101 protein-coding genes and 1 pseudogene (2 of these 102 running past the window's edge) are annotated in these 113,571 nt (G+C 65.9%); 49 read left to right on the forward strand and 53 right to left on the reverse strand.

From position 1 onward, the window contains the following. The 4 genes from AC3FLX_RS07025 to surE form a co-directional block, all read left to right on the forward strand. Positions 1-142 carry the 3' end of a LysR substrate-binding domain-containing protein gene (locus tag AC3FLX_RS07025; protein ID WP_488695100.1) on the forward strand. The gene continues 725 nt to the left of window position 1, outside the view, so 142 of the gene's 867 nt are visible here — the last part of the coding sequence; its start codon lies beyond the left edge, outside the window; the stop codon is at positions 140-142. Between the two features lie 227 nt (positions 143-369). Beyond that, positions 370-1,374 carry a cytochrome-c peroxidase gene (locus AC3FLX_RS07030; RefSeq protein WP_488695101.1) on the forward strand — a complete coding sequence of 335 codons (1,005 nt, stop codon included), beginning with the start codon at positions 370-372 and terminating at the stop codon, positions 1,372-1,374. Positions 1,375-1,609: 235 nt separating this feature from the next. Then, complete coding sequence (locus AC3FLX_RS07035) at positions 1,610-2,017, forward strand: hypothetical protein (protein ID WP_488695103.1); 408 nt, start codon at positions 1,610-1,612, stop codon at positions 2,015-2,017. Positions 2,018-2,187: 170 nt separating this feature from the next. Beyond that, a complete protein-coding gene (gene surE / locus AC3FLX_RS07040) occupies positions 2,188-2,967 on the forward strand; it encodes a 5'/3'-nucleotidase SurE (RefSeq protein WP_488695104.1) in 780 nt (259 codons plus the stop codon). 54 nt (positions 2,968-3,021) lie between these two features. Here surE and treY read toward each other — a convergent pair whose 3' ends face one another. The 4 genes from treY to AC3FLX_RS07060 form a co-directional block, all read right to left on the reverse strand. Next, positions 3,022-5,625: a malto-oligosyltrehalose synthase gene (treY, locus tag AC3FLX_RS07045; RefSeq protein WP_488695106.1), complete on the reverse strand. Its 2,604-nt coding sequence runs from the start codon at positions 5,623-5,625 to the stop codon at positions 3,022-3,024. 7 nt (positions 5,626-5,632) lie between these two features. Further along, positions 5,633-7,585 carry a malto-oligosyltrehalose trehalohydrolase gene (gene treZ / locus AC3FLX_RS07050; protein WP_488695108.1) on the reverse strand — a complete coding sequence of 651 codons (1,953 nt, stop codon included), beginning with the start codon at positions 7,583-7,585 and terminating at the stop codon, positions 5,633-5,635. A gap of 55 nt (positions 7,586-7,640) precedes the next feature. After that, complete coding sequence (gene glgA, locus AC3FLX_RS07055) at positions 7,641-9,254, reverse strand: glycogen synthase GlgA (protein ID WP_488695109.1); 1,614 nt, start codon at positions 9,252-9,254, stop codon at positions 7,641-7,643. A 350-nt stretch (positions 9,255-9,604) separates the two neighbouring features. Then, positions 9,605-12,157, reverse strand: coding sequence for a glycogen/starch/alpha-glucan phosphorylase (locus tag AC3FLX_RS07060; RefSeq protein WP_488695600.1), 2,553 nt, complete (start codon positions 12,155-12,157; stop codon positions 9,605-9,607). 244 nt (positions 12,158-12,401) lie between these two features. On the opposite strand from AC3FLX_RS07060, the gene AC3FLX_RS07065 reads away from it, so the two are divergent. Continuing rightward, positions 12,402-12,563, forward strand: coding sequence for a hypothetical protein (locus AC3FLX_RS07065; protein ID WP_488695111.1), 162 nt, complete (start codon positions 12,402-12,404; stop codon positions 12,561-12,563). Between the two features lie 177 nt (positions 12,564-12,740). Continuing rightward, a complete protein-coding gene (locus AC3FLX_RS07070; RefSeq protein ID WP_488695112.1) occupies positions 12,741-14,648 on the forward strand; it encodes a PAS domain-containing hybrid sensor histidine kinase/response regulator in 1,908 nt (635 codons plus the stop codon). 4 nt (positions 14,649-14,652) lie between these two features. Here AC3FLX_RS07070 and malQ read toward each other — a convergent pair whose 3' ends face one another. The 6 genes from malQ to AC3FLX_RS07100 all read right to left on the reverse strand — a co-directional run bounded on the left by malQ (position 14,653) and on the right by AC3FLX_RS07100 (position 29,449). Continuing rightward, positions 14,653-16,881 carry a 4-alpha-glucanotransferase gene (gene malQ / locus AC3FLX_RS07075; protein WP_488695113.1) on the reverse strand — a complete coding sequence of 743 codons (2,229 nt, stop codon included), beginning with the start codon at positions 16,879-16,881 and terminating at the stop codon, positions 14,653-14,655. Continuing rightward, a complete protein-coding gene (gene glgX, locus AC3FLX_RS07080; RefSeq protein ID WP_488695114.1) occupies positions 16,878-19,025 on the reverse strand; it encodes a glycogen debranching protein GlgX in 2,148 nt (715 codons plus the stop codon). Before glgX ends, malQ begins: the two co-directional genes overlap by 4 nt. 47 nt (positions 19,026-19,072) lie before the next feature. Further along, entirely contained in the window at positions 19,073-21,346 is a 2,274-nt protein-coding gene (gene glgB, locus AC3FLX_RS07085; protein WP_488695116.1) for a 1,4-alpha-glucan branching protein GlgB, read from the reverse strand. After that, positions 21,333-24,728 carry a maltose alpha-D-glucosyltransferase gene (gene treS, locus AC3FLX_RS07090; protein ID WP_488695117.1) on the reverse strand — a complete coding sequence of 1,132 codons (3,396 nt, stop codon included), beginning with the start codon at positions 24,726-24,728 and terminating at the stop codon, positions 21,333-21,335. Before treS ends, glgB begins: the two co-directional genes overlap by 14 nt. Next, complete coding sequence (locus AC3FLX_RS07095; RefSeq protein WP_488695119.1) at positions 24,725-28,021, reverse strand: maltotransferase domain-containing protein; 3,297 nt, start codon at positions 28,019-28,021, stop codon at positions 24,725-24,727. The genes treS and AC3FLX_RS07095 overlap by 4 nt, the downstream gene beginning before the upstream one ends. Before the next feature lie 321 nt (positions 28,022-28,342). Continuing rightward, positions 28,343-29,449 carry a sigma-54 interaction domain-containing protein gene (locus AC3FLX_RS07100; RefSeq protein WP_488695121.1) on the reverse strand — a complete coding sequence of 369 codons (1,107 nt, stop codon included), beginning with the start codon at positions 29,447-29,449 and terminating at the stop codon, positions 28,343-28,345. Positions 29,450-29,666: 217 nt separating this feature from the next. Between AC3FLX_RS07100 and AC3FLX_RS07105 the strand changes: the two genes are divergently transcribed. From AC3FLX_RS07105 to AC3FLX_RS07120, 4 genes are all read left to right on the forward strand, one after another. Continuing rightward, a complete protein-coding gene (locus AC3FLX_RS07105; RefSeq protein ID WP_488695122.1) occupies positions 29,667-31,070 on the forward strand; it encodes a sigma-54-dependent transcriptional regulator in 1,404 nt (467 codons plus the stop codon). Between the two features lie 127 nt (positions 31,071-31,197). Next, on the forward strand, positions 31,198-32,016 hold the full coding sequence (locus AC3FLX_RS07110) for a sensor histidine kinase (RefSeq protein ID WP_488695124.1): 819 nt from the start codon (positions 31,198-31,200) through the stop codon (positions 32,014-32,016). Positions 32,017-32,191: 175 nt separating this feature from the next. Beyond that, positions 32,192-32,512 (forward strand): hypothetical protein, encoded by a 321-nt coding sequence (locus tag AC3FLX_RS07115; RefSeq protein ID WP_488695126.1) that lies wholly within the window; start codon positions 32,192-32,194, stop codon positions 32,510-32,512. Between the two features lie 207 nt (positions 32,513-32,719). Continuing rightward, complete coding sequence (locus tag AC3FLX_RS07120; protein WP_488695128.1) at positions 32,720-33,184, forward strand: PRC-barrel domain-containing protein; 465 nt, start codon at positions 32,720-32,722, stop codon at positions 33,182-33,184. 111 nt (positions 33,185-33,295) lie between these two features. Here the strand turns inward: AC3FLX_RS07120 and AC3FLX_RS07125 are convergent, their stop codons facing one another. Next, positions 33,296-33,568, reverse strand: a complete 273-nt coding sequence (locus tag AC3FLX_RS07125) for a BON domain-containing protein (RefSeq protein WP_488695130.1) — start codon at positions 33,566-33,568, stop codon at positions 33,296-33,298. A gap of 225 nt (positions 33,569-33,793) precedes the next feature. Between AC3FLX_RS07125 and AC3FLX_RS07130 the strand changes: the two genes are divergently transcribed. From AC3FLX_RS07130 to AC3FLX_RS07145, 4 genes are all read left to right on the forward strand, one after another. Then, entirely contained in the window at positions 33,794-34,318 is a 525-nt protein-coding gene (locus AC3FLX_RS07130) for a low affinity iron permease family protein (protein ID WP_488695132.1), read from the forward strand. 62 nt (positions 34,319-34,380) lie between these two features. Further along, a complete protein-coding gene (locus AC3FLX_RS07135; protein ID WP_488695134.1) occupies positions 34,381-35,580 on the forward strand; it encodes a DUF3182 family protein in 1,200 nt (399 codons plus the stop codon). Further along, entirely contained in the window at positions 35,567-36,493 is a 927-nt protein-coding gene (locus AC3FLX_RS07140) for an alpha/beta hydrolase family protein (RefSeq protein ID WP_488695135.1), read from the forward strand. Before AC3FLX_RS07135 ends, AC3FLX_RS07140 begins: the two co-directional genes overlap by 14 nt. A gap of 274 nt (positions 36,494-36,767) precedes the next feature. Continuing rightward, positions 36,768-37,322 carry a hypothetical protein gene (locus AC3FLX_RS07145; protein ID WP_488695136.1) on the forward strand — a complete coding sequence of 185 codons (555 nt, stop codon included), beginning with the start codon at positions 36,768-36,770 and terminating at the stop codon, positions 37,320-37,322. A 17-nt stretch (positions 37,323-37,339) separates the two neighbouring features. Here the strand turns inward: AC3FLX_RS07145 and AC3FLX_RS07150 are convergent, their stop codons facing one another. After that, complete coding sequence (locus tag AC3FLX_RS07150) at positions 37,340-37,972, reverse strand: ParB-like protein (RefSeq protein ID WP_488695137.1); 633 nt, start codon at positions 37,970-37,972, stop codon at positions 37,340-37,342. A 222-nt stretch (positions 37,973-38,194) separates the two neighbouring features. Between AC3FLX_RS07150 and AC3FLX_RS07155 the strand changes: the two genes are divergently transcribed. From AC3FLX_RS07155 to AC3FLX_RS07165, 3 genes are read left to right on the forward strand one after another with little or no spacing between them, the layout of a single operon-like run. After that, complete coding sequence (locus AC3FLX_RS07155) at positions 38,195-39,052, forward strand: SDR family oxidoreductase (RefSeq protein ID WP_488695138.1); 858 nt, start codon at positions 38,195-38,197, stop codon at positions 39,050-39,052. A gap of 51 nt (positions 39,053-39,103) precedes the next feature. Further along, positions 39,104-39,574, forward strand: a complete 471-nt coding sequence (locus AC3FLX_RS07160; RefSeq protein ID WP_488695140.1) for a hypothetical protein — start codon at positions 39,104-39,106, stop codon at positions 39,572-39,574. A gap of 11 nt (positions 39,575-39,585) precedes the next feature. Then, complete coding sequence (locus AC3FLX_RS07165; protein WP_488695142.1) at positions 39,586-40,218, forward strand: ParB-like protein; 633 nt, start codon at positions 39,586-39,588, stop codon at positions 40,216-40,218. A gap of 90 nt (positions 40,219-40,308) precedes the next feature. On the opposite strand, the gene AC3FLX_RS07170 is transcribed toward AC3FLX_RS07165, so the two are convergent. The 4 genes from AC3FLX_RS07170 to AC3FLX_RS07185 all read right to left on the reverse strand — a co-directional run bounded on the left by AC3FLX_RS07170 (position 40,309) and on the right by AC3FLX_RS07185 (position 43,563). After that, positions 40,309-40,497, reverse strand: coding sequence for a DUF3008 family protein (locus tag AC3FLX_RS07170; RefSeq protein ID WP_488695143.1), 189 nt, complete (start codon positions 40,495-40,497; stop codon positions 40,309-40,311). A 61-nt stretch (positions 40,498-40,558) separates the two neighbouring features. Beyond that, positions 40,559-40,717, reverse strand: coding sequence for a DUF3309 family protein (locus AC3FLX_RS07175; protein WP_488695144.1), 159 nt, complete (start codon positions 40,715-40,717; stop codon positions 40,559-40,561). A gap of 157 nt (positions 40,718-40,874) precedes the next feature. Then, positions 40,875-42,032 (reverse strand): iron-containing alcohol dehydrogenase, encoded by a 1,158-nt coding sequence (locus tag AC3FLX_RS07180; RefSeq protein ID WP_488695145.1) that lies wholly within the window; start codon positions 42,030-42,032, stop codon positions 40,875-40,877. An 82-nt stretch (positions 42,033-42,114) separates the two neighbouring features. After that, on the reverse strand, positions 42,115-43,563 hold the full coding sequence (locus AC3FLX_RS07185) for an NAD-dependent succinate-semialdehyde dehydrogenase (RefSeq protein WP_488695147.1): 1,449 nt from the start codon (positions 43,561-43,563) through the stop codon (positions 42,115-42,117). 175 nt (positions 43,564-43,738) lie between these two features. On the opposite strand from AC3FLX_RS07185, the gene AC3FLX_RS07190 reads away from it, so the two are divergent. From AC3FLX_RS07190 to ubiT, 4 genes are all read left to right on the forward strand, one after another. Then, positions 43,739-44,548: an IclR family transcriptional regulator gene (locus AC3FLX_RS07190; RefSeq protein ID WP_488695149.1), complete on the forward strand. Its 810-nt coding sequence runs from the start codon at positions 43,739-43,741 to the stop codon at positions 44,546-44,548. A gap of 117 nt (positions 44,549-44,665) precedes the next feature. Continuing rightward, entirely contained in the window at positions 44,666-45,694 is a 1,029-nt protein-coding gene (ubiU, locus tag AC3FLX_RS07195; protein ID WP_488695151.1) for a ubiquinone anaerobic biosynthesis protein UbiU, read from the forward strand. A gap of 59 nt (positions 45,695-45,753) precedes the next feature. Further along, positions 45,754-46,707 carry a U32 family peptidase gene (locus tag AC3FLX_RS07200; RefSeq protein ID WP_488695153.1) on the forward strand — a complete coding sequence of 318 codons (954 nt, stop codon included), beginning with the start codon at positions 45,754-45,756 and terminating at the stop codon, positions 46,705-46,707. After that, the gene (gene ubiT, locus AC3FLX_RS07205; protein WP_488695154.1) at positions 46,704-47,156 is read left to right on the forward strand and encodes a ubiquinone anaerobic biosynthesis accessory factor UbiT; all 453 of its coding nucleotides are present in this window, start codon (positions 46,704-46,706) and stop codon (positions 47,154-47,156) included. Before AC3FLX_RS07200 ends, ubiT begins: the two co-directional genes overlap by 4 nt. 1 nt (position 47,157) lies before the next feature. Here the strand turns inward: ubiT and ahbB are convergent, their stop codons facing one another. Together ahbB and AC3FLX_RS07215 are read right to left on the reverse strand one after the other, a co-directional pair. Next, positions 47,158-48,156 carry a siroheme decarboxylase subunit beta gene (gene ahbB / locus AC3FLX_RS07210; RefSeq protein WP_488695602.1) on the reverse strand — a complete coding sequence of 333 codons (999 nt, stop codon included), beginning with the start codon at positions 48,154-48,156 and terminating at the stop codon, positions 47,158-47,160. A gap of 157 nt (positions 48,157-48,313) precedes the next feature. Further along, complete coding sequence (locus AC3FLX_RS07215; RefSeq protein ID WP_488695156.1) at positions 48,314-49,546, reverse strand: MFS transporter; 1,233 nt, start codon at positions 49,544-49,546, stop codon at positions 48,314-48,316. Between the two features lie 151 nt (positions 49,547-49,697). On the opposite strand from AC3FLX_RS07215, the gene AC3FLX_RS07220 reads away from it, so the two are divergent. Further along, positions 49,698-50,627 carry a LysR family transcriptional regulator gene (locus tag AC3FLX_RS07220; protein WP_488695157.1) on the forward strand — a complete coding sequence of 310 codons (930 nt, stop codon included), beginning with the start codon at positions 49,698-49,700 and terminating at the stop codon, positions 50,625-50,627. A 259-nt stretch (positions 50,628-50,886) separates the two neighbouring features. After that, a complete protein-coding gene (locus AC3FLX_RS07225) occupies positions 50,887-51,426 on the forward strand; it encodes a hypothetical protein (RefSeq protein ID WP_488695159.1) in 540 nt (179 codons plus the stop codon). A 42-nt stretch (positions 51,427-51,468) separates the two neighbouring features. Here the strand turns inward: AC3FLX_RS07225 and AC3FLX_RS07230 are convergent, their stop codons facing one another. Beyond that, on the reverse strand, positions 51,469-51,783 hold the full coding sequence (locus AC3FLX_RS07230; protein ID WP_488695161.1) for an H-NS histone family protein: 315 nt from the start codon (positions 51,781-51,783) through the stop codon (positions 51,469-51,471). A gap of 246 nt (positions 51,784-52,029) precedes the next feature. Here AC3FLX_RS07230 and AC3FLX_RS07235 point away from each other — a divergent pair. Next, a pseudogene (locus tag AC3FLX_RS07235) lies at positions 52,030-52,447 on the forward strand (VOC family protein). 146 nt (positions 52,448-52,593) lie between these two features. Here the strand turns inward: AC3FLX_RS07235 and AC3FLX_RS07240 are convergent. Then, the gene (locus AC3FLX_RS07240) at positions 52,594-53,973 is read right to left on the reverse strand and encodes an NCS2 family permease (RefSeq protein ID WP_488695162.1); all 1,380 of its coding nucleotides are present in this window, start codon (positions 53,971-53,973) and stop codon (positions 52,594-52,596) included. 454 nt (positions 53,974-54,427) lie between these two features. Between AC3FLX_RS07240 and AC3FLX_RS07245 the strand changes: the two genes are divergently transcribed. Beyond that, entirely contained in the window at positions 54,428-55,390 is a 963-nt protein-coding gene (locus AC3FLX_RS07245) for a chemotaxis protein (protein ID WP_488695163.1), read from the forward strand. Positions 55,391-55,660: 270 nt separating this feature from the next. Here AC3FLX_RS07245 and AC3FLX_RS07250 read toward each other — a convergent pair whose 3' ends face one another. The 5 genes from AC3FLX_RS07250 to AC3FLX_RS07270 all read right to left on the reverse strand — a co-directional run bounded on the left by AC3FLX_RS07250 (position 55,661) and on the right by AC3FLX_RS07270 (position 60,849). After that, complete coding sequence (locus tag AC3FLX_RS07250) at positions 55,661-56,317, reverse strand: peroxiredoxin (RefSeq protein WP_488695165.1); 657 nt, start codon at positions 56,315-56,317, stop codon at positions 55,661-55,663. A gap of 160 nt (positions 56,318-56,477) precedes the next feature. After that, positions 56,478-57,611, reverse strand: coding sequence for a dihydrolipoamide acetyltransferase family protein (locus tag AC3FLX_RS07255; protein ID WP_488695167.1), 1,134 nt, complete (start codon positions 57,609-57,611; stop codon positions 56,478-56,480). A 17-nt stretch (positions 57,612-57,628) separates the two neighbouring features. Then, a complete protein-coding gene (locus AC3FLX_RS07260) occupies positions 57,629-58,609 on the reverse strand; it encodes an alpha-ketoacid dehydrogenase subunit beta (RefSeq protein WP_488695169.1) in 981 nt (326 codons plus the stop codon). Further along, positions 58,602-59,693, reverse strand: a complete 1,092-nt coding sequence (pdhA, locus tag AC3FLX_RS07265) for a pyruvate dehydrogenase (acetyl-transferring) E1 component subunit alpha (protein ID WP_488695171.1) — start codon at positions 59,691-59,693, stop codon at positions 58,602-58,604. The genes AC3FLX_RS07260 and pdhA overlap by 8 nt, the downstream gene beginning before the upstream one ends. Positions 59,694-59,874: 181 nt before the next feature. After that, positions 59,875-60,849, reverse strand: coding sequence for an aliphatic sulfonate ABC transporter substrate-binding protein (locus AC3FLX_RS07270; RefSeq protein ID WP_488695172.1), 975 nt, complete (start codon positions 60,847-60,849; stop codon positions 59,875-59,877). Between the two features lie 169 nt (positions 60,850-61,018). On the opposite strand from AC3FLX_RS07270, the gene AC3FLX_RS07275 reads away from it, so the two are divergent. From AC3FLX_RS07275 to AC3FLX_RS07295, 5 genes are all read left to right on the forward strand, one after another. Next, entirely contained in the window at positions 61,019-61,957 is a 939-nt protein-coding gene (locus tag AC3FLX_RS07275) for a TauD/TfdA dioxygenase family protein (protein WP_488695603.1), read from the forward strand. A gap of 45 nt (positions 61,958-62,002) precedes the next feature. Then, a complete protein-coding gene (locus AC3FLX_RS07280; RefSeq protein ID WP_488695174.1) occupies positions 62,003-63,028 on the forward strand; it encodes an ABC transporter substrate-binding protein in 1,026 nt (341 codons plus the stop codon). 1 nt (position 63,029) lies between these two features. Continuing rightward, positions 63,030-63,884, forward strand: a complete 855-nt coding sequence (locus AC3FLX_RS07285) for an ABC transporter ATP-binding protein (protein ID WP_488695176.1) — start codon at positions 63,030-63,032, stop codon at positions 63,882-63,884. Positions 63,885-63,886: 2 nt separating this feature from the next. Beyond that, positions 63,887-64,756: an ABC transporter permease gene (locus tag AC3FLX_RS07290; RefSeq protein WP_488695177.1), complete on the forward strand. Its 870-nt coding sequence runs from the start codon at positions 63,887-63,889 to the stop codon at positions 64,754-64,756. 64 nt (positions 64,757-64,820) lie between these two features. Continuing rightward, the gene (locus AC3FLX_RS07295) at positions 64,821-65,588 is read left to right on the forward strand and encodes a class I SAM-dependent methyltransferase (protein ID WP_488695179.1); all 768 of its coding nucleotides are present in this window, start codon (positions 64,821-64,823) and stop codon (positions 65,586-65,588) included. On the opposite strand, the gene AC3FLX_RS07300 is transcribed toward AC3FLX_RS07295, so the two are convergent. Beyond that, positions 65,589-66,815, reverse strand: coding sequence for an MFS transporter (locus AC3FLX_RS07300; RefSeq protein ID WP_488695181.1), 1,227 nt, complete (start codon positions 66,813-66,815; stop codon positions 65,589-65,591). It lies immediately after the preceding gene. 201 nt (positions 66,816-67,016) lie between these two features. Between AC3FLX_RS07300 and AC3FLX_RS07305 the strand changes: the two genes are divergently transcribed. Together AC3FLX_RS07305 and AC3FLX_RS07310 are read left to right on the forward strand one after the other, a co-directional pair. Further along, positions 67,017-67,790 (forward strand): IclR family transcriptional regulator, encoded by a 774-nt coding sequence (locus AC3FLX_RS07305; RefSeq protein WP_488695182.1) that lies wholly within the window; start codon positions 67,017-67,019, stop codon positions 67,788-67,790. Between the two features lie 210 nt (positions 67,791-68,000). Then, positions 68,001-69,251, forward strand: coding sequence for a GGDEF domain-containing protein (locus AC3FLX_RS07310; RefSeq protein WP_488695183.1), 1,251 nt, complete (start codon positions 68,001-68,003; stop codon positions 69,249-69,251). A gap of 13 nt (positions 69,252-69,264) precedes the next feature. Here the strand turns inward: AC3FLX_RS07310 and AC3FLX_RS07315 are convergent, their stop codons facing one another. Genes AC3FLX_RS07315 through AC3FLX_RS07325 form a run of 3 tightly spaced genes read right to left on the reverse strand, consistent with a single transcriptional unit; the run spans position 69,265 to position 71,788 of the window. After that, the gene (locus tag AC3FLX_RS07315; protein ID WP_488695185.1) at positions 69,265-69,555 is read right to left on the reverse strand and encodes a hypothetical protein; all 291 of its coding nucleotides are present in this window, start codon (positions 69,553-69,555) and stop codon (positions 69,265-69,267) included. A gap of 14 nt (positions 69,556-69,569) precedes the next feature. Beyond that, positions 69,570-71,147, reverse strand: coding sequence for an aldehyde dehydrogenase (NADP(+)) (locus tag AC3FLX_RS07320; protein ID WP_488695187.1), 1,578 nt, complete (start codon positions 71,145-71,147; stop codon positions 69,570-69,572). Next, on the reverse strand, positions 71,144-71,788 hold the full coding sequence (locus AC3FLX_RS07325; protein ID WP_488695188.1) for a cysteine hydrolase family protein: 645 nt from the start codon (positions 71,786-71,788) through the stop codon (positions 71,144-71,146). Before AC3FLX_RS07325 ends, AC3FLX_RS07320 begins: the two co-directional genes overlap by 4 nt. A 268-nt stretch (positions 71,789-72,056) precedes the next feature. Between AC3FLX_RS07325 and AC3FLX_RS07330 the strand changes: the two genes are divergently transcribed. Together AC3FLX_RS07330 and AC3FLX_RS07335 are read left to right on the forward strand one after the other, a co-directional pair. After that, positions 72,057-72,515 (forward strand): winged helix-turn-helix transcriptional regulator, encoded by a 459-nt coding sequence (locus tag AC3FLX_RS07330; protein ID WP_488695190.1) that lies wholly within the window; start codon positions 72,057-72,059, stop codon positions 72,513-72,515. A gap of 73 nt (positions 72,516-72,588) precedes the next feature. Then, positions 72,589-73,062 carry a PaaI family thioesterase gene (locus tag AC3FLX_RS07335; protein ID WP_488695191.1) on the forward strand — a complete coding sequence of 158 codons (474 nt, stop codon included), beginning with the start codon at positions 72,589-72,591 and terminating at the stop codon, positions 73,060-73,062. Between the two features lie 50 nt (positions 73,063-73,112). Here AC3FLX_RS07335 and AC3FLX_RS07340 read toward each other — a convergent pair whose 3' ends face one another. From AC3FLX_RS07340 to AC3FLX_RS07355, 4 genes are read right to left on the reverse strand one after another with little or no spacing between them, the layout of a single operon-like run. Then, positions 73,113-74,168: a VWA domain-containing protein gene (locus tag AC3FLX_RS07340; protein WP_488695193.1), complete on the reverse strand. Its 1,056-nt coding sequence runs from the start codon at positions 74,166-74,168 to the stop codon at positions 73,113-73,115. After that, positions 74,165-75,163, reverse strand: a complete 999-nt coding sequence (locus AC3FLX_RS07345; protein ID WP_488695195.1) for a DUF58 domain-containing protein — start codon at positions 75,161-75,163, stop codon at positions 74,165-74,167. Before AC3FLX_RS07345 ends, AC3FLX_RS07340 begins: the two co-directional genes overlap by 4 nt. Next, positions 75,141-76,154 carry an AAA family ATPase gene (locus AC3FLX_RS07350; RefSeq protein WP_488695197.1) on the reverse strand — a complete coding sequence of 338 codons (1,014 nt, stop codon included), beginning with the start codon at positions 76,152-76,154 and terminating at the stop codon, positions 75,141-75,143. Before AC3FLX_RS07350 ends, AC3FLX_RS07345 begins: the two co-directional genes overlap by 23 nt. A 12-nt stretch (positions 76,155-76,166) precedes the next feature. After that, positions 76,167-77,111 (reverse strand): S1C family serine protease, encoded by a 945-nt coding sequence (locus tag AC3FLX_RS07355; protein ID WP_488695199.1) that lies wholly within the window; start codon positions 77,109-77,111, stop codon positions 76,167-76,169. A gap of 72 nt (positions 77,112-77,183) precedes the next feature. Here AC3FLX_RS07355 and AC3FLX_RS07360 point away from each other — a divergent pair, with 72 nt between their 5' ends. Further along, positions 77,184-78,251 (forward strand): VWA domain-containing protein, encoded by a 1,068-nt coding sequence (locus tag AC3FLX_RS07360; protein WP_488695201.1) that lies wholly within the window; start codon positions 77,184-77,186, stop codon positions 78,249-78,251. Between the two features lie 80 nt (positions 78,252-78,331). Here AC3FLX_RS07360 and AC3FLX_RS07365 read toward each other — a convergent pair whose 3' ends face one another. Continuing rightward, positions 78,332-79,753 carry an aldehyde dehydrogenase family protein gene (locus AC3FLX_RS07365; RefSeq protein ID WP_488695203.1) on the reverse strand — a complete coding sequence of 474 codons (1,422 nt, stop codon included), beginning with the start codon at positions 79,751-79,753 and terminating at the stop codon, positions 78,332-78,334. A gap of 99 nt (positions 79,754-79,852) precedes the next feature. Here AC3FLX_RS07365 and AC3FLX_RS07370 point away from each other — a divergent pair, with 99 nt between their 5' ends. Continuing rightward, positions 79,853-80,812 (forward strand): LysR family transcriptional regulator, encoded by a 960-nt coding sequence (locus tag AC3FLX_RS07370; RefSeq protein WP_488695205.1) that lies wholly within the window; start codon positions 79,853-79,855, stop codon positions 80,810-80,812. 38 nt (positions 80,813-80,850) lie between these two features. Here the strand turns inward: AC3FLX_RS07370 and AC3FLX_RS07375 are convergent, their stop codons facing one another. Both AC3FLX_RS07375 and AC3FLX_RS07380 read right to left on the reverse strand, forming a co-directional pair. Continuing rightward, positions 80,851-83,190 (reverse strand): cytochrome P450/oxidoreductase, encoded by a 2,340-nt coding sequence (locus tag AC3FLX_RS07375; protein ID WP_488695207.1) that lies wholly within the window; start codon positions 83,188-83,190, stop codon positions 80,851-80,853. 27 nt (positions 83,191-83,217) lie between these two features. Further along, positions 83,218-84,198, reverse strand: coding sequence for a Bug family tripartite tricarboxylate transporter substrate binding protein (locus tag AC3FLX_RS07380; RefSeq protein WP_488695209.1), 981 nt, complete (start codon positions 84,196-84,198; stop codon positions 83,218-83,220). 101 nt (positions 84,199-84,299) lie between these two features. Here AC3FLX_RS07380 and AC3FLX_RS07385 point away from each other — a divergent pair, with 101 nt between their 5' ends. Next, positions 84,300-85,106 (forward strand): IclR family transcriptional regulator, encoded by an 807-nt coding sequence (locus tag AC3FLX_RS07385; RefSeq protein WP_488695211.1) that lies wholly within the window; start codon positions 84,300-84,302, stop codon positions 85,104-85,106. 16 nt (positions 85,107-85,122) lie between these two features. Here the strand turns inward: AC3FLX_RS07385 and AC3FLX_RS07390 are convergent, their stop codons facing one another. After that, on the reverse strand, positions 85,123-85,830 hold the full coding sequence (locus AC3FLX_RS07390) for a glutathione binding-like protein (RefSeq protein WP_488695212.1): 708 nt from the start codon (positions 85,828-85,830) through the stop codon (positions 85,123-85,125). Positions 85,831-86,001: 171 nt separating this feature from the next. Here AC3FLX_RS07390 and AC3FLX_RS07395 point away from each other — a divergent pair, with 171 nt between their 5' ends. Genes AC3FLX_RS07395 through AC3FLX_RS07405 form a run of 3 tightly spaced genes read left to right on the forward strand, consistent with a single transcriptional unit; the run spans position 86,002 to position 88,657 of the window. Continuing rightward, entirely contained in the window at positions 86,002-87,726 is a 1,725-nt protein-coding gene (locus AC3FLX_RS07395) for a ribonucleoside triphosphate reductase (RefSeq protein ID WP_488695214.1), read from the forward strand. A gap of 51 nt (positions 87,727-87,777) precedes the next feature. Beyond that, on the forward strand, positions 87,778-87,978 hold the full coding sequence (nrdD, locus tag AC3FLX_RS07400; protein WP_488695216.1) for an anaerobic ribonucleoside-triphosphate reductase: 201 nt from the start codon (positions 87,778-87,780) through the stop codon (positions 87,976-87,978). After that, positions 87,956-88,657 (forward strand): anaerobic ribonucleoside-triphosphate reductase activating protein, encoded by a 702-nt coding sequence (locus AC3FLX_RS07405; protein WP_488695218.1) that lies wholly within the window; start codon positions 87,956-87,958, stop codon positions 88,655-88,657. The genes nrdD and AC3FLX_RS07405 overlap by 23 nt, the downstream gene beginning before the upstream one ends. 14 nt (positions 88,658-88,671) lie before the next feature. Here the strand turns inward: AC3FLX_RS07405 and AC3FLX_RS07410 are convergent, their stop codons facing one another. After that, positions 88,672-88,896, reverse strand: a complete 225-nt coding sequence (locus AC3FLX_RS07410) for a hypothetical protein (protein WP_488695219.1) — start codon at positions 88,894-88,896, stop codon at positions 88,672-88,674. Between the two features lie 169 nt (positions 88,897-89,065). Beyond that, on the reverse strand, positions 89,066-89,947 hold the full coding sequence (locus AC3FLX_RS07415; protein ID WP_488695221.1) for a LysR family transcriptional regulator: 882 nt from the start codon (positions 89,945-89,947) through the stop codon (positions 89,066-89,068). Between the two features lie 105 nt (positions 89,948-90,052). Between AC3FLX_RS07415 and AC3FLX_RS07420 the strand changes: the two genes are divergently transcribed. Together AC3FLX_RS07420 and AC3FLX_RS07425 are read left to right on the forward strand one after the other, a co-directional pair. Then, entirely contained in the window at positions 90,053-90,802 is a 750-nt protein-coding gene (locus AC3FLX_RS07420; RefSeq protein WP_488695222.1) for an SDR family NAD(P)-dependent oxidoreductase, read from the forward strand. 140 nt (positions 90,803-90,942) lie between these two features. Then, the gene (locus tag AC3FLX_RS07425) at positions 90,943-91,965 is read left to right on the forward strand and encodes a hypothetical protein (protein ID WP_488695223.1); all 1,023 of its coding nucleotides are present in this window, start codon (positions 90,943-90,945) and stop codon (positions 91,963-91,965) included. 58 nt (positions 91,966-92,023) lie between these two features. Here AC3FLX_RS07425 and AC3FLX_RS07430 read toward each other — a convergent pair whose 3' ends face one another. From AC3FLX_RS07430 to AC3FLX_RS07440, 3 genes are all read right to left on the reverse strand, one after another. Continuing rightward, positions 92,024-92,980 (reverse strand): glycosyl hydrolase, encoded by a 957-nt coding sequence (locus tag AC3FLX_RS07430; RefSeq protein WP_488695224.1) that lies wholly within the window; start codon positions 92,978-92,980, stop codon positions 92,024-92,026. A gap of 90 nt (positions 92,981-93,070) precedes the next feature. Then, entirely contained in the window at positions 93,071-95,188 is a 2,118-nt protein-coding gene (locus tag AC3FLX_RS07435; RefSeq protein ID WP_488695225.1) for a di-heme oxidoreductase family protein, read from the reverse strand. Between the two features lie 424 nt (positions 95,189-95,612). After that, positions 95,613-97,919, reverse strand: coding sequence for an FdhF/YdeP family oxidoreductase (locus AC3FLX_RS07440; protein WP_488695226.1), 2,307 nt, complete (start codon positions 97,917-97,919; stop codon positions 95,613-95,615). Between the two features lie 306 nt (positions 97,920-98,225). Between AC3FLX_RS07440 and AC3FLX_RS07445 the strand changes: the two genes are divergently transcribed. Both AC3FLX_RS07445 and AC3FLX_RS07450 read left to right on the forward strand, forming a co-directional pair. Continuing rightward, the gene (locus tag AC3FLX_RS07445) at positions 98,226-98,480 is read left to right on the forward strand and encodes a hypothetical protein (protein ID WP_488695228.1); all 255 of its coding nucleotides are present in this window, start codon (positions 98,226-98,228) and stop codon (positions 98,478-98,480) included. Then, positions 98,477-98,614, forward strand: coding sequence for a hypothetical protein (locus AC3FLX_RS07450; protein WP_488695230.1), 138 nt, complete (start codon positions 98,477-98,479; stop codon positions 98,612-98,614). Before AC3FLX_RS07445 ends, AC3FLX_RS07450 begins: the two co-directional genes overlap by 4 nt. A gap of 87 nt (positions 98,615-98,701) precedes the next feature. Here AC3FLX_RS07450 and AC3FLX_RS07455 read toward each other — a convergent pair whose 3' ends face one another. Next, a complete protein-coding gene (locus AC3FLX_RS07455) occupies positions 98,702-100,171 on the reverse strand; it encodes a sensor histidine kinase (RefSeq protein WP_488695232.1) in 1,470 nt (489 codons plus the stop codon). A gap of 290 nt (positions 100,172-100,461) precedes the next feature. Here AC3FLX_RS07455 and AC3FLX_RS07460 point away from each other — a divergent pair, with 290 nt between their 5' ends. Further along, entirely contained in the window at positions 100,462-100,935 is a 474-nt protein-coding gene (locus AC3FLX_RS07460) for a Dps family protein (protein WP_488695234.1), read from the forward strand. 71 nt (positions 100,936-101,006) lie between these two features. On the opposite strand, the gene AC3FLX_RS07465 is transcribed toward AC3FLX_RS07460, so the two are convergent. The 5 genes from AC3FLX_RS07465 to AC3FLX_RS07485 form a co-directional block, all read right to left on the reverse strand. Continuing rightward, a complete protein-coding gene (locus AC3FLX_RS07465; protein ID WP_488695235.1) occupies positions 101,007-101,978 on the reverse strand; it encodes a cytochrome d ubiquinol oxidase subunit II in 972 nt (323 codons plus the stop codon). Between the two features lie 16 nt (positions 101,979-101,994). After that, positions 101,995-103,392: a cytochrome ubiquinol oxidase subunit I gene (locus AC3FLX_RS07470; RefSeq protein WP_488695237.1), complete on the reverse strand. Its 1,398-nt coding sequence runs from the start codon at positions 103,390-103,392 to the stop codon at positions 101,995-101,997. Between the two features lie 7 nt (positions 103,393-103,399). After that, positions 103,400-103,873, reverse strand: a complete 474-nt coding sequence (locus AC3FLX_RS07475; RefSeq protein ID WP_488695239.1) for a DUF3331 domain-containing protein — start codon at positions 103,871-103,873, stop codon at positions 103,400-103,402. Beyond that, a complete protein-coding gene (locus tag AC3FLX_RS07480; protein WP_488695241.1) occupies positions 103,866-104,873 on the reverse strand; it encodes a helix-turn-helix transcriptional regulator in 1,008 nt (335 codons plus the stop codon). The genes AC3FLX_RS07475 and AC3FLX_RS07480 overlap by 8 nt, the downstream gene beginning before the upstream one ends. 147 nt (positions 104,874-105,020) lie before the next feature. Beyond that, on the reverse strand, positions 105,021-105,176 hold the full coding sequence (locus AC3FLX_RS07485) for a hypothetical protein (RefSeq protein WP_488695243.1): 156 nt from the start codon (positions 105,174-105,176) through the stop codon (positions 105,021-105,023). A 249-nt stretch (positions 105,177-105,425) separates the two neighbouring features. Between AC3FLX_RS07485 and AC3FLX_RS07490 the strand changes: the two genes are divergently transcribed. Together AC3FLX_RS07490 and AC3FLX_RS07495 are read left to right on the forward strand one after the other, a co-directional pair. After that, positions 105,426-106,901 carry an efflux transporter outer membrane subunit gene (locus tag AC3FLX_RS07490; protein WP_488695245.1) on the forward strand — a complete coding sequence of 492 codons (1,476 nt, stop codon included), beginning with the start codon at positions 105,426-105,428 and terminating at the stop codon, positions 106,899-106,901. After that, complete coding sequence (locus AC3FLX_RS07495) at positions 106,898-108,061, forward strand: EmrA/EmrK family multidrug efflux transporter periplasmic adaptor subunit (protein ID WP_488695247.1); 1,164 nt, start codon at positions 106,898-106,900, stop codon at positions 108,059-108,061. The genes AC3FLX_RS07490 and AC3FLX_RS07495 overlap by 4 nt, the downstream gene beginning before the upstream one ends. 51 nt (positions 108,062-108,112) lie before the next feature. Here AC3FLX_RS07495 and AC3FLX_RS07500 read toward each other — a convergent pair whose 3' ends face one another. From AC3FLX_RS07500 to AC3FLX_RS07510, 3 genes are read right to left on the reverse strand one after another with little or no spacing between them, the layout of a single operon-like run. Beyond that, entirely contained in the window at positions 108,113-109,621 is a 1,509-nt protein-coding gene (locus AC3FLX_RS07500; RefSeq protein WP_488695249.1) for an MFS transporter, read from the reverse strand. Then, the gene (locus AC3FLX_RS07505) at positions 109,603-109,809 is read right to left on the reverse strand and encodes a hypothetical protein (RefSeq protein WP_488695251.1); all 207 of its coding nucleotides are present in this window, start codon (positions 109,807-109,809) and stop codon (positions 109,603-109,605) included. Before AC3FLX_RS07505 ends, AC3FLX_RS07500 begins: the two co-directional genes overlap by 19 nt. 17 nt (positions 109,810-109,826) lie before the next feature. After that, positions 109,827-110,648 (reverse strand): alpha/beta fold hydrolase, encoded by an 822-nt coding sequence (locus AC3FLX_RS07510; protein WP_488695252.1) that lies wholly within the window; start codon positions 110,646-110,648, stop codon positions 109,827-109,829. A gap of 274 nt (positions 110,649-110,922) precedes the next feature. On the opposite strand from AC3FLX_RS07510, the gene AC3FLX_RS07515 reads away from it, so the two are divergent. Then, positions 110,923-111,330, forward strand: coding sequence for a response regulator transcription factor (locus AC3FLX_RS07515; protein WP_488695254.1), 408 nt, complete (start codon positions 110,923-110,925; stop codon positions 111,328-111,330). A gap of 4 nt (positions 111,331-111,334) precedes the next feature. Further along, positions 111,335-111,994 carry a response regulator transcription factor gene (locus AC3FLX_RS07520; RefSeq protein WP_488695256.1) on the forward strand — a complete coding sequence of 220 codons (660 nt, stop codon included), beginning with the start codon at positions 111,335-111,337 and terminating at the stop codon, positions 111,992-111,994. A gap of 25 nt (positions 111,995-112,019) precedes the next feature. On the opposite strand, the gene AC3FLX_RS07525 is transcribed toward AC3FLX_RS07520, so the two are convergent. Then, complete coding sequence (locus AC3FLX_RS07525) at positions 112,020-113,441, reverse strand: efflux transporter outer membrane subunit (protein WP_488695258.1); 1,422 nt, start codon at positions 113,439-113,441, stop codon at positions 112,020-112,022. Continuing rightward, a protein-coding gene (locus AC3FLX_RS07530) for an efflux RND transporter periplasmic adaptor subunit (RefSeq protein ID WP_488695260.1) crosses the window boundary here: on the reverse strand, positions 113,438-113,571 show its final stretch. 1,069 nt of this gene lie beyond the right edge of the window; the window shows 134 of its 1,203 coding nt (coding positions 1,070-1,203); its start codon lies off the right edge, out of view; its stop codon occupies positions 113,438-113,440. Before AC3FLX_RS07530 ends, AC3FLX_RS07525 begins: the two co-directional genes overlap by 4 nt.

Raw genomic sequence — 113,571 nt, forward strand, 5'->3', positions numbered from 1 at the left:
CCTGAGCGAAAGCGACGGCCTGCCGCGGCTGCCCGATGTCACCTACTACCTGTGGGCACGCCCCAATGCGGTCAATCCTGTCGCGCGACATGTCTTCTCAATGCTCAAAACGGCCCTGCAACGCGGGCTGGTCAGCGCCTGACGCAAGCGCGCGCCAGGTGTCCCCGAACGGACGGAAAACGAGATCGTAGGCGGCCGGCCGCAAGCCGCCAACTAACAAGATCGCGTATCGATATTCGCCGCCACCTTTCGGGTGGCTTTCAGATGGCGCTTGACTGCTGTCAAGGCCGGGCAGAAGGCTTGGGAGCCTAATCCGAAGGACCGTTCCGGCGCATGCGGGACGGTCCAGAAAAATTCGGAGTACTCCCCATGAAGACCAGACTATTCCTATCGATCCTGCTGTTGCTATCGGCTACGGCAGGCACCGGCGCGCTGGCTGCGGCGCCGCAGAACGAACCTGTCCAGCCGGTTGCCCCGGCGCACGTCAAGGACCCGGCGCGGGTAGCGCTGGGAGAGAAGCTGTGGTTCGATCCACGCCTGTCGAGGTCGGGCTTCATCTCGTGCAACTCGTGCCATAACCTCAGCATGGGCGGGTCTGACAACCTCAAGACGTCGATCGGTGACAAGTGGAAGCAGGGCGGCATCAATTCGCCCACGGTGCTCAATTCAAGCCTGAACTTCGTGCAGTTCTGGGACGGCCGCGCCAAGAACCTCCAGGAACAGGCGCACGGGCCGATCGCCAATCCCATCGAGATGGCGTTCACCCATGAGCTGGCCGTCGATACGCTGCGGTCGATTCCCGAATACGTATCCGAGTTCCGCAAGGTATTCAGGTCGGACGCGCTGACGATGAACGAAATCACGCTGGCCATTGCCGCGTTCGAAGAGACGCTGGTCACGCCGAACGCGCCATTCGACAAATGGCTGAAGGGGGACAAGCGGGCGATCGATGCGCAGGCGTTGCGCGGCTACCAGTTGTTCAAGACGGCGGGCTGCGTGGCCTGTCATAACGGCCGCAATCTTGGCGGCTCGTCGTTCCAGAAGATGGGCCTCGTGGAACCCTACAAGACGAAGAACCCGTCGGAGGGCCGCGCGGGTGTCACGGGCAAGGATGTCGACCGCTTCAGCTTCAAGGTGCCGACGCTGCGCAACGTGGCGTTGACCTATCCGTACTTCCATGACGGCGAAGCGGCGACACTGACCGAGGCCGTCGATGTGATGGGCCGGCTGCAACTGGGCCGCCGATTCACCACCGAGGAAAACGCCGACATCGTCGCATTCCTGCATACGTTGACCGGCGATCAGCCGCGCATTTCGCTGCCGATCCTGCCGCCGTCGAATGACAGGACGCCAAAGCCACGGCCCTTCGAATAAGCTCGTTTCGAGCCACCCGCCAAGGCCCGCGCGCGCCGGGTGGCTCTCATTGAAAGCCGAACGAAAGCCATGTGAAAGCGTGCCGAAAGATCCGCGATGCATGGACCGCACGCACGCCATTCCGTTCTGCCTGCGCGACTGAAATTCACTGTTGCACAAAACGCATATTGCGCTGCGTCAAGGATGCCCTATCTTTGCACCACTGTCGTTCAGATTCTGACCAGGAGGTGCTGACATGAACAACACGACCCTCGACGCAGGACTTCAGTCCTTCCGCATTCAGTCCGATGACCAGGCGGTCACGGCCATCAACCATCAGGACATCGTCGCTGCCTTCACGGCGCGGCCGACGGCATCGCCGGTAGCGGTGCTGCACATGCTCTATCCGCGCACGGACGCCCGCACGCATCGCAGTCTCGATCACCTGGTGGGCGCGCTGCGCAATCACGGGTTGCATGAAGTGGCGACGCTCGTGGAGCGCGAGGCGCACTATCTGGTCTTCAAGGATGCCGCGCAGGCATGGCGGGCGCTTCATGAAATCCGCCATGACTCGCTGGCCATTGGCGTGCATCTCTACTACCGTGGCCAGACCGGCGACGGCGCCGAGAAGGCGCTCGATGCGGACGCGCATCGGCTGCACTGAACGGCAGCCCGCCCGTATCGCCGGATATGGCCGTGCCGTTGCACGGTCACCAGGAACCCGCATCCACCGATGCGGGTTTTTTATTGCCGGCGCCAACGGCGTCATGGCGTTCGGATAGTTGGGATACAGTAAGGGCCGTTCAATCGTCCATAGAAGGGAAGGGCATTTCCATGTCTGATTTCGTAGTCGACCGTGTGCTGTTGACCAATGACGATGGCATCGAGGCGCCGGGCCTGGCGGTGCTGGAACAGGTGGCGGCCACCCTGGCGCGTGAAGTGTGGATCGTGGCACCGAATCACGACCAGAGCGGGACATCGCATTCGATCAGCTTGCATGCGCCGCTGCGCGTGGCCGAGCACGGGCCGCGCCGGTTCGGCATCAGCGGCACCCCGGGCGACTGCGTGGTCATGGCCGCGCGCCACATCATGCGCGATGCGCCGCCGGATCTTGTGCTGTCCGGCATCAACCGTGGTGGCAACCTGGGGCTTGAAACCGTGTTTTCGGGCACGGTCGGGGCGGCAATGACCGGCATGCTGCTGGGTATCCGCTCGATTGCGTTGAGCCAGGTATTTTCCGACCGCGATGCCGTGAAATGGCAGACGTCGCGCGCGCTGGCGCCCGGTGTGATTCACCAACTGCTGGCCGCGGGCTGGATCGACGGGGCCTGCCTTAACGTGAACTTCCCGGATGTCGAACCGGAGCATGCCGGACCGCTGACGGTATCGCGCCAGGGCCTTGGCCTCGTCAAGGCCATCGACGTACGCGCCCAGATCGACCCGCGCGGCATTCCGTATCACTGGCTCCAGTTCTCACGCGGACCCCGCCCCGATATCGAGGACGCCGAAGCGATGGTGGTGGCACGCGGGGGCGTTTCGGTGACGCCGCTGCGTTTTGAACGTACCGATGACGATGCGGCCACGCAGCTCGGCGCGGCATTGAGCCAGGCGTAGCGCCATCGCGCGCTCCGCATCAACGTCGCATCAACGTCGCACTCAACGCCGCATTTAACTCCGCAGCAGCAGCGCAACCGGGAGCGTGGCGAACACGTCCTTGGCGCGCAGCCATCCCGCGTGCGTGGTGATGGCGTGGCCGGTCAGGGCGTCGGTCCAGTTGCCGTCGCCTGCGCGCAGCCCCGTGTCGTGCCAGCAATGTGGCGGGATGCGTGGCTGCGCGGGGTCAACATCATGCGCGGCTAGCCTGGTGACGGCGATCACGGCTTCGGCATTGCCATATCGGCGTGAGAACGCCAGCACCGATCCGGCCAGGTCGCCGCTGGCGGAGACCGGCTGGTACCTGCCTTGCGCGAACAGCGCGGCATGTTCGCGCCTGAGCGTCAGCACGGCACGAATCAGCTGCTGCTTGACGCGGCCATCGCGCCAGTGCGCAAGCCAGTGCGGCCACCCTCCGCGACATTCGAGCTGTGATTGCAGACGAGTGAAATCGGGCGCGCGGCGGTTATCGGGATCGACGAGGCTGAAATCCCACGTCTCATTGCCCTGGTAGCGATCCGGCACACCGGGCGCGGTCAGCTGCAACAGCGTCTGCGCCAGGCCGTTCAGCGCGGCGGCGGTGCCGATGCGGGCCGCGAATGCGCCGATGCTTTCCAGCACGCTATCCGCGCCGCCGATCGACATGGCGGGAATGAATGCCTCGCAGGCATCTTCGTAGGCCGTATCGGGGTGGGTCCAACTGCCGTGGCGCTTGGCTTCTCGAACGGCCTTGCGTTGCCATTCCAGAACCCGCTCCACAAAGGCGCGCTGGGCGTCCTCGGATGCCAGGGCGCGCGGATCGGCGGGCCAGGCACCGATCAGGGTCTGGTACAGCATCAGCCGGTCCGCCCCGTCGGGGCCTTTCGGCGAGGCGGTGAGCAGCGGCGCCAGGCGTGCTTCCCACCCGGCCACTGCCTCCGCCCATTCTTCCGCAAGTTCACTCAGCACCGCCAGCCGCATGCGTGCGTCTTCGCCGCGCTTGTGGTCGTGCGTGGCCACCGCCAGCATGGCGTGCGGCCAGGTGTCGTGGCGTGCCAGCATCCGCTCGTGAAAGCGTTCGGCGGCGATGGCCAGCGTGCCTGGGTCGCCGCCAACCTCATTGCGCGACAGCAGCCGTCCATAGCGATAGAACGCCGTGTCCTCCGTCGATTTCGCCGCCAGCGCCGGCATCAGTTGCTGAAGCTTTGTGCGTAACTGTCCTGCGTCGCTGTCGATGGCGGCTTCGGCCTGCAGGCTGGACAGGATGAAATCGAGCGCGGCCGATTCTTCGGGGGCAAGGTGATGGCGTGCCGCATTGGCTGCGGCCGCGACCATCTCGTCGTCGAACGCGCGGTTCGCGGGCGTGTCGCTCGCAGCGGCGTAGTAGCTGCGGTAGACCGGGATCGCGGTCATGAAGGACGTCAGCGCGTGATGGAGTGCGTGCCGGGACAGGTCGCGCGTGGCCGGATGGCGGCGCGCCTGGTCGAGCAGACGCGCGCAGAGCGCATCGACTTCGGTGATCAGGTGACGGGCCAGGATGCGGTGCCGGCCGGCGCGTACATGGTCGGCGAACGGGCGGTCATCACCACTGATCCGCATCCACAGCATATTGAGACGGGCTTCGCCATGCGGATCGTGGAGCACGGCACTGACCTCGTCCATGAAGTCATAGCCCGTCGAGCCATCGACGCGCCAGCCACGAGGCATCGGCTCCTGCTCGCCGAGAATTTTTTCGACGACCAGCCACGGATGCATGCGCGCGAGTTCGGCGGGGCGTCCGGGCCGCAGCGCATCGAGCCGTTCGCGGATGCGGCGGCAATAGCCGGCGGGATCGGCCAATCCGTCCACATGATCGATGCGCAGGCCGTCGATCCAGCCTTCGCGGTAAAGCCGGAACGGCAGGGCGTGGACGGCCTCGAACACGTCTTCGCATTCTTCGCGCACGCCCACCAGGTCGGTGATCTCGAAAAAGCGCCGCCAGTTCAGCGTGGCAGCGCCCGTGCGCCACCACGCCAGCCGGTAGTGCTGGGTCTCCAGCAGCGCGTGCAGTGCCTGCGCGCCATCGGGCAACGCGCCTGCATCGGCCGGTTCGGCCAGCGGCAGGTCGTGCTTGCCGTAATGCAGCGTCAGCCGGCCATCGTCACCGCGCCGCGCCTGGAGCGCCCCGGCTTCGAGCGTCTGCCAGTATGGATCGCCGAGAATCGGCAGCAGCACCTTGCCACGCAGGTCGGGGTCCGCGCATTGCCAGTCGATGTCGAAGTAGTGGGCGTGCGCACTCTGCTCGCCGCGCGCCAGCACATCGCGCCACCAGGCATTGTGTGTGGCGTCGGCGGCCATGTGATTCGGCACGATGTCCAGCACGATGCCGAGGCCCGCCTCGCGCGCGCGACCCGCCAGGTCGAGAAATCCTGCCTCGCCGCCAAGCTCCGCGTTGATCCGCGTGAAATCGGTCACGTCATAGCCATGCGTGGAACCGGGGCGTGCGGTGGTGATCGGTGACAGGTACAGGTGGCTGACACCCAGCCCCGCGTAGTAGGGCAGAAGCGCGACGACATCGGCAAACGTGAAGCCGGCATGCAGTTGGAGCCGCGCGGTGGCGCGCGGCACGCCGGAGTGATCCAGGTCGACGGGATCGGTCATGGCAGGATCACGCCGGTTTAAGACACGCTACGCAGCAATGTGGAGGCAGTGTGCCGGCATTGAGCGAGGCGATGGCGCCAGACTGGCTGGCGTGCAGCATGCGGCCGCCTTCGCAACTTGCCTCAATCGGTTCCGTGCCGAGGTTTAGCCAGATCGACAGCAGGCTTCCATCGCCCATGCGCCAGCGGGCCACCAGCGCCTGCCCGGCCAGGGTCGTGACACCGGCGGACTGGCAATGATGCAGCCGAGGGACGATTTCATGCCGCCGGATCGACAGCAGCTCACCGTAGTAGTGGTTCCATGCGCGGCAATCGCCGTCGGTATCGTCGCAGACCGGGCGCGATGCGTCGAACGTCTCCGGCGCATTCGGGTCCGCAATGCGCGCGGCGTGCGCATCGTCGCGGAAGGCCGACGATGCCGCGAACTCGCGCCGCCTGCCGTCACGTACGGCCTGCGCCAGCGCTTGCGGATGGTCGGTGAAGTAGAGGAAAGGTGTGCGGGCGCCATGCTCCTCGCCCATGAACACCAGCGGGATCTGCGGGCAGAGCAGTTGCAGTGCCACGGCGGCGCGCAGCGCGTCGGGGTCCGCCAGTGTCGTCAGGCGGTCTCCGAACGCGCGATTGCCGGTCTGGTCGTGGTTCTGCAGGAACATCACGAACGCCGTGGGCGGCAGCGCGGCACTCGGCTGTCCGCGCCGCACCTCGCGGTCCTGCAGCGGCCCGTTCTCGTCGCCGCTGCGGTGCGGGGATACTTCTCCCTGCCACGCGAAACCCTCGGCCAGCACGCGCCCCAAGTGATGCAGCGCCGGTGTGCCGACGGCATTCACGGGCGCGGCGTCCGGCAGCCCGGCCTGGTATTCGCGGTAATACCCATCATGCTCGCCGGTCAGCAGCACATGCAGCGCATGGTGGGCATCGTCGTTCCATTGCGCGTCATAGCCGCTCTGGATCAGCGCCACGTCGTTGTGATCGTTCTCGAGTATCAGGTGGATATGGCGGCCGGGCAGGCATCCCCGCAATTCGCCGGCAAGCCGTGGCAGCCACCCTTCGTCGTCGATGGCATGCACGGCGTCCAGCCGCAGTCCGTCAAAGCGGAACGATTCCAGCCAGTAGCGGGCGTTCTCGCCAAAGAAACGCCGCACTTCCGGGCGCCGGAAATCGATGGCGGGACCCCACGGCGTCTGGCGGTCGCTACGGAAGAAGGCGCTGGCATAGCGGTGCAGGTAGTTGCCCTCGGGCCCGAAGTGGTTGTAGACCACGTCGAGCAACACCATCATGCCCAGGCCGTGCGCGGTATCGATCAGCGCGCGCAGCTCGTAGGGCGACCCGTAGCTGTGTTCGGGCGCGAAGGGCAGCACGCCGTCATAGCCCCAGTTGCGGCTTCCGGGAAACTCGGCCAGCGGCATCAGCTCGATGGCCGTGAAGCCGAGCGCGGACAGCCGGTGCAGCTCGGACGTCACGCCCGCATAGCCGCCGAACAGGCCCACGTGCAGTTCGTAGATCACGGCTTCATGCCAGGGGCGGCCATGCCATTCCATGTGCCGCCAGGGGTACGCGGCATCCCGCTCGGGCAGGCATAGCACGCTGGCGGCGTGCACATCGTCCGCCTGCAGGCGCGAAGCGGGGTCGGGCACGATCGTGCCGTCGTCGAGCCGGAACCAGTAGCGCGCACCGTTGCAGCATGGCGCCACGGCTTCGAACCATCCGTGCTTGCCCGTCGCCATGATCAGGGGAGCCATACCCGCCATCTCCAGCCGGATGGCATGGCCTTGCGCCGCGGCGTCGGGCGCCCACAGGCGGAAGCGGACCCGGCCATCGCCCACCGGGACAGGGCCGAACCAGTACGCATCGGCGGCACCGTTGCCGCAGGGCAGCAGCCTGGCATCGGCGCCGAGCGTTTGCCAGTTCTGTGTGGAGGGCACGCCATCGCTTGGCGGCACGGTCGGCGTAGCAGTCATCATGGAGAGCCACCTTCACGCACAGCAATCACCCAGGGGAAAAGCAGCCGCATGCCCGTCAGGCGGGCGTCGCGGCGGCACCGGTGTCGCCAGGCGACAGCACAGGTGTCTCCGGCAGCACCACCGTCCGCCGTCCGCTGCGCGCGGGCTGTATCGTCGCCGCTGCTTCGGGCGGCCTTGGCGCGATGACCGGCATATCGGCCAGCGTGGGCGCCAACGTGCCGTACATGGCCAGATACTGGCGCGCGGGAGCTTGCCAGCTGAAGTCGGTCTGCATGCCGGTACGCTGCACGCTGCGCCAGTGGTGCGGGCGGCCATACCATCCTAGTGCACGCGACACGGCGGCGCACATGGCTTCGGGTGAGTCGCCGTCGAACACGATGCCATTGGCGCGGGCAGCCGGTATGGGGCCGTGGCCGATGTCGCGCACGGTGTCGGCCAGACCACCCACGCGCGAGACTATCGGAACCGTGCCGTAGCGCATGGCATAGACCGGGGTCAGGCCAAATGGCTCGAAGCGGCTGCCATGCAGCAGGATGTCGGCGCCCGCGTGCAGCAGATGACCGTCTTCTTCCCGATAACCGATCGATACCCCGATACGGCCAGGATGCTGCCGCGCCAGCGCGCAATAGGCGGCTTCCAGCTTGGGATCGCCACAGCCCAGCACTACCACCTGCGCGTCGGCATGCGCGCCCAGCGCCAGGGCAATCGCGTCGAGCGCCACATCGGCCATCTTCTGATGCGTGAGGCGGCTGCCCGTGGCGATCAGCGGCCGTTCCGGGTCCGCCGGCAAGCCGTGACGCGCCTGCAACGCGGCCTTGCAGGCGCGTTTGCCGGCCAGGTTGCGCGCGTCATAGCGTTGCGGCAGCAGGCGGTCGGTATCGGGCGACCACGCATCCGTGTCCACCCCGTTGGGGATGGCACCGAGCACGGCCGCGCGATGCGCGAGCAGGCCCTCCAGCCCATGACCGAAGCGCGATGTCAGGATTTCCCGCGCGTAGGTGTGGCTGACCGTGGTGACGCGGCTGGCATAGCGGATGCCGGCCTTGAGGAAATTAATCTTGCCCCAGAACTCGATACCGTCCGGTGTCAGGCAATGGGCGGGCAGCCCCAGCGGGGCAGCGGCGTTCATCGGAAAGATGCCCTGGAACGCGAGATTGTGGATGGTGCAGACCGACGGAGTGCGCAGGCCGCGCGCGTGCATCAGAAGCGGCGTCAGGGCCGCATGCCAGTCGTGCGCATGGACCAGGCTGGGCGCCGATAGCGGTGTTTCACCGGCGGCGATGGCTGTGGCCGCGTGCGCCAGTGCGGCAAAGCGTTGCGCGTTGTCGCAGAAATCCCGACCCGTGGCGTCAACGTAGAGCGATCCCGGGCGGTCGTAGAGCGAGGGGCAATCGAGGAATGCCACTGGCGCACCACTGTCCGGCATCAGGCCCAGCAGCAGACGCGCCGGGCTGTGTCCGGGCGGCAGTGCCATCGGCAGGCGGATGGCGCCCAGGCTGTGAACGTCGCGCGCCGCGGCCACGGCACGCGGGTAGCCGGGCATCAGGATCGTGACGTGAGTGCCGCGCTGCCGCAGCGCCTGTGCAAGACCACCCACCACATCGGCCAGCCCGCCGGTCTTGGCCAGGGGCTGGGCTTCTGCCGCCACAAACAATATGTTCGCGTTCAAGGGGGACTCCCGGTTTGCTGATTGTTTGCTGAGTCTTACGGGTGCTTGCAGGACCGCGCCATCGAACGACGACGCAAGGCTACGGCTACGCGAACTCTGTGCCAGCGGGTGGGACGGCCGGCGGACGGCATGGTGGCGGGCGCCATCGCCGCGACCCCGGCGGATCGTGGCAACGGTGGTGTATAAGCTGCCCGCGCCGTTGTAGAAACTGCCGTGGCGCGGAGCTGTAGTCGCCTTCCTATGCCTGGATTACAGCTCCCTCTCCCATGCTTCGGTTACAGCTCCCCTCTCCCGCACGCGGGAGAGGGGAGCACAAAACCGGCTACGAAGACAAGACGCGCGCCTGCTGGCTACTGGCAGCGCTCGCTAAATCCGCCCAGCGCGTCGGCGGTGCGGCGCGGCCCCTGGACCTGGCCGCTCGACCGGCGGAGCAGGCACACGGGCACGGGATCGACATGCCATACGCGCTCGCAATATTCCCGAATGGCCCGGTCCGACGAAAACCGGCCCGAACGCGCCGACGACAGCACCGACATGCGCTGCCACCGCGCGGGATCGGCGTACGCGGCGGACACGTCGCGCTGGCATTGCAGGTACGACGCGAAATCGGCCATCAGCATGTAGGGGTCGTGCTGCAGCAGTCCGTCGAATAGCGGGCGGAACACAGCCGCGTCGCCTTTGGAAAAGAAGCCGTGCTGGATCAGGTCCACCACGGCGCGCAGCTCCGCGCTGGACTCGTAGTAGGTGGAGGGGTGGTAGCCGGCGGCGCGCAGCGCATAGACTTCCGACGCATTGAGGCCGAATGGAAAGAAGTTGTCCGCGCCGATCGCATCGCGCAGTTCGATGTTCGCGCCGTCCATCGTGCCGATCGTGATCGCGCCGTTCATGGCGAACTTCATGTTGCCGGTGCCCGATGCTTCTTTCCCTGCCAGCGAGATCTGCTCGGACAGGTCCGCCGCCGGGTAGATTTTCTGGCCATAGGTCACGTTGAAATTCGGCAGGAATACCACCTTGAGCCGGTCGCGCACCTGCGGGTCGCGGTTGATCACCTCGGCCACGGACGTAATGAAGCGGATCATCAGCTTGGCATAGTGGTAGCCCGGCGCGGCCTTGCCCGCGAACAGGAAGGTGCGTGGCGGTATCTCGGCAAGCGGATTCGACTTGATCCGGTGATAGAGCGCGATGATGTGCAGCACGGCCAGATGCTGGCGCTTGTATTCATGAATGCGCTTGACCATCACGTCGAACATCGACGCGGGATCGACGACCACGCCGGTGGTTTCCCGGATCAGGTGTGCCAGGTCGCGCTTGTTCTCGTGGCGCACCGCCCGCCACTCGTCGAGGAATCCGGCATCGTCGGCAAACGGTTCCAGCGCCCGTAGCTGGTCAAGATCCTTGATCCAGCCGTCGCCGATGGCATTGCCGATGAGCCGCGTCAGGCGCGGATTGGAAAGCGCCAGCCAGCGGCGCGGTGTCACGCCGTTGGTGATGCTGGTGAATTTCTCGGGCCACACGGCGTAGAAGTCCTGCAGCACATCCTCGCGCATCAGGCGCGAATGCAGCTCGGCCACGCCGTTGATCGCGTGGCTGCCCACGCAGGCCAGCCCGGCCATGCGCACGAAGCGCCCGCCTTGCTCGTTGATCAATGACAGACGCGCCAGACGCGATTCGTCACCGTAGAAGCCGATGCGTACCTCGTCCAGGAACCGGGCATTGATCTCATAGATGATTTCGAGATGGCGCGGCAGGATGCGCTGAAACAGGTCCAGCGGCCACTGTTCCAGTGCCTCGGGCAGCAGCGTGTGGTTGGTGTAGGCAAAGGCATTGCGCGTGATGTGCCAGGCGTCGTCCCAGGCCAGTTCGTGATCGTCCACCAGCAGCCGCATCAGTTCCGCGATGCCCACGGCCGGATGCGTGTCATTGAGTTGCACCGCGAATTTCTCGTGAAAGCGCGTGACGGGAATGCCATGCGAGGCCAGCAGACGCAGCATGTCCTGCAGCGAGCAGGCGACGAAGAAATACTGCTGTTCCAGCCGCAGCTCCTTGCCTTGCTGCGTTTCGTCGTTGGGGTAGAGCACCTTGGTCAGGTTCTCCGAAGTGATCTTCTTGCTGACCGCGCCAAGGTAGTCGCCCCGGTTGAAGGTATGGAAGTCGAAAGCCTCGGTGGCTTCGGCACGCCACAGGCGCAGCGTGTTCACGGTGTTGACGCGATAGCCGAGGATCGGCGAGTCGAACGGCACGCCAACCACGGTCTTGTCGGGTACCCAGCGCACACGGTAGCGGCCACGGTCGTCGGTGTAGTGCTCGGTGTGGCCACCGAGCCGCACCTGCACGGCCCATTCGGAGCGCTGGATTTCCCAGGGATTGCCGTGGCGCAGCCAGGTATCGGTGGTTTCCACCTGTTGCCCGTCGATGATGTTCTGATGGAAGATGCCGTATTCGTAGCGGATGCCATAGCCCAGCGCGGGAATCTCCAGCGTGGCCAGCGAATCCATGAAGCAGGCAGCCAGCCGGCCCAGGCCGCCGTTGCCAAGGCCCGGTTCTTCCTCATGAGACAGGATGTCGTCCAGATCGAGGTCCAGCGCGGTCATCGCCGCGCGAACTTCATCGACGATGCCAAGGTTGACGAGGTTGTTGCCCAGGTGCGGCCCCATCAGGAATTCCGCTGACAGGTAGGCTACCGTGCGCGACGGCTGGGTCTGGTAGGTTTCGGCCGTGCTGATCCAGCGTTGCACCAGCCGGTCGCGTACCGTGTGCGCCAGCGCCTGGTAGAGGTCGTTGCCGCTGGCGTGGCCGGGCAGCTTGCCCTGGGTGTAGAAGACATGGTCCAGGAATGCGCGCCGGATGGTGGTGCTCGACATCGAGGTGCGCGTGTCGTCGGCGTGCTCGGCCGAGGCTGGCATGGCTGACGGTGTGCCGCGGGCCGCGACGGCAGGTGCTGGCCGCAAACGGGATGCATCGGTCATCACTTGACTCCTGAGCAGATCGTTAAAGAGACAACTGCGGAGATAGACTGCGTTTCAAGCCCTCGGCTTCAGGCTAGAAAGTTTGCGCCGGCCCTGCCGGGAAGTACGCATTGCCAGCGCTGGTATGAAAACTGCAGCACGCAAGTGCTTCCCATCCCTGCATTCCACTGCGAGACGCGTCATGGCGACCCATATCCCACATGACCCTGTGCGCCGGCCCGACCGCCGGCCCGACCAGAGTCCCGATCACAACAAGGAAAAGGGCGACCAGCCCGCGCGCAACCTGCCCGACAAACATCCGCCTCCGCCTTCGGTAAGCGGCTCGGGGCGAGAACACGCCTGACATTTCAGCTGCCCGGTTGTAGTTTTTGCACGCAAGGTGTCGCCGGCATGACCGGCAATACAAATGCCTGGCGCACCTGACTATGATGTAGAAACGCTGCCTGGAAGGGGGCATGCCACGCGCATGGGCCCCGCTTTCCTGCAATGCAGCACCAGCACGACACGAGGGAGCGTTCTCATGGACCCGCACACTGCCGGCGATCCGGCGCTCGTGTGGCCGCTGCTCGATGCGGTCGACGACACCGCGATCTACGCATTGTCGCCAGATGGCCGTGTCAGCATCTGGACAGCCGCCGCGAGCCGAGTGCTTGGCTACACCGCCGACGAGGTGGCCGGTGCGCCTATGTCGAAATTCCATACGCCAGAATCGGTCGCCGCCGGTGATCCCGAGCGCCTGCTCGACGCCGCGCAGGTTCACGGTCGCGCGGAGGAAAAGGGTTGGCGTGTGCGGCGCGACGGCAGCGCGCTCTATGCCAGCACCGTCGTGGTCGCCACGACCGGTGCCGATGGCGCGCCCGGCGGATTCGCGGTCGTTTACCGCGACCTCACGATCCAGTACGCGGCGGAGGAGCAGTCCAAGGTTGCCGAGGCCCGCTGGCTGAGCCTGGCCGATACGCTCGATGACTGCGCCATCTGCGAACTGGGTGCGGAAGGCGAGATTCGCAGCTGGAACACCGGCGCGCAGGCCATGTTCGGATACACGGCGCAGGAGGCCGTTGGCCAGCCGCTGTCGCTGCTGTATTCGCAACACGACACCCGGCAGGCGGCGCAGTCCTCCGGCGCGCCGTGCGAAGCGGCGGGGGACGTGCCCGGCGCGCTCACCAGCGTGCGTGCCAGCGGGGAATGGTCCGGCGAGCAACGGCTGCAGCGGCAAGACGGTACGCTGGTGCGTTGCCACGTGCGGCAGGTACTGCTGCGCGAGGCCGGCGCTGGCGTGTCCGGCGTGCTGTGGACAGCGCGCGACATCACCGATGCGGCGCGGCTGGCCGATCTGGAGAGCGCCGGCCGGCGCGTGCAGTCGTTCCTGGCCATCCTGGCGCACGAGCTGCGCAATCCGCTGGCGCCGATCCGCAACGCCGTCGACGTGATCCGGCTCACGCCGGTCACCGACCATCGCATCCGGCACTGCGCCGAGATCATCGGCCGGCAACTGCAATTGCTGACGCGGCTCGTGACCGATCTGATGGACGTGGGCCGCGTCACATCGGGCAAGCTCAAGGTGCAGCCCGTGCCCATCCTGTACAACGACGTGATGAACACGGCCATCGAAGCGATGCGGCCCGCGCTCGAAAGCGCGAGTCAGAAGCTGGACGTGACGCTGCCGGCCGACCCGGTGTTCGTCAACGGTGATGCAGCGCGGCTGGAGCAGGTACTGTCCAACCTGCTCAGCAACGCCACCAAATACACGGCACGCGGCGGTACGGTGACCGTGCGGGTGCGTGCCGAGGCGGGTAACGCGATCACCACGGTCAGCGATACCGGACGCGGCATCGCGCCCGAGGCGCTGGACCGCATCTTTAATCTGTTCGCGCAGGAAGGCGACGAAACGGGCCGCAGCGGCCTCGGTATCGGGCTGGCGCTGGCGCGCGCCGTGATCGAGGCGCATGGCGGCGCCATCCAGGCCAGCAGCGCAGGCGAAGGCCACGGCAGCACCTTTACGATCCTGCTGCCCGAAGTGCAGATGGATGGCGCCAGCGTGCCGCGCCCGCGTACGGCGCAATGCACGGGACAGCGCATCCTGATCGTCGACGACAGCGCCGATTCGGCGGACAGCATGGCCGAGCTGCTGACCGTGCTGGGCCATCAGGCGCAGCCGGTCTACACCGGCATCAAGGCACTCGACGCGGTACGCGCGTTTGCGCCGGACGTGGTGCTGCTCGATCTGGAGATGCCCGATATGAGCGGCTACGAAGTCTTGCAGGCCCTGCGCCAGTCGGTTGCGGGCGTGCGCGTCTTTGCACTGACCGGACGCAGTGCGCCGGACGACCGGCGCCGCACCGAGGCCGCCGGCTTCGACGCGCACCTGGTGAAGCCATTGACCGTGGAGGCGCTGTGCAAGGCGCTGGAGGATCGCCCGGCTCCGTGACGATTCACGCATCGCCGCCACCATCGCCATCGCCATCGCCATCGCCATCGCCATCGCCATCGCGCACGGCGGCAACGCGCCGCGCCACCTCGGGGCGCGCGAACAGTTCGCGCACGTCCGCGTCGAGCCTGCGCTGCCAGTTCGGGTGGCCCGATACCGTGCCCGGCAGGTTGGGCTGTTCGGCCAATGCAAGCAGGTCTTCCACGGGCACCAGCCGCAATGGCGTGGATGCGCGGTGCAGCCAGCGCAGGACGGCTTCCACCGGTGCACGGTCGGGCGGCGGTTCCGCGCCGTGCACCGCGCCCGCGTCACGCATGGCCTGCCACAGCGCCTGACGCTCCGCCGCGCGGACGGTCATCAGCGCAGCTTCGGTCTCGCCGATGGCCAGTTGATGCAGCCTTGCGCGCCACGCAATGTCATTGCCCGCCCACCAGCCCGCGATCGTCGGCAGGTCGTGCGTAGTGGTGGTGGCCACGGCAAGCGGGGGCCACTGTTCGGGCGGCAGGAACGGCGCGGCGAGCGGTTCCGCGGCCGTGGGAGCCTCGCTGGCGGTTGCCGTGGCGTCCGGACCGCTGTCGTCTTCCGCTTCGCGCACGAACCACAGCACGTCGATACCAAGCACGCCACGCGCTTCCAGCGCGGCATTCAGCGTTTCCGGCACCGTGCCGAGGTTTTCGCCAATGATGACCGCGCGGTGCCGCCACGACTCGATGGCCACCAGTCGCAGCAGGTCCTCCAGCGGATAGCCAAGGTAGGCGCCCGCGCTGGCTGGCGCGCCGGCGGGTACCAGCCACATGCGCGCCAGCCCCAGGACGTGGTCGACACGCAGGCCGCCGGCATGCGCAAGGTTGGCGCGCAGCATTTCGATGAACGCGGCGTAGCCATTGCGGCGCAGGCCGCGTGGCGAAAACACGGCGACGCCCCAGTCCTGTCCCAGCGGGTTGTACAGGTCGGGCGGCGCACCCGCATGAAAGCCATTCAGGATTTCGGTCTGACGTGTCCAGGCGTGGCTGCCACCCGGATCGGTGCCGACGGCAAGGTCCGCAATCACGCCGATGGCCATGCCCGCCGCGCGTGCGCGTTGCTGGGCCTGATCCAACCCATCGGCGGCCAGCCATTGCAGGAATTCATGGCAGGCGATGGCGTCGGCATTGGTCGTCGGCATGGCCGCTGCTGCCGCGCCACCGGGGCTTTGCAGCGTGGCCGGCCAGCGGCGCCAGTCGGCGGCATCGCGCGCCGCGCGCTCATCGGTAGCCGCCGCCAGCCGTTCGGCCTGGATGGCCTCGAAGGTGGCGTGCGCCAGCAACGCTTTACCGCCGCGCGCGCGGAACGCGGCGAAGGCCTGCTTTTGCTCGGGCGCCAGCAAGGTCTCGTGCCGCTGCCACAGCCATTGCAGCAACGCGAGCCGTAGCCTGGCAATCGCCGGCCAGTCGATTTCGGCCCGCCGCTCCGCGTCGGCCAGCGCCGGGCCGATGCCCAGCGTGGCAACGGCGTGCTCGACGGCCGCGTCCCCGAAGACACGTGCCGGGTCCGCATACAGCGCGTTGAAGAAGATGCGGCTCGACGGCGAGTACGGGCTGTAGCGCTCTGGCTGCGCCGCGAATCCCGCGTGCAGCGGATTGATCGCGATGGCATCGGCACCGGCAAGCGCCGCCGCTTCCGCGCCCAGCGCGAGCGTGGTCAGGTCACCGATGCCGGTATTCGCGCCACGGCGCAGACCGTAAAGCTGCACCGACAAGCCCCACGGCTTGCGCGCCACTGCCGGGCGTGGCGATGCCGCCAATGCGTCGGCGATGCCAAAGCAGCGCGGCGGTGCCACGGCCACGGTGGTTTCCACGTCGCCAAGCAGCAGATGGTGATATCCCCATTGCGCGATCGGGTCGATCTCCATCGCGCCTGCGCTGGTCCGCCGGGCGATGCCTTCGACGAGGGTGCCGTCCTCCTGCTCCAGGCGATAGGGGCGCTGGGGCAGCGTATGCGCCCAGGGCACGACTACCGGCTGGCCCTGATCGGCCGTGATCAGCGGCGGCAGCGGGTGCGCCGCATCGTCGGCGGCGAGCCGTGCGCGCGATGCCTCGCATTCGCCCGGTGTACCGCACGGGAGTTCCAGCGCGGTCAATACGGTATGCAAGGCTTCCGGCGATAGCTGTTGCGGGACGTTCCACGCGTCGCGCCATTGGACCTGAAGTCCGGCACGTTCGGCCAGGCGGCAGAGCAGGTCGTAGTCGCTCATCGTGACGGCTCCTCATCCTTTGGCACGGCGGCCGACAGCAGGGCCAGGCCGCGCGCCGGCACGCGATAGGCCGGGTAGCCTTCGGCATCGAGCAGGACCGGCTCATCCTCCAGATCGGGCGCGGTGCTGTCGAACAGCAGGTGCCAGTCCTCGCCCGGCGACGGCATGCGGAAGATCACGTCGTCCGGGCTGGCGTTGAGGCACAGCACGATGACTTCGACCTCATCGTCCGGGCTATGCGTCGCGCGGCGCAGTGCGAGCGTGCGGTCTTCGGGGTTGGCCCATTGCTCGCTCGTCAGCTCGTTGCCATCGGGGCCGAACCACGCGATATCGGGCAATCCGGGTGCCGGTTGCGAACGGCCGTGGACAAAGCGGTTCTCGGTCAGTACCGGCAATTTGCGCCGCAGCGCCAGCAGGCGGCTGACCACGCGCCGCATCGGCGCATTGGATGGATGCGCGGCGTCGTCCCAGTCCAGCCACGACAGCGCGTTGTCCTGGCAGTAGGCGTTGTTGTTGCCTTGCTGGCTGCGGCCCCATTCGTCACCGGCCGTCAGCATCGGCGTGCCCTGCGACAACAGCATCGTGGCCATCATGGCGCGCGCCACGCGGCCGCGCGTCTCCAGGATGATCTCGTCGTCGGTGGGGCCTTCCATCGTGCCGTCGGGACTCCAGTTGGCGCTGGCGTTGTCGTCGTTGCCGTCGCGGTTTTCCTCGTGATTGGCCTCGTTGTGCTTGTGCGCGTAGCTGACGAGGTCGGCCAGTGTGAAGCCATCGTGCGCGGTGATGAAGTTGACGCTCGCCCACGGCTTGCGATGGCGGCGGTCGAACAGGTCGGCCGATCCGGTCAGTCGCGCGGCCAGCTCGCCGCGCTGGCCCGCATCGCCACGCCAGAAACGCCGCACGTTGTCGCGGAACTTGTCGTTCCATTCGGCAAATCCGGGTGGGTGGTTGCCCACCTGATAGCCGCCCGGGCCAAGATCCCACGGTTCGGAGATCAGTTTGACGCGGGACAGCGCCGGGTCTTGCAGGATGGCATCGAAGAAGCCCGAGCCTGGATCGAATCCGTTGCTCTCGCGGCCGAGCGTGCTGCCCAGGTCGAAGCGGAATCCATCCACGTGAAAGACCTCCACCCAGTAGCGCAGCGAATCCATCACCATCTGCAGCACGCGCGGGTGCGACAGGTTCAGCGTGTTGCCGCAGCCGGTGTCGTTGATGTAGTGGCGCTCGTCGCCCGGTACCAGACGGTAGTAGCTGGCGTTGTCCAGCCCGCGCCATGACATCGTCGGCCCCAGTTCGTTGCCTTCGCAGGTGTGGTTGTAGACCACGTCGAGCAATACCTCGATGCCGGCCGCGTGCAGACGGCGGATCGCGATCTTGACTTCGTGATGCTGCCGGCCGGACAGGTACAGCGGCTCGGGCGCGAAGAAGGCGAGCGTGTTGTAGCCCCAGTAGTTGCGCAGGCCGCGTTCGACCAGAAAGCGATCCTGCAGAAATGCGTGAATCGGCAGCAGCTCGATCGAGGTGACGCCCAACTGGTGCAGGTGTTCGATGAAGCGCGGATCGGCCAGCGCGGCGAAGGTGCCGCGATACTGCGGCAGCAGGTCTTCGCGCAGCATCGATGCCCCGCGCACGTGGACTTCGTAGATCGAAGTCGTGGGCCAGGGTTCGGCCGGCGGCCGGTCATCGCCCCAGTTGAAGCTCTCGTCGGTGACGACGGCCTTGGGCATCGTGGGCGCGCTATCGCGCCGATCGGGCGTCAGGTCGGCCCGGGGGCTGTTCAGGCGATAGCCGAACAGTGCATCGGACCAGCGCACCGGTCCGCTTAGCGCGCGAGCGTATGGGTCCAGCAGTAGCTTGTGCGGGTTGAAGCGGTGCCCGCGTGCGGGTTCGTATGGGCCGAACGCGCGCAGCCCATATTGCAGGCCAGGCTGCGCCTGCGGCAGGTAGCCATGCCAGATCTCGTCCGTGCATTCGGGCAGCGGCAGGCGCTGGACTTCCTTGCGTCCGTTTGCGGAGAACAGGCACAGTTCGATGCGGCTGGCATTCGCGGAAAACACCGCGAAGTTGACACCGAGTCCGTCCCAGTGCGCGCCAAGCGGATAGGGCTTGCCCGGTAGCAGGCGATCAACGGTGATGCTCGCCATGCGTGATGCTCCTCTTAGTCCTTTTTGCGGGTGGGGTTCACGTGCGCTCAGCCATTCGCATCGGGCAGGTACCGCAGGATCAGCGTGGCAAGTGGCGGAAGCAGCAGCGACAAAGACGCCGGATGGCCGTGCGATGGCTCCGGCCCGGCCTGCACCCGCCCGCTGTTGCCAAGGTTGCTGCCGCCGTAGATGCCGGCATCGGTGTTGAGGCATTCCTCCCACGTGCCCGCGAACGGCACGCCCAACCGGTAGCCGTGGCGCGGCACCGGGGTCATGTTGACGACGGCCAGCACCACTTTCTCGCTGCCGGGCGCCGCTCGTCGCAGGTAGGCGAATACGCTGTTCTGGTGATCGTCGCCGACGATCCACTGGAAGCCTTCCGGACGATGGTCCATCGCATGCAGCGCGGGCAGGTCGCGGTACAGGCGATTCAGATCGCGCACCAGCGAATGGACGCCGCGATGCGCGGCTTGATCCAGCAGCGCCCAGTCGAGTTCGTCGTCGTGGTTCCATTCGCGCCACTGCGCGAATTCGCTACCCATGAACAACAGCTTCTTGCCGGGATGCGTCCACATGAAGCCGTAGTACGCGCGCAGATTGGCAAAGCGTTGCCAGTCATCGCCAGGCGCCTTGCCGATCATCGAACCCTTGCCGTGCACCACCTCGTCGTGGGAAAGCGGCAGCACGAACGCTTCGGACCACGCATAGACCATGCCGAACGTCATGTCCCCGTGGTGCCAGGGGCGGTGAATGGATTCATGTGACAGGTAGCGCAGCGTGTCATGCATCCAGCCCATGTTCCATTTGAAGTCGAAGCCAAGCCCGCCGGACGCCACGCTGGCCGTGACGCCGGGCCAGGCGGTGGATTCCTCGGCAATGGTGAGCGCGCCGGGGCAGCGCTCATGCACCACCGTGTTCACTTCGCGCAGGAACGCCACCGATTCGAGGTTCTCGCGGCCGCCAAAGCGGTTCGGTACCCACTGGCCCGCTTCGCGGCTGTAGTCGCGGTACAGCATCGATGCCACCGCATCCACGCGCAGCGCGTCGGCGTGGTAGTGCTCAAGCCAATGCACCGCGTTGGCCAGCAGGAAGCCGCGCACTTCGTTGCGGCCCAGGTTGTAGATCAGCGTATTCCAGTCCTGGTGATAGCCTTCGCGCGGGTCCTGGTGCTCGTACAGCGCGGTGCCATCGAACATCGCCAGGCCATGCGGATCGGTAGGAAAGTGCGCGGGCACCCAGTCGAGAATCACGCCGATGCCGGCCTGGTGGCAGCGGTCGATGAATGCCGCAAAGCGCTCGGGTGACCCCAGCCGCGCGGTGGGCGCGAACAGCGACAACGGCTGATAGCCCCACGAACCCCCGAACGGATGCTCGGTGACAGGTAGCAACTCGATGTGGGTGAAGCCAAGGTCGCGCACATATGGCACGAGCCGTTCCGCCAGGATGTCCCAGCCCCGGCCGCTGTCGTTGGCCGCGCGCTGCCACGACATCACGTGCAGTTCGTAGACCGACATCGGCGCGCTATAGGGATCGGTTTGCGCGCGCTGCTCCATCCATGCGGCATCGTTCCAGTGGAACGGCGGGGCCGCATGTCCCGCGCAGGCCACCACCGACGCGGTTGCCGGGGGCAGCTCCGTGGCCTGGGCCACGGGATCGGCCTTGTCGGGCAGGGCCTCGCCATGCGGGCCGGTCATGTCGTATTTGTAGCGGCTGCCGGGCGATACGCCCATGCCCTGCGGGACGAACAGCTCCCAGATACCAGCGCCGTGACGCAGGCGCATCGGATGCCGCGCCGGGTTCCAGCCATTGAAATCACCAATCACCGATACGCGCCTGGCATTCGGTGCCCACACGGCAAAGCGCACGCCGGGTTCGCCGTCGATGGTCAGGCACTGCGCGCCGAGGCACTTGCCGAGTTCCAGATGGCGTCCTTCGTTGAACAGATGCAGGTCCAGCTCGCCGAGCAGCAGCCCGAACGCATAGGGGTCGGCGCTGGTCTGCTCGCTGCCGTCCGGCCAGCGGATGCGCAGCCGATAGTCCTGCGCCGATGGCTGGCCGCCAGCGAAGTTCGGCAGGCGGCCGGCAAATATGCCTTCCACGTGCAGCGGTGCCATGTCCGAAAGAAATTCACCGTCGCGGCCAGTCAACTGCATGGCCGCCGCACCGGGAACGATGGCCCGCACCACGACGCCGTGGTCGTCGCGGTGCGGCCCGAGCACGCCGAACGGATCGGCCAGCCGCGCTTCGCGCAGGGCATCGATGACGGGGCCGGGCAGCGTCGGCGCGGGTGGATCGAGCGTGGCGGCATCATTCCTTGCCATCGTCGTCTCCAAGTAGCTTGCGCACGAGCCTTGCCAGACCGCTGGTTGGCAGATCGATCCAGGCCACGCGATTGGCGGCCTCGTAGCCCACCTCATAGGCCGCGCGCTCCAGCAGGAACAGGTCGAGCAGCGGTTGCAGCTGCTCCGATGCCGCCCATGCCCGCGGCGCGGCGGCCATCGTCTGCTGGTAGCAGTTCAGGAATGCGTCGCCGGCCGTGGTGCGGAAGCGGTCGAGCAATGCGGCGCGGCGCTCGGCCTGGGCGGGCGGCAGCGTGGCATGCGTGCGTTCCTGGCGGTCGGTGCCCACCGTGGCGGCGGCATAGTCGATCGATCGCAGCAGGCCAGCCACATCGCGCAGCGGCGACGTCTTGCGCCGGCGGAATGCCAGCGGCTGGCGCGGCTCGCCTTCAAAGTCCACCAGATAGGTATCGTTCTGCGCGATCAGTACCTGGCCGAGATGGAAATCGCCGTGAATGCGCGTTTGCAGGCTGCCGGGCGCGGCAGTGGCCAGGCGCGATACCAGATGCGGCAGCTTGCCGCGCGCCGCCAGCAGGGCGTCGATGTCGCGCGCGAAATCGCCCGTGGCATGGGCGCGGCGGGCGTCGAGCAGCCCGAGTGCTTCGTCCAGCGATTTCAGTGCTTCCTCGGCCCACTCGGACGCCTGCGATTCGGCTGCGGCCACCGGGGCGAATGCATCGTCATCGGTCGGTTGCGCCAGCACCGCGTGCAGCTCTGCCAGACGCTTGCCGAGTGTGCCGACCATCGTGGCGTAGCCGTTGAGTGCTTCGGCAAACTCGTCATGACCGTCGGTCAGGGGCAGCGCATCGTCGATCGAACGGCCAAGGTAGTCCAGCGTCCAGTCCCAGCCATCGCCCTGGTTGAGGATATAGCCTTGCAGCAGCATCAGCGTATGGGGCGTGCCGTCGGCACCGGTGCGGACCACCTCGCCCAGCAGCGCGGCCGAATGCCGGTAACCATTGCCAGTGAGGTAGCGCGTCATCTCGGCTTCGGGATGCACGCCGCCGGCCACCTTGCGCACGAGCTTGAGCACGCCCGTATTGCCGTAGGCCAGCGAGCTGTTCGACTGTTCGGCCGACATCCATTGCACCGGCTCACTTTCGATCGGCGCTTCGGCAAGCCCCGGTTCCGGCAGGAAGCGGATCGTGCCGTGCGATACCTTTTCGGTGATTCGTTCGCGCAGCGCCTGAACGATCGCGCGCGCGTAGGCCTCCACCACAAAGCCATCGGTTGCCACGCCCACGCGCGGGCCACGCCGCACACGTGCCATCGACAGTCCATGCATGAGCTGCGGCATGCCCTCGGCAGTCTCCCGGTCCCATAACAGGGCCACCGGCAACTGGTAGCACTCCGTGCGGCCCGGTAGCGATACTTCGACCTCGCAGTGCCAGACTTCCTCGGTGTTGCCCACCTTGGCAACCGGCCATGCATAGGCCACGTTCACGCGCTCGATACGCTCGCCCTTGGAAGCAAACCAGCGGCGCCGTGCCAGATAGTTCGGCAGCACCTCGGTCGTCAACGCGCGCCGCGCGGATTCCGTCAGCTCGGAGCGCCCGCCAACGTTCTGCAGCACAAGGGTCACCTGGTCCACCATCTGCTCCGGGGCGTTCACGTGCCACGATGGCGGCTGCGCATCCTCGCTGAGCACGAACCAGTAGAAGCCATAGGGCGGCAGCGTCAGCAGATAGGTGAGTTGGCCGATGGCGGGGAAGGGCGTGGCGCCGAGCATTTCCACGGGCACGCGGCCATTGAACTGGGAAAGGTCCAGTTCCACGGCCTGCGGGGCGCGGGACAGGTTGGCCACGCAGAGGATGTGTTCGTTATCGTACTCGCGCAGGTAAGCCAGAATCTTGCGATTGCCCGGGAACAGAAAGCGCAGCGTGCCGCGTCCGAACGCACGGTGCTGGCGACGCAGCGCCAGCATGCGGCGCATCCAGTTCAACTGCGAATGCGGGTCGCGCGTCTGGGCTTCCACGTTGACGGCTTCATAGCCATAGAGCGGACCCTGCAGCGGCGGCAGCACCAGCCGCTCCGGGTCGGCGGACGAAAATCCGCCATTGCGGTCGGGGGACCACTGCATCGGCGTGCGCACACCGTCGCGGTCACCGAGGTGGATGTTGTCGCCCATGCCGATTTCGTCGCCGTAGTAGATCACGGGCGTGCCGGGCATCGAAAACAGCAGACTGTTCATCAGTTCGATGCGCCGGCGGTCGCGCTCCATTAGCGTAGCCAGCCGTCGGCGGATGCCGAGGTTGATGCGCGCGCGCCGGTCCGATGCATAGACTTCCCACAGGTAATCGCGCTCGCTGCTGGTCACCATTTCCAGTGTCAGCTCGTCGTGATTGCGCAGGAAGATGGCCCACTGGCAGTTGGGCGGCACCTCGGGCGTCTGCCGCATGATGTCGGTGATCGGAAAGCGGTCTTCGCGCGCGATGGCCATGTACATGCGCGGCATCAGCGGGAAGTGGAACGACATGTGGCACTCGTCGCCTTCGATCCCGCCGTCGGGGCTGGCGGCGCCCGTGGTGTCGGCGGAGCCACCGCCGCTGGCGCCGCCGAAATACTGCTGGGCGTCCTCCGGCCACATATTGGCCTCGGCCAGCAGCATGCGGCCTGGATAGCGTTCGTCGAGATGCCGCCGGATCTTGCGGATCACCTCATGGGTCTCGGGCAGGTTTTCGTTACTGGTGCCCTCGCGCTCCACCAGGTAGGGCACGGCGTCCAGACGCAGACCGTCGATGCCGATATCGAGCCAGAAGCGCATGACCGACAGCACTTCATTGAGCACCTGCGGGTTGTCGAAATTGAGGTCGGGCTGGTGTGAATAGAAGCGGTGCCAGAAGTAGGCCCCGGCTTCCGCATCCCAGCTCCAGTTCGATTTTTCGGTATCGCAGAAGATGATGCGGGTGCCCGCGTACTTCTGGTCGTTGTCGGACCAGACGTAGTAGTTGCGCGCGGCGGAGCCGGACCTCGCGCGGCGCGCGCGCTGGAACCACGGATGCTGGTCCGACGTGTGGTTGATTACCAGCTCCGTGATCACGCGCAGGCCGCGCGCATGCGCAGCGGTGACGAAGCGCTTGGCCTCGGCCAGTGTGCCGTAGTCGGGATGCACGTTGCGGTAGTCGGCGATGTCGTAGCCGTCGTCGCGGCGTGGCGACGGATAGAACGGCAGCAGCCAGATCGTGTCGACACCGAGGTTGACCAGATAGTCCAGCTTGGCCAGCAGGCCGGCAAAGTCGCCCACGCCATCGCCGTTGGCGTCGAAAAAAGACTTGATGTGCAGCTGGTAGATGACCGCGTCCTTGTACCAGAGCGGGTCGGCGTTGAGCAGGGCGGCGTTGGCGCGCTCGGAGAGTCGCTTCATGCCGTGTCTCCAGGTTGTTGTTGGGGCCTGACGTGCCAGAGCGAGAACGGCAGCTCATGCGGGTTCAGGCGGATGCGTTGGCGTTTGCCATGCCAGGTGAAGCGCGTGCCGAACATCTGGTCCTCGACGTCGAGCGCGGCATGGTCCGGCAGGCCCCATTCCCACAGCGGCAGCTCGATTTCCGATTCACGCGGCTTGCGCGGGTCAAGGCTGATGGCGGCCAGCAGCACGTCGTCGCCAAACGCGCCCGCGCCTTCGGCCCCGGTGGGGACAAAGCGCGCGAAATACAGCACGGCGTCGTCACTGGCGTGATAGAAGCGCAGGCCCAGGTGGCTCTGCAACGCCGGATGGTTGGCGCGGATCTGGTTCAGCCGGGAGATCTCGGCAACGATGTTGCCGGGGGCGTGCCAGTCGCGCACGCGCAGCTCGTATTTTTCGGAGTCGAGATATTCTTCGCGCTCGACGCCGTTCAGGATCAGCGGCGCGCTCTCGCAGACTTCAAAACCGCTGTACATACCCCACAGGCCGGACAGCAGGGCAGCGAGCGCGGCGCGGATCAGGAATGCGGGGCGCCCGCCGTCGTGCAGGAAGAACGGGTTGATGTCCGGTGTATTGACGAAGAAGTGCGGGCGGTAGAACTCGCGCAGCGGGCCTTGCGTCAGCTCGGTCATGTACTCGATCAGCTCGGCCTTGGTGTTGCGCCACGTGAAGTACGTGTAAGACTGCGAGAAGCCGAGCTTGGCCAGTCGCGCCATCATCTTGGGCCGCGTGAACGCCTCGGCCAGAAACAGCGTGTCCGGATGTTTGGCGCGCACGTCCGCGATCATCCATTCCCAGAACGGCAGCGGCTTGGTGTGCGGATTGTCCACGCGGAACAGGCGCACGCCCTGGTCGGCCCAGAACATCACCACGTCGCGCAGCGCGAGCCAGAGCTGCTGGCCGCCGGGCGGCGTCGCGTAGAAATCCACGTTGACGATGTCCTCGTACTTCTTCGGCGGATTCTCGGCATAGCGGAGCGTGCCGTCCGGCCGGTGCGAGAACCATTCGGGATGCTCGCGCAGCCACGGATGATCGGGCGAGCACTGAATGGCAAAGTCCAGCGCCAGCTCGATACCCATTGCCGCCGCAGCCTGCCGTAGCCGCTGGAAGTCTTCCAGCGTGCCAAGTTGCGGGTGGATGGCGTCATGGCCGCCCTCCGCGCCGCCAATCGCGTACGGGCTGCCCACGTCGTCCGGTTCGGCCTTGAGGCTGTTGTTCTTGCCCTTGCGATGAATCTGCCCGATCGGGTGGATCGGCGGAAAGTAGAGCACGTCGAAACCCATCGCGCGGATGGCCGGCAGGCGGCGTATCACGTCGTCGAACGTGCCGTGCCGGGTCACATCGCCGCTTTCCGAACGCGGAAACAGCTCGTACCAGCTTGCAAAGCGGCCGGCCAGGCGGTCTGCCTCCACGGGCATCGCAGTGGGAAAACGGCTGGCAAACGGGCGACCCGCGGGCGTATCCATTGCCATGCGCATGGCGGCCTCGGTGCGCGGCGAGAGCAGGATTTCGAGCCGCAGCGCGTCATCGCCAGCGGCGGCGGACAGATCGCCGAGAATCGCGCCGGCATCGGTGATAGCGCTGCCGTCGGGCGTGCCCAGGGTCTCCGCCACCAGCCGCGCGCCTTCCTCGATTTCGAGCGTGATGCCGACACCCGCCTTGCGCTTCTTGCCGATTTCATCGAGCCAGCTCGCAAAGGTGTCGCGCCACGCCTCGACGGTGAATTCGTGGCGGCCCAACGCCACCATTGGGAAGCTGCCGCGCCATCGGTCGTTGACGATGTGGACCATCGGCGAGGCATGCCAGTCCTGCTCTCCGGGCCCGCGCCACAGCACAACCGCCGCCAGCTTGTCGTGCCCATCCATCCAGATGTCCGCGCAGACTTCCACGCGCTCGCCCACCGTGCGGCGGACGGCAAAGCGGCCGTTGTCCGTGGACGGTGAGAGGTTTTCGATGGCCACGCGCGGCGCTTCCATTGCCGCAGCCAACGCGCGGTCAGCGGCTTTTGTCGTGGTGTCCCCGCGTCTGGACTTTGCTACGGGAGCGGCCGGCGCCGGTATCGCCTCGAATAGCCGGATGTCGGCCGGCGGCAAGGTGATGCTGCTGCATGGATTCAGCGCCAGTCCATCGTCGAGCGAGCCGCCGGGGCCGCCTTCGACGGGCGCAAGCGTCGAGGATGCTTGCGGCAGGCCGCTGAGCACGCGGTCCACGCCAAAGGACGCCGGTTGCACGGCGCAGGGGTTCAGCACCACGGTGAGCGCGGGTTGGCCGGCCGCGCCGTTGGCCAGATGACCGGGTACGCGCGCCAGCACCGTCAGCGGTGCGTCCGGGCCGCTGACCTGACGTACCGCGACCGCGGGCTCGTCTTCGCGCGCGGCCAGCCAGGCATTGGCTTGCATGACTTCGTGAGTCAGATCGTAGGGCGCGTCGACGATGTCGTCCGGGTGGCCATCGGCCTGGGCGGCCGGTGCCGTATCGAGCGAAAGGGGATGGACGGCGGCGCCGGTTTCATAACCGGCTGGCACCATCCAGCCATCGCCGATGGCGGCGGCTGTCCATAGCGCGCGGCGCGCGGCCAGTACGTCGACCCCATCGGGCGCCAGTGCCGGCGCGGCCAGCACGCGGCCAAAGCGCCGCAGGCGTGCGATTTCCTCGGTCAGCCAGGCGCTGCGGTAATCCCACCAGGGCAATGACGAGAACGCGCCATCGAACGGTGCCACGGCCAGATCGTCGATCTGCTGCGGCGTGGTTCCCGGCGTCCATGCCAGGAATAACGGGCCGCCGGAGTGACCGTTCCTGCGCAAGGTCTCGATCAGTTCGGCCCAGTGCCGCCCGGCCACGCGCGTCGGCGCACGGCAGCAGAAGCCGGCCGCGCCGGCATCCACCGCGTCGCCGAGTTGCGCGCTCCACCAGGCCAGCAACTGGCCCGCCGTGGCATCGTCGAACCAGCGCAGGCGCACGCCGGGCAGATGGTTATCGGTGGCGTCGGGGCTGCCGGCGGGCCGCGCATGATCGACCCAGCCGTCGTGCATGGCAGCGGCGTCCCTGGGAAAGCGATCGAGCGCCAGGTCCAGCAGTGGCGCCAGCCCGTGATGCCGGCAGGCTTCAAACGCCGCACGCAGCGCGTCGGGGCGGGGGTGAGGGGCCGACCAGCCCGCAAGGAGAACATGGTCGAATCCAAGCTTCGCGGCACGCAGCAGCGCGTCGTTGTCCAGCGCCCGCGATTCCGTCAGGTTGAGTTGGCAAATGCGCACGTCACACGTCCTCTGGCCGTGGGGCGCCCTTGGGCAGGCTGGGCGCGCGTCATGTCAATTCCGTCAGGACATGCAGACCGCATGCCAGCCGTCGGCGGAAGGTGCACGTGAGCGGGAAATTGCGGTGCAGCAACGGGAAACGCGGAGGCCGGCCATGCTTCTGCGCGGTCAGGGGTGTAAAAAATGCACGGTCGCCGAGGCCGCGGCGTAGGAAAGTCACCTGCCCGGCAGGTGCGCTTCGGGGTCACCCGAATGGGTGGCGGCGACGGAAAGGAGACTCGGTTTGGTGGCGCGGCCGAGACAGCGGGGGTGTTCGCCAGGTCAGCCGGCGCGGTAGACGTCGAGGCGGTTGTAGAGCGTCTTCAGGCTGATGCCCAGCGCCTTGGCGGCCTGCCGCTTATCGCCATCGAACTTGGCCAGCGTGGCGAGGATGATCTCGCGCTGCGTGTCGGCGAGCGTGGTGCCCACCCGGACGCTGACGATGCCATCGACCGTGGTGGGGCGCTGCGGCTGGCTGGAGAGTCCGGGGTTGCCGATCTCCACCTGACGGTCGGCCAGGATGTAGGCACGGTAGATCGAATTCTTCAGCTCACGCACGTTGCCGGGCCAGTCGTAGCGCACCAGCCGTTCGAGCGAACCGGGAGAGAACGTCTTTTCCGTCTGCTCCATCGTGTTGAACTCGTCGAGGAAGTGCCGGGCCAGCGGAACGATATCCTCGGTGCGTTCGCGCAGCGGCGGAATATGCAGCGGGAACACCGCCAGGCGGTACAGCAGGTCTTCGCGGAGCTGGCCGTCGCGCACCGCGTCCATCGGATCGCGGTTGGTGGCGGCCAGGATTCTCACGTCGCTGACCAGCGGTGCGTCACCCCCCACGCGATGGAACGAGCGGCTTTCCAGCACGCGCAGCAGCTTGATCTGCATCTCCGGCGGCATCTCGGTGACTTCGTCCAGGAACAGCGTGCCGCCCTGGGCCTGCTCGAAGTAGCCGGCCTTCTGTTCCAGCGCACCGGTGAAGCCGCCTTTTTCGTGGCCAAACAGTTCGGATTCGATCAGCGTGGGCGCAATGGCGCCGCAGTTCACGGCCACGAACGGCCCAGTCCTGCGGCTGCTGCGCTCATGCACCGCGCGGGCCACAACTTCCTTGCCGCTGCCGCTTTCACCGACGGCCAGCATGGTGACATCGGTGGCGGCCACGCGATTGAGCTGGCCGATCAACCGTTGCATGGCTGGCGAGGTACTTTCCCAGAGCAGCGAAACCTGCGCCGGTGCGGCGCGGCGGCCCGGAGCGCGAGGCGGCGGCGCGGGGCGGCCGGAGGGGAGCGTGGCAGTGGTTGACACGGGGTGGATGGAGCCCGCCGATCCGGCCTGTTGCGAGTTGGGGTGGCCGGGGTATGCAGGCACGTCGCATTGGTGGAAGATGCCTATCATGCTATCTGTTCGTGCGCCGGGTGGCTACCGCCTGAAACGCTGTCGCGGCAAGGTCCCACAGGCGTGTCAGACGGACACCGGCATAACGGGCAAGGCTCTGTCACTACACTTCAGGCTATTCTCAGACGTGTGCCGTCCATGCACGCCGTGACCAACCAGCCACGCCCGCGGGCCATGACAAACAGACGCCGGTCTTACGACGCCATCAGATTCTCCTATGCCACATATCCTGATCGTTGACGACGACGAGAACGCCTGCGCGGCGCTGGCCGAAATCGTCGCGATCGAAGGCTTCACCTCCGCCAACGCCGGCACGCTGCGCGAAGCCCGGCTCCAGATCGGCTGGCGCATGCCCGATGCCATCCTGGCTGACCTGCGCCTGCCCGACGGCAACGGCATGGAGCTGTTCGACGAAGTCGGCTCCGCCGGCGTCGAAGTCATCCTGACCACCGGCTATGCCAGCGTGGAATCCGCCGTGGAGGCATTGCGCCTGGGGGCCACCGACTATCTGGTCAAGCCGATCAATGTCACGCGGCTGCAGACCGTGCTCAAGCGGATCGCCACCACCAGTGAGCTGCGCGCCGAAGTGCATTCGCTGCGGGGCGAGCTGCGCCGCTACGGACGTTTCGGCCGCCTGCTGGGCAGCTCGGAGGCCATGCAGACCGTCTACGACCAGCTCAGCAAGGTGGGGCCGACGGAGGCCACCGTGATGCTGATCGGCGAAAGCGGCACCGGCAAGGAACTGGCCGCGCAGACCGTGCACGAGCTGTCGGCGCGCCGCCGCCAGCCCTTTCTGGCCGTCAACTGCGGCGCCATCTCGCCCACGCTGATCGAGACCGAGATGTTCGGCCATGAGCGGGGCAGCTTCACGGGCGCCGATCGCCAGCACAAGGGCTATTTCGAACGCGCGGATGGCGGCACGCTGTTCCTCGATGAAATTACCGAGATGCCGCTGGAGCTGCAGGTAAAGCTGCTGCGCGTGCTGGAAACGGGCGCGTTCATGCGCGTGGGTACCAACCGGGAAACGCATGCGGATGTGCGGGTGCTGGCCGCCACGAACCGGAATCCCGAAGAAGCCGTGGCAGAGGGCAAGCTGCGCGCGGACCTGTACCACCGGCTCAACGTGTTCCCGATCGAGCTGCCGCCGCTGCGCGCGCGCGGTGAGGACGTGGTGCAGATTGCCAACACGATGCTGGAACAGCTCAACGCCGAGCAGGGTACGCAACGCCGGTTTTCGTCGGCGGTGCTGGAAAGCCTGCGCATGCATTCATGGCCGGGCAACGTGCGGGAGCTGCGCAACTTTGTGCAGCGCGCCTACATCATGGCCGACCAGGATGTGATCACCGAAGTCCAGATTCCGCTGCAGGTGGCCGCGGCGCCCAGCGCTGGCACGGCCGTGGTGTCGGTGCCGGTAGGCATGTCGCTGGCCGAGGCGGACCGTCAGCTGATTTTCGCCACGCTGGAGCAGTGCGCGGGCGTGAAGAAGCACGCGGCGGAAATTCTGGGTATCAGTTTGAAGACTTTGTACAACCGGCTGGAGGACTACGCCGCCAAAGGCGAACTGCCGGAATGGCTGCGGGCGTCGCGCGGTAGCGACGCCAGCCCGCCTGCTGCCTCGTGAGGGTTTGTGAGGCAGTGCCTGCGGGCGTAAGTGCCGTGGCGTGGCGGCAGGGTATGCCGCCCAGTGCACGGTTCTTGCGTGGAACCAATGATGGTTCCTGATTTGATAGCCGATCCGATGGTTGATCATGACTGATGCGCCACGCATTCCCCCTAACGCCGTGCCGCCCGCGAGTGGCGCTGATGAGTTGCAGCTTGCCGTTCGCAGTATCGGCGAAGTCACTACGCTGATCGAACAGGCGGCCCATGACCTGCGATCGTCGCTCAATGCCATCCAGAGCTGGAGCTACGTGCTCGATCGCTCCATCGATTCGCTGGCCGCGCCCGCGCAGCGCGCATTGGCCGGCATGCGTTCGGGCATGCGGCAGCAGCTGGCACTGATCGAAGAGATGGAAGAGGGCGTGCGCCTGCTGGCGGACGAGCGCGTGTCGGCTTGGGAGCAAACCGATTTGAGCGTGCTGGCCGGCGTGGCCATCGAAGACAAGCGGCCCGCCGCCGAGGCGCGTGGCGTCATCCTGGCGCCGCTGGAATGCCATAACGAAGACGGCGAAGGGTTTGCCGTGCTGGGCGATTCCCTGCGCATCGGGCCGCTGCTGCGGCATCTGCTGGTCCATTGCATATGGCGTGCCCCCGAAGGCGGCTTCGTGCGCGTGCACCTGACCGCCGAGCGGGACTTCGTCAAGTTTCGCATCACCGAAAGCCCGCCCGTCGATCGCTCGCGTGGCGCCATGCGGCTGACCGCCTTGAGCGACTTCTTCGGCCGTCGCTCGCCAGTCGGGGGCGGCCATTCCGCCCGCCAGAGTACCGCCCTGCTGCTGACGCGGCGGATGGTGGAACTGCAGGGCGCGGCGCTGACCGCCGAGAACCAGGATTGCGATAGCGATACCGTCACGGTCTGCATCGCCGTGCGCTTTCCGCGCCTGAGTGCATCGTCACAACCGGTCTGAGCATTTTTTACCGCATCACGCACAATCTGCAGCGTCATACCGTGCGGCTTCCTCCGGTTTGTCCCGCCCTGGGCGCCGTGCCGCGCATGCTGGCGCTGGCCCGCCGCTTGCATCGGATTGAAGCGGAGCCCCGCTGACAGGGGACCCGAACGCGATACCGAACAGGAGAGATGCCATGTCACACGCTCATGCTTCGAAGGGATCCCACAAGCCTTCGGCCAAGCCGTCCAGCCATGCGACGGACAAGGCGAGCAAAGGCAAGTCCGACAAGCCCACCAAGACGTATCAGGACGCCGTGGATGAGTCGCTCGACATGACCTTCCCGGCCAGCGATCCGATCTCGCCGGGCGCCGCCGAGCATGCCGAGCGGCGGACCACCACGCGACGCGACGATGTGGACTGGACCCTGAAGAAGGGCAGCGAGCATCAGCCCGCCGGTGAGAAGGCGGCGGCACACCGCAGCGGCGTCAGCGACCGCGAAGGGAAAAAACGCTGATTGACGCGCGTTCCGGCGGCGCCATGTGCGCGCTCCGACACCATTGCACCGCAACATGCCTTGAACGGAGCCTCAGGATGTCTACGATCATCGCAGGACGATTCGATAAAGGATGGGCGCCGGAATGACTTCGATCCGCTGGCAGCGCCGGAGCCGGCGAGCCGCTAAAGTTGAGTTGCTGAATTTTCCAAGCAGGAGGATCTGTTCATGAAGCCCTTGGACCCGCAAGTACCGCCTTCCGGCACGCCGGCGCGCGGCGCATCAATCATTGGCGATGTGGAGCAGAACGGACCCGGCTGCGGCCCGTTCGTCATGGCGTCTGACACGTTGGAGGGGAACAAGGTTGTGGATCCGTCCGGCGAGGAGATCGGCACCATCGACCACATCATGCTCGACGTCCTGGGCGGCCGGATCGCGTACGCCGTATTGGCGATGGGCGGTTTCCTGGGCATTGGCGAAAAGCTCCACGCGCTGCCGTGGTCGGCCCTGACGCTCGATACGCGCCGAAAATGCTTTGTGCTGGGCGTGGAAAAGGAACGCATCAAGGCCGCGCCGGGCTTTGACAAGGAGCAGTGGCCCACGATGGCGAATTCGCAATGGGCCACGAGCATTCACGAGTACTACGGCATTTCGCCGTACTGGGAAAAGGATCGCTACGATCCGTGGGCGTGACACCCGCAGCCCGCTGCCTTCCGTGCCTGCATGCGGGGAGGAAGGCAGCGGGCGTTTTCTTCCTTTTGCGTCACGCCTTGTGATTGATTCCTGCGCCGGCTGGCGCATCGGCTACCGCGGGGCGGGCACGCGCGTGGTGAGCTGGTTCGACACGCCGAGGATGCCGGGCGGTGTCGACGCGGCTTTTTCGATCCGCTGCGCGATATCGGCGTCCTCTACCTGGCCCGTGATCGTCACGCGCCGCTCAACCACGTGCACCGCCACGCCGTCGGGCATGTCGCCGCCGCAGAATTCCGCGATGCAGGTGCCCACGCGCTCGCGCAGCAGTTCGTCTTCATCGTCGGGGCTGGTGCGGCGGGGGGCTTCGCTTTCCGTTTGCGTCATGGCGGTCCTCTTCTGGTAAGTGATAAAGCGCGGCTTGCTGCCGCGCCCGGAATGCCGGTGAGACGTAATCGTCATGCCCACCGGGCGCCCACGGCTCCGGGTCGTTGCTTGTAAATACGACATGTCACGGTGCCGGATGACGTCCTTGTAGGACGGCACCGACTGAAACTGCATGAGGGCGCTCTCTACAATGTAGACAGTCCTGCTTCTCCCAGGGAGCGATTCATGCGCCAGCCCACGCACCGTCTGATCCATTTGTTCGACCGGTTCGCCGGCGCGGCCACCCGTCAGGCTGGCTCGCCCGTGGCGTTTGCGCTGGCGGTACTCGTGGTTGTGGCCTGGGCGGTCACGGGACCACTCTTCGGCTTTTCCGAGACCTGGCAGCTCGTGATCAACACGGGCACCACCATCGTCACCTTTCTGATGGTGTTCCTGATCCAGCAGAGCCAGAACAAGGATGCCATCGCCGTGCATCTGAAGCTCAATGAGTTGCTGGCCTCGCATCGTGAGGCCAGCAATCATCTGGTGGCGATCGAGGACCTCGATGAAGAGGAGCTGCGTCAGCTGGTGGTGTTCTACCGGCACCTTGCGGAGCTGGCGGACGAGGAGGGCGGCGTCAAGTGCAGCCATTCCATCGATGAAGCCAACCAGATCCACGCAGAGAAGAAACGTGTACGGCGCGCACGCACTTCGACCAGGAAAAGCGATACGAAACGCGATACGAACAGCGAAACATCGGCCGTCGCCTAGCCGCGGCAGCCATTGCAGTGCCGTCGACAAGAAAACGCGGCCCGGCCGCAGAGGAGCCCGACTTGGCAACCCCAATGACTCCCGATGCAGCAGCTACCGTCGCGCCGGAGTTCGTTCCGGCGCCCGCTCCCCAACAGCGCACCGTGCGGGTGGTGGCTTATGGCCGCGCCGACTGTGACGACCCGGCCAGCCACCAGGGCGCCACGCTGCGCGGTATTGCGGAGCGCGTGGCCAGGCTGGCCGGCTTCACGTTCGCAGGCACCTACGATGCCGCCATGCAGCAACCGGTCGATGCCGCCAACGGCCGCCTGTATTTCGTGCCGGCGGAAACACTGACGGGCCTCGACACGGCGCGGCAGCTTGGCATTCATGGTCTGCAGGATCTGCTTGGCGGTGTGGTGCCGCACGCGTTCATCGGCACCAAGGTGATTTCGCACGGGCTGATTGCGCCCGATGCGAGCGCGCCCGAAGGATGGCGCGCCGATTTTACGAACCGTGTAGTCAATCACGTGCTGCCCGGTTATTCCGCGTTTTCGGTCGACGATGCCCGGCGCGCCGCCGTGGAAATGCTGCGTGACGGCAAGGTGCGCGTGAAGGAGCCATGCGGCATCGGCGGACTGGGCCAGCATGTGGTGTCGAGCGAAGCCGAACTGGACCGCGTGCTGCGGAACATGGATGCGGGGCGCGTGAGCAAGGAAGGACTCGTGCTGGAGCGCAACCTCGACGACGTGCGCACGTTCAGCGTGGGCCAGATCGAGATCGGCGACCTGCGCGCCAGTTATTGCGGCACGCAGGACCTGACGGCCGATAACACCGGGCAGCACGTATATGGTGGTTCCACGTTGCGCGTGGTACGCGGTACGTTGCAAGACTTGCTGGCGCATCCGGTGGAGACGCATCTGCGCGATGCGGTGCGCGCCGCGCTGGCTTATCACGCGGCCGTGGTTGACTGTTTTCCGGGGGTGATGGTGTCGCGCAGCAACTATGACGTCGCGCTGGGCACCCACAACGGAAAGTCGCTGCTCGGCGTGCTGGAGCAGTCCTGGCGCGTGGGCGGCGCTACCGGCGCCGAGCTGGCGGCGCTGACCGCGTTCCGCAACGATCCGCAATGCGTGCGCGCCACGGCAAGCACGCGCGAGATCTATGGCAAGGACGCAACCGTACCCGAAGATGCGGACGTCTACTTTCAGGGAGAAGACCGCAGTGTCGGCACACTGACCAAATACGCAAGACTGGAGTCCGCATCCGATGGCCACACATGAAGAGTCGATACAGATCCATACCGAAGGCGGCATGATCGCTGGCACCGTGATTTCACCCGCCACCAAGCTGCCAGGCGTGTTGTTCGTGCATGGCTGGGGCGGCAGCCAGCAGCAATACCTGGCGCGCGCGCGCGAGGTGGCCGGCCTGGGCGCGGTCTGCATGACATTCGACCTGACGGGGCATGCGGGTACGTCCGCGCAGTATGAGACGGTCAGCCGCATGCGCAATCTGGCCGATGTGCTGGCCGCCTATGACATGCTCGTGCGGCATCCCGAGGTGGACCGCAACGCGATTGCGGTCGTGGGCAGCAGCTACGGCGGCTATCTGGCCGCCGTGCTCTGTGAACTCCGACCGGTCCGCTGGCTCGCGTTTCGCGCGCCAGCGCTGTACATGGACGAAGGGTGGGAGTCGCCCAAACGCCAGCTACACCGCGACCAGGATCTGGTGGCCTATCGCCGCAAGGTGGTGGTGGCCGACACCAATCGCGCGCTGCGTGCCTGCACGAATTTCAAGGGCGACGTGCTGGTGGTGGAGTCGCAGCACGACAATATCGTGCCGCACACGGCGGTGCTCAGCTATGTCGATGCGTGCATCCAGGCTAGCTCGATTACGTACCGCGTGCTCAAGGGCGCGGACCACGGCCTGACGAGCGATGACAGCCAGCGGGCCTACACCAGGCTCTTGCTGGGCTGGCTGCGTGAAATGGTGACCGAGGCGCGCACCGGGCCAGCCGTGGCGGCCAGGCCATCCAAGGCATCGACCGCGCCGAAGACGCCGCACCACGACGATGGCCTGGAGCCGGAGCGCAAGGGCGAAGATCACGCGCGCGAAGCAGTACTGGCCGGGGACGACGACGAGAACGATCCGCAGGTCATCGCCGCGCGCCCGCGTCCCGAGCGGGCGGCGGAGTAGCAATCCGGGGCGCCTGCCGCGTTGCCCTGTTTCGCGTGTGCAGGACTTGCAAGGCTTGCTCGCCGCAGCGGTTTGGGCTGGTAAAAAGTGCAACATGCCGCCGGGTTCATGCGTACCGACGAAGCCAGGCTGCTGGTACTGCTGGAAAGTACCGCCACGTTATCGCCTTCGGCACGCAAGGCGGCGTAATCGCGCATACCGTCCACCGGCACGGCAATTGCATCGATGCATATACCGACAACAAGCAGAACACGCATAAAAATCGAGGTCCAAGGTGGAACAAGCAGTCTTCGGTTTCCTTCAGGCTGACAGCAGCAGCCAGGCAACCTTTCATCCCCAGGCACGCAAGTCGCTGCCCGCTGCTGAACCTTCCAATACATCCGATGACATGGCTGACGGCAACGTCGACCGCGACGATGCCGAGCGGCTCGTGAGTCGTGTTGCGTTGTCGCGCCTGGCCGGAAAGGCCACGCGGGGCACGGGCGCAACGGCTCGCGCGTTGCGTAGCCGCGATCTGCGCCAGACGCAGGTCCTGATGCAGGCGTTGTGCGAAATGCGGCTGGAACTGAGCAAGGTGGACGAGATACTGTCCCCGGCAACGCTGGAAAGCCGGCACACCGCGACCATGTCGCTGTGGAACAGCCGTCAGCGCGCGTTGTACACGCAGTCCGAAGTGGAACGCGGTATCGAGGCGCGGCTCGATGCAGGGTTCCAGCACGCGCGCAACGGCAGCCCACGCGAGGCGGCGGGCGAATTCAAACGCGCCTACCTGCTGCTTTGCTGCGTGCTGACGCTCGCGCGCGACAAGGCGCGCCAAAAGGCCGAATAGCCGCCGTCAATCCACCATCAATCGCACGGTCCGATATAACCGGGCAGGCCCCGGGCCTTCGGACTCGTGGCCAGCTTCACGCCGCGCGCCAGTGCGGCGGCGAACGTGTGATGGCTGTCTAGTGGCCCCGTGATGTGCTCGCGGAAAAAGTCGGCCCAGCGGAAATCCGAATAGGCGGTCTTGACCTTGCGATAGCCGCCTGCCAGTTGCACGAAGGCTTCGAGGCTCCGGTACGGATCGTCGCGCATGTCGTGCACGTTGTCTGGCAGCTCGCGGATCGGCCGGCGCCTGCCGCGCTCGTCGTACGGGTGCACCATGTGTTCGCTTTTCATGCACGTCCAGAACTTGCGCCACGATAGATGGCTCAGGTCGTTGCGCACGAGCGCTGGCACCATATCGATGCCCATCTCCTGCCATGCGCGTACCCAGTGGTGATGATCGACGATGAACAGCGTCTGCTCCGGCCCCTGCACCACGTGCACGCGATGCCGGTCCAGAAAGGCGGGGAGATCGGCGTGCGAGAGCCGTCGGGTCACATGGATCTTTTGCGCGACGTGATACGCGCCCACGGTGATCTGCGTGGGTCGCAGGTGGTCAATTGGCACCATCAGTGCCGCGCCCTTGCTGAGACGTACTGCGCGCTTGCCCATGTCTGCCTTGTCTCGTCACATCGGATGGCCATCAGGCTGCAAGGTTTGTGCCGTGCGCGCGAGCGCCGCCATGTGCCTGCGGCAATCCTTGCCGGCACTTGTAACCGTTACGCATCCCCGGCGGCACCAAGCCGGACGCTTCAATACAGGCGGCGCCAATTGCGGCGCGGCACGGAATTTGCGCTGCAAATCTTCAATGATCGCTGCCCTGGGATGTATGCCATGTCCACGCCGAGCACCCTTCCTCCACAGCACCAGGACCGCCAGCCGGGCCTGGAAAGCGAAATGGTCCCCAAGCCCGATGGTGGCGCCGATGACTACGTCGGGAGCGGCCGTCTGCGCGGCAAGGTGGTACTCGTGACGGGTGGCGACAGCGGCATCGGGCGCGCGATTGCCGTGGCGTTTGCGCGCGAGGGCGCCGACGTGGCGTTTGCTTATCTGGATGAACACGCGGACGCGAAGGAAACGGTGCGGCTGGTGGAGAACGCCGGGCGGCAAGTGCTGGCGATCGCCGGCGACATCGCCGACGTGGATCATGCAGACAGGGTCGTGGAAGACGTGTTGAGCAAGTTCGGCCGCCTGGACGTGCTGATCAACAATGCCGCGGAGCAGCATCCCCAGGAGTCCCTGGAAGAGATCAGCGCCGACCAGGTGGAAAGGACGTTCAGGACCAACGTGTTTGCGATGTTCCATGTGACGCGCGCGGCGTTGCCGCATCTGGGCCGTGGCGCCACGATCCTGAATACCACTTCCGTGACCGCGTATCGTGGCAGCGCGCATCTGCTGGACTACTCTGCTAGCAAGGGCGCCATTGTTGCGTTCACGCGCTCGCTGGCGTTGCAGGTGGTTCAGCGCGGCATCCGGGTCAATGGCGTGGCGCCCGGTCCGATCTGGACGCCGCTGATTCCTTCGACGTTCTCCGCCGAGGAAGTGGCGGCGTTCGGCAAGAAAACACCAATGGAGCGCCCCGGCCAGCCATTCGAGGTGGCGGCCGGTTATGTGTTCCTGGCGTCGGATGCCGCCAGCTATATCACGGGGCAGATCCTCCATATCAATGGGGGCGAGGTGGTCAACGCCTGAGCGCCGCCCAGCGCTTCGATGCTTCAATGCCAAAACACAGGGAGCAGAATCATGTCTTCGATTGTCGCCGGACGTTTTTCATCGATACCCGAGGCCGAGCAGGCCGCGCAGAAACTGTATGCGCGCGGCTTTTCCGTTTGGGATGTGTCGGTCATGTCGGTGGACCCCGGCGGTGCGCGTCCGCCCGGCGTGTTGCTTGCCGCGCGCGCCAAGGGAGATCGCCGTGACGAAGTGCTCGACGTATTGCGGGAGGGAGGCGCCAGCGACTGCGAACAGGCCAAGGGCAAATGGGAAGGCGGCCAATGGACCGATTTCGATCCGCTGCATGCGCCCGCACTGATCGACACGCCGGAAGGGGAGTTCTGGCCCATGCCCGGTCGCAAGCATGCCGACGGCGCTGCGCGGCCCGGCCATGCCGCACCGGTCGCGCAGGAGGCCATCGCCGAGGACAGCACCGGCAATGAAGATCCGGGCAGCGAACTGGAGCACTACGTGGATCGCCAGGTAGCCGGCAATAGCTGACGGCAGCAGTGATGGCCACCCACGCCACCGCGGAACTCGACACGCTGCGGCCCACGCAGATCACGCTGGGCATGTACCAGGTGCGCGAGAAGATGGACGTCTCGGCAAAACCTCGTAGCGTCGCGGCGCTCAAGCGTTTCATGGCGGGCCACCGCATCGAGACGGTGGTGGGGCCGGGCGGGGCGCTGTATATCGCCGACCACCATCACTGGGCGCGCGCCTGGCTGGAGCTGGGCTGGGAGCAGGCGCCCGTCGATATCATTGCCGATCTCAGCGACCTGTCGCCAGGCAAGTTCTGGAAGCGCATGCGGGCGCTCGGCCATTTGCATCCATACGACGAGCACGGAGAGCACCTGACGGAAAAGGAATTGCCCGCGACGGTGATGACGATGCGCGACGACCCGTACCGCAGCCTGGCCGCGTTTACGCGCAATGCGGGCGCGTACCGCAAGCCGGGGAATGCCTACGGCGACTTCCGCTGGGCCGCATTTTTCCGGAGGCATGTGGAAGAAGACATGCACAGCATCGCCGGCTTCGCGCGTGCAATGACAGTGGCGATAACGCTGGCGCGCAGCGGCAAGGCCAGGCGGCTGCCGGGCTTTGTGGGCGCATGCGGAAAGCGGGCCGACGGGGCGCATCGCTGAGAGCAGCACGTCGGAAAAACGCAAACGACAAAAAGGGGCGGTGGTCCGCCCCTCTTTCCTCATTTGCGCGCGCAAGCGATCTTCGAAAGCCTAGCGCTTCGACTTGTGCATAGGTTTGCCCTTCTGCTTGGTGCTGGCCATTTTCTTGAGCTCGCCCTCGCTCATCGACTTGGCCATCGACTTCGATGCGCCCTTGAGCGAGCTGGCCTTGCGCTCGCCGCGCTTTGCCGACAAAGCGGCGCCGGCCGCCATCTGCTGTGCCTTGGATTTGGCTGGCATGGTCGATCTCCCTCGCTATCGAGACTATCGAGAAATTCGTGGGATCCGTGAAATCCGGGCCTCATATTCGGCCCAGCACGACAAGAAGCACGACGATGACGACGATGAGTCCCAGGCCGCCGCTAGGCCCGTAGCCCCAGCCGGAACTGTACGGCCACGTCGGCAGGGCGCCGACCAGCAGCAGGATAAGGACGATCAGAAGAATGGTACCGATAGCCATAGTGTGCTCCTTTGTTGTGGTGCTGCAGCGCGGCAGGCCTGTTGCTGCCGCGCGGCTGTCCCTGTGACTTCAGGTTAGGACAGCACCACTCCGCACTGAGGCGGGCAGGGGCTGATATCGGTGTAGGAATAAGACGACGCCTAAGTAACGCCCTGGCCTAGAGCGCGGCGCTGTAGATCGCGCGAGCGTCGGCCTGCGTCACTTCGCGCGGATTATTCACGAGCAGGCGTGTCTGAAGCATGGCATCGCTGGCCATCCGGTCCAGGTCGGACTCCTTGACGCCCACTTCCCGAAGCGTGCGCGGAATGCCAGTGGCCTCCACGAGTCCCTCGATATGTGCGATCAGTGCCGCGGTCTTGGTCTCGTCGCTGCCAGTGGTGCTGGGCAGTACCACGTCGCACAGTTCCGCATAGCGCTTGCAGGCGGCCGGCGCATTGAACTTCATCACGTGTGGCAGGACCAGCGCGTTGGACAGCCCATGTGCCACGTGGAAGATGCCGCCGATTGGATACGCCAATGCATGGACTGCGGCAACGGGAGAGTTGGCGAACGACTGGCCCGCGAACATCGCGCCCAGTAGCATGGCTTCGCGGGCGGCGCGATCGCTGCCGTTGTCGCAGGCGCGCATCAGGTTCTGCGATAGCAGTTCCAGCGCACGCACGGCCAGCATGTCGGAAATCGGGTTCTTCAGGTGGGCACTGGTATAAGCCTCGATGGCATGCACCATAGCGTCGATGCCCGTGGCAGCGGTGGCGCCGCGCGGCAGGCCCAGCGTCAGTTCGGCGTCAAGGATCGCCAGATCGGCAAAGAGCTGCGGCGCCACCACGCCCATCTTGGTGGTTTCGCCGGTCGTGACGATCGATACGGCGGTAACTTCGGAGCCAGTGCCGGCCGTGGTTGGCATCTGCACCAGCGGCAGGCGCGCACCGGTGACCTTCTTTACGCCGTACATCTCCTTGATGGATTGCGTGGCCGGCAACAGCACGGCAATCAGCTTGGCCACGTCCATCGATGAGCCGCCGCCCAGCCCCAGCACCACCTCCGCATCGGCCTGGCGTGCCCGTTCCGTAGCTTCCAGCACCACATGCTCGGGCGGGTCGGCAACCACGTCGTCGATCACCGTCACCTGCCAGCCGTGCCGATTCAGGTCTTCCAGCGCGGGCGCCAGCAGGCCGCTCCTGGCAAGAAAACCATCGGTCACTACACACAGGCGGCTCGCCTGCGGATACGCCTCGCGCAGCAGCACGCCCAGCCGGCGTGCCGCGCCGAATTCGACGACGACCGTTGGCACGGTCTGAAAGCGGAACGGGTTCATGGTGTCTCCGGAGTATGTGTGCGATTGGGATTTTCTCCCCGCCGCCACTTGTGGGGGGCGGGGAGCCAGGCCAGAACGGCGCCTACATCTGCAGGCAAAGATACTTGATCTCGAGGTATTCCTCGATACCGTGACGCGATCCTTCGCGGCCGATGCCCGATTGTTTGATGCCGCCGAACGGTGCCACTTCGTTCGAGATCAGACCAGTGTTCAGGCCCACCATGCCGTATTCGAGCGCTTCCCCAGTACGCCAGGCGCGGCCGATATCGCGCGTGTAGAGATAGGCGGCCAGGCCGAATTCGGTTGCGTTGGCGGCGGCCACCGCTTCGTCGTCAGTCTTGAAGCGGAACAGCGGCGCCACCGGCCCGAAGATTTCCTCGCGTGCCACGCGCATTTCGGCCGTGGCGCCGGCGAGGACGGTTGGCGTGTAGAAGGTGCCGCCCAGCTTGTGCTTGCCACCGCCGGTGAGCACGCGGGCGCCCTTCGACGTGGCGTCATCCATCAGCGAGGTCACCTTCGCGATGGCGGCGTCCTCGATCAGCGGCCCGATCACGACGCCGTCTTCCAGGCCATTGCCCACGCGCAATTGGCTCGTGCGCTCGGCAAACTTTGCCGCGAAGGCGTCGTAGATGCCGTCCTGGATGTAGAAGCGGTTGGCGCAGACGCAGGTTTGTCCGCCATTGCGATACTTGGCGGCAATGGCGCCTTCCACGGCGGCGTCCACGTCGGCGTCGTCGAACACGATGAACGGGGCGTTGCCGCCGAGTTCCAGCGACAAGCGCTTCACGGTGGGCGCGGATTGGGCCATCAGGATGCGGCCCACCTCCGTCGATCCGGTGAACGACAGCTTGCGCACGATGGGGCTGGCCGTCAGCACGCCGCCAATCGTCTTTGCGTCGCCGGTCACCACTTGCAGCACGCCGGCCGGCACGCCGGCGCGATGGGCCAGCTCGGCCAGCGCAAATGCGGACAGCGGCGTCAGTTCGGCGGGCTTGATGACGATGGCGCAGCCAGCGGCCAGTGCCGGCGCCGCCTTGCGCGTGATCATCGCGGCCGGGAAGTTCCACGGGGTGATCGCGGCGCAGACACCCACGGGTTGACGCAGCGTGACCAGCCGCTTGTCGGCGGCAGGGCTGGCCAGTACCTCGCCGTCGATGCGCTTGGCTTCCTCGGCAAACCATTCGATAAAGCTGGCCGCGTAGGCGATCTCGCCCTTGGCTTCGGCCAGCGGCTTGCCTTGCTCGCGGGTCATCAGGTAGGCCAGGTCGTCGGTGTTGGCCACCATCAGGTCGAACCAGCGGCGCAGGATGTTGGCGCGTGCCTTGCCGGTCAGGGCGGCCCAGCTTTTCTGGGCCACTTCGGCGGCGGCCACGGCGCGTTCCGTTTCAGCGGCGCCCAGGTCGGCAACCCGGGCGATGACTTCGCCGGTTGCCGGATCGGTCACATCGAACGTGGCGCCGGAGTCGGCTCCCACCCATTGGCCATTCACATAGGCCAACTGCCTGAACAGCGAAGCATCCTTGAGTTGCATGGCGAATTCCCCGAAAGAGTCACGAAACACAGCCGAGCGCCACCTGGCACTTGCCGCGTTCAATAGATTGAACTATATTCCGTATGTCGAACGATGACCGATCATACGCCCATGCCGGGAAGATCGCCAGCGCCTCTTGGTGTTGGCGTTCCAAACCGGCCGACTCCATCCGCAGATGCCCAAATCCGCCTACGCCGTGTCCGCCGATAGTCCGACGGAAAACCGGCCTACCTCTCCCGCCGTGGTGCGGGCCGTCCAGGTACTCGATGCCATTGCCGATGCGGCCACGCCGCTGACGCTGGCCGACCTGACGCGCCTGACCGGCGCACCCAAGAGTTCGCTGCACGGCATGTGCGACACGCTCGTGCAACTGCAGTTGATCAAGCGCCTGCCCAGCGGGGCGATGGCGCTGGGTCCCCATGTCATGGCGTGGGCCAATGCCTTCCTGTCCCAGACCCAGATCACCGAGGAATTCCGCGCGCTGTGGGACCAGACCGATGCGTTCCACGATGCCACGGTCACGCTGTCGACGCTCGAAGGCGCCGACGTGGTGTATCTGGCCTGCCAGAACGGCGACCGGCCGCTAGGCGTGACTTTTCGCATCGGCATGCGCCTGCCCGCGCCCTACACGGCGACTGGCAAGGCAATGCTCAGCACACTGCCGTCGGCCGAGGTGCACCGGCTGTTTGCGGATGGCCTGCCCACGCCGCTCACGCGCGCCAGCGTGGCCTCCGCGGATGCGCTGACGGCCGAGCTGGAACAGGTGCGCACCGTCGGCTATTCGATCGACAACGGCCAGATGCGCGAGGGCATGACATGCTTCGGCGCTCCGGTGTTCGACGCCCAGCACGCCCGCGCGGCGGGGGCCATCGCGGTCAGCTACCTGACCAGCGAGATCGATGCCGTCACCGGCGAGCGGATTGGTCTGCAGGTGCGTGCGCTGGCGGACCAGCTTTCGGCCAAGCTCGGCGCCAGCCAGTCTTGACCGCGCGTCAAGCACGGTCAGTGCACCGCGCCGCCGACTGACATTTGCGCGTGGTCAAAGGCCCATCTTCGTCGAATCGCTAGCATCCGGGGGTTCCTCTTCCCGAATCATCATGCGATGACACAAACTACGGCGGGTACCATCCGCCGCCCCCAACTGGTCGCGCCGGCCGGATCACTTGCGGCGCTGCGCATGGCACTCCAGCACGGCGCCGACGCCGTTTACCTGGGCCTGCGCGATGCCACCAACGCGCGCAACTTCGGTGGCCTGAACTTCAGCGAGGACGATATCCGCACCGGCGTGGCCGAGGCGCATGCACGCGGCGCCGAGGTGCTTTTTGCCATCAACACGTTTGCCCAGATGGGGCACGTCGAGCGCTGGCACCATGCCGTGGACGCGGCGGCGGCGCTGGGCGCGGATGCGGTGATCATGGCCGATGCCGGGCTGATCGCCTATGCGGCCAAACGGCATCCTTCATTGCGTATCCATCTTTCCGTGCAGGGCTCCGCCACGCATGCCGACGCCATCGAGCTGATGCGCGAGCAGTTCGGTATCAGGCGGGTGGTGCTGCCGCGCGTGCTGTCCGTGCCGCAGATCGCCAGGCTGGCAAAGCAGACCGATGTGGAGCTGGAAGTGTTCGGGTTTGGCAGCCTGTGCGTGATGGCCGAGGGCCGTTGCCTGCTGTCTTCCTACGCCACGGGCGATTCGCCGAACAACAAGGGCGTCTGCTCGCCGGCCCATGCCGTACGCTGGGACGAGCGTGACGGCACGATGCAGGCGCGGCTGTCGGGCATCCTGATCGATAGCTATGCGCCGGGCGAGCCGGCCGGTTATCCGACGCTGTGCAAGGGCCGTTTCACCGTCGAGGGCGAGCGGGGCTACGTGCTGGAGGAACCGACCAGCCTCAATGCCGTGTCGCTGCTGCCATCGCTGATCGATATCGGGATTTCCGCGATCAAGATCGAAGGCCGCCAGCGCAGCCCGCGCTACGTGGCCGATGTGGTGGGCGTGCTGCGCGCGGCCATCGACGACGCCTGCCGTGACCCCAAGCGTTTCGTGCCGCGCCAGGACTGGCAGGCCACGCTCGGCCGCCACGCCGAAGGCGACCAGGTCACGCAGGGTGCGTACGACCGCCCCTGGCGGTAACTCGACCCCGGTCCGCCTCACAACCCGCCCGCTTTTCATCAGGACTGCCTACTCCGATCATGGCAATGAATACCCCATCGAATCCCGAGTCGTTCCGCATCGCGCTCGGTCCCCTGCTGTACTACTGGCCGCGTGCGACCGTGCTGCAGTTCTATGCAGCGGTTGCCGATTCAGCCGTCGAGCGTGTCTACCTTGGCGAGGCCGTTTGCACGCGCCGTCATGAGATGCGGCTTGCCGACTGGATCGAGGTGGCGCAGATGCTGCGCGATGCCGGCAAGCAGGTAGTGCTGTCCACACCGGTACTCGTGGAATCGGACAGCGATATCGCGGTGATGCGCAGGGTCTGCGCGCAGGAAGACTTCCTGGTGGAGGCCAATGACCTGGGCGCCGTGCATTGCATGGCGGGGCGGCCATTCATCGGCGGCCCGCACCTCAACGTCTATCACGCGGACACGCTCGCATGGCTGGCCAGCCTCGGCGCGCAAGGCTGTGTGGTACCGGTGGAAATGGATGGCGACACGATGATGGCGCTGGCGGCCGCGCGGCCGGCCGGGCTGGATCTCGAAGCGCTGGTCTGGGGGCGCATGCCGCTGGCATTTTCGGCGCGTTGCTTCACTGCCCGGCATCATCGGCTGCGCAAGGACGCCTGCGAATTCCGTTGCCTCGACTATCCCGATGGCCTCGTGGCCAATACCGGTGAAGGCCAGGCCTTCTTCACGCTCAATGGCATCCAGACCCAGTCGGCCACCTGCCTCGATCTGTGCGCGCATACGTCGCGCATGGCTGCGGGAGGGGTGGGATATGTGCGCGTCAGCCCGCACGCCACTGGCACGTTCGAAGCCATCGCGCATCTCGACGCGATTCGCCGCGGCGAGCGTGCGGCGTCGCCCAGCAACGTGACGCCTGCACAGGCGTTGCCCAGCAATGGCTACTGGACCGGTGCGCCTGGTATCAGCTGGATGTCTCAGGAAGCGCAAGAATCGGAAGCACCGCAACTGGGGGCCACGGCATGACGATACTGAAATCGCTGTTCACGCGCGTGCATCGACACATGCCGGCGCCGATGCGCGCCGCACCACTGGTCGTGGCACTGGAAGCCATGCGTCGCGCCGGCTGGCTGGAGCCGCCAGCCGCGCTCGACGGCAGAACCTTCTCCCTGACAGTGGAGGATATCGGACTGGAAGTGCGGTTTCACTGCACCAATGGGCGCTTTCTGCCAGGGCCGTTCGATGGGCGCGAGACCGACCTGACGCTGCGCGCCGAGGCGTTGAGCTATCTGCGCCTGATCAGCGGCGATGCGGATACCGATACCTTGTTCTTCCAGCGCCGGTTGTCGATACGCGGCGACACGGCGCTTGGTCTCGAAGTGAAATACTGGCTCGACGCCGCGCCACGGCCCGAGTGGCTGGGCACGCTGGCGCAGCGGCTGTCGCTGCTGTTTCCCGAGCCGCGCAGCGCCTGATTCAGAACTCCGGCATCGTGCCGCCAAAGCGCGTGCCGCGCTGCTTGTAGCACTGGCTTGCCTGCAGCAAGGCGCGTGGCGCATCGGTCAGCCCGCCAACGGCATCAAAGCGCGCCAGCGTCGCATTGAGTTCGTTGGCGCTGCGCGCGTGGATCATCGCAAACAGGTTGTACTGCCAGACCGGAAGCCGTCGCGTGCGCCGGAAACACATGCTCACGTGCGGCACATGGGCCAACCGCAAGCCGATGGCGTCCACGCGCGAATCGGGCACATTCCAGACACACATGACGTTGTGGGTGTAGCCGAAGGGCCGGTGCCGCAAGATCGCGCCGAAGCGGCGGATCACCCCTGCGCTGCGCCAACTGGCGAGCCTTGTCAGTGTTTCGGATAGCGCCAGCCCGGCGCGTTTCGCCAGCGCGTGATAGGGCTGCGGCGTGAGCGTCAGGCCCGCTTCCAGCGCGGCGGCCAGGCGCCAGTCCGCTTCATCGAGCACCGGCCGCGCCGGGGTGTTCAGTATTTCCTGCGGCTGCAGCGGCGTGCGGCGCCCGATGCGGCCGGCGCCGAGCGGCAGACCCAGATCCGCGCGGTATTCCCGCTCCAGCGGCAGATCGACGGGCCGTTGGCCGACGTCCACGGCGATGCGCTCCAGCACGCCATCGAGCGTGCCGCGGTCGCGCGCGCCAGCCACAAACCAGAGGTTGTAGCGATGGCCCTCGCGCGCGTGACTCTGGCTGATATCGGGATCGTTGTTGATGCGCTCGACCACGCGGTCCAGGCGCGCGGGCGGTATCGACAAGGTCGCCACCGTGGTGGCGCCAATCGTGTTCGGCGCAAAGACCGCGCCGATCCGGCTGACCCGTCCGTTACCCACGTCGCGCGCGAGCAGGCTCAGTACGGCGTGTTCCGAAAGATTGAAGGCTTCCCCGGCACGGCGGTAAGGGCGCACGTGCAGCGGGAAGTCGTCCTGGATGCGATTGTAGAGTTCGTATTCGTCGAAGATGGTGTCGAGCATGGCGAGCGTTTGGGGCAATCGGTGCAGTGCGTGGGTTGGGCACAGGGTCGATGCGCGGGAGCCATGTGTTGCGACGGACCGGAGCACGCCCGCAATATGCGGGCATCATCATCGTCAACTTCTGCTGTTACCTCGTTGACCGTTGTCAAGCTGGATCGAGATGGTACGCAGCGCGCTGGCCAGATGCCTTGCGCTCCATGCGCACGGCCAGCAGTGCGATGCCCAGTGCCGCCAGCGGGGCCAGCGCCGCCACCCACGGCAGGGCCGGCAGACCGGGCCCGTGGTCGACCACCACGCCGCCCAGCCAGGCTCCGAGGCCGTTGCCAAGATTGAACGCGGCGATGTTGAAACTGGAAGCCAGGTTCTGGCCAGCGCCCTGGGCATGCCGCAACACGCGCAATTGCAATGGCGAAACCGTGGAGAACGCGGCGATGCCCAGCACGCCGACAAAGATCACCACGCCCACGTGGCTGTGCAGCGACAGCGTCATCGCGGCGAGCACCACGGTCAGTGCCGCTATCGCGCCAAGCAGTGCGCCCGTGGGTCGACGGTCAGCCATGCGTCCGCCGAGAATGTTGCCGATGATCATGCCTCCCCCGAACAGCAGCAGGATGGGCGATACCGCGCCCTCGCTGAATCCCGTGACGCGCGTCAGCATCGGCTGGATGTAAGTGATGACGGCGAACGTGCCCAGCGCCTGCAGCACGGTCATCAGCAAGCCCAGCAGCACCTGAGGCCGCCCGATGGTTTTCAGTTCGTCGACGAGGCGCACTTGCGCGGTGTCGTCACGGCTGGAGCGCACCAGCATTGCGATCACCGTCAGCGATACCAGGCCGATCGCCGTCATGGCCCAGAACGTGGCACGCCAGCCGAACTGCAGGCCCAGCCATGCACCGGCCGGCATGCCGAGCAGCGTGGCCAGCGTCAGCCCCGAGAACATCACCGAAATGGCCGATGCGCGGCGGTTGGCCGGCACCAGGCCGGTGGCAACCACGGCGCCCACACCGAAGAACGTGCCATGCGTCAGCGATGTCACCACGCGCGCGATCATCAGCGTGGTGTAGTCGGGTGCCAGCGCGCACGCGGCATTGCCAACGGTGTAGACGACCATCAACGCCATCAGCACGGCCTTGCGTGGCATGCGTCGCGTCAGCAGCGTCAGCACGGGGGCACCGGCGAACACGCCCAGCGCATAGCCGGAGACCAGCATGCCGGCCGAGGCGATGGTTACGCCCAGATCCGATGCAACCTGCAGCAGCAGGCCCATGATGACGAATTCCGCGCAGCCGATACCGAACGATCCCGCGGTCAAAGCATAAAGAGCCGCGGGCATGCGCGTACGCGGGCCGGCGGTTGGTGTGGCAAGGGGCGCAGCCATGTGAATTGCTCCGTGAGGGAAAAGGAATAGCGAACCTCCGGCGCGCGAGGCGCCGGCATGGGAAGACAGGTCAGGCCGCAAGTCTCGGCCTTTCCCATTGTTTGAAAAACAGGCAATATCAATAATCAGTTTCAAGATTCTGTTGAAAATAATGGATCGTATTGGCGACATAGGGCTTTTTCTCAGGGTGCTGGACCTCGGTTCGATCAGCGCGGCGGCGCGTAGCCTCGATGTCTCGGTCGCCGTGGCCAGCCAGCGATTGCAGCGGCTGGAGCGGGACCTGGGCGTACGCTTGCTGCATCGCACCACGCGGCGGCTGCATGCCACGCCGGAGGGCGCCGTCCTTGCGGAGCAGGGCCGGGTGCTGGTGGAAGATCTGGAGGCGCTGTCGGGGTCGTTGCGTCAGGCGGGCGCCGGCATCACGGGCACGCTGCGCCTGACCACCTCGGCATCATTCGGGCGCCAGTACGTGTCGCCGCTGCTGACCGGGTTTCTGCGGCGCCATCCGGGCGTCAACGTCAGCGTGAACCTCGACGATCATGTGCTGGATCTGGTCAGTAGCGGCTTTGACCTGGCAATCCGCATCGGATCGCTGGACGACTCGACGCTGGTTGCGCGCAAGCTGGCCGATAACCAGCGGCTGTTGTGCGCGTCGCCGGACTACTTGCGCGAGCATGGCTGGCCCAGTACCCCGCAAGACCTGGCGCAGCATCAATGCCTGGTGCTGGTGGGCGCGCAAGGGCGTGCCGATGTCTGGCGCTTCGATGACGGCACGGGTGGGGAAATCGCGGTGCGCGTGCGCGGGCGCGTGGAAGCCAATACGGGGGAGTTGTTGTCGGACGCGGCGCTGGCCGGTTTCGGGATTGCCATGCATTCCACATGGCATGTCTGCGACGATCTTCGGACGGGGCGGCTCGTGCAGGTATTGCCGGACTATACCATCGCCGCCAACGGCATCTACGCGGTCATGCCGCAGCGCCGGCTGGTGCCGCCGCGCGTACGCGCATTCGTCGACTTCCTGGCCGACCACTGGCGCGAGTCGCCGCCTGGCATGCCGGCCTTGGGTCCGGCGCGATCCTGAACTACATTCCTTTGTTACGGCTGCGTGTCTGGCAGGGCAGAAAAAACCGCTCGTGTTGCCTATTTCTTGTGCAGTCCAGTGCGATGCCGCACAGACAGGGCCGCGGCGGTTCGGGCAGGCAGGATATCCACAGAAGCTGTGGATATCCTCAACGTGGCCCAGCCCACGTCCGCTTGACGGCGAGAACGGTATGCTCTGGCACCAACCTCGGTCAACTGTCAGCTTCGTGCCCGCTATGCGCAGGATTCCGATTGTCGTTGTGCCTATCGCCGTCGCGCTGGCCCTGTCGCTCGGCGGATGCGTGCCTTACTACCGCGTGCCGTCGGACGCGCCGTACGCCAGCGTGCGCCTGATGACCAGCACGGACGAGCGCACGACGTTCAACGTGCTGGACCCAGCCAAGTGCCCGTCGCCCCGGCCGCAGGTGCTGGCGGGCATGGGCAGGCAACTGGCGTCGATGGGGCGTGATTCGACGCTGGACATGGCGGGCATCGCGCCGGAGCCGCCGTCGCGCACGCGCGAGCGCAAGGTGCTGCCGGGGCAGCGCATTTATATCGCGGTGACGTCGTATGCCGCACCGCCTGCTGACGCCGCGCGCTGCGCGGCAGGCGTGTCATTTGTCCCGCAGGTGAATGGGCAGTATGAAATCCGGTATACGCGGGACGAGGCGGCGACGCATTGCGCGGCGCGCGTGCTGCGGCTGCAGCCGACTGCGGAGGGTGGGGCGACGGTGGTACAGGAGCCGACGCAGCAGGGATTCAGGGCGCTGCGCGCCGAGTACCTGTGCGAAGCGCGCTAGGGCGCGCGCTTCGTTCCTGAGGATTCAGGTCAGGCGGGCCGGTCAGGCCTGTTCGATCAGAAAGCGTTCCGGGCGCTTGCCCAGCCATGCCGGTGCACGGCCGCGACCGGACCACGTCTTGCCGGTCTTGGGATCGCGATACTTCGGCGGCAGGGCCGAGGCCGACTTTTGTGCCACGCCGCTGCCGGCGGGACGACCGCGGCGACGCTTCGGCGCAATGTCCTCGACCGTCAGATCATAGTCGGCCATCAACTGGCGAATCTGGTCAATCACACCGGCCACTTCATTGGCGCGCACTTCGCTGAGCTTGGCTTCCAGTGCTTCTTTTTCGGCCAGCAATTGTTTGTATGTCGGCATTTTGGGATCCCCGTTCAGATTGGCGGCCGTTTGCGTCGTGCAGCAAAGCGTGTCCGCATAACAAAAATACTACAAGAATTATCCAGAAAAGCACGATTCAAACGCATATCGCGCAAGAAATCGTAACCGGCTTGGCACCAAAGCGGTATGCCATCTACCTTTTATTGGCCTGTCCTGAATGATTTGACGCCGATGTTTATCGGGCCAGGCCGCATCCTAACCAGAATCGGTAATTGGAGGCAACACTTGACCAACCGGATATTCGTAAATCTGCCAGTTCGAGATCTCGATAAGTCGATGGAATTTTTTAGCCGGCTTGGCTTCGACTTCAATCCGCAATTCGCAATTCACGGACGAGACTGCAAGTTGCATGATTGTCAGCGATGATATTTTTGTCATGTTGCTGACCGAGGCGAAGTTTCGAACCTTCACGCCCAATGAGATATGCGATGCGCGCCAATTCACTGAAGTGCTGATCTGTCTGTCAGTGGAAAGCCGGGATCGCGTGGACGGAATGGTGCGCGATGCGGTGGCCGGGGGCGGTAATACTTACAAGCCGGCACAGGACCTGGGTTTCATGTACGGACATGGTTTTCAGGACCCGGATGGCCATATATGGGAACTGATTTATATGGACCCGGTGGAAAGCGGCGCGACGCAATAAAAAAAGCCCTCGGGGGAAAGTACCCGAGGGCTGCGAAATCCACCGGTCATCCCAGGTGGAGGAGACATCGTTGCCGCCGTATCCGGCGGTGCTATCGATGCATCAGGAAAGTGCCGGCCATCAATGCCAGCCAATGCCAGCCAATGTCAGATGGCCCAGCCGCCGGCATAGAACGCCGCCAGTGCCACCGCAATGGCAACCGTGCCGACATTGAGCTTGCGCCATTCACCGGCGACGATGCGGCCAATCACCAGCGTGCAGAAGCCGAGCATGATGCCGGTGACGATATTGCAGGTCAGCACGATGAATACGGCGCAGACCAGGCCAGCCAGCGAATCGACGAGGTCGTCCATATGCAGGCGGGACACGCTCGACAACATCAGCAGGCCCACATACATCAGCGCCGGAGCCGTGGCGTACGAAGGCACCAGGCCGGCCAGCGGCGAGAAGAACATCACGGCCAGGAACAGCACGCCGACGGTGACGGCGGCCAGGCCGGTACGCGCGCCGGCGGCCACGCCCACGGTTGATTCGATATAGGCCGCGGCCGGTGCGCCGCCGAAGAATGCCGAGAAGATCGAGCTGACCGAGTCGGCGGTCAGTGCACGGCCACCGTTGTGGATGCGGCCCGTGGCGTCAAGCTGGTTGGCCTGACCGGCCACGGCGCGGATGGTGCCGGTGGCATCGAAGACGGCGGTCATGACCAGTGCCAGCACGCTGGGCAGCACGGCCGCCGACAGCGCGCCACGAATATCCATCGCGCCGATCAGCGATGCATGGCCCGGTGCGGACAACGACGGCCACGCGAACACGCCGGTGTATTTGACGGCCGGGTCGAACACCAGGCCCAGCGCCGAGATCGCGACGATCACGAGCAGGATGCCGCCGGGCACGCGGCGACGTTCCAGACCGAAGATGGCGGCCAGGCCCAGCACGGACATCATCACGGGGAAAGCGGTGATTTGCCCGAGCGCGACAGGCAGACCGGGGCCGGGGTTCTTCACCACGAGGCCCACTTCATTCGAAGCGATCAGCAGCAGGAACAGGCCGATGCCGATGCCCGCGCCGTGCGCCACGCCGGCGGGCAGATTGCGCAGAATCCAGGAGCGTACCCCGGTGACGGAGATCGCCGTGAATACCACGCCCATCAGGAATACCGCGCCCAGCGCCACCGCCGGCGACAGTTTCTGGCCCAGCACCAGGCCAAAGGCCATGAATGCGGTGAGCGAAATCGCGCAGCCGATGGCGATCGGCAGTTTTGCCCACAGGCCCATCAGCAGCGAGCCGAATGCCGTGGTCAGGCAGACGGCGACGAATACGGCGCTGTTATCGAAGCCGGCCTTGCCCAGCATGCCGGGCACGACAAACACGGCGTAAACCATCGCCATGAATGTCGTGACGCCGGCAACTACTTCGCGCCGCTGCGTGCTGCCTCGGGCGCTGATGCCGAAATACTGGTCGATCCGGCCGCCGGCCTGGCGGTCGGCGTCCACGTCCGTGACGGACGGATACGGCTGTTCGATCATGGTCTGTCTCCTTGCTGGGGCGCTGCGCGCGTCCGCGTACGGATCGTGCGTCAGCCTCGTCTCACGTGGTTCCGGGTGCGAGGTCGGAGTTCCCGTCGGCATCGGGCAAGGGGTGCGGGCGTCTCTTTCCTCGGTGTCCGGCCTGTCGGGCCGGGGGCCGGTCGGCTGCCTCTGCGGGCTGGATCCGGCGAGGCTCAAAGGTAGGCGAGGCATTGCCCTTGTTCATCATCGGGTGCGGATGCGGAACATGCCCTGGCCCGAATAACCACGGCCGGCCCGTGCTTTCCAAGGCTCAGGGATTTCCCTCGGTGGGCGCCGGGTGATGCATGCCGGGCCAGTCATGCGTCACAACCGGGTGCCCCGGCGCACGATGGGGCTAAAGGTCACGGCCCGGGCGCCGATAGCCCCTTGGCAACACCCGTATCCATACACACCGAGCCAGCGGAGCAAGAGCATGACCAGTGCGATGAGAGACATCGACGAGCGCACCAACCTGACCAACAACAACCAGTTCGAGTTGCTGTTGTTCCGACTTGGCGATGCGACGCACAGCGGACAGTCCGAACTGTTCGGCATCAACGTTTTCAAGGTCCGGGAAATCCTGGTCATGCCGACGGTGACGACAGTGGTCGGCGCCGAGCCGTCGATCCTGGGCATGGCCGATATCCGGGGCCAGGTCATTCCGGTCATCGACCTGCCGCGTCTGCTGGAGTGCCAGCCGAAGTCGGGCCTGAATATCATGCTCGTCACCGAATACGCGCGTTCCACGCAAGGCTTCGCGGTCGAGGCCGTCGAGGAAATCGTGCGGCTGGACTGGAGCCAGGTGATCTCGGCCGAGAACAGTGTGAAGGGCGGGCTGGTGACCAGCATCGCCAAGCTGGATGTTGGCGGCGACAACCCGCGCCTGGTGCAGGTGCTGGACGTGGAGCAGATTCTGCGTGACGTGCTGCCAACCCGTCAGCCCGACGTGGACCCCGCCACGGTGGGGCCGCAACTGAACCTGCGTCCGGGCAGCAAGATCCTGTGCGCGGACGACTCCGCGCTGGCGCGTGGCCTGATCGAGAACGGCCTCAAGGCGATGGGCGTACCCGTGGTGATGACCAAGACCGGTCAGGAAGCGTGGGACATGCTGGGTCAGATCGCCGACCTGGCGGCCAGCCAGGGCCGGACTATCCGCGACGAAGTGTCGCTGGTGCTGACCGACCTTGAAATGCCGGAGATGGACGGCTTCACGCTGACGCGCAAGATCAAGGCCGACGCACGGCTCAAGTCGCTGCCCGTGGTCATCCACTCGTCGCTGTCGGGCGAGGCCAGCGAGGAACACGTGCGCAAGGTGGGCGCGGATGCCTACGTGTCGAAGTTCCTGGCGAAGGATCTGGCCGATACGATTCGCGGCGTGCTGGCACGGCATCCGTAACGCGACGTTTCAAACTTTCAAACGCTGCTTCGATTTCGCCCTTCCCCCGCTCGCGCGGGCGAAGGGCGAATATGCATTGGCGCGCCATAACCGGCCCTGCATAAATCGTTACCCTCTGCAACCAAATCCCCGAAACCGTGTTTGCCCAAAAAAAAGGCACGCCAGCTCCTTCTAGAGCTGGCGCGGGTTTGCGGGTTGTCAAGAGGGCGATTATCCACGCAACCTGTGGATAGTTCCACGAGCCAATTGGATTAACTCAAACAGGTATTTCTACTTCGGTTGAGGTACCGTGCGCAGGTACGGCTTCAGCGTCTTGAACCCATCCGGATATTTCTTTTTGGCATCTTCGTCGGATACCGAGGTCGGGATGATGACGTCGTCGCCCGGCTTCCAGTTCACCGGCGTGGCCACCGTGTGCTTGGCATTGAGCTGCAGTGAATCGAGCAAGCGCAGCACCTCGTCGAAATTGCGGCCGGCGCTCATCGGATAGACCAGCATCGCCTTGATCTTCTTGTCCGGCCCGATCCAGAACACCGAGCGGATGGTGGCGTTGTCCACGGCAGTGCGTGGGCCGCTGCCGCTGGCTTCGGGGTGGATCATGTCGTAGAGCTTGGCAACGGTGAGGTCGTGGTCACCGATCATCGGATAGTTCACGGCCGTGCCCTGCGTTTCCTCGATGTCCTTGGCCCAGCGCGAGTGATCGCCCACCGGGTCGATGGACAGGCCGATGATTTTGGTATTGCGCTTGTCGAACTCGGGCTTGAGCTTGGCCATGTAGCCAAGTTCGGTGGTGCAGACCGGCGTGAAGTCTTTCGGGTGCGAGAACAGGATCGCCCAGCTATCGCCGATCCATTCGTGGAAATTGATCTTGCCCTCGGTGGTTTCCGCAGTGAAGTCCGGGGCTGTCTCGCCAATTCGGATGGCCATATCAGGCTCCTTGGGTTGGAATACGGTTGTCGGATGGGAAGGACCCGGCGCGCGCGTGAGCTTGGGACGCGACCGGACAGCAATCCAGTATATAGACTGCGTGGGGCGATGGTGCTCCTGCCGATGGAGGAGGGGGACGCGGTATCGCGCGCGTCACTCCCTAGTCGGGACGCTCCAGATCGGCAATCACCGCACGCAGAAAGCGCGCGGCCTCGCCGCCCGTGACCACGCGGTGGTCGAACGTCAGCGACAGCGGCATCACGCGATGCACGGCCGGCACGCCGCCCGCGGCCACCACTTCGTCACGGATGCGGCCGGCACCCAGGATGGCAACCGTGGGCGGCACCACGATCGGTGCCGCATAACGGCCGGCGATCATTCCGAAGTTGGAAAGCGTGATGGTATTGCCGCGCATCTCCTCGGGAGCGATCGTGCGCGCCTTGATATCGGCGCGCATCCGTTCCAGCCCGGCGCGCAGGTCGGCTGCGTCGCGCTTGCCCACGTTGCGCAGTACCGGCACGAACAACCCCTCGGGCAGGTCCGCCGCAATGCCTACGTCGATGCGTTCCAGCACATGGCGGCGGCCGGTGCGACCCTCGTACCACGCGTTCAACGCGGGTTCGGCCTGCACGCCTGCCACCAGCGCGCGTACCAGCCGGATCGTGATGTCGTGGCCGGCGGCCGCCGATCCGCCCGTCCGCCAGGCGTGCAGGTCCGCGTCGTCCATGACCGTGGCCGCGGCCACCTCGCTCTGCGCGCGCGCCATGTTCTGCGCCATTGCACGCCGCACACCGCGCACCACTTCCGCGGGACCGACCTCCGCCAGCGCGGTGGCCACGCGCTGCACATCGGTGGCGGTAATCACGCCGTCGTGGCCGGAAGGCGTGACCACGGCCAGGTCCACCGACAGCTTGCGTGCCAGCGCGCGTACCGCGGGTGTGGCCTTGATGTTGTGGCCGCCCTGGATGCCTGCCGTGCCCACGCGGGTTTCGCTCTCGCGCACCACATGCGTGCCGACCTTGACGGCACCCACGACGGTGCCCGCGTCATCCGACGCGCCCGCGCCTTCGAAACCCACCAGCGGCGCGCCCAGGTGCACGATGTCGCCGGGCTGCGCAAACAGCTTTGCCACCTGCCCGCCGAATGGCGAGGGAATCTCGACGATGGCCTTGGCTGTCTCGACGGACAGCAACGGCTGGTCCGCCTGTACGGCGTCGCCGGCCTTGACGTGCCATGCCACGATTTCGGCTTCCTGCAGGCCTTCGCCCAGGTCGGGCAGCTTGAAGATCCGCATCGTTGTCTCCTGGTTGGCTACGCGGCGTCCAGCGCGCGCCGTGCCGCGTCCACGATTCGCGCCACCGACGGCAGATAGCTGTGTTCCAGCCGCGCTAGCGGAACCACGGTGTCGTAGCCGGTCACGCGCTGCACCGGCGCGCTCAGTGAATAGAGTCCGGCATCGGCCAGGTTTGCCGCGATCTCGGCGCCGACGCCGGCCGTGCGCGGCGCCTCGTGCACGATCACGCAGCGCCCGCTCTGGGCCACCGATTCCAGAATCGTCTCCATGTCCAGCGGTTTGAGCGTGGCCACGTCGATCACCGTGGCGGAGATGCCGTCCTCGGCCAGCCGGTCCGCCGCGGCCAGCGTCTCCTGCACCATCGCGCCCCAGCTGACCAGGGTGACGTCGCTGCCGTCGCGCAGCGTGAAGCAGGCGTCGAGCGGCAGGGCCTCGCCGTTGTCCTCCACTTCCTGCCGGAACAGGCGATAGAGCCGCGTTGGTTCGAAGAAGATCACCGGATCGGGATCGCGGATGGCGGCCAGCAGCAGTCCGTATGCGCGTGCCGGCGACGACGGCATGACCACGCGCAGCCCGGGAATATGCGCGAACAGCGCCTCCGGGCTTTCGGAGTGATGCTCGGGCGCATGGATGCCCGCGCCGCTTGGCGCGCGTACCACGAGCGGACAACTGAGGCGCCCGCGCGTGCGGTGCCGCAGATGGCCGGCGTGGTTCAGGATGTTGTCGATCGCCGGATAGATAAAGCCGGCGAACTGTATTTCGGCAACGGGTTTGAGGCCCATCGCCGCCATGCCGATGGCCGCGCCGACGATACCGCCTTCAGCCAGCGGCGTGTCGATGACGCGCGCCTCGCCAAAGCGGGTCTGCAGGCCGACGGTGGACCGGAACACGCCGCCGTTGACGCCGATATCCTCGCCCAGCAGCACCACGTCGGGATCGTGTTCGAGCGCGTGGGCGAGCGCCAGGTTGACCGCTTCCACCATATGCAGTTCAGCCATGATGGGCCTCCTTGTCCTGCGCGGCGTACCGTTGCGCGCTATCGAGCTGGTCGGTCATCGCGGCCGGGAGCGTTTCATAGAGGCAGTCGAACATCGCCGACACGTCGGGATGGGGCAGTTGCAGATACGCTTCCACGGCGGCGCCCACGGCCTGCTGGCATTCGCGGATCAGTGCCTCTTCGCGCCCGGCATCCCAGGCGCCGACACTGGCCAGATAGTCGCGCATCCGCTTGATCGGCTCCTGCCGCCAGGCTTCCTTGACGGTGGCTTCGTCGCGGTAGCGCGAGGCATCGTCGGCCGTGGTGTGATCGCCCAGCCGGTACGTGACCGCTTCGATCAAGGCCGGCCCGGCCCCGTCGCGTGCGCGCGCGATGGCGTCGCCCACGCGCTGCCGCACGGCGATCACGTCATTGCCGTCGATCTGTTCGCCGGGAATGCCGGCCGCGATGGCTTTCTGCGCCAGCGTTGCGGCAGCCGTCTGTCTGGCGCGCGGCATCGAGATGGCCCACTGGTTGTTGTTGATGACGATGACCAGCGGCACCTGCCATGCGCCAGCCATGTTCATGCCCTCGTAAAAGGCGCCATTGGAGGTGCCGCCATCGCCAATGATGCAGACCGCCACGCGCGGCTGGCGGCGCAGCTTGAATGCGTAGGCTACCCCCGCCGCGTGGCCAACCTGGGTACCGATCGGTACGCAGTTGCCGAAGTCGTGCGGCACCGCGGCAAATCCGCTGCCCCGTTCGTCGCCACCCCAGTACAGCAGGCTCTCCGTCATCGTGACGCCGCGCACAAACTGGGCGGCATGATCGCGGTAGGACGGAATCAACGCATCGTCCGGCTGCATGGACATGGCCACGCCCACGCCGATCGCTTCCTGGCCCAGTGCCGACGCGAACGTGCCGATCTGGCCCGTGCGCTGCATCGCAATGGCCTTGAGGTCGAATTGCCGGGTGAGCACCATAGCGCGATACAGCGGCAGCAGCGCGGCCGGGTCGCGGGCAAAGGCGGGAAAGTCTGGGGCGGGTGTGCCCTCGGGAGAAAGGTAGCGGGTGTAACCGATGTCGAAACGCGCAACAGTGCCCATGTGGAGGTCCCCTTGTGGTTCGCTGTGTCCTGTGCGGCGCAGCATCTTGTGGACGCTGCTGCCTTCGACTATAGGGCACGGAACCGGGGGTGGGGCGTGCGGTGGCGCACGGCAAACGGGCTTTCGAGGTGGAGCTGGTTCTCCTCTCCAGGGCTGGAGAGGAGTGAAGAAGGTCAGCGGATCAGGCCGGCTTCCAGACCGGTGATGCGGCGACTGTCACCTTGCGCGGCAGGATCGACTGCCCTGCGAAGGCGTCGGCAATGCGTTGCTGTTCTTCCAGCGCCGGGCCATCGACGGGCTGTACCTGATAAGTCCGCCGGGCGTTGGCTGCCTCCACGGTGGCGGCATCGAGGCCGATCAGTGGCGCATGCCACGCCGCGGCCTCGGCTGGATTCGCCTTGACCCATTCGCCCGCGCGGCGCAGTTCCTGATAGACCGTCGCCAACACATCGGGGCGACGCTTGGCGTAGGGCGTGGCGGCCAGGTAGAAGCGCCGGTAGCTCGACAGCTTTGCGCCGTCGCGCAGAATACGTGCGTTGGCCTGGCGCTGTACCGCCGCAAGGAACGGGTCCCAGATCACCCATGCCGCGACGCTGCCTCGCTCGAACGCGGCACGTGCATCGGCCGGCGTCAGGTAGGCCGGCTCGATGTCGCGCATCGACAGGCCGGCTTCATTGAGTGCTTCGAGCAGCAGGTAATGCGCACCGGCGCCTTTCGAGAAGGCCACGCGCTGCCCCTTGAGTTGCGCGACCGAGCGAATAGACGAATCGTGCCGCACGACGATGGCCTGCGCGGTGGGCGATGGCGATTCGATCGCGTAGTACGTCATGCTGGCACCGGCGGCAAGCGCGAATGGCGGCACGGCGTCCGCGACATCGGCGGTCAGATCGAGGTTGCCAACATTGAGCGACTCCAGCAACGGCAGGCCCGACGTGAATTCATGCCACTGCACGTTGACCTTGCGCGGCGCCAGCGCCTGCTCAAGCGTCTGCCGCGACTTCAGCCAGATCATCAGCGTCGACGACTTCTGATAGCCGATGCGCAGGGTTTCAGGTGCGTCGGCCGCAAACGACATCGACGGCAGCGTTGCGGTGCCGGCGAGTCCGGCCAGCCCGGCAAGTACGATGCGCCGGCGTGTGGGGTTTGAAAGGGACATGCTGAATTCCTTGAGGAGCACCAGCCCGGCAGCGTAAGACGGTGCCGCGCTACGCTGGAACGAAGGAAAACGCCGTTGCTTATGCAATTTGCGCGCATGCGGGCGACCCTTGCCGTGAGCCGCCGCCATATGCGCTGGCCGCATAACCGCGCGCGATTTGATTCGTTGTCTGTCGTTTCGCGCGTCCCTACAGTGCAAGGCTTGTGCTTTTCCCCCAGAGCCCATCACTGTCATGACCCTTGCCGTAGATACCCTTCAGGACTTCGCGGTCCGTCCGCTCGACGCAGCGCTTGGTGCCGAAGTCGTGGGGCTGGACCTGAATCGGCCGCTTTCCGCCGAAGACTTCCGCCGCATTCATCGCGCGCATCTGGACCACCACGTGGTGGTGTTCCGCGACCAGCGCATCACGCCGGACCAGCAGATCGCATTCAGCCGCCGCTTTGGGCCGCTGCAGATTCACGTGCTGCACCAGTTCCAGCTTTCGAATCATCCCGAAATCCTGATCGTGTCGAACGTGCTGAAGGATGGCAAGCCGATCGGACTCGGCGACGCGGGCCACTTCTGGCACTCCGATCTTTCGTACAAGGAAAAGCCCAGCCTCGGTTCGCTGCTGCATGCGATCGAGCTGCCTCCGGAGGGCGGCGATACGCTGTTTGCCAACATGCATGCGGCGTACGAAGGGCTGTCCGACGATCTCAAGCAACGGGTGGAAGGGCTGACTGCCGAGCATACCTACCTGGCGCGCTATGCGGAGCTGCAGAAGCGCAGCCCCTGGCGCCCGAACCTCACGCCCGAACAGATTGCCCAGGTAAAGCCGGTGGTGCAGCCCGTGGTGCGCACGCATCCCGAGACGGGCCGCAAGGCGTTGTTCGTCAGCGAGCATTTCACGACGAAGATCGTGGGCCTGTCCGACGCGGAAAGCCGTGCGCTGCTCGATGAACTGTTCGCGCACAGCGTGAAATCCGAGTACGTCTACCGCCACCAGTGGCGCGAGCATGACCTGGTGTTCTGGGACAACCGTTCGCTGCTGCACCTGGCCGCCGGCACGCCCGACCACCTGCGCCGCGTGATGTACCGCACGACGATCGAAGGCGATACGCCTTACTGAACGAACACCTCACATTTCATGAACAGCGCCCCCGGAGTCTTTCGCATGTCCCTGCTTTCGTTTGCCAACACCGTTACACGCCGCGCCACGCTGGCTGTCCTGACCGCCGGCCTGGCGCTGACCGGCACCGCCCACGCGGAAGGCAAGATCCGCATTGCCGAGCAGTTCGGGGTGGTCTACCTGCTGCTCAACGTGGCGCGCGACCAGCAGCTCATCGAGAAGCACGGCAAGCAGCAGGGCGTCGACGTCAATGTGGAATGGACGCAACTGTCGGGCGGCTCGGCCGTCAACGATGCACTGCTGTCCGGATCGATCGACATTGCCGGCGCCGGTGTCGGCCCGCTGCTGACGCTGTGGGACCGTACGCATGGCCGTCAGAACGTGAAGGGCGTCGCGTCGCTGGGTAACTTTCCGTACTACCTCGTTTCCAACAATCCAAAGGTGAAGTCGATTGCCGATTTCTCCGACAAGGACCGCATCGCGTTGCCGGCGGTGACGGTGTCGGTGCAGTCGCGTGTGTTGCAGCTCGCGGCGGCCAAGCAGTGGGGCGACAAGGAATTCAATCGACTCGACAAGTGGACCGTGGCGGTGCCGCATCCCGATGCCGCCGCCGCGATCATCGCGGGCGGTACGGAAATCACGGGCCATTTCGGCAACCCGCCGTTCCAGGAACAGGAGCTTGCAGGCAACCCGAATGCGCGCATCGTGCTGAGCTCGTATGACGTGCTCGGCGGCCCAAGCTCGGCCACCGTGCTTTACGCCACCGAGAAATTCCGGAACGAAAACCCGAAGACCTATCGCGCCTTCGTCGATGCGCTCGCCGAGGCGGCAGCGTTCGCGACGAAGAACCCGGAAGCCGCCGCGGACCTGTATATCCGCGTGAACAAGGCCAGGATCGATCGCGCATTGCTGGTGAAGATCCTGAAGAACCCGCAGGTGCAGTTCAAGATCACGCCGCAGAACACGTTCGCGCTGGCCGAGTTCATGCATCGTGTGGGCGCCATCAAGAACCGTCCGGCGTCGTGGCAAGACTACTTCTTCCAGGACCCGGCCACCGCACAGGGGAGCTGACATGGTCGACGCGCATCCTCACGGTACGCGCCTGCGCGTGGTGCCGCATCCGCAACCGCTGCTGCAGGTCGATAACGTCTCGCTCGAATACCGTACGCCACAGCGCGTGGTGCGGGCCACGCACCGCGTGAGTTTCGATGTGCACGCCACCGACCGGTTCGTGCTGCTGGGACCCTCCGGCTGCGGCAAGTCGACGTTGCTGAAGGCCGTGGCCGGATTCGTACCGGCCAGCGAAGGCGAGATACGGCTTGAAGGCCAGCGCGTTCGCGGGCCAGGGGCGGACCGCATCGTCGTGTTCCAGGAGTTCGACCAGTTGCCGCCGTGGAAGACGGTCAAGCAGAACGTGATGTTTCCGCTGCGGCAGGCGCGCGGCATGTCGAAGGCCGAGGCTGCCGACGTTGCCATGCATTACCTGAACAAGGTGGGTCTGGCGGCGTTTGCCGATGCGTTTCCGCATACGTTGTCGGGCGGCATGAAGCAGCGCGTGGCGATTGCGCGTGCGCTGGCGATGCGGCCCAAGGTGCTGCTGATGGATGAGCCGTTTGCCGCGCTCGATGCACTGACGCGCCGGCGCATGCAGGAGGAACTGCTGGCGCTATGGGACGATGCCGCGTTCACGCTGTTGTTCGTCACCCATTCCATCGAGGAGGCGCTCGTGGTCGGCAGTCGCATCCTGCTGCTGTCGCCGCATCCGGGCCGCGTGCGCGCCGAACTCAATAGCCACCAGTTTTCGCTGGCCAGCCAGGGCAGCGCCGAGTTTCAGCAGGCCGCGCAACGCATTCATTCGATGCTGTTCGAAACGCCGGATGATGCCGGCGCCGCGGCTGACCGCGCCATCCACGCCGCGAGCCATTGATCATGACGACCGCAAATCCTCCGCTGCGACCCGAATACGAGCGTGTGCTCGAACCCTTTACCGCCGTGCCGTTATCGCGCGCATTGCCGTGGTATCGGCAGCTCTGGCAGCAAGGCTGGTTGCGCAAGGCCGCGATCCTGGTCGCGCTGGCGGTGATCTGGGAAATCGTGGCCCGCATCCAGGACAACGACCTGCTGCTGCCGAGCTTCATGGCGACGGCGCGCGCGTTTGTCGACGCCATCGCCAGTGGCGAACTGCCGGGCAAGGCCGTGGTGTCGCTGTCGATCCTGCTGCAAGGGTATGCGGCCGGCATCGTGCTCGCCTTCGTGCTGACTACGCTGGCCGTGTCCACGCGCATTGGCCGCGACCTGCTCGATACGCTGACCGCGATGTTCAATCCGCTGCCGGCCATCGCGCTGCTGCCGCTGGCATTGCTGTGGTTCGGGCTGGGAAGCAAGAGCCTGATCTTCGTGCTGATCCATTCGGTGCTGTGGCCGCTGGCGTTGAATACCTACGCGGGATTTCGCGGCGTTCCCGAGACGCTGCGCATGGCGGGGCGCAACTACGGCCTGCGCGGCCTGCGCTACGTGATCCTGATCCTGGTGCCGGCCGCGCTGCCGGCCATCCTGTCCGGCCTCAAGATCGGCTGGGCCTTTGCGTGGCGCACGCTGATTGCCGCGGAACTCGTGTTCGGCGCGTCGTCGGGCAAGGGCGGCCTGGGCTGGTACATCTTCCAGAACCGGAACGAGCTTTACACCGATCGTGTCTTTGCGGGCCTGGCCACGGTGATCCTGATCGGCCTGGCCGTCGAGGGGCTGGTATTCGCCACGCTTGAGCGCGTGACGGTACGCCGTTGGGGGCAGCAGCATTGAGGCCAGGCGCCGTTGCGGCGCCGCGCCTTGTCTATGTCACGAACCCGGCGTATCGTGCCGGGTCATGACGACAATCCATCATGCCGCGGCCCAGGGATTTTCGACCCAGGCCGATACCTACGCGCGTGGGCGCCCCGATTATCCAGCCGAACTCGGCAACTGGCTGCGCGGCACGCTGGGCCTGGCGCCCGGCAAGACCGTGGTGGATCTGGGCGCCGGCACGGGCAAGTTCACGAGCCTGCTGGTGCCATCGGGCGCCAGCGTGGTGGCCGTGGAACCCGTGGACGCCATGCGGGCGCAGCTCGCGGCGAAGCTGCCGGATGTTCGAGCGCTGCCGGGTAGTGCCGAGTCGATGCCGCTGCCAGACGCGAGCGTGGATGCCGTGGTCTGCGCGCAGGCTTTCCACTGGTTTGCCAATACCGCCGCGATGCGGGAGATTCACCGCGTGCTGAAGCCGGGCGGCCGGCTTGGCCTGATCTGGAACGTGCGCGACGAATCGGTGCCTTGGGTGGCACAGCTCACGGAAATCATGACGCCCTACGAGGGCGATGCGCCCCGGTTCTATAAAGGCGACTGGAAGAAGGTGTTTCCGGCCGAAGGGTTCGGGCCGCTTGGCCTGACACGTTTTCCGTACACGCACACCGGTGCGCCGGAACAGGTCATCGTGGACCGCGTGATGTCGGTGAGTTTCATTGCATCGCTGGCCCAGCCGGAGCAGGACGACGTGCGTGCGCGCCTGCACGCGGTAATCGCCAGCGACCCCGCGCTGCAGGGCCGCGACGAGGTGTCGTTCCCCTACAGCACCGAGGCGTACTGCTGCGAACGCCTGTGATCAGGCGGCCGGTGCCAGTTGCGCGCGGTAGCGTGCGGCTAGCACCTGGCTCAGAATCAGCGCCAGCACGGCGCTGACGGCGGCGAACAGGTAGACGGTCGGATATCCACCTTGCTTGGCGATAAAGCCGGCCACGGGACCAGTCAGGCCCAGCGCAAAATCCAGGAACAGTGCATACGCGCCCAGCGCCGAGCCGCGATTGGTGGCCGGCACACGCTTGACGGCCTCCATGCCAAGCGCCGGGAATACCAGCGAAAAACCAAAGCCCACCACGGCGGCGCCTGCCAGCGCCTGCCAGGGGGCATGCGCCATCCAGATGATCGCCAGACCGGCCGCTTCCACGGCAAACGACACCAGCGCCACCGGATAGCCACCGAATTTGGCGATGGCGTCGGCCATCACCAGGCGCGTCAGCACAAAGCAGACCCCCAGCGCGGTCAGTGCCAGCGCGGCGTTGTCCCAGCCGTGGCTGGCGTAGTAGAGCGTGATGAAGGCCGTGATCACGCCGAATCCGACCGATCCCAGCGCCAGGCACAGGCCGAAGGGCGTCATCGCGCGGAACACGCGCCGGAAGGGCAGGCGATCACCCTTGAGGATCGGTACTGGCGGACGGCGGCGCGCCAGCAGCAGCGACGCCCCGGCGATCACCGTCGTGACCACGCCGATCGTGCCAAGGCCGCCCCAGTGCGCCAGCACCACGCCAACCGGTGCCCCGACGGCCAGCGCCCCGTAAGTCGTGATGCCATTCCAGGAAATCACCTTCGCCGTGTGCCGTGCGCCAGCGCTGCCGATGCCCCAGGCGATGGTGCCCGTGGTAACCAGGCTTTCACCGGCACCGAGCATCAGGCGGCCAGCCAGCAGCCAGGCCAGGCCCACCCAGTCGCTGCCGGCGAACAGCGAGGCAACCAGCGTCAGCACACCGCTGCCGGTGACGAGCGCCAGGCCCGTCAATACGGATCGCTTCGGGCCTTGTGTGTCGCAGAGCGTGCCGGCCCAGGGGCGGCTCATCAGCGTGGCCAGGTACTGGATGCTGACGGCAAGGCCAGCCAGCACGGCGCTGTAGCCGAGATCGCCGTGCACGAATCCGGGCACCACGGCGATCGGCAAGCCAACCGCCAGATAGGCGATGAAGTTGAAGAAAACGACGGCAAGGATGCGGCGGGTCACATTGCCAGTGGCGGAATCGCCATGCGGCGGGGTGGCCGAAGGGATACTCGGGGCGGACATGGGTGATTCAGGGGGCGCGGGATTGGCCGGGTATCGAAAATCCCTGTACGACGACTCAGGGAAAACCCGGAAGTCGCCATCATACGGCAATGCAGCAATCCTCGTGCGGGGCGGATTGGAAGTGTGGTGCGATTGACAACACAATGGCCGTTCTATACGGTGGACGCCCGTTCCATATGGCCGTATCGCCCGTCAGTCCTCATGCCACGCAAAGCCGCCCAGCTCTCCGAAGCCGACAAGAACGCCGCCGAAGGCGGTGCCATTGCGGTCGATCGGGCCCTGTTCGTGCTGTCGGTATTCCGCGAGGGTGACACGTCGCTCGGCCTGGCCGAACTGGCGCAACGCAGCGGCCTGTACAAGAGCACGCTGCTGCGGCTGCTTGCATCGCTCGAACATGCGCGGCTGATCCAGCGGCTGACGGATGGCCGCTACGCGCTCGGTTCCGAAATCGCCCGGCTCAATGCCGTGTACGCGGCGTCGTTCTCGCTGGAGCAGGTGGTCATGCCGGCGCTGCGCGAGCTGGTGCGCGTGACCCGTGAGTCGGCCGCATTTCACGTCGAACAGGGCGAGCACCGGCTCTGCCTGTATCGCGTGGATTCCCCGCAGCCGGTGCGTGACCATATCCGGGCCGGCGACCTGCTGCCACGCAACCGTGGATCGGGTGGACGTGTGTTGCGGGCGTTTGCCGGCGCACGCGGCGAGATCTACCAGAAGATTCGGGACGAAGGCGTGGTCGCGCTGGTGGGCGACCGCAGCCCCGATATCGCGGGCGTATCGTCGCCCGTGTTCGGGCCGGGCGGAGAGCTGAAGGGTGCCCTGACGTTGACCTGCCCGACGCCGCGCTTCAACGAAGCGTTCCGTGACCAGGTGCTCGATGCCGCGCGGGCGTTGACCCTTGCGCTTGGCGGGACGTTCCCGGACGTGGTACCCGCCGCGTCCACGTCGTCATCGGCAATACCGCCGCAGGACGACTGAGCGGCCCGTTCCTCGGGCCGTCGAATATTTCAAATCATTGCAAAGTGCCGCTACCCGGCTAGCCGGGGGTGCGCCACAAGTGGCACGCGGGCTATGATGCGAGACTTCGCAGCGTTTCAATCCAACGTTCTTCACGTTTTGGTCGCCCATCGGGGGTTAACGTGAATAACGGCAGCCGCCCCCGGTAGCTTGAAGAGGAAACCGATTCCCGTGCACCTGGCTCAGCAGACGATTCTGGTCGTCATGATGGTGGTTTTCTCCAGCACGCTGGTCATGGCCGCGGGGCTGGTGCTGGCGCTGCGCGCCAGTGAAGCCGGACGCCTCTGGGCCGTTGGTCATGTGGTGGCCTCGGGCGCCGGGCTGGTGGTGGCCGCCAGCGCGGCCGGCGAGTCCATCCACCTTGCCGCGCTTGGCGCCGGTGCCTATCTGATCGGCAGGCTCACCATCTATCGCGGTGTACGCGTCTACTACGGACTGCCCGACCAGGCTTTGCCGCTGCGCCTGACCGGCCTGGCCGTGCTCCTGCTGCTGGTGCTGGTAAGCGGCCTGGCCGACGGACGCCTGCTGCTGCATGGCATGGCATACGGCATGCTGGCAGTGATTTCCTTCAGCACCATTGTCACGATGCTGCGCAGCCGGCGCGGCCGCACCAGTATCGGTGGCCCGCTGGTGCTGGCATCCCATCTCGTCCTGCTTGCCTCGCAGGTGGCCGCGCTGAGTTATGGCGCCGCCTTCAAGGGGCTGGCCATCACGCCGTTCTTCCTGCAGACCAGTGCATCGGTCTGGCCGCTGGCGCCGCTGGTCGCCGTGCTGCTGGGCCTGTTCGGCTTCAGCCTGATGGCGATGGAGCAGATCATCGCGCGCAATGAAAGCGGCGCGCGCCTCGATGCGCTGACCGGCCTGCTGAATCGCGGGGCGCTGGACATGACGGCCATCGGCCTGGTGGCGCGCTGGCAGCGCGACGGGGATCCGCTGTCCTGCCTGGTGATCGACGTCGATCATTTCAAGCGCGTCAACGATCGTCACGGGCACCATGAAGGGGATCACGTACTGCGCGATATCGCCGCCGCGCTCGACAATTCGCGGCGCGCCTCCGACATCGCGGCACGCTACGGCGGCGAAGAGTTCTGCATTCTCTGCCCGCATACCGATGAACATCAGGCCACGGCGCTGGCCAACCGCATCCTGCGCAAGGTGAGGGCAATCGCGCTGCCCGATGGCGATGGTCCCGGCTGCGGCCACGCAACCGTCAGTATCGGTATCGCCCAGTTGCAAGGCGGGCCTTCGAACCGTGAGGCGTTGTGGCGCGGCCTGTTTGCGGATGCGGATCGTGCGCTCTACATGGCCAAGAAGCGCGGGCGCGACCAGTTCGTGCTTGGATCGAGCATGCGCGCGGAAACCGACACCGGCGATGCCGCGATGCCGGTCCAGGGCGAGACCGATTGCGTCTCGCCCGCCTGAAACCCAGCTCCTGCTACTCCCCGAGCTGCGGACCGAAACCCGGATATGGCTTCAGCGCAATGACCGTCGGCGTTTGCAGGAAGCCCGATTTCACGAGCGGCAGCGCTGAGAACGTGCGCTCCAGTGCCGGGGCGCTGTCGCCTTCGGCAAGGATCACGGCACCGCCCTCGCGCAGCCAGATCTGCCTGACCACGCCGTCCACATAGAGATTGCGGATGACTTCCTGCTCCGCCTGACGCTCGGCCGCCGTCGGGGTTTCGTTGGGCGGGGGAGAACTGCGGGATACCAGAACAAGATATTGCATGGCGCGCTCCAGGGTTAGTCTTGTGAGAGTTCGCCGTCCGTCAGCCGCCAGAGGCCGAGCGGATTGTCGTGGCGCAGGGCCTCGGGCAGCAGTGCATCCGGAAAGCCCTGGTAGGTCACCGGCCGCAGAAACCGTTCGATCGCGGTCATGCCTACCGAGGTGAAGCGGCTGTCCGACGTGGCTGGAAACGGCCCGCCGTGGATCGATGCGTACGACACTTCCTGTGGATGCGCGAAAGCATTGATCACGATGCGGCCGGTGCGGCGTTCCAGAATCGGCAACAGGCGGGCAGCCAGCGCCAGGTCGGCCTGCTCCAGATGCATGGTTGCCGATAGCTGCCCACGGAACCGCCGCGCGATGCTGACCAGTTGCTCCACGTCCGTCACGCGCACCAGCAACGCCGCCGGTCCGAACACTTCGTCGAGCAGGGCCGGTTGGTCGATCAGCTGTGTGCCATCGACCTCGAACAGGAAGGACTGGCCATCCCAATCGCCCACGGGCGCCGCACCGGCGGCAATGGTCTCGGCGCCGGCCGCATGCTGGCGGTCCAGGCCCTTGCGATAGGCCTGCTGGATACCGGGCGTCAGCATCGTGCGGGCGTGCATGCCATGCACGCGGGAGATCATCGCCTCGCGCAGCGCGTCATAGCCCGCGCCCGCTACGGCCAGCAGGATGGCCGGCTTCAGGCAGGCCTGCCCGACGTTCACCAGCATGCGCTCGGCAAAGCCATCGCCGATCTGCGCACCGCGCGACGCAAGCGCGTCCGGCAGTACAAAGGTCGGGTTCACGCTGGTCATCTCGGTGAAGACCGGGATCGGATCGGGCCTCTGCTGCGCACGGCGATAAAGCGCCATGCCGCCTGCTTCGGAGCCGGTGAACGTCACGCCCTTGATCAGCGGATGGTCGACCAGCGCCTCGCCAATTGCATTGCCGTCGCCGCGCAGCATCGAGAACACGCCTTCATGCAGGCCACTGTCCCTGACCGCCTGCTGGATGATGCGCCCCATGATTTCCGACGCGCCGGGGTGAGCGTTGTGCGCTTTCAGGATGACGGGGCAGCCGGCCGCCAGTGCCGACGCGGTGTCGCCGCCGGCAACCGAATACGAGATCGGGAAGTTGCTGGCGCCGAAGATGGCAATGGGTCCGATGCCGATCTTCTGCATGCGGTGATCCATGCGCGGACGCGGCTGCCGGTCTGGCTGGGCCGGGTCGATCGCGGCTTGCCGGAAGCGCCCCTGACGCACCACCGTGGCGAACTGGCGAAACTGGGTGGCCGCCTTGGCTGCCTCGGCAGCCAGCTGGGCAGCAGGCAGGCCGGTTTCCAGCGCGGCACGCTGCGCCAGCGCCGGCGCATGGGCATCGAGCCCGTCGGCGATGCGCTCCAGGAATGCGGCGCGCTCTGCCAGCGTCGTGCCGTTGTAGCTGTCGAAGGCGTCATCGGCCAATTGCGCGGCGCGTTCGACCTCCGCGGGGCCGCCGAACGCGAAATCGGGTGCGAACTTCAGATTGGTCGCGGGATTCAACGCACGCATCGTGCCCGCCGTGGCGCCCACTTCGTGCGCGCCGATCAGGAGATTGCCGGTGAGGTTCATGCCGCAACCTCCCGCGAAGCGGTAGGAAGCGCGGCAACGAGTTCAGCGGTCTTCAGAATTTCATGCGCGAAGGTAGGGCCGTTCAGATGATGAGCGGCATGCATCATTTCGCGGGTGAACGCGGCTGTGGCGTCGTTCACGAGCGTGACGTGGTAGCCAAGCTCCATTGCAAAGCGGGCGGTCGATTCGATGCAGGTATTGGCCAGCAGGCCGATCACGATCACATGCGTGACGCCTTGCTGCTTGAGCTGGAAATCGAGGTCGGTGTTGGCGAAGCCGCTCTGGGCCCAATGCTCCTGGATGACGATGTCGCCGTCCTGGGGCACGAAATCGGGATGCCACTCTCCGCCCCATGTGCCTTTGGCAAACGTATGGCGCTGTTGCACCAGGCGCTGCGTCGGATTCGGATGATCCCAGTTGTCATAGTCGCCCGGCTGCCAGCGGCGATGCGGAACGTAGAACACCTGGATGCCGGCGTCACGGGCGGCGCCCACGGCCGCACGCAGGTTGTCCAGCAGGCGGACGTCGTCAGCCACGTCCCTGAGCATCGGAAACAGCTTGCCGCCGTCGGAAAGGAAGTCGTTGTACGGGTCCACCAGCAACAGGCCGGTGCGCTCCGCGCGATAGAGAGGATTCGCCACTTGGATACTCCTTTAAGGCATGTGCGACCGGAGTCGCATCGGTTGCAGGGGCGCCTGCCTGCCTTGACTGTCAAGTTGCGCGACGTCTCGCGCTTCAGTACGAGCCAGTATAACTATGAAAATCATAGTGTCAAGAAACACAAGGGATAGCGGGCGGAGGAAGGCGCCAGCCGAGCATTCGTGATCGTGCTACTATGAAATAAATAGTGACTTTTGGAGTCGGGCTGTGACGCGAGCGACGGAAGCTAGGAACGATACGGCGTGCCCCGTGGCACGTTCCGTGGATGTGGTGGGCGACAAGTGGACGCTTCTGGTGCTGCGCGAGCTGTACATGGGCGCAACGCGGTTCGAGGAAATGCAGATCCAGACCGGCGCCACGCCGCAGATGCTGACCACGCGCCTGAAGGCGCTCGAGGCGGACGGCATGGTCGAGCGCCGGCCGTATAGCGAGAAGCCGCTGCGGTACGAATACCAGCTCACCAGGAAGGGCTGGGATTTCTATCCCGTGATCTATGCACTGCGCGCCTGGGGCGAGACGTGGTGCAAGGATGAGGACGAAGGGTTGGCGGTGCGCTTCGTGCATCGCGCCTGTGGCCACGACGTGGGTCTGGCCAGCGTTTGCCCGCATTGCGGCGCGCCGATCCAGCGCCAGGACCTGGACGCCGTCATGAGCAGTACCTTCGCGGACGAGCGCGCAGCCCGGCGCGAGGCGTTCAAACGGAAATAGCCGCGCGCAGGCAGCGGCTGTCATCGACCATTACCAGCAGTCATTTCCATTACAAAACGCAAAGGAGACATGCGTGACCGACTATCGCTATGGAGTTGCTTCACCCGCCGACATCGCGGGCATGACCGGCAAGGCCGTACTGGAGGCCATCGTGGACGGCCGGCTGCCGCAGCCGCCGATTGCCGAGACGCTGGGGTTCTGGCTGGTGGAGGTTGGCGAAGGGTTTGCCGCGTTCGAAGGCGAGGCGGGTCCGCATCTGCTCAATCCGATGGGTACCGTCCACGGTGGATGGGCGCTGACGCTGATCGACAGTGCTACGGGATGCGCGGCATATTCGGTGCTGCCGGCCGGCACCGGCTATACCACGGTGGAAACGAAGGGAAATTTCTCGCGCGCCATCAAGGCCGATTCAGGGCGCGTGCGCGCGGAGGGGCGCGTGGTTTCCTCGGGCAAGCAGATCATTACCGCCGACTGCCGCGTGCTCGACGCCAGCGGTCGCGTGCTGGCGCACGGCACTTCCACGCTGCTGGTGCTGGCACCGCGATAGCCGGGCCAGATCGTCCCGAACCACGCGCCGGCTGGCCTGCCGGATTCGATCTACAGGACCCGCCCGAACCACCACAGTGACAGCAATCCCGCGCAGGTGGCCAGCAGGGCGCCCAGCGCGGCAAAGAACGCGGTGATCTCGACCTGGTCGCGCTTGCCGTAGCTCAGCCTGGCGTTGATGGCGCGGTACACCTTCTTCAGGCGCGAGGCATCCTCCAGGCGGAAATACTCCGCGCCCGTGGCGTCGGCCACCTGCTTGAGCACCTGTTCGTCGAGCCGGACGCGGGCGGACATGCCATCCGCCTTCAGCACCACGCCCTCGATGGTGCCCACGCCCACGGTGTAGATGCGCACGCCGTGCGCGGCGGCGAGCTGTGCCGCCAGCATGGCGCCGGGGCCCGCATTGCTTTCGCCATCGGAGAACAGCACGATGGCGCCCGACGCATAGGAGCCGGGGGCCACGTTATCGTCGTTGTCCGCGCCGGGCGGTTTCTGCGGCGGCGAGTCGTCGTTCATGAGCCGCGCCGCGTCTTCGGCCAGTTGCGGCATCAGCGCCGTCAGCGCGATCAGCAATCCGTTACCAAGGGCCGTGCCACCCTGTGATTGCAGTTTGTCGATCGCGGCAGCGACGTCGTCCTTGCGCCGGCTCGGCGCCTGCGCCACGGCCGCCGTGCCTGCCATCGCCACCAGCCCCATGCTGACTCCCGATGGCTGGGCATCGAGCAGGACCTTGGCCGCGTTCTGCGCGGCGCGCAGGCGGGTTGGCTTGACGTCCTGCGCCCGCATGCTGCCGGACAGGTCGATCACAAGGATCACGGTTTCGATGCGGGAGGGCAGCATCATCACGGCCTGGGGCCGTGCAATCGCAACGATCAATGCGGCCAGGGCCAACAGCGCCATGACCGGCGCCACGTGGCGGCGCCAGTTCGTGACGGCCTTGCCCGCGGTGCCCGCCATTTGCAGCGCCGGGTAGTGCGCCCTCGCGCGGCGGCGGCGCGCGTCGAGCCACACGTAGCACACCGCCAGCAGCACCACGCAGGGCAGCAGCCAGAGCATGACCGGCCACAGGAAGCTGAAGACGGGCAGGCGGCTGATCGCATCGATCATGCGGTCCCCCGTGCGACGTTGCGCGCGCCGCCAAGGCGCTGGCCGCGCTGCCGGGCGAATTGCAGCAGCGCCAGGTCCAGCCGCGTATCGGTGGAAAGCGTCAGGCAGTCCACGCCGGCGCGTACAAAGCCCTGGCGCAGTTCCGCCTCCCGTGCCTCGGCGATGGCCGCAAAGCGCTTGCGGAAGCCCCGGTCATGCGTGTCGATGAGCATCTGCTCACCGGTTTCAGCGTCCTGCATCACCACCAGGCCCAGGTCTGGAAGTGCCAGCTCCAGCGGGTCGACCAGCCGCACCGCCACCACCTCATGGCGCCGTGCCAGCATCGCCAGCGAGGCCTGCCAGCCGGGTGCGCTGATGAAATCGGAGACGACGAATAACACCGAACGCCGCCTGGCAACCGATCGCGCGCGTTCGAGAAGATCGCGCAGGCGGGTATCGCCCGGCGACGCGGCAGGCATGGCATGCATGCGGTCCAGCAGATGCAGCAGGTGCCGGCGCCCGGCGCGCGCTGGCACCACGGCCGGCGTGGTGTCGGCGGCGCCGCCGTACAGCACGGTTCCCACGCGGTTGCCATAGCGCGTCAGCAACAGCGCCATGACCGTGGTGAAATCCGCGAGCAGGTCGCGTTTGCGGACCGTGCCGGAACCGAAGTCGATCGATCCGCTCAGGTCCAGCAGAAACCACACGGCCACCTCACGATCTTCCTGATACTCGCGCACGTGTGGCGTTTGCAGCCGCGCGGTCACGTTCCAGTCGATATGACGCACATCGTCGCCGGGGTGATATTCGCGCAGGTCCGCCAGGTCCAGCCCAAAGCCGCGAAACAGCGTGCGGTAGTCGCCCTGGAGCAGGCCGTCGAGCCGGCGCACCACGGTCCATTCCAGCCGGCGCAGCAGCGCGTCGGTCTGGCTGGCACCGATGCGGGCCGTGGCGGCCGTGCCGGGGACGACGGCCAGGGGGCCGTTCTGGCGCTTACCGCGCAGCCGCCCGAACATGGGATTCCATCGGGCGCTCGGGCACCGGCAGGGCCTGCAGGATGCGGGCCACCAGCTGGTCGGGGGTGACCGCATCGGAAATGCCCTCGTACGACAGCACCACGCGGTGGCGCAGCACGTCGGGCACCAGATCGATCACGTCCTCGGGCAGCGCGTAGTCGCGCCCGCGCAGGAAAGCCAGCGCGCGGGCGCCTTCGATCAGGCCGATGGTCGCGCGCGGGCTGGCGCCGAAGGAGACATAGCGGTCCAGATCTTCCACGCCATAGCTGGCGGGCTTGCGCGTGGCCGCTACCACGCGCACCGCATACTGGATCAGCCCTGGGTCCACGTACACCTTGCGGCACTCTTCCTGCAGCGCGGCCAGATGTTCGGGCGTGGCGATCGGATTCACGCTGATGCGTGGCCCGGTCACGCGATTGACGATGACGACTTCCTCTTCCTCGCTGGGATAGCCGACCAGCACCTTCATCATGAAGCGGTCGACCTGAGCCTCGGGCAACGGGTACGTGCCTTCGGTCTCGATCGGATTCTGCGTGGCCATGACCAGGAAAGGCGTGGGTACCGGATGCGATTCGCCGGCAATCGTCACCTGCTTTTCCTGCATGACCTCCAGCAGCGCGCTCTGCACCTTGGCCGGGGCGCGATTGATTTCATCGGCCAGCAGCAGGTGGGCAAACACCGGTCCGCGCACCGTGGAGAATTCGCCCGTGCCCTGGTTGTACATGCGCGTGCCGATCAGATCGGCGGGCAGCAGGTCTGGCGTGAACTGGATGCGCTTGAAGGAGCCGCTCATCGTTCGCGCCAGTGTGTTGACCGTCAGTGTCTTGGCCAGGCCCGGCACGCCTTCCACCAGCAGATGGCCGCCGGCCAGCATGGCCACGAGCACCCGCTCCAGGAAGTGGTCCTGCCCCACCACCACGCGTTTCACCTCGTACAGCAGGCGTTCCATCAGGCTGGCGCTGTCAGTAGCGCCCCAGGGTTGGTCGTTCATAGGCCTCCGTGTCTAGAAGGGAGAAGAACCAAGGGCCATGCCGGCACTTTCGATCGTGATGGCAAAGCCGATGCCGAGAAAGGTACCGCTCGGATTGGGGTTGAGGATGGCGGTGACGATGCCCACCACCTCGCCATTCATGTTCACCAGCGGACCGCCCGAGTTGCCCGGATTCGCGGCGGCATCGAACTGAATCAGCTTGTCCAGGTTCTGTTTGCGGTCCGGCGAGACGAACTGGCGGTCCAGCCCTGAAATCACACCCGCCGAGACCGACGGACCAATGCCGAACGGAAAGCCGACCGCCACCACCTCGGTGCCGGGCACCAGTGCCTGGCTGGAACCGAGCGTTGCCGCCGGCAGGTCGTCGGGGATCGATTTGGGTTGGACGATGGCCAGGTCCTTTTCCGGAATCGCCTGCAGGACCAGTGCCTCGGTCGTCATGCCGTTATGGAACCGGACCTCAAGGCGCGTGGCGTCCGCCACGACGTGATAGTTGGTGATGATCGTGCCGCTTTCCGTGACGACCACGCCGGAGCCGATGTGACGCGCCTCTGACTTGCCGACCGGCGGCTCCTTGCTCTTGGGCGACTCCACCGTGGCGGCTTCGTCGCGCGGCGCTGGCGCGGATTTCGGGGCGGGCTTGTTTTTGGCGTCGGGGGAACCGCGCTTGGATTTGGGCGCCGGCTTGGCCTCGGGGGCCTTTTCGGCTGGCTTGTCCGCTGCCTTTTCCGGGGCGAAGCTGCGGATTTCCACCACCGACTCGCGGATCGCTTCGGCGGCCCTGGCTGCTTGCGAGGGTAGGGGTTTGGTCTGGAGTGTGTGGAGTACGGCGGCGTCGATATCGGCCTGGGTGAGCTTGCGGGGCGGCGGTTGCGACAACCAGGCGACGCCGACACCCGAGGCGAAGACCAGGGCGACGGCCACTGAAACCAACCCGTAGATCGTCACGCGTTTCATCGCTGCCCCCGGTTCCGTCGCGCCGTGGAAAATACAGTACCATCCTCTTACCCACGCGCCAAGGAGCAGGGCATGCAGTTTCTCTGGCCGCAAATGCTCTGGCTGCTGCTTTTGCTACCACTGCTGGCGGCCGCCTATCTGTATCTGATCGCCCGGCGCAAGAAGGCGGCCCTGCTCTATGCGAGCCTTGCATTGCCGCGCGCCGCGCTGGGACCCGGCCAACGTCTGCGGCGCCACATTCCTCCCGCTCTGTTTCTGCTTGCGCTAGGTGCCGCGCTGATAGCCTGCGCGCGGCCCAGCGCCACCATCACGCTGCCCTCGGACACCATCACGCTGGTGCTGGCGATGGATGTTTCCCGCAGCATGGAGGCCACCGACGTCGAGCCAACCCGGATCGCTGCTGCGCAGCAGGCCGCCCGCGACCTGGTGGTGGGACTGCCGTCGAGCGTGCGGCTGGGCATCGTCTCGTTCGCCGCCACGGCCGCCGAAGTGCTGGCGCCCACGGATAACCGGCAGGACATGCTCGACGCGCTGGACCGCTTCCAGTTGCAGCGCGGCACGGCCACCGGCAGCGGGTTGATCCAGGCGCTGGCGGTCTTGTTTCCCGACGATGGCATCGACCTGGAAGCCGTGCTGTTCAACGACGCCTCGCCACTGGCGGGACGGCCGGCTACATCACTCGACGAGGCCGCCGCGGCCGATGCGGCCCGCAAGCGCGAGAAACAACGGGAGCCCGTACAACCCGGCACCTACCGCCACGGGGCGGTGATCCTGCTTAGCGACGGCCGCCGCACCACCGGCCCTGATCCGCTAGACGCGGCGCGTATGGCCGCGCAGCGCGGCGTGCGTGTCTATACCGTGGGATTCGGTTCGGCCCAGGGCGGCGCCGTGCCGGGGGAGCCGGTCCTGTCCTACTTCATGCAGCTCGATGAACCGGCGTTGCGCGCGGTGGCGACGATCACCGGCGGCGAGTACTTCCAGGCCGGCTCGGCTGCCGACCTGAGCCGTGTGTATCGGCAGCTAAGCGCGCGTTTTGCGCTGGAGCGGCGCGAAACCGAGATTGGCGCGCTGTTCGCGGCGGCGGCCGGGGTGCTGCTGGTGATGGGCGGGGCGCTATCGCTGTTCTGGTTTCGTCGCTAACGAAGTTATGTGTGCTACCGCACGCACCGCGGCGGAAATCCGGCATTTCGGGCATGCCGCGGTGCAATAAGCCATCCGGCTTACATCGTCCCGAGCACGGCCTTCGTCTCAAGGAATGCCTCCAGCCCGTACGTGCCGTACTCGCGGCCAATACCTGATTGCTTGAAACCGCCGAACGGTGCGGCCGGATCATGCGTGACGGTATTGACGAGTACGCGGCCCGCGTCGATGCGCGCGGCCACGTCGCGTGCGCGCGCCACGTCGGACGACAGCACATAGGCTTGCAGGCCATAAGGCGTGTCATTCGCAATCGAGATGGCCTCGTCGGTGTCGCGGTACGTGAGGATCGACAGCACCGGGCCGAAGATCTCCTCGCGCGCGATCGTCATATCGTTGGTCACATCGCTGAATACGGTAGGGCGCACGAACCAGCCGCGCTCGACGCCTGCTGGCCGCCCTTCGCCGCCGGCCAGCAAACGCGCACCCTCGGCGATGCCAATGCCGATGTAGCGCTGCACGCGCTGCCATTGCTTTTCGCTCACCATCGGGCCGACGGTCGTGGCGGCCTCACGCGGATCGCCCGCACGGAATTCCGTCATCGCGGCGACGATGCGCGACTCGAATTCCCGCAGCCGGGCCTTGGGCACCAGGATGCGTGTGCCGGCGATGCAGGCCTGCCCGCTATTCATGAAGCCCGCCTGCAGGGCGAGCGGTGCGGCCTTGTCCAGATCGGCGTCGTCCAGCACGATGACCGGCGATTTGCCGCCCAGCTCCAGCGTCGTGCGTTTGAGCGATTCGGCGGCGGTGCGCAGGATGCTCTTGCCAACGGCCGTGGAACCGGTGAAAGACAGTTTTACGACGTCCGGGTGCGCGGTGATGGCGGCGCCCACCGTGTCGCCCCGGCCCGTCACGATATTGAACACGCCAGGCGGGACGTCGGCGGCATGCAGTGCCTCGGTCACGATCCGCGTTTGCAGTGCGCTCATCTCGCTAGGCTTGACGACCGCCGTGCAGCCGGCGGCCAGTGCCGCCGCCAGCTTGCCGGTGATGAACCCGGCATCGTTGTTCCAGGGCGTGATCAAACCAGCCACGCCCAGCGGTTGCATGACGACTTCGGACGTGCCGACGCGCCGGGTAAAGGCATAGTCTTCGAGCACGCCCGCCGCGTCGCGCAATACCTCGCTGGCATGCCGCGCCATCCAGCGTGCGCGCGACGCCGGGGCGCCGTATTCCTCGACGATGGCTTCGAGCAGGTCGTCTTCACGCGCCAGCACCGCCGAGTGCATGCGCTTGAGCATGTCGATGCGCTGCCGCTTCGGTGTGCGCGAGAACGACGCGAAGGCACGCTTGGCGGCGGCTACGGCCTGTGCCGCATCCACGGCATCCGCCAGCCGTACCTGGCCGATCACGGCCTCCGTGGCCGGATTGAAGAGGTCGAACAGTTCGTCACCGTGCGGCGTGACAAAGGCTCCGTCGATATAGATCTTGTCGATGCGATGCATGAGGTATCAATGTCATGTTGCGTTGTCATCAAGATAGGACGCCGGCATTGTGTTGACTAGCCATACAATCGTATATGTATCATTAAACGAATCAGGACAATGCGGACTTCCGGGCTGGGTGAACTTGAGGCGGTGCTGGCTGTGGCGCGCCATCGCAGCTTTCGTGCGGCGGCGAACGAGATGGGTGTGTCGACCTCCGCGCTGAGCCATGCCGTGGCCGTGCTGGAGGCGCGCATCGGCGTGCGTCTGTTCAATCGGACCACGCGTAGCGTGTCCCTGTCAGAGGCCGGCGCGCAGTTCGTGGCCAGCGTGGCGCCGGCGCTGTCGACCATCCGCGATGCCATCGACCAGGCCGGCAGCTTTCGTGACACGCCGTCGGGCACGCTGCGGATCAATACCTCGGCCGGCGCGGCGCACCAGGTGATGCCGGTGTTCGTCGCTTTCCTGCAGCGTTATCCCGAGATGAAGCTCGACATCGTCACCGAGGGCAAGCTGATCGATATCGTCGTGGAGGGGTTCGACGCAGGCATCCGCCTGGCTGGCACCGTGCCGCAGGATATGGTGGCGGTACCGTTCGGTGACCGGCAGCGCTTTGCCGTGGTGGGTAGCCCGGAATACTTCGCCAGTCATGGCAAGCCGCGCACACCTGCCGATCTCAAGGCACACCAGTGCATTCGCAGCAGGATGCCGAGTGGCACGATCTATCACTGGGAATTCGAGCGGCATGGCGAGACCGTGCGCATCGACGGCGCCGGAGGATTGACGCTCGACGATGCCGGCCTGATGCTCGCGGCAGTGCGCGCCGGTGTCGGGCTAGCCTATCTGACCGAGTGGAACGTCAGCGCGGATCTGGCAGCCGGTACGCTCGTGCGCGTGCTGGAAGACTGGACGCCGCCGCTCGATGGGCTGTGCCTTTATTATCCGAGCCGCCGTCATGCACCGGCGGGGCTGCGTGCGTTGATCGGCACGATTCAGGAACACGCGGATATGCAACGTCAGCGCGTGAAACGTAAGCGGACGCAGCAGGCGAAGCCAAAAACAAAACCAAAGCCGCGATAGCGGGATCGCGGTATCCGGCGCTGCAGCTACAACTACAACTACAACGCCAGCACGATCTTTCCGCCGTTCCGCGCGCGCGAGCAGCAGGACATCATGCGATTGTTCGCCTCGCGTTCGCCGCGCGTGAGCACGACATCCCGATGGTCCACATCGCCGGCCAGCACGCGGACTTCGCAAGAGCCACACAAGCCTTCCTCGCAATCGCTCTGCACGTCGATATTGGCGCAGCGAAGCGCGGTCAGCAGGGTTTGATCGGCTGGCACGTCCAGTGTTAGGCCCGAATCCTTGAGTTCCACCGTGAACGGCTGTTCCTTCGACGGGTCGAGCGTGCCGAGCTGAGAGCTGAAATGTTCCACGCGCAGCGTATCTTCGGGCCACGCCGCACAGGCGGCTTCGAGTCCTTCGATCATGCGGGCCGGTCCGCACGCATAGACCTGCGTGATGCCGTCGGGTGTGCCGACGATACGAGCAAAGTCCGCGCGCGGGCCGTCGTCGCGCGCATGCACATGCAGCCGCGGGCCATGCAGCGCCGTGAGTTCGTCGAGCATGGCCATCGCCTGGCGTGATCTGCCGCAGTAGTGAAACTCGTAGTCGATGCCTAGCTCGCGTGCGCGGCGAGCCATTGCGCTGACGGGCGTCACGCCGATGCCGCCGGCCATGAAGATGGCCTTGCGGCAGCTTTCGTCGAGCCGGAAGTGGTTGCGCGGGCCGCGCACCTTGAGCTTGTCCCCGGCGCGCAGGTTGGCATGAATCCAGGCGGAACCGCCTCGGCTTTCCGCTTCGCGCAGCACGGCGATCTCGAACGTGCTGGCGTCGGCGGGGTCGCCGCACAGCGAATACTGGCGCGATATGCCCGTGCTGCCGCACTCCACGTCGATGTGGGAACCCGGCGACCAGCGCGGCAGCGGACGTCCATCCTGCGATGCCAGGCGGATTCGCAGCACGTCGCGCGCGGCCGGTTCGACCGAGTCGACGGCGAGCGTGCGGCCAATGTTGCCGGTTGGCTCGCCAATGCGCACCGCATCGCGCGCGGCCAGCACGGACGGGTCGCTGCGTTCGGGGTTTTGTGCGGGGTCCCATTCCACCCACAGATGCTCGGGGCCACGGAACGACGTGTTGGGTACGTAGGTGAAGCGCTGCTCGGCCAGCCGCAGGTGCGGCAGGCGGCTGGTCAGTTCTTCAAGGAAGATCTGCATCTCCATGCGCGCCAGGTTCTTGCCCATGCACTGGTGCGCGCCATAGCCGAACGTGAGCTGGTCGCTGGCGTTGTCGCGGTGAATATCGAACAGATCGGCGTCGGCAAAGTGATGTTCGTCGTGGTTGGCCGACGACGTCACGATCAGCAGCTTGCTGCCCGCCGCAAGCCGGATGCCGCCCACTTCGGTGTCGCGCGTGACGATGCGTCGCCACGCGGCGACCGATCCGTTGTGGCGCAGGCATTCTTCCACGGCATTCGGAATCAGCGCCGGGTCTTCGCAGATTTCGCGCCAGACGGCGGGATGCTCCAGCAGGAGCTTGATCGCATTGGCCGATGCATTGGCCGTGGTCTCGTGTGCCGCAACGATGCCGGCCATCATCATCGAGTGCAGGTAGGAATCGGTGACGACTTCGGGCAGATCTTTCTGCTTGCGGATGCCGTACTGCATCCAGCCCTGGCCGGATGGGTCCTCGCGCATCTTGTCGAGGATGCGGCCCGCCAGTTGCCAGAAGTTGCCCACGGCATGGGCCACGGCCACCTGTTCCTCGGGCTTCGGCCGGCCCCATGTATTGACCGTGTGGGCGATCGAATACTGGCGCAGCAGGTCCATGTCTTCCTCGGGCACGCCGAGGAAATGCAGCGCCACCGTCAGGGGCACTTCCCACAGCATCTGGTCCACCAGGTCGGCGCGGCCGTCGTCGATGAAGCGGTCCACGTACTCACGCGCGAGCCGGCGCACCAGCGGCTCGTGATGCACCAGTTCCGCCGGCGTGAATGGCTCCATCAGCGCGCGGCGGCGTGGCATGTGAGCCGGTTCGTCCTCGTTGACGAGCGTGCGGTTCATCGCATAGCCATACGATGCCAGCACCGCATTGGCTTCATCGCCGGTGGGCGTGATCTTTTCCAGCGCGATGGCGGGGCTGAACGTGAGGTTGTCCCGGAAGATCGCCTTGATATCCTCGAAGCGGGTCGCCACCCAGTAGCCGAGCCTTGGGCTGTAGAACACCGGTTCCTGCTCGCGCGACCAGCGCACGTAGTCGGGCGGGTCCTGCTGATAGCCGTCCTCGAACGGATCGAATGCCGCGGCGTTGTGGCTGACGGGGCAACCATTCGGCGCGCGCAGCGCCGCATGGTCGATCGGGCAACCCGCGCCATGCGCGGGCGGAGGGGACTGATTCATGCGGGACTCCAACTTTCTGGCGGTGCGTCAGTCGAGCGAGATCTTCAGATCCTGGATCAGCTTGGTCCACCGAGCGGTTTCGCTGCGCAGCAGGTCTGCAAACTGCGCGGGCGTATTGCCCACCGGCTCCACGCCGAAGTCGACCAGCTTCTTGTTGATGGCCGGGTCCTTGACCGAGGCCACCACCTGCCTGTTCAGCGTATTGATGACATCGGGCGGCGTCGCGGCCGGTACCACCATGCCTACCAGCGCGGCGGCTTCCACGTTCTTGTAGCCGAGTTCGGCGAAGGTCGGCACGTCGGGCAACTGCGGCAGGCGCGTGGCGTTGGCCACGGCCAGCGGGCGCACCTTGCCGCCCTTGATAAAGCCCGCGCCGGCCGCGAAGTCGACCATCATCGCGGGAATCTGTCCCGCCGCCACATCGGACAGCGCCGGGGCCGCGCCGCGATACGGCGCGTGGGTCATGGTCAGGTGCGCTTCGGTCTTCAGCAGTTCCATCGCCAGATGGTGCGGGCTGCCGGCGCCAGCCGAGCCGTAATTGACGCCTCCGGGCGTGGCCTTCACCTGCGCGATGAATTCCTGCGCCGTCTTCGCCTGCGTGCCGGGGCCGACGACCAGGATCATCGGAAAGCGGCCCAGCAGTGTCACTGGCGCCAGGTCGCGCGTCGGGTTGTATGACAGCGTCTTGTACAGCGCGGGATTGAAGACTAGCGTGCCGTTGTCCGCTGACAGCACGGTGTAGCCATCGGGCGTAGCACGCGAAGTTTCCGATGCGCCGATCGCCGTGTTGCCACCCGGCTTGTTATCCACCACCACCGGCTGGCCGACGCGCGTCGACAGTCCTTGTCCGATCGTGCGTGCCAGGAAGTCCGATCCGCCGCCAGCCGGATAAGGCACGATCCAGCGGATCGGCTTGGCGGGATAGGCGTCGGCGGCGTGGACGGGGGCGGCGCACACGGCCATGACAAAAGACACGGCCAGCAGCGCGGCAGGCTGGAAGCGGGGCATCGGGTTGTCTCCTTGGTATTTGGCCGGATAGTGGTCGGCCTGTTTTGCGTAAATCATATACGCATTGCGTAATCCTTGAATGGGGGTTAACCTCCAACGCCATGTCTACTTCCACCGACATTTCTCCCCGGCCGCGCGAGCGCCGCCAGCGCGTGCAGGCTGCCGAAACCGGCATGGCCGTGCTCAAGGCCCTGGCGCGCCTGGGTGGCCGCGCGAGCCTGACCGCCATCGCCATGCAGATCGACGAAAGCCCGGCCAAGGTGCACCGGTACCTGGTGAGCCTGATGGAGCAGGGGTTCGTGGCGCAGGAAGCGAACACGCAGCAGTACCACCTGGGCATCGAGGCGCTGCAGATCGGGCTGGCCGCGATGCGTCAGGCCGACCCGATCCGGCTGGCCGAAGCGCCGCTGGTGCGGCTGCGCGAGCGGCTGGAAGTGACGTGCTTTATCGCGGTGATGGGCAACAAGGGGCCGACCATCGTGCGAATCGAGGAGCCGGGTCTGCCGGTGACGGTGAATGTGCGCGTGGGGTCGGTGATGCCGCTGCTGTGGTCGGCCACGGGACGGGTGTTCCTGGGCATGCTCGACGATTCGAACGTCCAGGCGCTGGCACAGGCTGAGCTGGATGCGCTCACGCCGGCGCAACGCGCCGACCTCGACGAAAAAGACCCGCTTGGAGTGCTGCGCGAACCCGTGCGGATGCAGGGCTGCGCGGCCGTGCGCGATACCAACCTGAAAGGCATCAGCGCCGTGGCGGCGCCGGTGCGCGACTACACGGGCCGTGTCTGCGCGGTGCTCACCGCGCTTGGCGCCACCGGCGGCTTCGACCCTTCGATCGACGGACCCATCGGCCGCGCGGTGCGTGAGGAAGCCGCGGCGATCAGCGCATTGCTGGGCTGCGCCGCGTAGCGCGTGCGTTGCAGTCTTATTCCGGGCGCTTCGGAATGTTCACGGCGCGCTGCACGGTAGGGCGTGCCTCGAATGCCTTGAGTACGCGCGATACCTCGGGGAAGTCCTCGATGCCGACCAGGGGGCCGGCCTCGTAGAAACCCAGCAGGTTGCGCACCCACGGGAACGTGGCGATATCGGCGATCGTGTAGTCGTCGCCCATAATCCACTCACGGCCCTTGAGCCGTTCGTCCAGCACCTTCAGCAGCCGCTTGGTCTCGGCCACGTAACGGTCGCGCGGACGCTTGTCTTCGTAGTCCTTGCCCGCGAATTTGTGGAAGAAGCCCACCTGGCCAAACATCGGCCCGATTCCGCCCATCTGCCACATCACCCACTGGATAGTTTCGTAGCGCAGCGCCGGGTCCGCCGACATGAACTTGCCGGCCTTCTCGGCCAGGTAGACCAGGATTGCGCCCGATTCCCACAGGGCCAGCGGTTTGCCGCCGGGACCGTTGGGATCGATGATCGCCGGGATCTTGTTATTGGGGTTCAGCGACAGGAATTCCGGCGACATCTGGTCATGCTTGTCGAACCGTACCAGTTGCGGCTCGTAGGGCAGGCCGGTCTCTTCCAGCATCAGCGATACCTTGATGCCATTGGGGGTATTCAGCGAATACAGCTGCAGGCGCTCGGGATGTTGCGCAGGCCATTTGGCGGTAATCGGAAAGTCGGACAGAACGGTCATTGTGGGGAGAAGTCGTTTTGTGGGCGAAAGCGGCCATGTTAATAGGTTCGGCGCCGTTTCGCCTGGCAGGCCCCAAATACCCCTGATATCGACATTTGATCTAGGCCAAAGCTACATATAGTGGTCATGTGGAAGAATCCGCACCACATCTTGTATGAGGGAGCGGACGCGATGCCGGAAATGGCCATGAGCAGAACGACGGTGGATGTCGAGTCATCGATCAACGAATACCTCGACCGCCAGGACTGGCGGATCAACGCCAACGCCAACCAGGGGTATTCGCTGGGCGGCCTGATTCTCAACGTGGCCGGCAAGGTCACGGCCAATTACTGGCTCTCGCATGTCTATGCGCCAGAAGCCGGCGCGGCGCATCGCGCGGGCGACCTGCATATCCACGACCTCGACATGCTGTCCGGCTATTGCGCGGGATGGTCGCTGCGCACGCTGCTGCATGAAGGACTCAATGGCGTGCCGGGCAAGGTCGAGGCGTCGCCGCCGCGGCATATGTCGAGCGCGGTTGGGCAGATCGTGAATTTCCTGGGCACGATGCAGAACGAATGGGCCGGCGCGCAGGCGTTTTCTTCGTTCGACACCTATATGGCGCCGTTCATCCGCAAGGACGCGATGAACTATGCGGAAGTCCGGCAGCACATCCAGGAGCTGATTTACAACCTCAACGTGCCGTCGCGCTGGGGCACGCAGACGCCGTTCACGAACCTGACCTTCGACTGGACCTGCCCGGACGACCTCAAGGAGCAGGTGCCGGTGATCGGCGGCCAGGAAATGCCATTCCGCTATGGCGACCTGCAGGCGGAGATGGACATGATCAACCGCGCCTACATCGAAGTGATGACGCAGGGCGATGCCAAGGGGCGCGTCTTTACGTTCCCGATTCCGACGTACAACATCACGCCCGATTTTCCGTGGGACAGCGAGAACGCCCGGCGGCTGTTCGAGATGACCGCCAAATACGGCCTTCCGTACTTCCAGAATTTCGTGAATTCGGATCTGACGCCCAATATGGTGCGATCGATGTGCTGCCGCCTGCAGCTCGACCTGCGCGAGCTGCTCAAGCGCGGCAACGGTCTGTTCGGCAGCGCCGAGCAGACCGGGTCCCTCGGCGTGGTCACCATCAACTGCGCACGGCTGGGCTACCTGCATCGGGGCGATGAACCAGCGTTGCTGGCCCGGCTCGACACGCTGCTCGATATCGCGCGGGATACGCTGGAAGCCAAGCGTGAACGTATCCAGCAACTGATGGATCAGGGGCTGTTTCCCTATACCAAGCGCTACCTCGGCACGCTGCGCAACCATTTCTCCACGCTGGGCGTGAACGGCATCAACGAGATGATCCGTAACTTCACGGGCGACGCGCACGACATCACCAGCGAGACGGGCCACGCGATGGCGCTGCGTCTGCTCGACCATGTGCGCGGCCGCATCGTCGAATATCAGGAAGCCACGGGCCATATGTACAACCTTGAGGCAACGCCGGCCGAAGGCACGACCTACCGCTTTGCGCGCGAGGACCGCAAGCGCTGGCCCGACATCGTGCAGGCCGGCACGGCCGCGCAGCCGTACTACACGAACTCGTCGCAATTGCCCGTGGGCTTTACCGACGATCCGTTCGAAGCGCTGGCGCGGCAGGAAACGCTGCAGTCCAAATACACGGGCGGCACGGTCCTGCACCTGTACATGGGCGAGCGCCTGTCAAGTGGCGACGCCTGCCAGTGCCTGGTGCGCCGGGCGCTTGAGTCGTTCCGGCTGCCGTATATCACGGTCACGCCCACGTTCTCCGTTTGTCCCACGCACGGCTATCTGGCCGGCGAACACCGCTTCTGCCCCAAATGCGACGAGGAGATCTTCGCGCGCAAGCGGACGCAGCAGGCGGCCTGAGTTGTTTCTCCCGATGTTCCAACCCGAAGTTTCAACCTGCGAGCGCATGCCATGACCGATCTTTCCGTCAGCCAGCATTTCTCCATCGACACCGCCGACACCGCTATCACCCTGCGCGACGACGAGCGCCAGCCCTGCGAGGTCTGGACCCGCGTCATGGGCTACCACCGACCCGTGGAGAGTTTCAATATCGGCAAGAAGGGCGAGCACGCCGAACGCAGGTTCTTCGATGAGCGCCGCAGCCGGCATTGAGCGGACGATGGCGGGCCTGCGCGTTGGCGGTCTGGTGCCACTGACCAGCATCGACTTTCCGGGCAGGCTGGCCGCCGTGGTGTTCTGCCAGGGCTGTCCGTGGCAATGCGGTTACTGCCACAACCCCCACCTGATTCCACCGCAGGGGCCGCCCGCGATGGCATGGGACGATGTCCTGTCGTTCCTTGCGCAACGGCGCGGATTGCTGGACGGTGTGGTGTTTTCGGGTGGCGAGCCGACGCTGCAGGCCGCGCTGCCCGATGCGATCCGTGCCGTGCGGCAATTGGGATTTCAGGTGGCACTGCACACGGCCGGCATGTATCCGGACCGCCTGAGCGCGGTACTGCCGCAACTGGACTGGATCGGCTTCGACATCAAGGCGCCGGCGCATGCCTATGAGGCGGTCACCAATACGCCTGGCAGCGCGGCCCGCGTCATGGCGTCGCTGGACCGGATGCTGGCGAGCGGCGTGCCCTATGAATGCCGCACCACGTGGGACCCCGCGCTGTTCGATGAGCCGGCGCTGCTGGCGCTGGCCGGCATGCTCAAGGCGCGGGGCGTGCGGCATTGGTCCCTGCAGGTCTGCAACCGTGCCGGCCAGCCGGTGAACTGGCCTGCCGGTGTGGCCCGGCGTCTGGCCGAGGCTTTTCCGGAGCTTGTGCTGCGCGTGCCGGAGTGAGTCCTGCGTCGCGGCTATTGCAACCGGGGGTCCGGCTCGTGCGCCATCGGCGAATAGGCGGGGTCCCATTCGTTGCCTTTGGGCAGCGCGACGCGCGGCATCCACGCGGGCCAGCCCGGCCAGGTACTGCCATGTGGTTCTCCCACACGGATATAGGCAATACCGCCGCAAATGGCGCGTGCGGCACCGCTATCCAACAGATCTTCGCGGTACAGGTCCGCGATCTTCAGCTTGCTCATGATGGTCTCCTGAACGTGGTGGCAGGCACGGCGAGCGCGGTGCCTGTCAGCCGTTCAGCAGGGACCATGCCATTGCGTAAAGGGCAGGGTGCTGCACGGCCAGCGGATATCCAGTCGGCTGGCGGCCAACACCCGCGGTGTGCATGTGGTGTAGCTGTTGGGTATGCGGCTATCGGCCAGCCAGTTCCGCGGCAACGAAATCCACAAACACTTTCGCGCGCGCGGGCAGGCGCCGCCCGAATCCGTGCAGCATTTGCAGCGGAACAGGGCGCAATGCCACATCGGGCAATACCAGTCGAAGGCGTCCGGCATCGAGGTCTTCCTGGACGATGGTTCGCAGCAGTTGCGCGATGCCCAGGCCGTTGAGCGCCGCCGTGCGCATGGCCTCGCCACTGTCGGTATCGAACACGCCTTCGATCTGCAGGCGCGTGCCGTCGGCAAGCGTGATGGGCATGACCTGGCCGGCCAGCCGATAGCGCACATGACGATGCTGCTGCAATGCGGCCACCGTGCGAGGCTCGCCATGACTGGCAAGGTACGCCGGCGACGCAACCAGCACCAGCGGCAGCATCGCGAGCGGCCGGGCATAGAGGCCGCTGTCGCTGGCGTGCCCGGCGCGCAGGGCGAGATCGAAGCCTTCGCGGATCAGGTCGGCGTGCTGGTCGCTGACGCTGACGTCGAGCGACAGGCGCGGATGGCGGGGCATCAGCCGGGCCGTGATCGGGCCAAGCAGCGAGCGGCCGAGATCGCTGGGCATGCTGACGCGCAGCCTGCCCGCCGCCGTCGACGGCCTGGCCAGTACTTCGGTGGCTTCCTCCAGCCCGCGCACCAGCGGCGCCACACGTTCGTAGTAGGCGTTGCCTTCATCGGTCAGCATGAAGGCGCGCGTGGAGCGCTTGAACAGCTTCACGCCGAGCCGCGCTTCCAGCCGCGAGATGCTCTTCGATATGGCCGACGGCGTGGTGCCCAGCAACCTGGCGGCACCGGTGAAGGAGCCGGCTTCCACGGCACGTACGAAGGCGGACAAGCCATGCAGGCGTTCCATCGACATGGATGACAAATTGGCACAAGTGATGCGTTCATTGTAAGGCTGCCCACGCCGCGCCTGCTTCCGTAAATTCGCATCCGTATCGATCACGGAATGTAGAGGACCATCATGAGCAGACTCGCGGGAAAAGTCGCCGTCATCATGGGCGGCAACAGTGGTATTGGCCTGGCGATGGCCAGGCGGTTTGTCGGGGAGGGCGCCAGTGTGGTCATCGTCGGGCGCCGCGCGGACGCCGTGGAACAGGCCGTAGCGGGCTTGGGGCCGCGGGCCGTCGGCCTGACCGGCGATATCGCTGACCTGACAACGCACGACCGTGTGGCGGCGCTGATCGCGGAAAGGTTCGGCGGCGCCGACATCTATGTAGCCAATGCCGGGATGAACCAGATCACACCGTCCGGGCGGGTGAGCGTCGACGAGTACGACGTGCAGTTCTCCACTAATACGCGCGCTGTGTTCTTTGGCGTACAGAAAATTGCGCCGGTCATGCGCGATGGTGGTGCGATTCTGCTGGTCAGCTCGATTGCCAGTGCCAAGGTGCTCGATGGACACGCGGTCTACGCGGGCAGCAAGGCCGCCATCGAGGCGTTCGCGCAAAGCTGGGCACTGGAGTTCAAGACGCGCGGCATTCGCGTGAACGTGATCAGCCCCGGCCCGGTGGACACGCCGATTCTGGCCAAGCTCGGCGTGGCACCGGGGGATCGGGCCGCGTTCGAGGCCGGCGTGGCCAAGGCCATTCCGCTTGGCCGGCTCGGGCGCGCCGAGGAAATTGCATCGGCCGCGCTGCTGCTGGCCAGCGGCGAGGGCAGCTTCATTACCGGGGTCAACCTGCGCGTCGATGGCGGTATCGCGCTGACCTGACGGGCGTTGTGCCGTGCCAACAAAAGTTGGCAGGAACCGCTTCGGTGGCTACTCTCCATTTGGCTACTCAGTCATCTGGAGGGTACCCGCTGTATATAGGCGGGCGATATTCTCTAGCTCAATTGCAACGGAGGGGCAGCATGAGGACCTTAACCGGGCTCGTTGCCGGCTGCATATTGGTCGCTGGCTGCAGTGCACCGAAAGCACCACCGGCGCCGGCGGCCTTCCAGGCGGACGACAACAGCGGCAAGCCAAAGCGCGCGGCACAGGCGTGGATCGCGGCCAACAAGGACTGGTCCGCCGACAAGGACCTCGGCGCAATCCTGGCGCAGCCCGAGAACCGCGGCGTCAAGGACCTATTGGCGTCGCCGCAGTGTAGCGAGGCCGCGCCGAAGACTTCCGCTGCCAGGGCGGCGTCACCGTCGGCCAGCGTCTTCGTCGTGGGCGGCACGCGGCTCGTATCCGACCTCTACACCGACAAGGACAAGAGCGAACGGGAGCGGTTGAAGCATGACGCGCTCGATGCCAGCAGTGTCGACGTAACCTTCTCCGCAGCGGGCTTCCGTGGCATTCGCTGCGTGGTCTACGCACGCTATGCCGAGGGCGATGCACCAGCCCGCCCTGGTCTGCTGGCCGTGCTGGCCATCGAGCAGAAACTCCAGGAAGGCAAGTTCACCGACTATTTCCGGTTCCGGCCGCTCTATGTGCGCGCTGGCAATACCGTGGCCAGGACGGCGGCCGGCAATGCGTCGCAACCGGCGCGGATCGCGGTGTCATTCGCGCTGGTGGCGCGGCAGCTCGTGGTCGATAACCAGGGGGCGGCAACCTTCGCCGAACTCGGATCGGCGGCCACCACGGTTGCGCGCGTGCCGCTGGGCGAAGAGGGCGTGTCGTGTACGCAGACACCATGCAGCAGCATGTCGCCGCCGATGCCAGTGCCCGTTGCCAGGGGCACCGTGGTCATGTCGATGGGTGCCAGTGAAGCGGGCGACGTAGGCGCCGACATCGACCAGTTGCGCGTGGAACGCGAAGCAGTCAAGACGGCGCGAGGGGCGGGGCCGTTGTCGCCACCGGCTGCGCAGCCCGTACAGACACAACGGCCGCCGCGTACCCAGCCGGCACGGGCGGGAGACAACGGCGCCACGCACCCCAATGGTTCGTGATACGTGGCGGCGCCGCATGCAGCGCGCATGCGGCCCGGAGGCGCGGTAATCGCGGTAATCAGAACGGCAGGCTCAGGTAGTACCGTCCCAGTTCCGTCAGTTCGCCGTCCGCGCCGAGCAGGCTCGTGAAATGCGGATCGGGGTGCCAGCGGCCCGTGAACCATGCGTAGCGGAATACATCGGCACGCTGCTCGCAGGTCGCCACCATTTCGCGCATCTGCGTTTTCTGTTTCTCCAGCGTATCGATCTGCGCGCCATCGGCGTTGGCATGCCAGTTGGCGAACTCCGTCACCCAGAACGGCTTGCCGTACTTGGCCAGGCGATCGAGCTGTCCGCCCAGGCCGTAGTCGTACCAATGGAAGGCCAGGTAATCGATCTGGGGATTGCGGTTGCCGTTGGCGGCGCGATAGGCGTTGTAGAACGCATCGAGCCAGACCACGGGATCGCTGTAGCCAGGCATCGTGCCCCACGTGATGGCCGGTCCCACGAGCTTGACGCCGGTACGCGCGGCAATGCCCTCGAATTGCGGCCATGCCGCCGCCGCGGCGGTGGGCGACAGGTTGGACTGGTCCGTCAGATTCGGCTCGTTCATCAGCAGCAGATACTTGACCTCCGGATGGGCCAGCAGCCACGCCTCCACCGTGGTGGCATCGAACGCATAGTCGTTCCAGAGCATGGGGATGAAGTCCATGCCGTAGGCGGCGCGCGGGTTGGCGGGTGCCGCCGCATTTGGCTTGGGAGACCAGTTGTACCACCACGATACCCCGGGCGCCAACGCTGCCACGTCGGCCTGGCTGGCCAGGTCGTAGGCAATCCCGCGCTTGGCGCTCTTGGTCACGCCAGGCGTGGCGGCGGGCGGGGTGGCGGGTGTGGTCGGCGTGTTCGGGGCGAGATTGCCGCCGCCATTGCCGCTGCCGGAACTCGCGGCACCGCCGTCGCCGCCGCCACAGGCAGCGAGCGCGAAGGCCATGAGCAGCGGTGCCAGGGCACGGCTGCGTAGGGTTTGCATCAGCATGTGAGATTCCGTGTGAAGCGAATTCGGGTCAGGATTTTTCCCTCTCCCGTTTGGCGGGAGAGGGAAACGTTCCTAGATCGGCGCCGTGCCTTACAGCGACTGCAGGAAAGCAGTGATCGCGTCGCGGTCTGCCTTGGGCAGCGCTTCATAGCGCGTGCGCGCGTCGGTGGCCTCGCCGCCGTGCCACAGCACAGCCTCGGTGACATTGCGTGCGCGGCCATCGTGCAGCAGGCGGACGTTCGTATCGCCGCCCTGCACAAAGCGCAGCGAGCCGATACCCCAGAGCGGTGCCGTGCGCCACTGGCTTGGATACGCGCGGCCTTCGGCCAGCGTATCGGCCAGGCCCGGACCCATGTCGTGCAGCAGCAGGTCGCTGTACGGATGGATGGTCTGCTCGCGCAGCTCGGCAAACGGGTGAGTGTTGCCGGTCTTCATGGTCGGCGTATGGCAGGCCACGCAACGTACCTGCGCGAACAGATCGCCGCCGCGCGCGATTTGCGACGGATTGACGTCATGCTCGGGCGACACGCGGATGCCATCGGGAAAGCCGCTGCGCAGCTTGCGCTGGGCAGGCACGCCAATCAGCGACAGATAGTGCGTCATGCGTTCCAGCTCGTTCTCGCTGATCGACGTCGGCGTGGTGACCGAATGGCAGTTCGCGGCGCCGCGCTGGCAGCCATAGTCGGGGAACATCGGCGAGGTGACGCCCAGGTCCTTGATCAGCGCATCGGCCACCTGCTGGCGGATGCTGCCCTTTGATGCCTTCCAGCCGAAGCGGCCCACGCGGGTCTTGCCCGTCTGCGGGTCCACCACGAGATTGGCCACGCCCTTGATGCCGTCACCGTTCGCGTCGTCCGGGTCCGCCTGCGCCAGGATGGTGGTTTCAGGAATCGCTTCGAGCAGGCCCATGCCGATCACCTGTGCCGCCTGGCGTGCCGAGAATCGTGCTGGCGTCGGTCCCTTGAACGTGAAGACCGGCTTGACCAGTTCCACCTTCTCGCCGTCTGCCAGCGTGCGCACCGTAGTCTCGAACGACGTCACGCTCACGTCATAGGCGGGTGCCTTGGCGTCCTGCGCGTGCTGCTGCACGTTGTGGCCGTAGGTCGGATCCGCGCCCGTGCCGTCGGAATTGGCGGTCAGGAACGACATCGTGTCGAGCTTCGCACCCAGCCCCAGCGGCTTGCTGCGGCCGTTGTTGGTGTGGCACTCGATACAACGCGGCTGGTTGTAGCGCGCGCCGAGCTGGCCGATATGGGCGGTGAACACGGGGTTGTCGCGGTCGTGCTCGGAGTGCGTGCCATCGGCGAACGACGTGTGGAACAGGCGACGGCCCTCAACAAAGCGCTGCGTATTGGTGATGCCGATGTTGTTGGCCATCTGCTGGAAGACGCGCATCGGCTCTTCCGAGTAGTTGTACGAGAGGCTGGCCTGCCCGCCCAGCAGGGTGTCGTCGGGCAGCGGCTCGGAATCGAGGTTCGGCGCAATGCCGTACCACGGACGCATGCCCACGCCGACGATGTAAAGCTGCTCGAACGAGTAATAGCGGCTGCCGCCACCATCCACCACGGGATCGCGCTTGAGACGCGGTGCGGGCGCCAGCTCGACCTTGTCGCCGATCTTCAGAGGGCTGTGCGGGTCGGTGCGCCAGTTCGAATCGAACGTCATCATGCAGTCTTCGCGCGGCTGGTTCTCGCGGCAGATCGGCAGGCCACCTTCCTTGGGATTGTTGAAGCCGTAGTTCAGGGACCAGCCGTAGTCGCGCACGGTGGGGTCGAGCACGTTACGGAACAGGCTGAACGTGGTGCCATCGAAAATGCCCTGGTTCACGCGCAGATAAACCTCGATCAGCTGCTTGCCGGCCGGCACGTGATCGCGGATCTCCAGCCCGAAGGTACGGTTCTGGAAGTAGAACGTCGGGAAGGTCAGGTAACGGCCGGGGCCGGCGTCGGGGGCGTCCCACGCTTCGCCGCGTTCGCGTGCATGCCGCTCGGTCGGGCGGGAGCCCATCAGCGTGACCAGCGTGCCATCCGGCTCGCGGTACTGGATCTGCTCCATGACCGGCGTATCGGCGTTATAGAGCGGCTCGTAGAGCGAAGGCGTGACGGTGGGGGGCGGCGCACTGTCACCGCCACCTCCGCCGCATGCGACAACCATCAAGACCGCGGCCAGCAGCAATGCCGGCCCACGATAGTGAGCGACTAGTTTCATGATCGACCCTTCGTTTTTATGGGAACCGCACACGGTTCCGTTCTCGGTTTTTCTTTTCCGCTGCCTTCACTACCCGTTGGCATGCGTCGGAAAAAGGCCTATTCCCTGTAGCCGCCGCGATTATCTGGATCCGCCTAAATAGATGTCAATTGTCATTATCTGGCGCACGGGGTGACAAAAATTGGGCGGCATGGTGACGAGGATCGTCACACCTAGAAGGGGCGCCGGTTGCAGCCCCGCCCGTGTCATTTACATGACAGAATTTGGAGCCTCGGGCAGGTTTGATTGCGCAATGCCGGCCCGATGATTTTTGTACAAGACGAATAATTTCCGAATATCCGTTGCATGGATGCAGCAGACATTGGCATGCATGAAAAGAAAAAAGGCCACTAGAAAGTGGCCTGATTTTTGGGATTTGCGGCAGTTACGGTGCGCTGGCGCGATGCAGCAATACCGGGATCGATTTGGAAGTGGGCGTGTTGCAGAGGTCCGCCACGCTGTCCAGCGGCACCAGCGGATTGGTCTCCGGATAGTAGGCGGCAATGCATCCGCGCGGAATGTCGTAGGCAACCAGCAGGAACCCGTCGGCACGCCGCTCCACGTCGTCGTGCCAGACCGTCGTCATGTCGACCCACTCACCATCCCGCAGGCCCAGCATTTCCAGGTCGGCACGGTGGATGAACACGACGCGCCGTTGCCCGAAGACGCCGCGGTAGCGGTCATCGAGTGCATAGATAGTGGTGTTGTACTGGTCGTGGGACCGTGTGGTCATCAGCGTCATCACGCGCTCGCCGTAGCGCGCGCGGGCTTGGGCGATGGGCGTATCCGGTGCCAGCGGATTGACCAGGAATTCGGCCTTGCCCGACGGGGTGTGCCATTGACGCTCGCGTGCGGGCACGTAAAGGTGAAAGCCGCCCGGAATCGCCACGCGGGCGTTGTAATGCTCGAATCCGTCGATGACTTCCGCGATCTTGTCCCGGATGCGCGCGTAATCCTGCGCGTACCAGCGCCAGTCCACCGTTTCACTGCCCAGCGTGGCATGCGCCAGGTTGGCGACGATCGCCGTCTCGGACATCAGGCCCGGCGACGCGGGCGTGTTCATGCCGAACGAAATATGGACCTTCGATACCGAGTCTTCCACGGTGACGCCTTGCGGCACGCCATCCTGCAGATCGATCTCGGTGCGCCCGAGCGTCGGCAGGATCAGCGCTTCCTTGCCGTGCACCAGGTGACTGCGGTTGAGTTTGGTGGCGATGTGGACGGTCAGGTTGCAGGCGCGCAGCGCGTCCCAGGTGCGAGGGGTGTCCGGCGTGGCCGCCGCGAAGTTGCCGCCCAGCGCGACGAAGACCTTGACGTCGCCGCGCAGCATGGCCTCGATACTCTCCACCACGTCGTAGCCGTGCTCGCGCGGCGGGGTGAAGCGGAAGGCCGTGCCGAGCTTGTCGAGAAAGGCTGCCGTGGGCTGTTCCTCGATGCCGACCGTGCGGTTGCCCTGCACATTCGAATGGCCGCGCACGGGGCACAGGCCCGCGCCGGGCCGCCCGATATTGCCGCGCATCATCATCAGGTTGCTCAGCATCTGGATGGTTTGCACCGAGTGCTTATGCTGGGTCAGGCCCATGCCCCAGGTGCAGATCACGCGCTTGCCGCGCGCGTAGATGGTGGCCAGTCCCTCGATTTCCTCGCGCGGCACGCCCGATTCGCGCTCGATCACCGGCCACGGCTCGGCGCGCAGGTCCGCTGCAAAGGCGTCGAAACCATGCGTATGTTCGGCGATGAACGCGGTATCCAGCACACGCGCCCCGCCATTCGCCTGTGCTTCGTCGTCCAGTTCCAGTACGCGCTTGGCCACGCCCTTGATCAGTGCATAGTCGCCGCCGAGCGTCGGGCGCACGAACACCGAGCAGATCTTGGTGTCGGACATCGTCAGCATCTCGACCGGACTCTGCGGGCTGGTAAAGCGCTCCAGCCCGCGCTCGCGGAGCGGGTTGATCGATACCAGCGTGGCGCCGCGTCTGGCGCAATCGCGCAGCTCGGCCAGCATGCGCGGATGGTTGGTGGCGGGATTCTGGCCGAACAGCAGGACGGTGTCGCAGGTTTCGAAATCGTCCAGCGTGACGGTCCCCTTGCCGACGCCCACGGTATGGGGCATGCCTCGGCTCGTGGCTTCGTGGCACATGTTCGAGCAGTCGGGGAAGTTGTTGGTGCCCACCATGCGCGCGAAAAGCTGGTACATGAAGGCCGCCTCATTGCTGGCGCGGCCGGACGTGTAGAAGGCCGCCTGATTGGGATCGGGCAGGGTGCGCAGGCGTGTGCCGATCAGCGCGAATGCATCCTGCCAGCTGATCGGGCGGTACGAATCGGACGGCGCGTCATAGATGACAGGTTCGGTCAGCCGGCCGTGCTGTTCCAGCTCGTAGTCGGTCTGCCGCATCAGCGAGGCCACGGTGTTGTGGGCCAGAAACTCCGGCGTGACGCGCTTGCCGGTGGATTCCGCGGCCACGGCCTTGACGCCGTTCTCACAGAACTCGAACGTCGAGGCGTGTTCGCGGTCTGGCCACGCGCAGCCAGGGCAGTCAAAGCCATCCGCCTTGTTCTGCCGGAACAGCATCGCGTAGTCGCGGCCCGGCACGCGCTCCTTGATGAGGTTGATGGCCACATACTTCAGCGCGCCCCATCCCGCGGCGGCGTGGGTATAGGGTTCGATTCTCGGCTTTGACTTGAAGGCCATGACATTTGCTCCTGCCTGAATGGATCGATACGTCGTCATGGCGAAGCGTATCGGCGCAGGGGCGTTGGTCATTGCCGGCGGCGGTGCCGGTTTCGGTTTTGCACGACGGAGTATGGACGTGCGCCGCGCGGGCCAAACCAAAGGATGATGGCGCGCTACAAATTGGCTAGGACAAGGCAACCCAGGTACGAATGCGCCGCTTGGCCGCTCCGCCTACGATGGGTTCACGGGCTTGCAACGCGGGCCCCGGCGGTTGGCCAGCACGGCTTCTTCCGCCTGTTCATGCAAGTCAACCAGGAGCACATCATGATTCGCAAACAATTGGTTCCCGTCATCGTGGCAGCCGCTTTTGGCGTGCTTGGCGCAGGCATGGCCAACGCTGCTGAAACCGGCAAGCATCAGGCCACCCAGTCGCATCCGCAGTACAACATCGACCAGCCGCGCGACGTGTACACGCAAGGCGCACGCTTCAACGTATCGCCTGCCGACCAGGGCCGCTTCATCCGCGTCGGTCAGGACCTGACCGGCGTGTCCGCGCCCCCGGGCAACACGCCGGCATGAATGCGGCCATCTGCACCGACGGTCGGGCCGCCAGCGCGGCCGTCGGTGGCATCAAGGTGGCGCTGGCGTGGTTGGGTATCTGTGCCGCCAGTTGCGGCATGGCCGTGGTCACGGCACTCTGGGCAGGTGCGTGACATGTATGACGCAGCATGGCAAGAAGGATTCCGGCACTCGTCCGCGATAAGCGCGACGAGTGCCTGCCGAACCGGGGACCGGTGGCTTCAGGCCGCCCGCTCCGTAGCTTCGCCCTCCGCGGACTGCTGAGGCAGGCGCACGATCATCCTGGCACCCCCTTCGGGCGGTGACTCGGCGGCGATGCTGCCGCCGTGCGATTCCACGATATTCCGGCAGATCGACAGGCCCATGCCCATGCCGTCGGACTTCGTCGTGTAGAACGCGTTGAACAGGTGATCCATTGCCTTGACCGGGATACCAGGCCCGGTATCGCTCACCACCACGAGCACCGTGCGGTCGGCCATGACCCGGCTGGCCAGCGTTAGCCGTCGGCGGCTGGGAACCTGCGACATGGCTTGCGCGGCATTGACCATCAGGTTCACCAATACCTGCTGCAGCTGCGTCCAGTCGCCGTGAATGCGCGCCGATGCGGCATCGAGATCGAGCACGGCGGAAACCTGGTGATCCTGCAGTTCGCGCCGCACCAGTTCCAGTGAGTCCGTCACCAGCTTGTCGACGGCGATGTCCACGTATTTCGGCTCCGACTTCTGCGCCATCGCGCGAATCTGGCGGATGATGTCGTTCGCCCGGCTGGCGTCGCGGATCACCTGCTCGATCGATTCGGTGGCCTCGCCGATGTCGGGTTCGTCTCGCTTCAGCCAGCGCAGCGCCGAGCTGCCGCAGGTGACGATGGCCGCCATCGGCTGCGTCACTTCGTGGGCAATCGACGCGGCAAGCTGACCCAGCGTGGTCACGCGCGACACGTGTGCCAGCTCGGTCATGGTCCGGTGCAGCGCCTGCTGGGTTTCCGTGGCCTCGGTGGTATCCATCAGCGCGCCCATATATTCGTGCTGGTCGCCGGCGGACGCGCTGCGGCGCGCCACCAGATGCACGTGCCGGATCGCGCCGTCGGGCATCAGCAACCGGTGCCGCAGGTCCACGATGGGGATGCCGCCGAGCATCGACGCATGCACGCGCTGCACTTCGGCCAGATCGTCCGGGTGCACGCGCGTCAGCACCATGCCGAAGTGGGTAGGCTCCCCGCACGGGTAGCCGAGAATCCGGAACGCTTCGTCGGACCACGTCATCGTGTTGGCCGGCAGGCGCAGCGCGATACTGCCGGTCTTGCTGAGCCGCTGGGCTTCGGCCAGGAAGGCTTCGCTGCGCGCCAGTGCTGCCTCGGTGCGCCTGCGGCGTGCCATATCCGACAGGTTGCGCAGCGCCAGCAGCGTCGTGGTGCCGATGGCCAGCAGCGCGAACACGAAGCGCGCCAGCTGGCCGTGGTCCGGCTCCGGATTCGTTGACATTGCGAAGGCCACCACGGTCAGCACCAGCGCAATGGCGGCCGTCAGGCGCGTGGCCCGTATCGAGCCGGTCAGCGCCACGAGCAGGATGACCAGCACGTAGACGACGGCGATGGCGAAATCGAGTGGCGTAAAGGCATCGATTGCGAACACACACAGGCCGAGTAAGCCTGCCGCGCCCATCAACAGCCGGTTGGTCGTTGGGTTGTACATGCCCTTTCCGCTCGATTTGCTGGTTATCTGAATGCCATGCCCGTAGCTGGCAGCATGATCCGCCGATGATACTAGTCCTGGATGACTGCTCAAGGAATCATATGAAGGTATAGGAGGTGTGTATGGATTTGTGAGGCCGGTGCGATTTGAAAATCGGCTTGATCGGGGGACAAATCGCGGCTTTCCGCCAGGCGCATAGTCGAAATGGACGCTCGCCAGGCCCAATGGTGGCCGCGAGTGCACTGAAACGGGGCTTGCCGCCCAAATCGATCTCACCCCAAGGAGCTGTCATGACCGATTCCCAATTCGACGATGCCGGCCTGGCCGTCACCGAAATCTCCGACCACCTGAACCGGCTGCTGGCCGATGTCTTCGCGCTGTACCTGAAGACCAAGAATTTCCACTGGCATATGTCCGGCCCGCATTTCCGCGACTATCACCTGATGCTGGACGAGCAGTCGGCACAGATCTTTGCCATGACCGACGACGTGGCCGAGCGCGTGCGCAAGGTCGGCGGCACGACGCTGCGTTCGATCGGTGCCATCGCCCGTCTGCAGCGCATCCGTGACAACGACGCCGAGGATGTGTCGCCCAAGGCCATGCTGCGCGAGCTGCACGCGGACAACCTCAAACTTGTGGAAGCCATGCTCGATGCGCATGCGGTCTGCGACGACCACGCGGACGTGGCGACGGCCAGCCTGCTGGAAAACTGGATCGACGAGGCCCAGCGCCGCGCGTGGTTCCTGGCGGAATCGGTCAAATAACGTTACCGCCGCTCGATGAAGGCAGACGCCCTCTCCATCGGAGAGGGCGTTTTGCATCGGGCGGGCAGTGTTCAGGCAGGCACCTTGCCGCGAAACACGTGGTACTGATAGAGGTTATAGCCCAGCATCACCGGCAGCAGCACCCCGATACCGATCAGCATGAACACCAGCGTGCGGTCGTCGGATGCGGCATCGGCCAGCGACAGACGGCCCGGCACCACATATGGAAACAGGCTGATCGCCAGCCCGCCAAACGACACCAGGAACAGCAGCACCGTGGCGCGAAACGGCGCACGGCGGCCGCCCGTCCATGTCGACCCGGCGATATAGGCGACGGCCAGCGCGGCGGCCAGGCCCAGTACCAGCAGCACCGCCAGCACGCCGTGCTGATGCCAGCGCTCGGTGCCGATCAGGCTCAATCGCAACGTCGCGCCGGACAGCACCAGCGCGCTCACCACCGTGACGGGCAGGGCGGCCAGCGTCCAGTTACGCGCGGTGGCTTCCACCGGATACGAAGTCTTCTTGATCAGGTAGGTTGCGCCCAGCAGCGCATAGCCTGCGACCACGCCCACCGCGGCAACCAGCGTGAACACGGCATTCCATGCGCCGGGGGCCAGCCCGGTGATGATGCGTCCGAGAATCACGCCTTGCGCGACGGCTGCAAGCAGGCTGCCGATACCGAACACGCGGTCCCAGAACGGGCCGCGATGCGTGGCGTGGCGGAACTCGATGGCCGCGCCGCGCATGATCAGCCCGGCGATCAACGCCATCAGCGGCAGGTAGAGCTGCGGCAGCAACGTGGCGTATGCGGCGGGGAAGGCGCCAAACAGCCCCCCGCCAAGCACCACGAGCCAGGTTTCATTGGCATCCCAGACATGGGCGATGGATTCGACCATGACGTCGCGCCGGTCGCGCTCGGGCACGAACAGGCTCAGGATGCCAATGCCAAGGTCGAAGCCGTCGGTGACGACGTATGCGGCCAGCATCAATCCGAGGATGCAGAACCAGAGGGTCACCAGCAAGGTGTGTGCGGAAGTTTCCATGACGAGTATTCCGGAATCAGTAAGTGCCGCGCTCGGCCACGGGCGGCAGCGCGGGCATTGGCGCAGGCGCGGGCAGCGTCAGGTCCGGGCCATTGCGCAACCAGCGCGCGGCCAGCCACGTGAACGTCGCCAGCAACACGATGTAGAACACCCCGAACATGGCGATGCTGCCGGTCACGTCGGCAGGGGTGATCGCCGTAGAGACGCCCTGCGAGGTGCGCAGCAAGCCGTAGACCAGCCAGGGCTGACGGCCCACCTCGCGGACGATCCAGCCGCATTCGACGGCCAGGTAGGGCAGCGGGATGGCCAGGACCCATGCCAGCATCAACGCGCGGTGCTGGCTCAGACTCGCGGGCTGGTGGCGCGTGCGGCGCAGCACGTGGGCAGTCCAAAAGGCCAGCAGCACGAACAGGAAGCCGATGCCCGCCATCACGCGGAATGCGTAGTAGAGCAGCGGCAGCATCGGCGGCTGGTCGGCGCGCGGAATATCGGCCATGCCGGTGACGGTGCCATGCACCTTGTGCGTGGCCAGCAGGCTCAGCATGCCGGGCACTTCGATCGACCAGTCATTGCGCTGCGCGGCCTGATTGGGCCATGCCAGCAGGGACCACGACGCCGCCGTGCCTGGCGCATTGGTCTGCCAGTGGCCCTCGATCGCGGCGCCCTTGGCGGGCTGGGTCTCGAACACGTCCACGCCGCTGCCATCGCCCAGCCACACCTGTAACGGTGCCACGATCACCAGCAACACCAGCGCCAGCCGGAACGACCGCGCGAAGAACTCGGGCTGCCGCCGCTTGAACAGGTACCAGGCCGAAATCCCGGCAACGACGACCAGACCGGTTTCCAGCGCGGCCACCCACATATGGCCGATGGCCCATAGCGAGTCGGGATTGAAGATGGCGCGCAGGTAGTCCGTGACAACGATCTTGCCGTCCACCACGGCCACGCCGGCGGGCGTCTGCATCCATGAGTTGGCGACCATGATCCAGAACGCCGACAGCGACGAACCCAGCGCGACCATGCCCGTGGCAAACAGGTGCACGCCACGCGGCACGCGCGTCCAGCCGAACATCATGATGCCGACGAAGCCGGCTTCGAGCATGAAGGCCATCGCGCCTTCGAAGCCGAGGATGTTGCCGAAGAACTGTCCGGTGAACTGCGAGAACGCGCTCCAGTTGGTGCCGAACTCGAATTCCATCGGGATGCCGCTGACCACGCCGACGGCGAAATTCAGCAACAGCAGCTTGCTCCAGAAACGCGCGTGGCGGTACCAGACCAGGTCATTGGTGCGCACCCAGAGCACCTCGACGATGAACAGGAACGCGGACAGGCTGATGGTCAGGATCGGCCAGAGGATATGGAAAATCGCGGTAAAGGCGAACTGCGCCCGCGACAGGTCGATGACGTTGTGCATGGCGGTTTCACCGGGCGTTGGAGCGGTAGTGGATGGCGGAGTCCGTGCCGACCGCCGCGGCGGGCGGTGCCTCGGGGGCGGCGGCGTTGTCCACGGCCGAAGCCAGGATCATCGCGTCGGCGTTGAGCGCGGGCGGACGCGAGCGCTGCGGCCGGAACACGAGGTCGCTCCGCTCGATCGGTTGCCCGGTCAGTGCGCAGACGCCTGTTTCCCGTGCCGTGCCCGCCGTCCAGACCTGCGCGCCGTAGCGGCAGTGCGTGGCGTCGCGCCAGCTCACCACGGCCATCGCCGCGCCGGGGCGTTCGATGATGCTGACGATCGGTGCGTGCGCGCGCAGGGCGTTGTCCTGTGCCGAGTAGGTCAGCGTATGCCGTTGCGGCCCGAGCAGCGCGATGGTGCGCAGCCACGTGTCGCAGGCGTCGTCATGGATATCCGCGAGACCGCGGGTTTCGTCCATCGCGTGTAGCAGGGTTTCAGGCATGGGAACTCCCAAGAGTTGGGGTGACCTTGACGCGCCAGCAATGAGGCGTATCACCGACGAACCGCTTGAAGACCGTCGTGAAATGGGCCTGCGAGCGGAATCCGCAACGCATGGCTACTTCGAGCACGCTGCCTTCGTTGCCGCGCAGCAGATCCTGCGCGTGTTCGATGCGGCGGCGTACCAGATATTCGTGGGGGCGCATGCCCGTGGTGCGGCGAAACTGCGCGGCAAAGTACATCCGCGTCAGCCCCGTGCTGCGCGCGATGTCGGCCAGGCCGATGGGCGCCGCCAGGTTGGCGTCGATGAACTCGATGGCACGGCGCAGGCGCCATTGCGGCAACGTGGTGACGGCGCGCGTATTCGACGCGATGCGCTGGAAATGATTGGCCACCACGCGGGCCACGATGGCTAGCGCCACGCTGTCGGCAAAGATGCGTCCCAGGCCGGGGTCCTGCGAGTGCGCCACGGCCAGCGCCTGGCCCAGGCGTTCGAGCGCCGGGTCCGCATGAAAGAACGGATCGTCCATTCGCAGCTCGCCGTCGTGCGGGTGGCCGAACTGATCGGCATAGCAGGCCGCCAGCACGGACTGGGGCACGAACAGGTGCAGCACGTCGCTGGCCGATGCGTACACGGCGGCGGTGGCGATGCCGGGTGCGGTCACGTGGACCGCGCCGGCCCCGAGCCGGCCATCGAATACCGGCATGCCGCCGCACAGGAAGCGGATCGAGCTGGAACGCAGATTGATGGCGATGCAGTGCCGGTCATCGCCCGGGTGGGACACCATGTCGGGCGGCTCGCCTTCGCACGTCCAGCGCGACACCACGATCGTGTCCGGGCGCTGGCCCGCCGCGGCTGCGCCGGGCGCATGACGCCAGCGGGTTTCGCGCTGCACGAACTCCGGCGCCTGCGCGGCGGCGATGCGCGGTTGTGGCGGCTGCTTGTGGCGCGTGGCCTCGGGGATGGTCGGTGCCTCAAGAACGGTGGTCGATACATCTTTCATGGCGGTGCTCCGGGATGCGGAAATCGATGTGCGTACGTTCACTCGGTGTACTGAATGAAGGCGAGGGCGATGAGGATCAGGTTGAGGACGGCAAGGGCAATCCATCCGTACATCAGCAGCAGGCTTTCCCCTTCGTTCATGGCGGCCTCACGAATGGCGGTGCGACGTCGCGGCGGGCGCGGTCGCGTGGACGGGTGCAATGGACTGTTGCCACATGCAGTACACCGTGCCGCCCGCCACGCCGACGGCGCCGAATGCGAGCACGATGGCGAGGATGGGCATCCAGAGGTGATTGAGTTTCATGCTGTGTGGCTCCCTGAGAAGCAATTGAAGCGTTGACAGGAATGCTAGGAGCCAGGCACGGATGCCCACAATTGCCGCGTGGGTGGTGCGCGGTTAAACCAAGGTATGAGGCCGTCCACCTTCTTGCACCGGAACGGGGCCGCCGGGCCACCTGGCCGTGCAATCCAGACATCCGCGCAAGGTTCGCAATGACCCGTTCAAGGCCGCTCGACGATCATTCCCCACATCAACCATCAGAGCGGGGCCGATATGCATGCCGTATCCCGATGGCGGCACTTGCCGGTGGCCGCCGCGGTACTGACAACCGTTGCGCTGGCCGGCTGCGCGGCGTTCGACCATAGCGGGCCTGCCCTGACGCTGGGTAGCGCCAGCGGCACGGCGCGGAGCCTGCCGGCCCAGCATGGACAGTGGCCGGCGCAGGACTGGATCGATGGCTTTGGCGACGCCCAGCTTGCCGCGCTGGCGCGTGAAGCGGTGGCGGGCAGCCCGACGCTGCAGGGCGCCCAGGCGCGCGTGGTAGCGGCGCGAGCCGTGGCCGACGGCGTGCGCAGCGGCCTGTATCCCGAGGTCGATATCCGTGGCGGCCTGTCGCGCCAGCGCATCTCGGAGACCGATGTGCTTGGCGGTACCCCGCTGTCGGGTAGATGGATCAACCAGGTGCAGTTGTCCAGCCAGCTTTCTTACGATCTCGATTTCTGGGGCAAGCACCGTTCCGCATTGCAGGCCGCACTGTCCGGCGTACGAGAGGCGGAGGCGGAAAGCCAGTCGGCGCAACTGCTGTTGACCACGGGCGTGGCCCGCGTCTACGCGCGTCTGGCCACGCTGTACGCGCTGCGGGACGTCACCGCGCAAACCGTCGCCCAGCGCCGCGAACTATCGATGCTGAGCAAGGCGCGGCTGGTGGCGGGGCTGGACACCCAGGTTGGCACGACGCTGGAGGACGCCGACCTTGCCAGTGCCCAGGCCGACCTGACCCGTATCGATGACGATATCGAGGTGGCGCGCCATCAGATCGCGGCGCTGCTGGGCAAGGGGCCGGACCGCGGCCTGGCCATCGCCCGGCCCACGCTGCTGGCGGCGCCGGCGACGGCCTTGCCCGACGACGCGCGCATCGGCCTGCTGTCGCGGCGGCCAGACCTCGTGGCGGCGCGCTGGCGCGTGGAAGCGGCCGCGAAGGACATCGACGTGGCGCGCGCGGAATTCCTGCCCGATGTGTCGGTGTCCGCGCTGGCCGGGCTCACGACGATTACGCCATCCGATTTCCTGCTCGGCGCGAGCCGGTTTTTTGCTTTTGGCCCATCGCTCCGGCTGCCCGTGTTCGAAGGCGGGCGGTTGCGCGCGAATCTGCACGGACGCTTTGCCGAATACGACGCGGCAGTGGCCGACTACAACCAGACACTGACCGACGCGCTGCGCGAAACCGCTGACGCCGTGGGCAGCCTGCGCGCCACGGATATCGAAATCGCGCAGCGGCAGCAGGCACTGCAACTGGCCCGGCACGCCTATGCGCTGGCCTCGGGCCGTTGGCAAGCGGGGTTGGTCAACCAGCTTGCCGTGCTTGAGGCGCAGAACAGCGTGCTCGCTCAGGAGCGCCTGATCGCGCAGCTGAATGGGCAGCAATTCGATCTTCGATTCCAGCTGGTCTGGGCGCTCGGTGGCGGATACGTGGGGCACCTGCCCGACCAGGCCGCGCATGCCCCGGCCAATACCACCACGACACCATGAACACGATTGCCACGCCTTCTCCGCCAATGGCCGAAATCCGGCCGGTTCCGCGCCGCCGCCTGATTGCCGTGGCCGTGCTGGCCGCTACCGCGGGGGTGGCAGCCAGCACCTGGTGGTGGGCCGTCGGGCGGCATTTCGAATCTACCGACGATGCCTATGTCGCCGGCAACGTCGTGCAGGTCACCTCGCTGGTGCCGGGCACGGTGGTCTCGATTGCCGCCGACGACACGCAGCGCGTGACGATGGGGCAGCCGCTGGTGGCGCTCGATCCGGCCGATAGCGACGTGGCACTGCAGCAGGCCGCGGCACAACTGGCGGAGGCGGTGCGGCAGGTACGCACGCTCTATGTCAACAACGGTGCGCTGCTGGCGAACATTGCCCAGCGGCAGGCCAATATGGAGAACGCCCGTGACGATCTACGCAGGCGGATGTCGGTCGACGGTACCGGCGCCGTATCGAAAGAGGATGTCGAGCATGCACAGTCAACGCTCAAGGAAGCACAGGCGGCGTTGCGCGCAGCGCAGGAGCAACTGGCATCGAACCGTGCCCTGACGCAGAACACCCGCATCGCGGAGCATCCCGACGTGGCGCGCGCCGCCGCCAACTACCGGGCGGCCTACCTGGCCCACGCGCGTGCCACGCTGCCAGCCCCCGTGACCGGCTTTGTGGCGCGCCGCGCCGTGCAGGTGGGCCAGCGCGTGGCACCGGGCGTGCCGCTGATGGGCGTGGTGCCGCTGGATCAGGTCTGGGTCGACGCCAACTTCAAGGAAAACCAGATGAAGGACATGCGCGTGGGCCAGCCGGTTTCGCTGGTGGCGGACTTCTATGGCTCGACGGTGCGCTACGAGGGCAAGGTGGCCGGCTTCGGCGCCGGCACTGGTGCCGCATTCTCGGTGCTGCCGGCCCAGAATGCCACCGGCAACTGGATCAAGGTGGTGCAGCGGCTGCCCGTGCGTATCACGCTGGATCCCGCGCAACTTGCCGAGCATCCGCTGCGTATCGGCCTGTCGATGCGGGCCACGGTCGATGTTCATCGGCATGATGGTGCCAGCCTTCACGCGCTGCCCGCCGTAACGCCGCTATCCACCGATGTCTTTGCGTCGGTCGGCCGCGATGCCGATGCCAGCATCGCGAAGATCATCGCGGCGAACGCGGGCTGAGGGCGATTGATCGGCCCTCGGTTTGCTTTCTTCCCGATTCCCGATTCCGATTCAGCGCAGCCACCGCTGCCACAGCGCAAACGCAGCCACCAGCAGGCACCCCGGTGCCACGATGGCCAGCAGATTGGCGCCAGCCAGCAACACCGCCTGCTGATCGATCTGCTGCGACAGGTGTGCCAGCGCGGCGCCGCTCATCGGCGTGGTCCCGAACGGATCGATACGGGCCACCAGATGCGTGCGCGCGATTGCTTCGCCGTACTGCAGGCATTGCGCGGCGGTACCGGTGCCCGCCGCCGACGCTACCTGGCGCACGATGTTCTTGAACTGGTAGGTGTGCGAGAAATCGTCAAGCGGGGTTTCCAGAAACGTGAGCTTGGCGACAATAATCAGGCTGAACGGCAGCGCCGCGTTCTGCAGCAGCAGCGCGGGCACCACACGTGCCATCGACAGGTCGGTCATCAGGCGCGTGGCCAGCAGCCAGGCTGCCGCGGCAAGCATGACGTAGCCGAGCGCCAGCCAGCGGCGCGATCCCGGCAGCCGGGCGCCATAGAGTACATACAGGATGCAGGCCGCCACCCCAACCACGCCGGTCAGCGTCGACACCATGCCGGTGGATTCGAATGAAAAGCCCAGCCCCAGCTGGAGCACGATCGGAATCAGGTAGTTCCAGAGTCCCGCTACGAACGAGTAGGTGGCATAAAAGCCCAGTCCGGTCAGATAGCGCGGCCCGCCAAGCCGATGGGTGTTGAGCCACGGATCGGGGTGACGATGCAGCCGCAGGAAGGCCAGCGCCATCAATACGGCGCCCGCCAGCGGCCAGGCGATGACGGCGGCCGTGCTGGCGGCCGTATAGAGCCGCAGGTCGGCCAGGCCGTGCACCAGCACCAGCGCGCCAAGGCCAAGCAGCAGCACCGTGGACCAGTCCATGCCGGCCAGTGCATCGATGTCCGGTCTGCGCGGCGGCGCCACGCGGTGGGGATAGGTGACGGAGACCAGTAGCAGCGTGGCCGCGGCCGCAAAGGCCTGCGCCACGAATATCGTGCGCCAGCTCGCATCGAGGATCAGGGTCGCGGTAATCCACGGTGCGGCGGCCAGCATGCCGATTGCGCCGATCACGAACGGCCATAGCAGGCGCGGCCGCTCCTGTGGCGCGGCGATCATCTGGATCAGCGTGCGCGCCGCCGCGAACAGGCCGCCCGCGCCCAGGCCCTGCACGGCCAGTGCAAGCGAAAGCTGCACGACGTTGTTCGAGATCGCGCACAGCAGGCTGCCGCCGATGGCGATGGCCAGGCCAAGTATCGAGAAGCCGCGATAACTGATCAGGTCCGAGACGCGCCGCAGCATCAGGTTGGCAACGATGGCCGCGGCGGCGTAGGACGTGAAGCACCAGAGGAAGTCGTCAGGCGTGGCGTAGATGCCGGCGCGGATCTGCACCGCGCCGGTGGCCAGCATCGAGGTGGCCACGAAGTCGACCCCCGTAGCGCATCCCAGCGCCAGCCCCATCAGGAACACACCGCCGCGCGTGACGCGCGGCAGCGCGCCTAGTGCGACGGATGGCATGCCGCCTTGCCATCGTGGCACTTGGTCGTTGCCTTGGCCGGTGCCTTCGCCGCCGGCTGGACGCTGTAGTCATAGCGGTCGGCGGCAAACGGGCTGGTGGCCGGATCGGCGGCGTGGGCGGCCACGGCGCCAAGCAGGGCGGCCGTGGCCAGCAGGGCACGGGTGGAACGGACGATAAGCGGGCGCATGGCGGGTCTCCGGCGACTCAGCGGTTGAGGAAGGCCAGCAGGTCGGCGTTGACTTCATCGGCGCGCGTGATGCACATGCCGTGGGGCGCGCCGGCATAGACTTTGAGCGTGGCGTCGCGCACGATCCGGGCGGACAGGCGCCCGGCATCGTCGATCGGAACGATCTGGTCGTCGTCGCCATGCAGGATCAGCGTCGGCACGTCGATCTTCTTCAGGTCCTCGGTGTAGTCGACCTCGGAGAACTCCTTCACGCACAGGTAGTGGCCCAGCACGCCGCCGGCCATGCCCTGCACCCAGAAATTGTCGATGGTGCCCTGCACGACCTTGGCGCCGGGCCGGTTGAAGCCGAAGAACGGCAGCGCCAGGTCCCGATAGAACTGCGACCGGTTGTCCGCCACGCCTTTGCGGATGCCGTCGAACACTTCCATCGGCAGGCCGCCCGGATTGGCTTCGGTCTTGAGCATGATCGGCGGCACGGCACCGATCAGCACGGCACCGGCCACGCGCGCGGAGCCATGCCGGCCGATGTAATGCGCCACTTCGCCGCCGCCCGTGGAGTGGCCGACCAGCGTGGCATCGCGGATATCGAGCGCGTTCAGCACGGCGGCCAGGTCGTCGGCGTAGGTGTCCATGTCGTTGCCATGCGCGGGCTGGTCCGAGCGTCCGTGGCCACGGCGGTCATGGGCGATGACGCGGAAGCCATGCTGCACGAGGAACAGCATCTGGGCATCCCAGGCGTCGGCGTGCAGCGGCCAGCCATGCGAAAAGACAACCGGGCGGCCGGTGCCCCAGTCCTTGTAGAAGATGCGGGTGCCGTCCTGGGTGGTGATGTAGCTCATGTCTGTCTTCCTGAAGAAAGAGAAGGGAGACTTGAGCGTAAGTCCGCCATACCGATGACCGTTTTGGCGCGGAGGCGGCGGTTTCGCAAACGCACGTCCGGCCCCGGGCGGGGGGGAATCGCGGCTTTCAGCCGGCTTTCAATGTGCGCCCGGCGTGATGCCAAGGGGCGGGCGGCCCGTGTGGCGGCTGCCTGACGCCTATACGAAGGCATAGTGTTGGCGGCGCGGGGAGGTCGCTAACATGGCGCCATGAGATTGTTGTGGGGTACCGGCCTTGGCCAAGAAACTGGTTGTCGCCATCATTGACGACGATGATTCGATCCGCGCGGCGACTTCCCGGCTGGTCCGCTCGCTGGGTTGGGAGGCGCGCACATATGCTTCGGCGCAGGCGTTCCTCGAAGGCACCGATGCGTCGACCGTGCATTGCATCTTTTCGGACGTCCAGATGCCGAAAATGGGCGGGCTGGAGATGCTGCGGAACCTGAATGCCCAGGGCAGCCAGGTTCCGGTAATATTCATCACCGCGTTCTGCACGGAGGCCATCCGCAGGGAAGCCTTGCGTGCCGGCGCGCGAGCTTGCCTGAGCAAGCCTGTCGATGAATCGGCCGTCCAGCAGTTTCTGGAAGGCGTGGCGTCGGGTGCCCTTGCCCAACCCTCGCAGTCCGTCCCGGAACGAAAGTGAATCCATGAATAAAGCGATCTCGTCGAGCGACGAGCTATCGATTGTCTACGTGGTTGACGACGACGAGTCCATGCGCCGCGCGGTGTCGATGCTGCTGCGCTCGGTCGGCTACCAGGTCGAGACTTTTGCATCGGCGACGGATTTCCTGGCCGCGGAAAAACAGGACCTGCCGAGCTGCCTGATCCTCGATGTGCGCCTGAAGGGCCAGAGCGGCCTGGCGGTGCAGGAGCAGTTTGCGGCCAGCAAGATGCCGATCCCGATCATCTTCATGACCGCGCACGGCGACATCGCGATGTCGGTCAAGGCCATGAAGGCCGGCGCGATGGATTTTCTGGCCAAGCCCTTCCGCGACCAGGACATGCTCGATGCCGTGGAAAGCGCACTGGCGCGCGACGCCGCGCGGCGCCAGACCGACCGCACCGAAGCCGGCCTGCGCCAGCGGTATGACGAACTCACCCCCCGCGAGAAAGAGGTCATGGCCTACGTGGTGCGGGGCCTGCTGAACAAGCAGATCGCCGCCGAGCTGACGCTCAGCGAGATCACGGTCAAGATCCACCGCGCCCAGGCCATGAAGAAGATGGGCGCACGGTCGCTGGCGGACTTCGTGCTCAAGGCCGAAGCGCTGGGCATCATCGACTCGGCGCGCAACGGCGCGGGCGCGTAAGCGCCGCCGCGCCGCCGCGCTTTTTTCAGCCGGCCTTTTCATTCCCGGCCTTTTCATCCCCAGCCTTTTCATCCCATCCCCCGCCAAGCGCCCGGAACAGCGAGACGCTTGCCGTCAGCTGGCGACGGTGCACGGCTTCGAGCGCGCGGGCATCGTTCAGCGCAGCCGCCTGTACCACGTTGACATCGAGATAGGCCGCGGCACCCTTGCGGTAACGCTCGGTTGCCTGCGCCAGCGCACGGCCGGACGCGGTCACGGCCGCCTGCTGGCTGGTGGCTTCATCGTTGAGTAATCGAACGGCGGCGTAGTTGTCTTCCACATCCTGCACGGCCTTGAGCACGGTTTCACGATAGTCGGCGGCGCTGGCGTCGAACTGGGCGCGGGCGCTGTCCACGCCTGCCTGGCGCTTGCCACCGTCGAAAATGGTCGCCGCCAATGCCGGACCGACGGCCCAGAAGCGGCTGGGCGCGGTCAGCCAGCCGGCCAGGCCGGAGCTGTCCAGTCCGCCGTTCAGATTCAGCATCAGCGTGGGAAAGAACGCCGCGCGTGCCACGCCGATCTGCGCGTTGGCGGCGGCCACGCGGCGCTCCGCCGCCGCGATGTCCGGGCGGCGCTGCAACAGCATGGCCGGCACGGCGCCTGGTGTGGCGGGCAGTGAGATACCCGCGTCGGACGCGGCGGCAGGCAGCGTGAATGTACTCGCAGGTTCCCCAGCCAGCGTGGCCAACGCATGCAGCAACTGGGTGCGGGCGAGCCGCAGGTCGGCCAGTTGCGCACGGGTGCTTTCCAGTTGCGCTTGCGCCTGGGCCACGTCGCCTTCCGCGGCGATGCCGCCCCGGTAGCGATTGGTCACCAGTTGCAGCACCGAGTTGTAGGCGTCGACGGTCTGCTGCAGCAAGGCGGCTTCACGGTCGAGCGACCGGATGCCGAAATAGTCGATGGCGGCCTCTGCCCGCAGGCTTAGCCGCACGGCGGCCACATCGTCGGCACTGGCCTGCGCGCGGGCGCTGGCGGCATCGACGTTGTTGCCGATACGTCCGAACAGATCGGGTTCCCAACTGGCACCCAGACCGAGCAGATGGTCCGGCGTGGTCTTGCCCGCCAGCGAATGGCCGAGCACATTGGCCGACAGGTGCGTGCTCGTGACACTTGCCGTGGCGCCGACCGTCGGAAAGTAATCGGCCCGCGCCGCGCTGACCTGCGCGCGGGCATCGCGCAGCAGCGCCAGAGACTTGAGCAGGCTCTGGTTCGATACGTCGATGCGGGCGAGCAGTGTATCGAGCGTGGCATCGTGATACGCATGCCACCAGTCAGGTGCGATCGCTTGCTGCTGCGTGTCGTGGGCTTCGCTGTAGGCGGCCGGCATCGACACCTCTGGGGTGTGGTACGGGACACTGGCACAGCCGGCCAGCCACGCACAGACAAGCACGATGGCGGTGCGCTTCATGCCGGTGCTCCTTGCGCCGGCGCTGCCACGCGCACGGTCATGCCGGCCACGAAGCCGTCGCCGGGGTTCGAGACGATGCGCTCGTTGCCTTGCAGTCCGCCGAGCACCTCCACGTGCGAGCCAAAATCGC

The sequence above is a fragment of the Cupriavidus sp. 291-E7 genome (assembly GCF_057798835.1).

Bases quoted from the DNA above. Each gene is read 5' to 3' on its own strand.
- AC3FLX_RS07285 (WP_488695176.1), top strand. From the start codon at position 63,030: ATGGTCGACGCGCATCCTCACGGTACGCGCCTGCGCGTGGTGCCGCAT.
- AC3FLX_RS07240 (WP_488695162.1), bottom strand. From the start codon at position 53,973: ATGATCGAACAGCCGTATCCGTCCGTCACGGACGTGGACGCCGACCGC.
- AC3FLX_RS07230 (WP_488695161.1), bottom strand. From the start codon at position 51,783: ATGCCGACATACAAACAATTGCTGGCCGAAAAAGAAGCACTGGAAGCC.
- ubiT (WP_488695154.1), top strand. From the start codon at position 46,704: ATGACGATACTGAAATCGCTGTTCACGCGCGTGCATCGACACATGCCG.
- treZ (WP_488695108.1), bottom strand. From the start codon at position 7,585: ATGATGACTGCTACGCCGACCGTGCCGCCAAGCGATGGCGTGCCCTCC.
- AC3FLX_RS07525 (WP_488695258.1), bottom strand. From the start codon at position 113,441: ATGAAGCGCACCGCCATCGTGCTTGTCTGTGCGTGGCTGGCCGGCTGT.
- AC3FLX_RS07150 (WP_488695137.1), bottom strand. From the start codon at position 37,972: ATGGGCAAGCGCGCAGTACGTCTCAGCAAGGGCGCGGCACTGATGGTG.
- AC3FLX_RS07360 (WP_488695201.1), top strand. From the start codon at position 77,184: ATGCAGTTTCTCTGGCCGCAAATGCTCTGGCTGCTGCTTTTGCTACCA.
- glgX (WP_488695114.1), bottom strand. From the start codon at position 19,025: ATGGCGAGCATCACCGTTGATCGCCTGCTACCGGGCAAGCCCTATCCG.
- AC3FLX_RS07410 (WP_488695219.1), bottom strand. From the start codon at position 88,896: ATGAGCAAGCTGAAGATCGCGGACCTGTACCGCGAAGATCTGTTGGAT.
- AC3FLX_RS07120 (WP_488695128.1), top strand. From the start codon at position 32,720: ATGAAGCCCTTGGACCCGCAAGTACCGCCTTCCGGCACGCCGGCGCGC.
- AC3FLX_RS07180 (WP_488695145.1), bottom strand. From the start codon at position 42,032: ATGAACCCGTTCCGCTTTCAGACCGTGCCAACGGTCGTCGTCGAATTC.
- AC3FLX_RS07320 (WP_488695187.1), bottom strand. From the start codon at position 71,147: ATGAACCTCACCGGCAATCTCCTGATCGGCGCGCACGAAGTGGGCGCC.
- AC3FLX_RS07190 (WP_488695149.1), top strand. From the start codon at position 43,739: ATGCCCAAATCCGCCTACGCCGTGTCCGCCGATAGTCCGACGGAAAAC.
- AC3FLX_RS07500 (WP_488695249.1), bottom strand. From the start codon at position 109,621: ATGCCATCCGTCGCACTAGGCGCGCTGCCGCGCGTCACGCGCGGCGGT.
- AC3FLX_RS07465 (WP_488695235.1), bottom strand. From the start codon at position 101,978: ATGGAAACTTCCGCACACACCTTGCTGGTGACCCTCTGGTTCTGCATC.
- AC3FLX_RS07215 (WP_488695156.1), bottom strand. From the start codon at position 49,546: ATGGCTGCGCCCCTTGCCACACCAACCGCCGGCCCGCGTACGCGCATG.
- surE (WP_488695104.1), top strand. From the start codon at position 2,188: ATGTCTGATTTCGTAGTCGACCGTGTGCTGTTGACCAATGACGATGGC.
- AC3FLX_RS07065 (WP_488695111.1), top strand. From the start codon at position 12,402: ATGGCGACCCATATCCCACATGACCCTGTGCGCCGGCCCGACCGCCGG.
- AC3FLX_RS07160 (WP_488695140.1), top strand. From the start codon at position 39,104: ATGTCTTCGATTGTCGCCGGACGTTTTTCATCGATACCCGAGGCCGAG.
- AC3FLX_RS07105 (WP_488695122.1), top strand. From the start codon at position 29,667: ATGCCACATATCCTGATCGTTGACGACGACGAGAACGCCTGCGCGGCG.
- AC3FLX_RS07260 (WP_488695169.1), bottom strand. From the start codon at position 58,609: ATGGCTGAACTGCATATGGTGGAAGCGGTCAACCTGGCGCTCGCCCAC.
- AC3FLX_RS07490 (WP_488695245.1), top strand. From the start codon at position 105,426: ATGCATGCCGTATCCCGATGGCGGCACTTGCCGGTGGCCGCCGCGGTA.
- AC3FLX_RS07220 (WP_488695157.1), top strand. From the start codon at position 49,698: ATGGATCGTATTGGCGACATAGGGCTTTTTCTCAGGGTGCTGGACCTC.
- AC3FLX_RS07295 (WP_488695179.1), top strand. From the start codon at position 64,821: ATGACGACAATCCATCATGCCGCGGCCCAGGGATTTTCGACCCAGGCC.
- pdhA (WP_488695171.1), bottom strand. From the start codon at position 59,693: ATGGGCACTGTTGCGCGTTTCGACATCGGTTACACCCGCTACCTTTCT.
- AC3FLX_RS07520 (WP_488695256.1), top strand. From the start codon at position 111,335: ATGAATAAAGCGATCTCGTCGAGCGACGAGCTATCGATTGTCTACGTG.
- AC3FLX_RS07485 (WP_488695243.1), bottom strand. From the start codon at position 105,176: ATGAAACTCAATCACCTCTGGATGCCCATCCTCGCCATCGTGCTCGCA.
- treS (WP_488695117.1), bottom strand. From the start codon at position 24,728: ATGAAGCGACTCTCCGAGCGCGCCAACGCCGCCCTGCTCAACGCCGAC.
- AC3FLX_RS07035 (WP_488695103.1), top strand. From the start codon at position 1,610: ATGAACAACACGACCCTCGACGCAGGACTTCAGTCCTTCCGCATTCAG.
- AC3FLX_RS07425 (WP_488695223.1), top strand. From the start codon at position 90,943: ATGAGGACCTTAACCGGGCTCGTTGCCGGCTGCATATTGGTCGCTGGC.
- AC3FLX_RS07140 (WP_488695135.1), top strand. From the start codon at position 35,567: ATGGCCACACATGAAGAGTCGATACAGATCCATACCGAAGGCGGCATG.
- AC3FLX_RS07100 (WP_488695121.1), bottom strand. From the start codon at position 29,449: ATGATAGGCATCTTCCACCAATGCGACGTGCCTGCATACCCCGGCCAC.
- AC3FLX_RS07475 (WP_488695239.1), bottom strand. From the start codon at position 103,873: ATGCCTGAAACCCTGCTACACGCGATGGACGAAACCCGCGGTCTCGCG.
- AC3FLX_RS07405 (WP_488695218.1), top strand. From the start codon at position 87,956: ATGAGCGCCGCAGCCGGCATTGAGCGGACGATGGCGGGCCTGCGCGTT.
- malQ (WP_488695113.1), bottom strand. From the start codon at position 16,881: ATGAGCGACTACGACCTGCTCTGCCGCCTGGCCGAACGTGCCGGACTT.
- AC3FLX_RS07115 (WP_488695126.1), top strand. From the start codon at position 32,192: ATGTCACACGCTCATGCTTCGAAGGGATCCCACAAGCCTTCGGCCAAG.
- AC3FLX_RS07430 (WP_488695224.1), bottom strand. From the start codon at position 92,980: ATGCTGATGCAAACCCTACGCAGCCGTGCCCTGGCACCGCTGCTCATG.
- AC3FLX_RS07510 (WP_488695252.1), bottom strand. From the start codon at position 110,648: ATGAGCTACATCACCACCCAGGACGGCACCCGCATCTTCTACAAGGAC.
- AC3FLX_RS07060 (WP_488695600.1), bottom strand. From the start codon at position 12,157: ATGCCAGCCTCGGCCGAGCACGCCGACGACACGCGCACCTCGATGTCG.
- AC3FLX_RS07125 (WP_488695130.1), bottom strand. From the start codon at position 33,568: ATGACGCAAACGGAAAGCGAAGCCCCCCGCCGCACCAGCCCCGACGAT.
- AC3FLX_RS07390 (WP_488695212.1), bottom strand. From the start codon at position 85,830: ATGACCGTTCTGTCCGACTTTCCGATTACCGCCAAATGGCCTGCGCAA.
- AC3FLX_RS07280 (WP_488695174.1), top strand. From the start codon at position 62,003: ATGTCCCTGCTTTCGTTTGCCAACACCGTTACACGCCGCGCCACGCTG.
- nrdD (WP_488695216.1), top strand. From the start codon at position 87,778: ATGACCGATCTTTCCGTCAGCCAGCATTTCTCCATCGACACCGCCGAC.
- AC3FLX_RS07355 (WP_488695199.1), bottom strand. From the start codon at position 77,111: ATGAAACGCGTGACGATCTACGGGTTGGTTTCAGTGGCCGTCGCCCTG.
- AC3FLX_RS07415 (WP_488695221.1), bottom strand. From the start codon at position 89,947: ATGTCGATGGAACGCCTGCATGGCTTGTCCGCCTTCGTACGTGCCGTG.
- AC3FLX_RS07450 (WP_488695230.1), top strand. From the start codon at position 98,477: ATGAATGCGGCCATCTGCACCGACGGTCGGGCCGCCAGCGCGGCCGTC.
- AC3FLX_RS07165 (WP_488695142.1), top strand. From the start codon at position 39,586: ATGGCCACCCACGCCACCGCGGAACTCGACACGCTGCGGCCCACGCAG.
- AC3FLX_RS07270 (WP_488695172.1), bottom strand. From the start codon at position 60,849: ATGTCCCTTTCAAACCCCACACGCCGGCGCATCGTACTTGCCGGGCTG.
- AC3FLX_RS07365 (WP_488695203.1), bottom strand. From the start codon at position 79,753: ATGCATCGCATCGACAAGATCTATATCGACGGAGCCTTTGTCACGCCG.
- AC3FLX_RS07305 (WP_488695182.1), top strand. From the start codon at position 67,017: ATGCCACGCAAAGCCGCCCAGCTCTCCGAAGCCGACAAGAACGCCGCC.
- AC3FLX_RS07380 (WP_488695209.1), bottom strand. From the start codon at position 84,198: ATGCCCCGCTTCCAGCCTGCCGCGCTGCTGGCCGTGTCTTTTGTCATG.
- AC3FLX_RS07175 (WP_488695144.1), bottom strand. From the start codon at position 40,717: ATGGCTATCGGTACCATTCTTCTGATCGTCCTTATCCTGCTGCTGGTC.
- AC3FLX_RS07170 (WP_488695143.1), bottom strand. From the start codon at position 40,497: ATGCCAGCCAAATCCAAGGCACAGCAGATGGCGGCCGGCGCCGCTTTG.
- AC3FLX_RS07375 (WP_488695207.1), bottom strand. From the start codon at position 83,190: ATGAATCAGTCCCCTCCGCCCGCGCATGGCGCGGGTTGCCCGATCGAC.
- AC3FLX_RS07070 (WP_488695112.1), top strand. From the start codon at position 12,741: ATGGACCCGCACACTGCCGGCGATCCGGCGCTCGTGTGGCCGCTGCTC.
- AC3FLX_RS07185 (WP_488695147.1), bottom strand. From the start codon at position 43,563: ATGCAACTCAAGGATGCTTCGCTGTTCAGGCAGTTGGCCTATGTGAAT.
- AC3FLX_RS07290 (WP_488695177.1), top strand. From the start codon at position 63,887: ATGACGACCGCAAATCCTCCGCTGCGACCCGAATACGAGCGTGTGCTC.
- AC3FLX_RS07435 (WP_488695225.1), bottom strand. From the start codon at position 95,188: ATGAAACTAGTCGCTCACTATCGTGGGCCGGCATTGCTGCTGGCCGCG.
- AC3FLX_RS07300 (WP_488695181.1), bottom strand. From the start codon at position 66,815: ATGTCCGCCCCGAGTATCCCTTCGGCCACCCCGCCGCATGGCGATTCC.
- AC3FLX_RS07155 (WP_488695138.1), top strand. From the start codon at position 38,195: ATGTCCACGCCGAGCACCCTTCCTCCACAGCACCAGGACCGCCAGCCG.
- AC3FLX_RS07130 (WP_488695132.1), top strand. From the start codon at position 33,794: ATGCGCCAGCCCACGCACCGTCTGATCCATTTGTTCGACCGGTTCGCC.
- AC3FLX_RS07440 (WP_488695226.1), bottom strand. From the start codon at position 97,919: ATGGCCTTCAAGTCAAAGCCGAGAATCGAACCCTATACCCACGCCGCC.
- AC3FLX_RS07445 (WP_488695228.1), top strand. From the start codon at position 98,226: ATGATTCGCAAACAATTGGTTCCCGTCATCGTGGCAGCCGCTTTTGGC.
- AC3FLX_RS07505 (WP_488695251.1), bottom strand. From the start codon at position 109,809: ATGCGCCCGCTTATCGTCCGTTCCACCCGTGCCCTGCTGGCCACGGCC.
- AC3FLX_RS07420 (WP_488695222.1), top strand. From the start codon at position 90,053: ATGAGCAGACTCGCGGGAAAAGTCGCCGTCATCATGGGCGGCAACAGT.
- AC3FLX_RS07200 (WP_488695153.1), top strand. From the start codon at position 45,754: ATGGCAATGAATACCCCATCGAATCCCGAGTCGTTCCGCATCGCGCTC.
- glgB (WP_488695116.1), bottom strand. From the start codon at position 21,346: ATGGCAAGGAATGATGCCGCCACGCTCGATCCACCCGCGCCGACGCTG.
- AC3FLX_RS07495 (WP_488695247.1), top strand. From the start codon at position 106,898: ATGAACACGATTGCCACGCCTTCTCCGCCAATGGCCGAAATCCGGCCG.
- AC3FLX_RS07480 (WP_488695241.1), bottom strand. From the start codon at position 104,873: ATGAAAGATGTATCGACCACCGTTCTTGAGGCACCGACCATCCCCGAG.
- AC3FLX_RS07385 (WP_488695211.1), top strand. From the start codon at position 84,300: ATGTCTACTTCCACCGACATTTCTCCCCGGCCGCGCGAGCGCCGCCAG.
- AC3FLX_RS07395 (WP_488695214.1), top strand. From the start codon at position 86,002: ATGCCGGAAATGGCCATGAGCAGAACGACGGTGGATGTCGAGTCATCG.
- AC3FLX_RS07350 (WP_488695197.1), bottom strand. From the start codon at position 76,154: ATGAACGACCAACCCTGGGGCGCTACTGACAGCGCCAGCCTGATGGAA.
- AC3FLX_RS07340 (WP_488695193.1), bottom strand. From the start codon at position 74,168: ATGATCGATGCGATCAGCCGCCTGCCCGTCTTCAGCTTCCTGTGGCCG.
- AC3FLX_RS07345 (WP_488695195.1), bottom strand. From the start codon at position 75,163: ATGTTCGGGCGGCTGCGCGGTAAGCGCCAGAACGGCCCCCTGGCCGTC.
- AC3FLX_RS07250 (WP_488695165.1), bottom strand. From the start codon at position 56,317: ATGGCCATCCGAATTGGCGAGACAGCCCCGGACTTCACTGCGGAAACC.
- treY (WP_488695106.1), bottom strand. From the start codon at position 5,625: ATGACCGATCCCGTCGACCTGGATCACTCCGGCGTGCCGCGCGCCACC.
- AC3FLX_RS07030 (WP_488695101.1), top strand. From the start codon at position 370: ATGAAGACCAGACTATTCCTATCGATCCTGCTGTTGCTATCGGCTACG.
- AC3FLX_RS07455 (WP_488695232.1), bottom strand. From the start codon at position 100,171: ATGTACAACCCAACGACCAACCGGCTGTTGATGGGCGCGGCAGGCTTA.
- AC3FLX_RS07315 (WP_488695185.1), bottom strand. From the start codon at position 69,555: ATGCAATATCTTGTTCTGGTATCCCGCAGTTCTCCCCCGCCCAACGAA.
- AC3FLX_RS07255 (WP_488695167.1), bottom strand. From the start codon at position 57,611: ATGCGGATCTTCAAGCTGCCCGACCTGGGCGAAGGCCTGCAGGAAGCC.
- AC3FLX_RS07110 (WP_488695124.1), top strand. From the start codon at position 31,198: ATGACTGATGCGCCACGCATTCCCCCTAACGCCGTGCCGCCCGCGAGT.
- AC3FLX_RS07245 (WP_488695163.1), top strand. From the start codon at position 54,428: ATGACCAGTGCGATGAGAGACATCGACGAGCGCACCAACCTGACCAAC.
- AC3FLX_RS07460 (WP_488695234.1), top strand. From the start codon at position 100,462: ATGACCGATTCCCAATTCGACGATGCCGGCCTGGCCGTCACCGAAATC.
- ubiU (WP_488695151.1), top strand. From the start codon at position 44,666: ATGACACAAACTACGGCGGGTACCATCCGCCGCCCCCAACTGGTCGCG.
- AC3FLX_RS07470 (WP_488695237.1), bottom strand. From the start codon at position 103,392: ATGCACAACGTCATCGACCTGTCGCGGGCGCAGTTCGCCTTTACCGCG.
- AC3FLX_RS07370 (WP_488695205.1), top strand. From the start codon at position 79,853: ATGCGGACTTCCGGGCTGGGTGAACTTGAGGCGGTGCTGGCTGTGGCG.